Below are 99,340 nucleotides of genomic sequence, written 5' to 3'. Positions count from 1 at the left end.
GCCCTTAAGCCGCCTGATGCCAGTCTTTTTATGACCCTGTAATAAATGCTTATTTAGTGCCTGACCGAAAACCCGTGTTTGGGCAAAAACTATTTGACCCCTCTCCATTCTTTGATCATCTGGATCGCTTTTGCAGAGGCAGCATCTCTCGTTGCCACCTCGTCCCAGATTTCATGGGCTATTTTTTTGTGTTTTTCGATGGCTTCCGGTTTTACCCGGCTGACTTTCAGGGTGCCTTTTTCTACCATTTTTTTTGCATTTTCAAATTCTGCACCATACCCTTTTACAGTGGCCGTCCAATAATTCTTTGCTGCTTTTTGCAGGGCTATCTGTAAATTTTCCGGCAAAGACTTCCAGGATTTATCGTTGATGAGCATGTGACCGATGACATGATCGTTGTCTCCGGCTTGTACCCAATAGGGCGCCACTTCATGCCATTTAAGACCGGATATGGCACTGATGTCCCACTGGCTGGCGTCAAGCGTGCCCAGTTTTAATGCCATATAGGCTTCGCCACCGGATACATAGGTCCCTCTTGCACCGATCATGTTGTGGAACTGGGTATAGATTCCCTCGTCCCTGATTTTGACACCTTTCCAATCATCATAGGTATCCAGGGGTTTGGTTGAGAGGACAAACGGTCCGCCATAGGTATGCATATCCAGCCAGTAAAGACCATGTTTTCCATATTCCTGTCGTAACAGGTCGACAAAGCCTTTTTCGTAGTAAAAATCCCGGATGACTTCCCCTTTGGCTGCAAACGTATCTGCTTCGTCTATGGTATAGGCAAACGGGATGCCAAACTCAATTTCTCCCACAGGAACAATGCCGCCCCAGAACGCTCCCATACAGTGCAGGATATCCAGCACACCTCTTTGAGTGGATTCAAACAATTGCTCCAGGGGCACAATCTCCGCATCGGCAAAAACAGAGATCACAAGTTTGCCGTTACTGAATTTTTTTACATCTGCAGCAAATCCCTTTAACAGCTCAAACGAAAGATCGCCATGGGGATACCCGGATTGAAGTTTCCATCGGTATACTTTGTCCCCGGCAAATGAAGAACCAATCGTAAACACACTACAAACGAGTAAAACCATTGAAATGAGTGCCAATTTCTTTAAAATTGTTTTTCCTGTCATTTTTTTCTCCTTACGGTGTTAAATTAATTAAACCTTAATGCGGTATTTATTTTATTTTTTTTCTTTTCTCTGTTCTCATCTGATGCATCGTTTTTTCATGATTACAAACGTCTTGAAACCAATCATAACCTGTTGTAGTCAGCAATTAACCCGGTAATACAAAAAAAGTGCCATCTGTAAAAAAATAAAAATAAAAATATATAACTATCTGTTTTTTAAATAAATTTATATTTAAACATACAAAAATAAACTTGTCATGGGGGCCGGTAGTGTAGGGTAACGTGTTTTTTATTACATTATCGTATTATAAATATTTCATATTTGCATTATAAGAAAAGAACGGTTAACCTGTTTGCGTCAGATTTCTTATTTCATAACCAGACGGTTAAAAACTGCCATAAGGAAAGCCTGACCCCATGTAAAAATAGCCAACTCCTAAAGTTGAGGAATATATAAACCCATCTTAAAAATGGTGTTGATAATTAAAACAAAATTGTAACTTTTAAGAATTCAGGGGACAGGATCTCGGGTGTTTAAATTTACTCAGAGAACATTGATGAAACCCCATTGAAAAATAATGACATACCACCTCTTTTGATGATATTTCATTAAAATCTTTTTGCCAAAAGGGGAGGGTGCCGCCATTTTTTACCGGTAAACCAGTGCTCTTTCCCATCCGACCCATCAAATTATCAAGATGGCCCTGATTTTGCAATACTTTGGACGGATCAATGATTCCAGCAATGACCTCCTGGGATAAGGGCGCTGTCAAATGGCGCTGCCCCCGAAAGAGTTACTTAATTTTTCAAAGAAAGGACGCCTGATGACCTATATTTCTGCTGTGAAAGATTCCACCTGTTGTATTGACAAGGCATTTCAGGAAAAAATGCTCATCAGGGAAATCATGCCCTATTCAAAGGGGTTGAACCTGAAAAAAGGCCAGGACCTGAACATAAGGGACGACATCTCCCGGTCCCTCTATTATATTGAATCCGGTGCCATGGATGTCTCTTATACCATGGATGACACCAAAGTGGTGGTGGCCATTCTGGGGGCCAATGAATTTTTCGGTGAAATCGGTTTTTTTGACGGTATTTCCCGGGTCAGGGATATCAGTGCGGTTGAAAACACCTTTGTAAATGTCTTTCAGGGTGAACTTGTGGATAAAATGCAAAAGGAGGATCCTGAACTCTATGGCCGGTTTATCACCTTTATCACAACGGGTATCTGTAAAAAATTCCGCAACATCTTAACGGAGAGATCCCCCCTGAAAGCCTATGCAGCATCCCTTTCCACGGGCGCCCACAATTTTGTCGAGTCCAAACCCCTGCCTCTGGACTTTTTCAACTCCAGGGAAGGAAGACTCAGCAACCGGATTATTGAAGATCTTAAGGCGGAGCTGTTTAACCTTTCTCTTCGCCTGCAGCAGGAACCAACCGACACAATCCAGGACAAGATTCAATCAGATTTCACGGATGCCATGGATATTTTTTTCAACGAACTGGAAGCCTTCCATCACATCCTTGCGGATTCTGATCTCAAGGATGACGTCTGGGGGTATCTCTTTAAAGAGACCTTTCCTTATTTTATGCGCTCCAGCCTTACGGAAAGAGCTTATTTCAAACCCAATGGATATGCCGGGGACTTTAAGATGATTGAGATGATGTACCAGAACACACCTTCCGGGGATGGAAAAATCGGAAAACTGGTGGATGGGTGGTTGCTCAACCGTCCCCCATGCAGGGCGGTCAGGGGCAGAAGAAAATTTCTGGCCCACATGCTTGAAGAACAGAGCAATCGGGTGCTTCGGCACAAAGACCATGTCAACATCATGAACCTCGCATGTGGGCCCAGTCGGGAACTGTTTGATTTTATCAAAGCCTTTGACCAGGACGACAAGGTGACGGCCACCTGTCTTGACATCGACCCTGAAGCGTTGAAATACACGGATGACATCTCCAGGTCCTTTTCTCACAATGCCACCATCAGGATCATGAAAGACAACCTGATCAAATGGGCCCTGGGTACCTCATCCCAGCACCTGGAAAAACAGGACATCATCTATTCGGGAGGCCTTTTTGATTATCTGGATGAAGACCTCTTCGTGATGCTGGCAAACCGGTGCCATGAATTCTTAAACCCGGGGGGCATCCTCGTAATCGGTAACTTTCAACCCAACCCGGACAAGATATTCATGGACCATTTGCTTGAATGGCGATTGATTTACAGGAACAAGGAAGACCTGATTTCAATATTTTCCAACACTTTTTTTGGCAGCAATGTCGATATCATGATGGAAAAAGAGGCTCAAATCCAGCTTTTTGCCATGGCAATTAAAGAATAACGGCCATGGGTACGATCTATAGGGAATGAAAAAAACCGGCAGTGACTATCAAAACACCCTGGACTTTAAAAATGAGCTATTCCATTTTTTCAACAAACGGCTCTCTCTTCTTTTCTGGGTTGGAATTATCCTTTTCCCAAGCTTTCTGGTGCTGGATTATTTTGTCATCAATGAGTTCTACCATTCTTTTCTGATATACCGGGGAGTGGTATCGGCTGCCCTTTTATGCCTGTTTATCCTACACAAGCATACCTGTGGCAGGCGATATCCGTTTCTTTTTGCCCTTGCCGGTTACATGTGCTGCGGGACCGCTATCTCCCTTATGGTGGTGCAGACCGGTGGATATGATTCGTTTTATTACGTGGGGATGATCTGCGTTGTCGTGGCCTTTGCCTCCATACTCCCATTGAATTTTTACCAGTCCATCGGATCCGGCATCCTCATGTATCTCATGTATCTCGTTCCGGTCCTCTTGTTTAACGAACCTGAAAAAAAAAGCCTCTTGCTGTTCTTTAACAATAATTTTTTCTTTCTGTTTTTTTTCATTGTCAGTGTGATAAAAAGCCGGGAAGATTACAAATCCCGGAAAAAGGAATTTTTGCTGCGAAAAGACCTGGATTATTATGCGGGCCATCTGGAGCAGGAAGTTAAACTGGGCATCCAAAAGTATGCAGACTCAGAACTCAGGTACAAAGCGTTGTATGAAAATATCATGGACAGTCTGGTCCTGATCGATACAAACGGGATCATCATGATGGCTAACCCCCGTTTTTACAAATTGATCAAAGCGAAATCTTCGAAAGAAAAACAGCCTTCCCTCCTGGAGTTTATCCATCCGGAAGATGTGAACGCTGTCAGCAATTTAATGCTCGAACGACTTTTCCAGCATATTGAAATAAGAGATTTTCAATTCCGGATCATTAACAGTAAAAATGAAACCCTCCATGTGGAATGCAGTGCAAGGGCCATGCAGAAAGCCCGTAACGGCATGGGGTATCAACTGGTATTAAGGGATATTTCATCCAGGAAAAAGTTGGAGAAAGATCTGATCACCTCTTTTGACACCTTGAAAAATACCCGGGCCGCCACCATCATGGGGCTTGCCAAATTGACCGAATACCGGGACAATGAAACAGGATCCCACCTTGAAAGAATTCAGGCCTATTGCCGGGTACTGACAACGGAGCTTGGCAACCTGCCCGGATTTCGCCATATAATCAATCGTGAATATATTGAAAACATCTGCCTTTCATCCATTTTACATGATATTGGAAAGGTGGGAATTCCCGATTTAATCCTCCTGAAACCCGGCCGCCTTACCCCGGAAGAGTTCAACATCATCAAAAACCATTGTAGATATGGCGGAGATGCCCTAACCGCCGTTGAATCAAAGATAAATGGCACCTCATTTTTATTACTGGGCAAGGAAATTGCCTACTATCACCATGAAAAATGGAATGGGCAAGGATATCCATTTGCGGTAAAAGGACTTGATATACCGTTATCTGCAAGAATCGTTGCCGTGGCAGACGTCTATGACGCACTCACCTCAAAGCGTGTTTATAAGGAGGCCTACTCCCACAAGACGGCCATGGAGATTATACACAACGAAAAAGGACAGCATTTTGATCCGGATATTGTGGATGCTTTTTCAGCCGGTTCAAACCGGTTTGATGAGATTCGCAGGCAAATTTAACCGGATATCCCATCCCTGGTCCAGGCCGGACGGGTATAAAATACTGACCGTACAAATTTTCTCTTTCTTTTCACAAAAAATGTCAGTACGGTTAAGACACACCTATTACGTCTGGTTATAAAAACATAGGTAATACGCACTGCTTTGATAAAACTTTCCACAATTGTTTTTATCTGGCCTGAAAATTGCTATAAAATTTGTGTTATAAATGAACCAATTGATTCTTTTCAACGATTCCAGCCTTTATGGTTGGAATACAATGCCATATAACGGGAGGTGCCATGTCTTTTTCCATTCATACGAACACGTTAAGCCAGTCTGCAGGGAATGCGTTTAGAACATTTTCCTATGGGTTTGACAGCTCCCTGGAGAAAATATCATCGGGTAAAGCCATTAACCGGGCTTCGGATGACGCATCCGGCCTGGTCATTGCCGACAACCTCAACAGTGCTGCAAACAGCATGGGGCAGCTAAGTCGCAACGCCGTGGATAATATTTCCATGATCCAGATCAAAGAAGCCGCCCTGGGCCAGGCCACCCAGATCATCCAGAGCATTGGTGAAAAAACGGTTCAGGCAGCGTCCGATGCCCAGACAGCTGAAACCAGGAAGGCTATCCAGGCGGATGTGACAGGTTCCCTTGGCGCCTTAAACGACCTTTATCAGAATACCCGCTATAATGGAACGTCCCTTCTTTCTGATGTACCGGGACTGGCAGCGCTTTCAGATATTGATCTCTCTTCTGTTGCGGGGGCGGAAGCAGCCCAGGAAGCGGTTGACTCAGCCCTTGATACCGTCAGTGCTTCCCGGTCAGCCCTGGGCTCAAGCCAGAACCAGCTGGAACGGGAAATTTCCAATCTGAAAGCCCAGGAAATCGCTGCCAGAAGTTCAGAGTCCCAGATCAGGGATGTGGATATTGCAGAAGAGGTCATGAACCTGAACCGGCTGGACCTGCTCAAACAGACATCGGCTTTTGCCCAGAAACAGGCAGGAAACTTGAATACCCAACGGATAGCTGCCCTATTGGGGTAATATACCCTCTGGCTGTTCGCCCCGTTGGCCCGTTTATTCCGGTTGCCGGGTTGTCATACCAGCGACAGCCCGGCAACCGGAATAATATTTAACATGATTCTAAAATTATTTTTGAACATTTTACCTTTCCCGGTGTCAATGGTTAATAGACGCGCAAACGGTTTTAAAATACGTCTTTATTAACCCGAAAAAGGAGAATGGACAAATGAAAAAGATAACCGCCATAACAACTGCAATTCTTTTGTTTGGATGCTTTTCAACCGTATCTGCCCATGCCGGTGCCGCCAGGCGGCATACCGTGGAAGGATTCATGCTGGGTACAGGTGTCGCCATTTTAAGTGCTGCCATCATCAACGGAATACATCGGGATTCAAAGAGGCACTACGCGGAAAGCTACGCCCGCCCAGCCAGACGTCACCCTGCCCGATATGATGATGGCTGCAGAGCTCAAAATCACAGTAAACTCAAATCCCATGGCCCCAGAGGATATTGGGAAATTGAAAAAATATGGATCGCTCCTGTTTATAAGAAAAAATGGAACCCGGGGCATTATAACCGCAAGGGAATATGGGTCAGTGGCAGACATGAAAAATTTTTGATAAAACAAGGCTATTATCGGGAAGAAAAAGTGTGGGTGCGGCGGTAAGATAACACGGCCACAATATGTAATTCACTGTGAACAAACCAGAAGTGACCATGGACAATATTGATGAGCAGACCCTTGTAGAACGACTTAAAAAAGGTCAGCAATGGGCTTTCACAGCTCTTGTCTCCACATACCAGGGCCGGCTGCTGAAAATAGCCTATGGCATCACCCTTGATCGAGAGGAAAGCCTGGAGATCGTGCAGGATGTGTTTGTCAGTGTGTTTAAGAATATTCAGACCTTTCGGCAGGATGCCAGTCTTGCCACCTGGCTTCGAAAAATCACGATTAACCATTGTCTGAACTGGAAACGCAAATGGAAACGAAGATTCAGATGGCATCATGATGCCATTGAATCAGAAAACGATAAATACCTGTTAAATGAAAACAAAAAAGGGAATGATCCGGAAATGCTCTTCCAGGAAAAGCAATTGGAGGAAAATCTGATGCAGGACATCAAAGCCCTGCCGAAAAAAATAAGGCTGGTTTTTGTTTTGAATGCCTTTGAAGGTCTTTCATATGACGAGATTGCCAGGACACTCAAGATCAAAAAAGGAACGGTCAGTTCACGGCTTCACTTTGCCAGAAAAACGCTTATCGCGTCCTTAAAATTGGGTGACTGAAAGGGAAAACCATATGGGAAAAATATGCAACTTATATAAACCCGAAGAAATCAGCCGGTTTGTTGATAACGAACTTCCCCCGGATCACTATCAAAAAATAGCACAACATCTTACCCATTGCAGGGATTGCAACCGCCTTGTTGAACAATACCGATCCATATCACTGGCATTTAACCGCCATGCAGATCAACAAAAATTAATGATTGACCCTGACCAGCTAACCCATAAACTGGCGCTGTCCGTAAAACCGTCACCCGAAAAATCATATAGACCTGTCTGGGGGTACTTTGGTAAAAACATTTATATAAAATTCGCCTCCATTGCTGCCATATTGGTGATCAGCCTTTTTATGTTCCAGGGAGACCTCATGGGGCCGTCAGGACCAAGCGCAATTGTAAAATCTGTTGACACAGATTTTGCTTCGGTTATGATTATTGAAACGCAAAGGGAAAAACATACCATCATCTGGTTTTCAGAAACCTGATGCAAAGAGGGGAAGCATGGGTAAATTGATAAAAATAATATGCCTGGTAGCAGGGCTTTCATTGTTGTGCTGTTTTTCTCAACCAGCCATGGCAGAGAACCGGGTGTTGACGAATGTAAAGGTGATTCATGCTTCAACAACATCAGAAACCGTGGATGCAAGCCTGAAAGACATCATTCCCGAGCTAAGATCGGTATTCAAATATACCTCATACCGGCTCTTAAATGATCAACAAATGAACCTGGGCTTTAAACAGAAAGGCCGGGTAACGCTACCGGGAAAAAGAACCATGATCGTTATGCCGGCTGATATGGAAGGCCGAAGAATTCGATACCAGATCAATATCCTGAAAAACAATCGTTCTGTTTTCCAGACCCGGGTCTTGTTGAGAAACAATAGCAGCATCACCATTGGCGGGCCGCAATTCAAAAATGGGGTCCTGTTGCTGAATATTTCCGGATCAATCCAATAATTTTTTCCTCTGGTGAATGCTCTGGCCAGGGACTCGTGTTTTTCGATTTTGTCGAATTATCCTTATTGCTCTGTCATAGCGAGTTTTATTCCAAGCACTGCAAAGGTGAATGCAAATGAACGTTTTAACCAAATAACAACCCGGGGTGAATTCACTACATACCTGCGAACACCATTTGCCGAAATACCATAGAGTATGAAAACAACTAAAGTCATGGCCATGAACATTAAACTGAGAAAAACCATATTTAAAGCTGGCGATGAAGCATTTGGATTGATGAAAAGAGGTAAGAATGCCAAGAAAAACATGGAAAGTTTTGGGTTGAGAATGTTGATCAAGAATCCTCTTCTAATGATCTGCCATAATCCAATTTTTGAGGAAGGCGAGTCGAATTTTAATGCACCGGTTTCTCTCCACATTGCCCACGCTAAAACCATCAAATAAGCAGCGCCTGCAAATTTGATGACTTGGAATGCCAGAGCACTCATGTGAAGAATAGCAGATAGTCCAAGTATGCTGGCAGATAAGTGGGGGATAATTCCTGCTGTGCAGCCAAAAGCGGCTGCAATACTGGCCCGCCACCCAAGAAAAAGACCATTCGAAATCGTATAAATCACCCCCGTACCGGGTATCAGAACAACTATCAGTGACGTTATCAAAAATTCCGTACTAAACATTTCATTTTCTCCTCAAGTATTCTGTAATCTTTGATGCTCGGGCATAAATAAGTTTACCCGTTTTTTTCTGTTGAACATACAAACATAACAAATTAAAGCTAAAGCCCGAAAGTTGAGTATTCAATAATCCGAAGATCAGATATGTATAATGGGAATTATTTTGTTCGAATAAATCTGCCGTCCTGATACTCCTGAAATGCAATAGTTAATTCTTCCTGGGTATTCATGACAATGGGACCTCTCCAGGCCACTGGCTCCTTTAAAGGTTTGCCCGTGAGCAGCAAAAACCTCAGGGATTTATCAGAAGCGGTTACTGATAAATGATCCCCGCTTTCAAAAAGGACCAGATTGCCATTCTCGATAGCTTTGTTATCAGCAGACCCTTTGCCGCCGATCACATAAATAAAGGCGGTATAGGATGGATCAACCTTATGGGTAAAGGATTGCCCTGGCGGCACGGTACAGTCCAGAAATTCCGGATCAATAACAACGTCATTCATGGGGCCTCGTGCGCCATTAATATTACCAGCAATTACTTTGATTCTGACCCTGTTCTGCACTCGGACCTCAGGAATTTTATCTGCCGTGATATCCCTGTATTTCGGGCGGGTCATTTTCTGGGCTGCTGGTAAATTTGCCCACAGCTGAAAACCGTACATAGATCCGTTTGCATCTCCTTTGGGCATTTCCTGGTGGACAATACCACTTCCTGCGGTCATCCACTGCACATCCCCAGAGGAAATAATCCCTTTGTTGCCCAGGCTGTCGCCGTGTTCCACGTCTCCTTTCATGACATAGGTGATGGTTTCAATACCCCGGTGGGGATGCCAGGGGAACCCTTTCAGATAATGCTCGGGGGTGTCAGACCGAAAATCGTCCAACATAAGAAAAGGATCAAATGTCGGGGCTTCATTGTATCCGAATACTCGATTCAAGTGGACTCCGGCACCTTCCAGGGTCGGCTGACGGGTTAATATTATTTTAATTTTTCTTGCATCTGGCATGACTTTTCTCCTTTTTTATTGACGTTGACTGATATTTCAAATTGAACGGTACAACGGATACTTTAGAAGGAAAATTTCACTATACAGGAAAAAGGATAACCAAATCAAGATGCCATTAAAGTATATTGAGTTGAAATAATTCCCATTCTGATATGGTGCGGACGATCTAAATTTTCAAAAACACCTTCAAAATTAGTTTAACTTTTTGTTAATTTCCCGAAAGAGGGTCACTTTATCCTTGTATACGGTTTTTATATTCACTATATCTTTGAGGGTACGATCGTATTTAAGAATGGAGGTTACCAGATGTCATTACAAGCTGTTATTGAATATTTTTCAGCATACAATATGGATCACCGTGTTATGATTTTAGAAAATTCCATCGCAACCGTAGAAGAAGCTGCCCAAGTCCATGAAGTAGACCCTGATCAGATAGGAAAGACACTATCGTTTAAATTTGACGAGGAACCGATTTTAATTGTTGTTGCTGGAAAAGCGAAGATTGATAATAAAAAATATAAAAACTTTTTCTCCAAAAAAGCCAGGATGCTCAATAAAGAGGAGGCCCTGGAGCATACTGGACATGCAATAGGCGGCATTTGTCCTTTTGGATTAAAGAAAACAATTGACGTTTACCTGGATGTATCACTTAAAAAACACTCGGAAATCATTCCAGCTGCCGGAGACCGGTATTCGTCAATACGATTGACCATAGAAGAACTTGAAAAATATTCAAACTGTAAAGAATGGGTGGATGTCTGCAAATATGATTAGACGTCTGCCACTGCTCCGATACTTTTGAGTGTATTAACAGAATCATCACGGGCACGGACCATATCCCGGAGTGCTTCATCTTCCATGGCGGGCGTATAAACGGCAGTTAGCTTTTCCGTGGCGGCTAAAAGAATAGGCAGGACTAAGCATTTCAGGAAAGAAAGCGCGGCGCTTCAACTTGCAGTGAAACGCCGCGCTCATAGGGTAAAATGGCTTTTGTGCGCATTCAAAACTTCCGTCTAATCCGTGGCATTTATCGCTGCCTGATCATCGGGTCTGCTGTTCAGAATACGCTTTAGAAACCATGGAAGATCTTCATGAGAGGATCAGACGAGGTCAAAGCGGTCAAGATTCATTACCTTGTTCCATACCGCTACAAAGTCCTGCAAGAACTTCTCCTGGCCGTCCCCGCATCCATAGACTTCCGCCACAGCCCGCAGCTGGGAATTCGAACCGAAGATGAGATCGACACGGGTGCCGGTCCACTTGAGGTTGCCTGTTGTGCGATCACGACCCTCAAACACATCCTGGTCTTCCGAGGTTGCCTTCCACGTCGTGCTCATGTCCAGCAGATTCACAAAAAAGTCATTGGTGAGCGTCTCTGGTCGTTTGGTGAAAACACCGTGCTGGGACTTTTTAACGTTGACATCCAGGACGCGCATACCACCAAGGAGAACCGTCATTTCCGGCGCGGTCAGCGTCAGCAACTGCGCACGGTCCACCAGCAGCTCCTCTGCTGATACGCTGTATTTGGTTTTAAGGTAGTTGCGGAATCCGTCCGCAGCCGGTTCGAGCACGTGAAATGACACATCGTCGGTCTGTTCCTGCGTCGCATCCGTGCGTCCCGGTGTAAACGGAACGGTCACTTCATGACCGGCATTCTTTGCCGCCAGTTCAACGCCTGCGCATCCGCCCAGGACAATCAAGTCAGCCAGCGAAACCCTCTTCCCGCCTGACTGCGCACTGTTGAACGCCTGCTGGACTCCCTCAAGGGTCTGCAACACAGTGGCAAGTTGTTCAGGCTGGTTGACCTCCCATCCCTTTTGCGGCGCAAGACGGATACGAGCCCCATTTGCCCCGCCGCGCTTGTCGGAGCCGCGGAACGTGGATGCTGACGACCAGGCAGTCGAGACCAGCAGAGAGACAGACAGGCCCGAAGCAAGGATCTTGGCCTTGAGGTCTGCGATGTCCTGTGCGCCGATCAACTCATGATCGGCTGCGGGCACCGGGTCTTGCCAGATCAGTTCCTCTGCCGGGACCTCCGGGCCGAGATAGCGCGATCGGGGGCCCATGTCGCGATGGGTCAGCTTGAACCACGCCCGGGCAAATGCGTCCGCGAACGCCTCGGGATTCTTGTGGAACCGCTTCGCAATCGGTGCATAGATCTGATCCATCCTCAGTGAGAGGTCCGCCGTGGTCATGAAGGTCGTAACCCGCTTGGACGGATCGTGGGCCGCAGGCGCAAGATCCTTTTCATCCGGATTGACCGGAACCCACTGGTTGGCGCCTGCAGGACTTTTCACCAGATTCCAATCATAGCCGAACAGCATGTCAAAATACCCCATATCCCACTGGGTCGGGTTCGGCGTCCACGCGCCCTCGAGGCCGCTGCTGATCGTATCGTCGCCTTTTCCGCTGCCAAAGCTGCTCTTCCAGCCGAGACCCTGCTCTTCGATGCCGGCAGCTTCGGGTTCAGGACCAACCAGCGCAGCATCGCCGGCACCATGGCATTTGCCGAAGGTGTGTCCACCGGCCACCAGTGCCACGGTCTCTTCATCATTCATGGCCATGCGCGCAAAGGTTTCTCGAACGTCACGGCCGGAGGCAACCGCATTTGGTTCACCGTCCGGGCCTTCCGGGTTCACATAGATCAGGCCCATCTGAACAGCGGCGAGTGGATTTTCAAGTTCCCGGTCACCGGTATAACGGCTCTTGGGCTTGTCGCTCGTAGCCAGCCATTCCTCTTCGCCACCCCAGTAGATGTCTTCTTCCGGCTCCCAGATGTCCTCACGTCCGCCACCAAAACCAAAGGTCTTGAATCCCATGGACTCAAGGGCGCAGTTGCCGGCTAGGATCATGAGATCTGCCCAGGAAATCTTTTTGCCGTATTTCTGCTTGATCGGCCAAAGCAGGCGGCGCGCCTTGTCGAGGTTTACGTTGTCAGGCCAGCTGTTGAGGGGCGCCAGGCGCTGATTGCCTGTCCCTGCACCACCGCGGCCGTCTCCCATGCGGTAGGTTCCTGCACTGTGCCAGGCCATCCGGATGAAGAGTCCCCCGTAGTGACCGTAATCGGCTGGCCACCATTCCTGGGAGTCGGTCATCAGCGCATAGAGGTCCTTCTTCAGGGCTGCAAAGTCAAGTTTTTTGAATTCCTCAGCATAGTTGAAGGCCTCGCCCATGGGATTGCTCATGCGAGAATGCTGATGAAGGATTTTGAGATTCAATTGATTCGGCCACCAATCACGATTTGAGGTGCCACTACCGGCAGTGGGTTTGTCCACCATTCCCGTTACCGGGCACTTGCCATTTCCATTCGACATGTTACCTCCTTATTTTCAGGTTAATAAAAGTTTAATATTACATGATAACAATTGTTGATTATGGGCAAATAAATAGATTAAACTTTCTTTGCCATACAATTGCTGCAAATACCAAAAAAATCCAATCGGTGATTTAGAATTTTAAAATTAGTCGCTGCCGCGACTTCCTTTTGCAGACCTTCCAGACTATCCAGATCTGAATCGACAATTTTTTTACACTTGATACAAATGACATGTGGATGGGGATAAGGCTTATTGCCATCATATCGATTGCTCCCATCCGGAAATCCTAACTCAAGAATTTCACCCAGTGATTTAATTAATACAATATTTCTGTATACCGTGGCAAGGCTCATTGTTGGAAAATCTTTTTTGATTTGATCATAGATATCTTCAACACGGGGATGACCTAAACTTTTGGCAAGAATTTTAACGATAGCCATCCGCTGAGGTGTTATCTTGTGGCCATTATCCCTTAATTTCCGAATAATGATTTCATCTCTTTTTTTATGGTCTGCCAATTGATGTCTCTTTTTTTAAATAATAATAATTATCAATTAACATTTATTATTTTCTTGGTCAACATTAATATAAATTGATTAATTTTTTTTAAACTTGTATGCAGTAATAGTAATGATATCTTTGACATAAAAATAAGGTGACATCGTGAGAGTATTATTCTGGTATTGTGAAAAATTTGCCTGGACACCGACATTAAAAACCCTGAAAAATGTTCCTGCTGCTTTACCGGAGGAGCACAAAAAAGTGGTGGTTGCCTTTATCCATGTGGAACCCAAAGACCTTCAAAATGACAGTTCAGCGGAAACAAAACTTGTAAAAAATGCAAAATGGCTGGCCCGCAAATGGGATGTAACAAAGATCCTTTTGCATTCCTTTACTCATCTGGCAGAAGAGAAGGCTGAACCGGATCAGGCAAAACCCCTTTTGGACCGGGTACAGGAGAGGCTTGTAAAAGCAGACTATGAGGCTTCCCAGACTGCCTATGGGTATTTTAATGATCTTCTCATAGATGCCAAAGGCCACCCCCTTGCCAGAATTTTCAAGGAATTTTAAATAAAAAAGATGATAGAAAAAACCCTTACAAAAATAATTTCAGATTTTATACCGGAAGGGCGGGTTGAAACCACGGTTCTCCCCCAACGAGATGACATATCACTGTATCTATTGAATCCGGATTATCCCGAACACGAATTGAGCAGGGAACAGGGGCTGCGTTTGATGGCGGAACCGCTGTTTTGGGTATTTTGCTGGGCAAGTGGCCAGGCTATGGCGCGATACCTGTTAGACAATCCACAGTTAATCAAGGGTAAACGCGTGTTGGACTTTGGCTGCGGCTCCGGGGTGGCAGCCATCGCCGCTTCGAAAACAGGGGCGGCAAAAGTTTGGGCCTGTGATATAGATCCATATGCAGTTCATGCAACAACGCTTAACTGTCAATTTAATTCAGTTTCGGTTGACGTCATTGAAGACTGGGAAGCCTGTGCAGAAGAGCTGGACATTATTTTAGCCGCAGATGTGCTGTATGACAGGAAAAATCTGACGTTGCTCGATCAATTTACTGCACGGGCGCCTGAAGTTCTTGTGGCGGACTCCAGGGTTAAACAGTTTAACGCCCCTTTTTATCGAAAGATTGCAGAACTCGATAGTTTTACGATCCCTGATTTGGGCGAGCCGGCTGAATTTGGACGTGTGAATATATATCACGCCCATCAGAAGAAAGAATCCAGCGCCTCTATTGATAAGTTTTCTGGACCTCAATTATAAGTGTAACCCGCTTTTGCTATTTTAAAATGGGTTATATGTCTTTGTCTAAATAGACGTAATCTGATCGGATTATTTTTCAGTATTGATAAATTCCATTATTCAGGTTTAAAAAAGATCATTATCTAGAATCAAAGAGGATAGAGAAATCATCCCGACAATTTCCCCTTTATCCTCAACCGGTGCTCTTCGGATACCGGCACGATAAATCAAACGGGCGGCATAGCGAATATCCATATCCGCCGGAACGGTGATAATCGGTTTTGTCATGATTTCATAGACATTCACATCGTCAGGGGAGCGACCCGGTATTATCACCCCTTTAACAAAATCCTGAACAACCAGTATACCCCAGGCATCATTCTCATGCCTTTTCGTGACAAGAAGAGAGAACACTCTTTCAGAACGCATGATGGCAGCAGCTTCCCTGGCTGTAGCCATACCGTCAACGGTCAAAATCTGCTTGTTCATCACGTCCCTTGTGCGAACGATTTTAGTATTGTCTGTTTCCATACCTATTTCCTTTTATAAAAAAGCAGTGTTTAAAAATAATTTTTCCGAACCTCTTGTTTGAATTTTTCCATCTGACTTTCCAGGCCCACAACATGTTCAACCGGAAGCACAAAAGCAATGCCTGTGCCAGGCTTATGGAATTCCCCCGCTTGTTTTATTGAGTCCAGAATTTTAGTAATAATATGCTCTTCAACAAGGAACATGATAATGTCGGTTTGTACCTCCAGGGTGAGACCGAAAAAAGTTTTTGCCTCATGAATACCGGTTCCTCTGGCAGGTATGATCGTTGCCCCGGTGGCCCCTGCCCCTTTCGCGGCATCAACAACCTTATCGGTGATATCCGTCTTTACCGAGGCTAATATAAGTTTAAAGAGCATTTTTTTTCTCCATGTATTTAATTTTGCGTTGAGTTGACCAATTCATTAACTGAGCATACCCCATAACGGCTATAATTGGAAAGAGGCTGGCAAAAGCGATGAGCCCAAAACCGTCCAAAGCCGGATTTCGTCCAGGTACGGTGGCAGACAATCCAAGGCCAAGCGCGGCTACCAGAGGTACTGTAACTGTTGAGGTTGTTACACCACCTGAATCATATGCAAGGGCAATAATATTTTTGGGGGCAAAGATGGTTTGTACAATAACAATCATATAGCCCACAAGAATGTACATATAAAGTGGGGTGCCTGTGACAATCCGAAACGTTCCAAGGCTGATTCCAAAAGCAACACCTATAGCAACTGTGATTCTTAACCCCCATTGCTTGATAGTCCCGGCAGATACCTCGTTGGCTTTAAAAGCCACTGCAATAAGAGATGGCTCAGCAATGGTGGTTGCAAAACCGATCATGGCTGCAAACAGATAGACCCATCCATATTTCGTCCAGTCCGCCTGGGTAACTATTTCTCCCGGACCATAAATAAAGGCCGGATCCGACAACTGCGTCGCCATAATATTCCCAAGAGGGAAAAGTGCTTTTTCAAGTCCTGCCAGAAACAGGGCAAGTCCAATGACAACATAGACCCCACCCACAATAAGACGACGCAGATGAGGGATTGGCTGTCGCAACACCAGGAGCTGAAAACTGACAATAAGAATAATAATCGGCAATACATCTCTACATGTTGCTATCAATATTTTGCTGAAATCATATATGAAGTCCACGAATACAGGCTCCTTTTTATCCGAAAAGAATTAATCCATACCCCATAACGAAAATCATGGGGAGAAGAGAAGCAAAAGCGATGAGTCCAAATCCATCCACAAGAGGGCTTCTTCCTCTGATGGATGAGGCCAAACCTACGCCAAGAGCTGCAACCAGAGGTACGGTGATGGTGGACGTGGTGACGCCGCCAGCATCATAGGCGATGCCAATAATTTCTTTGGGAGCAATAATGGTCATCAGCATAACAAGGACATATCCGCTGATGATCAGATAATGAATGGGCCAACCACGGAGAATGCGTAAGACACCGATAAGGATTGCAAGTCCCACTGAAAAGGCAACAGACATGCGTAGTCCAAGGGCATAGTTGTTTAAAGATTCTTGACTTGGGTCAATAAGGCCTCCCTGACTGGCAATTTCTGCTGCTTCCCAGGCCACGGCTATGAGCGCAGGCTCTGCCACAGTGGTTGAGAACCCTAAAGCAAAGGAAAAACAAAGCAGCCAGAAAAGACTTCCCTTCCTGGCCAGGGCATGAGCCATTGACTCACCAATGGGAAACAAACCCATTTCAAGTCCCTCAACAAACAGGGTAAGACCGGTCACGACAAGAAAAGCACCAAAAAGGACATCTCCCATTTGTGGTAATGATTGTTTTAAGACAACAATCTGAAAAAAAGCAATCACCAGAATAATTGGCAAAAGATCAGTAAAAGCACGCGTAATTTTTTTTAAAATTATTGAGATGATCATTATTTTCCTTATGTATAGGATGGCATTACAAGCCATAGGGGCCTATCCTCTAAAAGGGCGGCTTGGGATGTAAAAGAAAGCCCTTGTGTACGGATCATTATTGCTTCTATTATTGGTAAATTTACATGTTCCTTGGATTCCCATCTCACAATAAATTTTATACCAGACCCTCCGGTTTTATCTTTACTTTAAATAACATAGCGAATTGAGGCAAGGGTTTTTAATTTTATAGGTTGTTCCACATAGTTTTTTAGAAGGTTTCCTCCAGAATCATAATAATCAGCAGAATTGATAATGATCTCATATTTAGGATCTGTATTGCGAATACTGTGTGTGATCGCTTTGACATCTTCATTTTTCCATCCTTTTTTTGTCCAGGTGTTCAGACTTCTTCGTGTTTATAATGGGCACAGAATATGACAGACTGAATGAAATAGACGTGAAAAAAAAGTAAAATTTTAAGTGGTGGGCGGTACAAGGATTGAACTTGTGACTTCTACCGTGTGAAGGTAGCACTCTCCCGCTGAGTTAACCGCCCGACATTTGATATTGCAGCTGAATCAAAGCATCAATGATTCCATTTAAGGGTTTTTATATAAGATGTCAATGAACATTTTTGATTTTGAACCATTGATGAATTTTTTATTGGATCATCAGGAAATAAAATCAGACGTTTCTTTACCGCCATTTTTGCCTTTTTTTCTCTCCTAAAGCACTGTAAAAGACTGCCAGGCAAGCATAACCTGCCCAGTAGGCAGGTTGGCGTTTAATAAGTTTTTTATACATTTCAATTGTTTTTTTATTGTCCCTTTGTTTTTATAAGGCCGGTTGGGGTGGAAAAATGGTTCCGGAAATGGTGAATTTCATGGCAGAAATATTTGCCAACAAACAATCGGTTTTGTTTTATGACCTCACAAAAAAAATATTAAATTGACAGGAGGCTGCAATGGCAACACTCAAAGAAGCTGTGGCACAAAAAAACAATCGGTTGAACCGGTCCATTAAAGCTGAACACCGAAAGTTGGGTGATTAACGAGAAATCGTTTCAGGCAGTACAAACCGAACATGCTGGTCAATGACGTGCTGATGAATCTCTTCATTTGCTTCAAGATACCGCAGATGGGACAATGCTTCCCCGGTTGCAAACCACTGCTGGGCAACGGGAAAATCATCCCAGGTTGCCGCTTTGATGTCCCAGGTCATCCGGGCGGCGGTTTCATAAGCCGTTCCAGGTCCCTGGTCAAGAATGTTGCGGATTTCATTCAACCGATCCTCGTGGTGGGATATCAACTCATCCACCCGGGATGCCAGATCTGTAAAACGACGTCGGTGACCCGGCAAAACAAATTTTACATCAAAATTCCGGACTTTTTTGAGACTCTCCATATACCGCATTAACGGATTTTCATGATCCATCCACCCCTGGATATTCGGTGTAATGTCAATGAGCACATGATCCCCTGAGACAAAAATTTTATTTGCCACATCATACAGGCAAAGATGGCCCAGTGTATGTCCCGGCGTTTCAACACAGGTGAAGGTGTAATCACCATAGGTCAGGGTCTGGCCTTCGGACAGAATATTCAACTCCGGGGCCCAGTCCGCTCCGAATTTACTGCCTGGATGGGATTCCAGGGCAGCTTTCAGCTTGCCTTTGGGGAATCCATGCCGATCGGCATTTTTCAGCATGGGGCCGAATCCTTGCCAGTTTTCCAAAATCTCGGCTTCCAGTCGATTAAAATATACACGGGTGGTGGGGGTCCTTAATTTGGGAACCAGGCTGAAATGGTCTGCGTGAAAATGGGTAACAAAAATATCTGTCTTTGCCAGGTTTATCCCCAGGGTGTTCAACCCCTTGGTCATGGCTTCCAGACATACCTTGTGGTTGAAACCGGTATCAATAATCAAACTACGATCAGGCGTGCGGACAACATAGGAATTCAGGGTTTTGAGCGGGCTGTCAGGCAGGGGCACCTCAATGCAGAACAACTCAGGGCATATTTCTTGTACCATATGGATTTTTCCTTGTGTAACATAGAGAATGTTGAAGACCTGTTTTTGAAAAGGTCCTCAATAAACGGTTAAGATCCCGGTGGGGCAGGGGATTGTTGTTTCTGGAGCGGCGGTGGGAAACCTTGTTCGGCAGCAACCCGATATTTTTTAAAAACATAGGACTCATAAACGGTTGGGTTGTCCTGAAGTTCATGTTCTTGCAACCTTCAAACTGAAGGAAAGTTTTAACCCGCTCATGAAGCGCCCTTGGGAAACGTTGTGGCACACTTTCCCATACTGGCCCCCATAAAACTTGTGGCACTCATTTTTTTTATCACATCCTTGCTGGTGCAGTTTGGGCAGGAAATATTTTTGTCTTCACCGGCAAAAACCAGTTTTTCAAAGTCCTTTTTACATTGATTGCATGTATACTCAAAAATCGGCATGATATATCCTTTCGTATCATTACTAATGGGTTTGTTCTACCGTTAACCTAAATAGTATAACGCCTTTTCCCGTTTAATCAATTGATAGCAATCAAAATTAAACGGGAAATGCAAAAAAGAAGACAAAAATCGGTAATTGACTACACACCTATGCGCAAACAACCCATTAAAATAACAAATAAAACGTCAATATTATCCAGATCAGTTATCCGTACCGATCCCCCATGTGTGGAAAATAGGTTGACAACAAAAGGGTAATGCTGATTTTAAACTATTGTGGTGTGAATTAAAATGCCCATGGACAAAAAGACAATATATTTGCCTGTCCCGGGTTTGATATATGGAAATTTAAAGAAGGAGATCGGTTGAATGAACCCAATGGCAACAAAAGCAAAACAATGGATTGATGAAAAAAAAGATCCCAGGAGCGCCTATTGGCAAGCCGGTCTTGAAGCGGTCATGGACCTGTTTGCCCCCCATCTGGAAAAAGGAAAACTGACACCTGTTCGTCCCCTGGAAGAACAGGATCTGCCCGTATTCAAGGCGGCCCTGGAAAAAGTGGACCTGAGCCCGGGTCTTTTGGCTGCCTTTTTACCCCCGGTTGTTGCCGATGCCATTATTCCACCCGATTCCGCAGAAGAGCTGGTGCGTGTTGAAGAGGGCAAACCATCCTATAAAATCATCATCCTGAGACCGGGCAAGGAAAACCGGATCGTTTGTGTAGAGATTTCAGAACATGCCCATCGACCCGGCATGGAAATTTTCCAGTCCGGTGCCCTTTTGGGAACCTTTGATTATCCCACCCATGATGTCTGTATCTCGGAATTGACAAAAGCCATCCGGGCCCATATCTGGGAAAAAGACAAGTGGCAGCGAAAAGATTACCTGGCGTATACTTTGAACTGGTTTGAAAAAACGGAATATCTTGATAAAGCAGATGTGAGTGTGGATGAAAACTTTTCTTTTTTCCATCGCCCCACATTGATCAAAACCAATCGGGTTGACGCCTTGTTTTTAATGATTTACGAGGTCTTGCACCATCGTTTCCAGGAAGATGCAGATACCCTGTGCAAAGGCCTGACTGAGGCAGGTAAAACCGCTGACGACAAAAAAATGAGAGATTCGGCCATCCATAGCGTTGCTGAGACCAGTATCCTTGCTCTGCTTAATCTGGTGAAAAAATTTCATCTGATTGATTTTACAAAATTCACACCCGGGGAAAACAAGGCATTTGATCACGAATTTTCAAGGGCTGTGAGGAAAATTACTTCAGACCTGGATGAAATATTAACCGCATACCGTTACAAGAAACCGAATCCAGCTGATGGATAAACCAAGATAAAAAGGGGAAAGGGCCCAAAGGGTTTGATCGCTTGAACTTGGGGGACGAAAATCCCCCAGATTCAATGGGTAAAAATTTAAAAATTAATTGACGTGAGCATGTTCTAAAATATCCGGTACAATATCTGTCCACCCCAGGGGCATGATATGGACACCCTGGACCATGGCTTTGGTTTCTTCTATAAACCGGCCGGCCATTTCGGCAGCCTTTTTCTTCCGGTCTTGCTTGTCAACAGATCCGATTTCATCAATCCAATCCTTGGGAACATGGATACCGGAGACATTTTTGTTCATAAACCGTCCCATTTGTGGAGATTTCAAGATAACGACCCCGACTTGTATGGGGCAGTTGAATTGCTGGGCTTTGTTCATAAAGGCTTCAAACATCTTGACATCATACACCGCCTGGGTTTGAAAAAATTGCGCTCCGGCATCAATTTTTTTCTTCATTTTCATCACCTGCAGGTCAATGGGATCAAAATTGGGATTGACCACTGCGCCAAAGGCCATATCCAGATAATTTTCAATGCGGTTGCCTGAAATATCATAGCCCCGTTTAAGACCTTTTGCCATTTCGATCAATTGCACCGAATCAAGGTCAAACACGGGTTTGGCCTCCTTGTGATCCCCCAGTTGGATATGGTCCCCGGTCAACAACAGAACATTGTCGATGCCCAAAGAATAGGCTGTGAGCAGATCAGACTGCAATGCCAGCCGATTCCGGTCCCGGCAGGTGAGTTGATAGACCGGTTCGATGCCATTTGTTTTTAACCGCACACTGGCGGCAAGAGACCCCAGTCTCATGACAGCAGACTGGTTATCGGTGACATTTACCGCATGCACATGCTGCTGCAGTTGAAGGGCTTCAATGGCACAGCTGGGTTCAATACTTTTATCTCTGTGAATGGCCCCTTTAATGGGTCCGACTTCACCGGTGATAACAAACTCGCCTTTGTCAAATAAGGTTGTCAGCTTCATTGGTAACTCCTTAAAAATTAAACGGTTGTCCTGGGGGAGGGGGATGAACATCCCCCCTGGGCGGATTAATCCTGGTTACTGACGGTAACGCTGCCACCGGCAGAACAGAACGTGGCTTCCGTCGGACTGACCTTGAGGGTCCGGGGACGGCTCCATTTTGAATTGTTTTTCGCCGGCTGGTAAGGATCCAGAAGGTCCAGGCGCCCCAGTTTCTTCAAACGATCATAAATCAGTATCCAGCCGCAGGGACGGTCCGGATCCACTTCACAGTGACCGTTTTCCGCACCACCACACGGACCGTTCAACAATTGTTTGGCGCAAAGGGTCATGGGGCAAAGCCCCCCGGTGAATTCAATAATACAATCGCCGCAAAGGGAACAGAATTCTTCGATCTCTGTATCTGAAACAGTTTCTCCACCAAAAATCGTATCGCACCCGGGATGGACCATTCCGCCGTCCGTGGCATCGATCACGGTGTGAACCCCTTGTCCACACCCCAGGATTAAAAAAGAATCTGATGCGTTAACCTGATCCGCATACTCTTCCATCAAGACTTTACGGGTGTGGGATAATTTGCACAAAGACATGCCCTGGGGCCCCGGCACGGTATAGCCGGACACTTCAATCCCCCTGTCAGACAACCGTTTGGCCATCATGCGGGTTTCATCTTCACCTCCGGAATGGCATTTCCATGCACAATTATTGCAACCAACAACAAAGACGCGTTCGCCAGGTTGGATATGACGCACTATTTCATTTATGGGTTTTTGAATGGTGGCATGCACGTTATTTCTCCTTATTAAAAAAACAGGCTTGATAATGAATCATTGCATCATCAAATTCACTGTACAAAAGGGTTAACCGATCATTGGCAGTGGTTATGGCCCCCGGTTTTTCCCGGAATTCATGATCGGTTTGAAAACAGGAAAAGCACCGTTGGAAAGAACTGGTTCGTCCAAGGGTGGTAATGGCGAAATCTCCCATGAGAAAGGTCTGTTTATTTTTTTGATGGGCAAAATGTTCAACCGCTGGAATGATTTCAAGATCAATTTGAATGTCCACACGGTTTCCTTCTTTTGCAATGTTGATATAATCATGAAGGGTTAGAATACCGCCGGTGTCAGCATTTTTTTCCAATTCAATCCCTTCGTATTTGACCATCATGTCCTCAAGGCTGAAAAAATTTTCTGCCAAAACGATTCCCGCATCCAACAGCCGTTTATAATCTCTTTTCAAATACCGGTTGGCAATCATCACCGCCTGGGATACATGGGGACAAAGATTGTTGGGACATCCTCTGGCATAACATTTCCTGAAAAAATAGGGGCTGGACCCAACAATCCCGGAAAATTTGCACAGAAAAATATATGCTTGAAAGGCGATGTTGCCATGGGCAAAATCCACCGGGACAATTTCAAAAACCGTTTCGCAGGTAATGTTCTCACCCGTATTCATCAGGCCGATAAGATCGGTTATCCTTTGGGGCACTTTGTTAATGGATGATTGTTTCATTTTCTTCCCTTTATTAAATATGCTTAAAAGAAAATTTAATAAACCAGATGGGCATCAGATTCCAGGGCCAGTAAATTTAGCGTACCGGCAGCGGTGATCTCGGCACCATCAATAAGATCTGTTTCCTCTATGTTTCTTTCTGCTATGCAGGGTTTGCACACCAGCAGTTTTCCCCCCAGTTCCCTGAAATCACTGATCATCTTGGACAACGGTGAAAATCCCCCTGCCTGGGGGACATGATCTGTATATCCTTTTTGGGCCAGGTAGACGGCACTGCCCTGGAGGGCGACGGTGGTGTCAAGATCAAGGGCAACGGCAGCGCCTGCCATTGCAAAACAGATGGATGCCTTTTCAGCGTCTTCTCCCCCATGGGTACAATAATAAACGATTTTTTCTACTTTTTCAGGCATTGTATTCTCCTTTAAATAAATAGTTTAAACACTAGGTGACAATCAAGCATGTCTGACAAGCAAACTGGATAAATCCTCAACATTGGCCCCGGATTTTTTCAGGTTTCCAAGACAAATGGGACAATAGGCAATAATCGGCTTTCCGGTCGTTTCAAGTTCTTTGACTCGCTTGTCCATGATGTCATTGGAAAGCGCGGGAGAAATGGATTCGGCCGGTCCACCGCAACAACTGGTAAATTCGCCCTGATTCCTGATCTTTGATGTTTGTATCCCCAGATTTGACAGCACTTTTCTGGGGATATCCGACACGTGAAGATATCTGCCAAAGAAACACGGGTCATGGAGGGTGACCTCAATACCGCAGTCTTTGGGGTCGAGATCCAGCAATTCAAAATAAGGGGTGACCTCAAACTGGATGCCGGTATATTTAGGAAAGAGTTCCTTTAATGCATAGGCTGTGTGAGGATCTATGGTAATAATTTTTTTTATCCCTGCCTGCTGAAGGCGGTGGGCCACTTTTTTCGCATGGGCCACAAAGCCTGCCTGGTCTCCCATATCATAGAGCAGTATGCCCGAATAATGATCCAGATCAGGTCGGTAACAAAAATCCACCTTGGATTGTTCCAGCAGAAAGGCGATGTTTTTAAGGGGTTGCCTCGCCTTTTTTTTCTCTTTTCCCGGGGTCATCAGGGCAAGCCCGATACCGGAAAGATAGGCAGGAACATATTTGGCATATTTCAAATAGTCTGCCATGGGGGTGTCCTCATATTTTTCCAGGTATTGAGTGGACGTTTCAATATACGGGGCGAACTGGTACATCAATCCTGTGAACAACAGATATTCCCCTTTTTCCGGCAGGGCAAGGTCTTTGAACCATGTGTTTGCCATGAACTTGGGGATCCCAAATGGGCTTTGGGTTTGTCGGACATTATTGGCCAGGATGTGGATGATTTCTTTCGGATTAAACATTTTTCAAGCCCTCCAGTTGGCAACAACAAATCGTTTCAACCCCAGAATAATTTCACCCGGATCTGCCTGTCTCGGGCAGGTGTGGGTACACAACCCGCAGTGAAGGCAACGCCAGAGGTCGTTGGCATTTTCAAGTATTTTATCCTTTGCCCCCACCTGGATATACCGGATCATTCTCCTGGGAAAATTATCATGGACAAGGGGGCAGATAGCGGAACATGTTCCGCAGTTAAAACACTCAAGCGCGGTATCTTCACTGTATGCTTTTAATTCTTTTGCAAACGCCAGGTTGACTGAGCTCATATCACACCTCTTCTTGTTCTGTGTTGTTCGCCGGTTCATTCAGAGCGTAATTAAAAAAAGCACCCGCTTTACTGCCTTCCACAATCCGGCCGTATTTTTTCAGGCTGGCAATATACCAGAGGGTTTTGTCCGTGGGCAGTCCGATCCCCTGGGCGATATCAGGGATGGTGGCCGCCCGGCCGGTTAAAAACGCTTCAATGGCCTTGATATCCTTTTTCTGTTTCTTCATTTGCAAAGATGCCGCTTCGATCAAGTCTTTTCTCTGGGCACGCAAGTCTTTCATGGCTGCTTTTTTTGCCGCTTTATCGGTATCCATGGTTTCCATAGTGTGATTTCCTCTTAAAAGAAGTGTTGTGAAAAGATCAGACCGCAACGCTATCTGAGACAATGGCATCCACCATATCTTCATATTGTTTTAACGCCCATCCATTGATATCAATGGCGCCTTCGGGACAGACGGCAGCACAGGCCCCGCACCCCAGACACATGGCAGGCGTTACCTGGGCCTGTTTGACGGGGTTGCCGTCCGGGTTGATAACTTCCATAAGGGTCAAGGCTCCTTCTTTAATACAGGCCTCTACACAGGCGCCATGTCCCTGGCATTTATCCGTGTCCACTTCCGCCACAAACGGATCCAGCTCAATATACCCTTTGCTCAACAGGGCAGATGCTTTGACGGCTGCTGCACCGGCGGCATTGCAGGCTTCCCCTGAATCCATGGGGGCCTGGCAGGTACCGGCCAGAAAAATGCCGGTGATGGGGAATTCCACCGGCCTGAGTTTGGGATGAACTTCCAGAAGAAACCGATCGGTTCCAATGGGAAGTTTCATTTGTGAGGCCAGATTCGTCACATCATTGGGCTCAATGCCCGTGGCCAGCACCACCAGGTCCGCCGGAACCGTCAGGGATTCATTAAAGGTCAACCCATCTTTAATCCTGACCTGCAAAGGATAATCAGGATCATCATTTTTGCTGACTTCCGGCGGTTCATCCGCCTCATACCGCATGAAAACAACCTTGTTGGCTGATGCTTGCATATACAACTCTTCCTGTCCCCGGCCATAGGTCCGGATATCCCTGTACATTTCATAAATACTGGTTTCAGGAAAGGTTTCCCGGATCTGGTTGGCGGCATTCAACATGGCGGAACAACACGTCCTGGAACAATATTCATTGAGGGTGCCGTTTTCTTTGGGCGGATGAATGCCCGGGATCTGCCGGCTGCCCACACAATGAATCATGACCATGTTTTTAATGGGTTTTCCGTTCACTTCAAGCATAGACCTTGATGATGTATTGGCTTTTAAAAGCCGAATCAACTCCGGAAGGGTGATGACGGATTCGTACTGACCAAACCCGTACTCGCCCTTAAAAGGGGTATAGGAGACCGATCCGGTTGCCATGACAATGGCACCGGTATCCAGGGTCAATGGGATATTTTCAGGATCTGATTTTTTCAAAAGATTCAGGCTGAAATTGCCCACATATCCGCTGACCGCTTCTACCTTGGTATTGGTATGAATGGTGATAGCGGTATGACCCGTCACCTGGTCTATCAATTCTTTGAGGATGTCTGATGCATGATCTCCGTATGGAGCAAGTTGTCCCAGGGAGTTGAGCTGTCCCCCTAGAAGGGGCGATCGTTCAATAAGGGTGACATCAATTCCCTGACCTGCAATATCCAATGCGGTTTTGATACCTGCAATACCGCCGCCGATAACCGTTGCATGACGTTTGGCATCCACATGGATGGGGGCAAGGGGTTTGAGATGTTTTGCCTTGGCCGTGGCAGAAGCGATAAGGATGGCCGCCTTATCCGTGGCAGGATCGCCATGGTGCACCCAGCTGACCTGTTCCCGGATATTGGCATGCTCGTAAATAAAAGGGTTGGATCCCGCCCGTTCAATGGCTCCCCTGAAAGTGGTTTCATGGAGGCTTGGGGCACAGGATGCCACCACCACCCGATCAATTTTGCCGCTTTTCAGATCCTCGATAATCATTTCCTGGCCGGGATCGGAACACATGAACATGTTGGTTCGGGCCACGGTCACATCCGGTAGTTTCAAGGCCCTGTTTCGGACCTCTTCCACATCTACATGATCCGAGATATTGCCCCCGCAATAGCAGATATAGACACCGACTTTATTCTTTTTTTCTTCCATTTTTAATTCCCCCTGGGGCTGTTGGACATGAATTTGGCAGCTTCCATGGCTGCAGAGCCCGATTCTGTAATGGTGTCCACGATATCTTTGGGGCCTGCTGCTGCACCGGCCACGAACACACCATTTATACTGGTGAGGACCGGGGATATTTTGGGTTTTATCGAGGTGATGAAGTGATCGGTACTTTTTGAAACAGCGCAGATGGGCTCTGGATTCCAGCCCGGAACAACCCCCATGGAAAGCACCACCAGATCATGGTCCTGGCTTGCCGTACCCGACCCGTCCTGTCGTTCATACCGAACGGTGGCACTGCCATTATCCCCCTGGTCAATCCGGGCCACCTTGGCTTTGACAAACTCAATGCCCATGGCTTTTGCATTTTGATAAAATTGTTCATACCCCTTTCCAAAGGCCCGGATATCCATGTAATAAATCGTGATATCCGCCAGGGGCAGGGACCCGGACAGCAGCATGGCCTGTTTTATGGCATACATACAGCACACCCTTGAGCAGTAGGGTACCCCGTGGCTTTTGTCTCTTGAACCGGCACATTGAACATAGGCGATGGAATCGGGTTCCATGCCGTCTGACGGCCGTATTACCCTGTTATAAGGGCCATGGGGGGCCAGCAGTCTTTCCATCTGTAACGCATCAACCACATTGGGGATGGACCCATTGCCGTATTGAACAAACGTCTTCACGGGCAATAACTCAAACCCTGTGGTAACGATGGCCGTGTTTGCGGAAAGCATCATGTCTTCGGGTTGCTGAAAATAATCAATGGCATTGGTGGGGCAGACCTTTTCACATTGGCCGCACAGCATGCAGTGCTCAATATCCAGTATGGGCAGTTGGGGTATGGCATTTGAAAAAGGGATGGATATCGCTCGTTTGGCACTTAACCCGCCTTGTTCCATATCCGGCACATGGACCGGGCAGATATACTCGCATTGCCGGCATCCAATACACTTTACCGGGTCAACATATCGTGGCCGCTGAATGATGCGGCAGTTTATGCCCGACCCGTTTGCGGATTCATCTGTATCCAGGGAGACCAGGTCGCAATAGGTAAACAGGGTGATGTTTTCATGGTGTGCTGCAGCTGACATTTTAGGGGTGGTAATACAACTGGCGCAGTCAAGCGTGGGAAACACTTTTGACAGCCGGATCATTTTGCCGCCAATGGATGCATCTTTTTCCACCACTGCCACGGTATATCCCTGATCACCAAGATCCAAAGCTGCCTGCAATCCCGCAATGCCGCCACCCACAACAAGCGTGTCAAACTTTTTAATATCTGGGGAGACCATTAAATCCTCCATAAAAGATCTGTTGTCCGGGTTCACTGCCATCACTTCGGGGCAGTGAACCCATGAGTTGTCTGTTGCTAAAGTGATGGGTTAACTAAAGGGGGACCCAGTTCCCGCACCGACTTATCCATATCATTTACTTCTTTTAAAAAGGCCCGGTTACAAACGGTACAGATCGCTGTCAGGCGAAGACGTCTTAAATCAATCGCCATTTCCTTCATTTTTTTGTAAACCGCATCCAGCCGTTTTGCCAGGGCCTTATAGGCACCGTCATAGGGGCATTCTTCACCACAGGACATGATAATGATGCCACTGATGCCTTTTTTAAAGCAGTCAAAATAAAAAGATTCAGGAAACAATACCGGTGCCCTTACCCTTAAAATATACGTATTGGCAGGGTAGGGGGAATGGGCCTGGCCCACGGAATCTGCACCGGGATAGGCACAGGTTTCTGTGGCAAGGATTAAAATTTTGTTGTCTTCTTTTTCTGCCTGGGGTGACATCATCACCTGCCTATTTTTTTCGGGTTACAAAATGCCGGTCATATCCGTCGGCTTCAAGAAATCCAAGGTACTCATGTCCAACTTTCCCGGCCCAGGCCGGAATATCCGTTCTGGTGCCGCTGTCATTGGAAAGGATTTCAATGATCTGACCCACCTGGACTTTGCCGATGCCTTTTTTTGCTTCAAGAAGGGGTCCCGGACATGCACTGCCCCTTGCGTCAACCTGATCTGCTGCGTCTAATGAATTAAGATCTGTCATTTTTTTATCCTCCGTTAGGGTTTATGATGGCATCTGTCACTCTTGTGAAGATACGGTGTTTTTCTGTTAGAAACTGCTTAGAGCAAGGTTGGTGCCAAACGGTTAAAAATCACCAACACCAGGGCATGAATAACTCAAGACACCTGTTGATAAAGGATATCTAAAATTTAAAGATAAGGATCAAAAAAAGCTGGGAGTGTTAAATCGTTACCAAAAGGGAGGGGGTAACGTTACGGTTGCGGTACTTATTCCGATAACCGTTACTTTCAATGACACAATAAAATTTTAGGAAAGGTTTTTTTATGGAACTCTTTTTACGTCACCGGGGCAGATGGGGAAAAATAGAATTATGGATAGATATAAAATTTGTCTGGCACAGAGTATGCAACATACTTTTGTGTTATCAGATGCAAGTAAAGGCATTTACTTACCTCCAAAATCTGATGAACCACCTCACCGTTATCCGGGGCAGCTTAATTACCGTCACTAGCTGCCCCGGATTTTTTTTGGGGGATATTCCACTTTTTCATATATTTCCATATGGATGCCCGGCTCAATCCTGCGCGTCTGGCAACCTCAGCCTTGTTCCAGCCGCTGTCATGGAGCAGTTCAATTAATTTTTCCCGGGTCAACGGTACTCTGGCCTGAACAGGTGTCCCCGGGGCCGGTTGATACGCGGGTTCAACCGGCCGGCAGATCGATTGCGGTTCCCTGATTTCCAGGGGAAGGTCGTCTACATCAATTTGGCGGTCTGAACATAACACAAAGGCATGCTCAATGGCATTGGCCAGCTCTCTTATGTTACCCGGCCAGGCATACTCCATCAATACCTTTAGAGCGGATTTTGAGATGCCTTTGGCTTTCATCACGGATTTTTCATTGTTTATTCGAATGAAATGGTTGACCAGAAGGGGGATATCTTCTCGCCTGTTTCTCAAGGGCGGCAGAAAAATGGGAAAAACTTTCAGCCGGTAATACAGATCTTCTCTAAACCGGCCGGCATCTACCAGGGACTTAAGATCTTTGTTGGTGGCGGTGATGATACGAATATCAATTTTCCGTTTTCGGGTATCGCCCACCCGTTCTATTTCTTTTTGCTGCAGCACCCGTAGCAGTTTTACCTGTATATACGGCGTGATCTCCCCGATTTCATCCAAAAAGATGGTCCCCGTGTCAGCCTGCTCAAACCGCCCGATACGGTCCCGGACAGCACCGGTATAGGCGCCCTTTACATGGCCGAACAATTCACTCTCAAGCAGGGATTCCGACAGGGCGCTGCAATTTACGATTATCAAGGGCTTGTCCCTTCGTTCACCAATGGAATGAATGGCACCGGCCACCAGTTCTTTTCCAGTGCCGCTGTCCCCCTGGATCAGTATGGTGGCATCACTTGCGGCCGAAGCCTTGATAAACGTAAAGACATTCTGCATGATCTGACTTTTGGCAATAATGCCGCCCAGCCGATTCAATTCTCCCAGGCGGCGGGTGGCCTCTTCCATTTTTAACCGGGCATTTTTCAGTTCTGTTAAATCGGTAACCGCTTCCACAATGCCAATGACTTTTTGTTCCTGATTTTTTATCACCCGGGCATTCTTTGTCACACAAAGCGCATGCCCGTTCTTATGACTCAGCAAGCATTCCGTGGGGTCGACCTTTCCGTATTTTAAAATACCACAGTCTGCCATACCCGCCGGGCAATCCTTATCAAAACACTGACTGAAGTTTAAAACTCTACAACTTTTGCCCATTATCTCATCGACTGAATACCCGGTAATCTTTTCCATGGCCGGATTCCAGGCGATGATCCTGCCGTGGGTATCCAGAACAAATATCCCGTCACCAATGGATTCGAGCAGTAACCGGACAAATTCATTGGTTTGTATTTCACTTTGTATGTCCTGCATATCCGTATCCTTTTGTTGATTGTCGGCGCCACCCATGGCGCCACCCTGAACAGATATCATCATAGGTAACGGTTCCCGGGCTTGTCAAGCGGTTATTTTTTTTTCAGCCTCATTGGATAAAATCAAATTTAATCTTTAATTACAGATGGTTATAAAAAATAGAAGTCTATTTTCCACTGCCTGGCATACTTATTGATCTACTCTTTTTTAACTCAGTTGTTAAAATGCGCATTTGCTGGGGCACTAAAAAAAACACAAAACAGATAAAAAAGGAGACGGATCATGACAAAACTCAATAAATATATGATGGTTCATAACAACCCCGGCGTCAATTGTGAAGAGGTGCAGGACAATTGGAGAAAATTAGCCCAGGTTGAAACAGCCACCTGGATTAGAACCTATTTTAATGACAAAAAAGGGGTTCGCTATTGTTTATGGCTGGCCCCCAGTGAAGAAGATCTTAAAAATATTTTTACGGAAATCGGGATCAGCTGGGAGTCCATTGTTCAGGTTGAAGAAACCGTTCCTGATCTGTGGGGAGAAAAATGGGATGAGCATCTTGAAAAAGAGTCCATGGCAGATACCCTGGGTAACTGATGCCGTTAACTTAAGCGTGCAGGCGACAATAATAGCCTGCACTCTGCCCCGTTAATGGTTAAAAACACCGCCAATTTTCTAACAATAAGGAGGCCGCCATGTATGCATTAATTTATGATGATCATCATTTAGATCAAACTCAAAAAAAAGTTATTTCCGTTCATGCCGGCAGAGATGAATCTGATAAGGCCTTATCGAAAAGACAAAACGAACTGGGAAAAAAAGTCTGGGAATGCAATACTCGCATTGTCTGGACAGATAAAGCCGTGGCTGCCGGCGATGTGCTGTTAACAACCGAATTTGTAACCTGGCGGCCAGGTGAAGATATCCCTGAAGGTGAATTGAACAGTGATTCGGATTAATAATGATATTGAGGAGATTACCTTGGAAGAACAAACGTTTAATGAGACAGCAATCGTATCCTGTGGCACCTTGAGCCCTGAAATCAACTACCTGGTAAAAGAAGGGTTTCTTGATACCCCTCATATTTTTTTTACAACCCCGGGACTTCACCAGGATATTCCTGAACTGGAAACCCAGCTCATAAAATTTATCGATAAAGCCAAGGCAGTTGCCAAGGGAGTGATCGTTGTCTATGGTGGCAAGTACTGCTATGTGAATGCGGACAATCCCACCCGGTTAATGAAACACATTATCGAGGAACAAGGTGTGCACGTTTCCAGGATCGAAGCCTCCCATTGCATGGGAATGCTGGCCAGTGAGGCGGAGATGAAACAGGCTGTAGACGAACTGGCCGGTGGTGAACCCGTATGGTTTATGACACCGGGATGGGTAAAATTTAAAAAACAGGTTTTTGACGGGTGGGATAAAGCCCTTGCCAATGAAAACTTTCCAAGACATACCGGGGGGGCCATTGTCCTTGATGGTATCGGATACCTGGATCAATACATGGCGGAAAAACCCGAAGAATTTCTTGACTATTGTGACTGGATGGGCATCCCCATGCAGGCATATCCCATTACACTGGATCGGTTTAAGGGATTGTTAACCGATGCGTTAATCCGTTTAAAAAATCAATAACTCTGGATCAGGATCATACGGACAACACTTTTTTCAGGTCAAGTCCGTATTTTCTCATCCGGTTCCAGACCGTCACCCTGTTAATCTTCAGCAGTTTTGCCGCCTTTGTCTGGTTGCCGTTTGTCTGTTGGAGCGCTTCGATCAATTGCGCTTTTTCATTGAACGCGGCATCTTTTTTGGGCAAGGGCGGGGCAGGGGAATAGATGGGGAGGTTTGCCGCACTGATTTTCCTGGGTAAATGGTCCTGCTGGATGGCCGGGCCGTCTGTTATGACAAACGCATACTCCATGGCATTTTTCAGTTCCCTGATATTGCCTGGCCAGCGGTAATCCATGACCGCTTCCATGGCACCATGACTTAACCCGTTGATGTGTTTGCCGGTATGGATATTCAGGTGACGAATAAACGAATGGATTAACAAAGGGATATCTTCTCGCCTGTTTCTCAAGGGCGGCAGGTGGATGGGAATAACATTAATCCTGAACAGCAAATCCTGTCGGAATTCATTTTTATCGATCAGTTCCTCAAGATCCCTGTTGGTGGCGGTAATAATGCGGACGTCCACCTTGATGGGGGAGATATCCCCCACTCTTTCAAATTGTCCTGACTCGAGAACCCGCAAGAGTTTGGTCTGAATCGACATGGGGATATCACCAATTTCATCCAGGAAAAAATCACCATTGTTGGCCGCTTCAAATCGACCGATACGATTATTGTAAGCACCGGTGAAAGCCCCTTTGGCATGGCCGAACAATTCACTTTCAAGGACGGCGTCATTCAATGCCGCGCAATTGAGCTGAAGAAATGGGCCGTTCTTCCGGGAACCGCATAAATGAATCGCATTTGCCACCAGTTCTTTTCCGGTGCCGCTTTCCCCCAGAATGATGACAGGTGCTCTGCTGTCCGCCGCTTTTCGAATCATGTCAAACACCTGCTGCATTTCAGGCGATCTGCCCACGATACCGAGAAAATCATTTTCCCTGTCGCATTGCCGGGAAAGGATATGGACCTTTTCATCCAGTTTGGTCAACTCGGAAATGTCGGTTAACGTTTCAACAATGCCGAGGGCTGTCTGGTTTTCATCCCACAGCACGGACGCATTTTTTAACACCGGTAAAAAACTGCCATCCTTGCACTTCACATGACATCTGCATTTTTTCATATCCTGCTGGCCCGGTTCAAACAATTTGCACCATGCCGATTGTTTGTTCGTTTGAAGGGTGTGTTCACAGGCATCACACCCCAGCATCTCGCAGGACATGCCGATGGCTTGTTTTGACGTATATCCGGTGAGGGTTTCAAAGGCTTTATTGACCATTAAAATGGACCCTTCGGGCCCAATGAACATCAATCCGTCATTAATGGTATTGACAATTTTTTTCCAGAACGTATTCATCTCATGCTCATTCATTAACGCCCTCCGTTAACAATTGTTTAAGTGTTTAAACAATCGTTTAAATGTGACTCACATTTAAACATATATTTAAATACTATCAATTTTTCCCAGTGTCAACCGGCCCCACTTAATCCGAATATTTTATACATAAAACCAGATAGATAGGGATTTCAGGAGACCTGTCGGGTGTCAACGGTACGCCTGTTGCAACCCTGGTCTTTTTATTATTTTATTGTTTAAGGGTGGGAGTCGGTATGACATCAAAAATCAGATTGGATCTCAGGGGCGTCATTTCACCGCTGAATCTGCTCAAATGCAAAAGCCGCCTTAAATCCATGGAGAAAGGGGAAATATTAGAGGTCATGCTGGCAGACAGGGATGTGGTAAAGGATTTGATCATCATTGTGAAAAGATCCAATGATGAGGTGATATATACGAACGAGGCCGATGATGGCATTTGTCTTGGCATACAAAAAGGGTCGCGAAGTTATAATCATAAGGATCAAGTGACCCGGACAAGTTATGTTTAAAATCGGTTTTATCGCCCCGGAAGGTGAAGGTACAATTGATATGGATGGTTATTCATGGGAGAGGATATGAAACTTACGAGACGACATTTTTTTAAATTCATGGGAGCAGCCGGTGCCTCTGTGGCAGCACTGCCGTCATCTGCCAGCGCATGGGAATCTAAAGCCCCCCCGGATCCGTATGGATGTCTGGTGGATCTGACCCGGTGCGTTGGCTGTCGCAAATGCGAGGAGGCCTGCAGTGAGGTGAATGGTCTGCCCACACCGGAACGGCCCAATTGCCAATGTACGATCTTTGAGAAAAAACGGCGGCCGGATGAAAAAGCGTTTACAGTGGTCAACCGGTATTTTACCGGCAAACTGGATGCGTTTGACAACCCCCTGCCAACCTTTGTCAAGGTTCAGTGCATGCATTGTCAGGACCCGGCCTGTGTATCTGCCTGCATTGTCGGTGCATTGACCAAAGATGAGACCGGTACGGTCAGATATGATGTAAGCAAATGCATTGGCTGCCGATATTGTATGGTGGCCTGTCCCTTTGAAATTCCTGCCTATGAATATCATGATCCCATCACCCCCCGGGTGATGAAATGTACTTTTTGTTATGACAGGATATCCAAAGACGGGGGGATCCCCGGCTGTGCAACCATCTGTCCCACAGAGGCGCTGACATTTGGAAAACGCGAAACCCTTTTAAAAGTGGCCAATAAAAAGCTGAAAGACAATCCAGGCAAATATATCCAGCATGTGTATGGTGAGCGGGAGGTCGGCGGCACATCATGGCTCTACATTTCGGCGATACCCTTTGATCGCTTGAATCTGCCGGTGTTACCGGACACTCCCTCACCCAAACTGTCTGAAACCATACAACATTCGCTGTTCAGCTATCTGTGGTCGCCCCTGGCACTGTTTGGCGTTTTAGGTGCGGTCATGTCCAAATCAAATAAAACAGCTGAAAAGCAGCAAAACAAAGGAGGGGCATGATGCGAGCACGTCCTTTAAATAAAAAATTCTGGACCCCCGGTGTGTTTGTCATGCTGGTGTTTATGATTGCCGGGGCCATCTCTATTATTGCCAGATTTACCGGCGGCATCGGGTATGTCACCAATCTGAGCAATGCCCGGCCCTGGGGACTCTGGGTGGGCGTGGATGTGGCCACCGGTGTTGCCCTTGCTGCCGGCGGGTTTACGACGGCTGCCCTGGCGCACATCCTTGGAAAACATCTCTACGAACCCATTACGCGGCCGGCACTGTTAACGGCAGTACTGGGATATACCTTTGTTGTCCTGGGGCTTTTAGTGGATATCGGCCGGTCCTGGGCCATATGGAAACCCATGGTGAACTGGAACACCAACTCGGTTCTGTTTGAAGTGGCCATGTGTGTCATGGTGTATCTGAATGTGTTATACATCGAATTTTTTCCCATTATTGCAGAGCAGTTTAAAGGCCGGGTGAACCTTCCGGGTCTGTTGTCCGCATTGAATGGCCTGGTGGATATGATACTGAAAATCGGGGATGCCATCCTGGATAAAATCATGTGGATCTTTATCATTCTCGGGGTTGTCCTGTCCTGTATGCATCAATCCAGTCTGGGGTCCCTCATGCTGGTGGCACCCACCAAACTTCACCCGTTGTGGTACACCCCCATTTTACCCCTTTTGTTCCTGACATCCGCCTTTGCCGTGGGGTATCCAATGGTGGTGGTTGAAACAACCATTGCCACGTCTTCATTCAAATTGGATGCCGAGATGAATATTCTGACACCGTTAACCCGGGTGACGATTTTTCTCCTGGGCATCTACCTGCTGCTCAAAATTGGCGACATGGTTGTCAGGGGGACCTATGTGTACCTTTTCGATGGGAATTATCAGACCAATTCATTTGTAATAGAACTGCTGTTCGGGGTGATCATGCCCTGGGTGATGCTGCTTTTTGAACGGGTCAGGCATTCCCGGACCGGTATTTTTACAGCAGCGTCTTTGATTGTCGGTGGTGTGGCGCTGAACCGGATCAATGTGTTTATTGTCGGATACCAACCGCCATTGAGTGAAAACGTTTATTTCCCTGCACCCGGAGAACTGATGGTCACGCTGGGACTCATTGCAACGCTGATGTTTATCTATCGATTTGCTGTGACATATCTGCCGGTTTTACAGGCACCCAAGGAGGTCTCAACATGATAAAGCGCATTATTTTTCTGGTGACTTGCCTGATTTTGACCCCTGTCCTTTGTGTGGCAGAGGTCTGGAAGGCACCAGATCAGGAACGGGCAAAGGAACGGGCAAAGGAAGTGGTCCCCTTTGTGACAGAATACAAGAATGACGATCAGATTACACGGCGGATATCCCTTATGGATACCGGCATCTCCATACAAGATGTGACAGATACCTATTTCCTGCTGGACAGTCCCATCATCAAAAAAAGAGAAGACCATTACGAGCCGGTGCGGTTTTCCCACAAACGGCATGCAAATCTCACCAACGATTGCAGCAAGTGCCATCATTACCGGCCAAAAGATGACACTGCCCTGGAAACAACACGGTGCTCTGCCTGCCATCAGGACTCTTTTAACCCGGATCATCCGGAGCGGATCGGCCTTAAGGCCGCATACCATCAACAATGTATGGCCTGCCACCAGGAACAGGCCAAAGGGCCTGTGGACTGCAAAGGGTGTCATTTGCAGAATGTTCCCGATCATAAAGAACTGGTGAACTTGCCGGACAATGCAGATCCCTTCCAGGTGACGGCAGAATGTCTGCGGTGCCATGACACCCAGGCAGAAGACATGCTGACAACCGCCCACTGGCTGTGGAAAGGGCCCTCTCCTTATACCACAGGGCATCGAAAGGATATCATGCACGGCAAGGGCACCACCGCCCTGAACAACTACTGAATCAGCCCCATCAGCAACGAGGCTCGTTGCACAAGCTGTCATGCAGGGTATGGATGGAAAGATGCGTCATTTGATTTCACCGATAAAACAAAAATGGATTGCCTGGTGTGCCATGATACCACGGGCAAATATAAAAAAGCACCGCCGGGAGCTGGCATGCCCGAAAAAGATGTGGACTTGAAATTGGTTGCCCAGAATGTGGGTCATTCCAGTCGTGCCAGTTGCGGCTCCTGCCACTTCAATGGCGGGGGAGGGGATGCGGTTAAACATGCAGACCTGTCCCGGCAGCTCCTTGAACCCAGCCGGAGCTGTGATATTCACATGGGGGGATATGATTTTTCCTGTACCGAGTGCCATGAGACACGGAACCATAAAATTGCGGGCCGGAGCTCATCCGTCCCGGTTGCCGAAGGCAAGGTGTCCTGCCAGCAGTGCCATTCAGAAGACCCCCACTATTGCGGCAGTGTTCTGGATCACCATTTAAACAACCATGCCAAAACCCTGGACTGCAATGTCTGTCATGCACCGGTTTTTGCCAAATGCAAACCCACCAAGACCTGGTGGGACTGGTCCAAAGCCGGGGACAAAAACCGTAAACCCAAAAAAGACAAATACGGCAAACCCGATTACAACAAGAAAAAGGGTGAATTCAAATGGGAAGAATCTGCCGTACCCAATTATGCATGGGACTCAGGCTATATGAAGCGCGTCTTCATCGGCGACAAGGTGGACATCAATGCCGATATTATCAACCTCACTGAGCCTGTGGGGTCCATTCATGATCCAGGATCCAAAATAACCCCGTTTAAAATGATGAAAGCGATCCAGGCGGTGGATGCAGACCATGATTATATCCTGGTTCCCCATCTCTGGCCCCGGGACAAGGAAGACAGCACAGCTTACTGGAAACACTTTGATTGGGAAAAAGCGTTCCAGGATGGTATGAAGGCGGTGGGGCTTGACTACAGCGGATCATACAGGTGGAAAGAGACCTGGATGTACTGGCGCCTGGACCATGAAGTCATGCCGGCCAACATGGCCCTGTCCTGTGTTCAGTGTCATGACAGCCTTAAAGGGGACAAAACCTGTAACCGCTGCCACCAGGACAATCGCAATGTTAATTTTAAACAGATTGCCCACAAGGGGACAGACTTTTCCTACATGAAATCCCAGGGAAGGGATGTGGCGCATTTGATTGAAAAAACCGATTATATCAATTTTAAAGCCCTGGGATATAAAGGGGACCCCATCATCCATGGCGGTCGGTTTAAACAACTGCCCATGGGATATGAAAAAAAAGAATAAATAATTTCATTGTTGTCCGCAAACGCCTGATGTTGCCAGGAGATAATCTGCCTGGCACATCAGGCGTTCTTGTAAAAATTGGCGGTCAAATACCTGAAGAAGAATACACGATGGTCGCTTATCAATCACCATTAAAAATGGCTTAAGCATTGGTTAAATTTTCTGGGGGAGAGAATCAACAACTATCAAGAATTTCTTGACAAATCCAATCATATTAAGGTATCTAAACCTGAAAATTAAGATAATTTAAAATGAAAACTATATTTAACAAATCATTCTGGTTAATCCTTTTTTTATGGATAATCATTTCCGGAACGGCATATACCAAATCAATTTGTGATGATTCGGAAAACTGTCGATCCTATTCGGTATCTTCTTTTTTTTCACAGATCGAGACAGATAGTTCGATCTGTGCATATAATTGCCACTATTGGGGACTGCTCTCTACTACTTCCAGTAAAAAAGATAGTTGTTGCAAAAAAAAAGAATGTTCGCGTGATAAAAATTTTTTTTTAAACACTCAAAATCCTAAAACTCAGACAACATCTATTCCTTTTGTATCTACAAGCCAAAGGCAGTTGGACAGTAGGACTTTACGTCCAGTCTTTGCGCAACATAAATCAAGACAATCCATTTCTATTTACACACTAGTTCAATCCTTTTTGTGTTAAATAATCATCGTCCTTAAGGGGCTCGGAAACAAATAATTACGCCATTTTGCTTGTCTTTCAGCTCGGCTTCTGCGTTGCATCAAAGTGCACATATTTCAATATGCTCCCTTTGATTCGCCTTGAACACGAGCTGAAATCCTACGCCATATTTTGTGTAATTATGTATTTCCGAGTCCCTAAACTGAAAATTAGCAGACAAGATCGACAATTATCTTGTACTGTCGATGAATATTTATCCGATTTGATGTATCTGTATTAATACTTGAATCTAAAAAATACAATTTGGAAGATTTTTAAATGTCACAAACAATTCAAGAATCCAATAAAAACTGGGCTATTCTTTTTTCAGCCTGGGTTTTGGTTACTGTATCAACTCTGGGAAGTCTGTTTTTCAGTCATGTAATGGCGTTTGCCCCCTGTGTTTTGTGCTGGTACCAAAGGATATGTTTATTCCCTCTGGTTATCATTTTGGCCACAGGGCTTTTTCCTTTCGACAAGCATGCAATAAAATATTCGCTGCCCCTGGCAATTGCAGGCTGGATAACAGCGTTTTACCATAACTTACTCTACTCCGGAATTATACCACAGGATCTACAGCCATGCAGTCAGGGGGTTTCATGTACGGAGGAATACATAGATTTGTTTGGTTTCTTAACAATCCCCATGATTTCTTTGATTTCGTTTTCAATAATTATAATACTTTTAGTTCTATTAAAGCGGAGGATATCTTAAATGAAATATAAAATATTTGCAGGCACCTGCCTTGTTTTGATTGGTATATTTGCGGCAACCAGTTTTTATTATAAAAATCAACAAGCTCAAATGTATAACTTTATGGCCCAAAACAATGCTTCAACTTTTGTGAGGGACTATTCCCAGATACTTGGCAACGATGACGCAAAGGTCTTTCTTGTTGAATTTATGGACCCGGCATGTGAGACCTGCGCTGCTTTTTCCCCCCTTGTTAAACAAATGATGGCTGCCAATCCCGGCAAAATAAAGCTGGTTCTTAGATATGCTCCTTTTCATGAGGGAGCTGATTACTTTGTAAAAATTCTTGAAGCTGCAAAAAAACAAGGAAAATATTGGGAGACTTTGGATGTGATGTTCAAATCTCAGGCATACTGGACGAGTCATCATGTTGCACACCCCGAAAAAATATGGCAATTTTTACCAAAGGCCGGAATTAATGTAGATCAAATTAAAAAAGATATGAATGACCCGGCAATTGAAAAAATAATTGAACAGGATCTTGCCGATGCAAAAACGCTTAATGTTCGAAAAACACCGGGCTTTTTCGTTAATGGAAAACCACTCGTGACCTTTGGACGTCAGCAATTGTATGAATTGATTCAATCAGAAATAAACCGCCAATATTCGAATTGATTATTCAGGGCCCATTGCTAAATAAACGGATGGCGTTTTGGGCCTTCAGTAATAAATTTTAGAGGAAATCAAACGATATGAAAAAGTTGTTATTTCTAACCTTAACATTTTGTCTGTCCCTGTTCATTTTTGCCTGTGGACAGGAAACCGCTATTTTAAAGGTAGGTGATCCCGCACCGGATTTTTCTTTGATTGACAGGCAGAGTAAGACCTGGACGCTTTCCGAACTTAAGGGGCAGGTAGTATTTATCAATTTCTGGGCAACCTGGTGCCCCCCTTGCCTGAAAGAGTTACCTTCAATGCAGAACCTTTACACAACGCTACCTAAACATAATTTCAAAATGCTCGCTATCCTGAACAAGGACAAGACGGCCCTGGCGGATTTCGTTGCAAACCAAAAGGGTATAACTATTCCCATTCTTGATGATGCTCAGAATGTGGTGGGTTCAAAATATTTTTTAACAGGTTTGCCTGAAACTTTCATTGTTGATAAACAGGGGATAATCCGTGAAAAAGTTATTGGGGGTTCCCAATGGGACACTCCTGATTCAGTGCAAATGATTATGAAATATATTAACCAATAAAAATATGCTCAAAAAACAATCAGAAATAAAAAAAATCAAGATTGTTCCATTTGTGGTGATACTCATTTTTATCATCCTTGGGGTGATTGGCATCACTTTAAATGAGCCAGCACGGGTCCTTAATCAGGCAACACAAATTTGTTTGTCTTGTATAGGAATAGGATAGCCCTTGGATGTCATACGCAAATGGGTTCAAACCCTATTCTTTCTTATTACCAATGGCTATTGGAACTTCCCTGTTACCAAAGCAATCTACAAGGGGCCATTAAAGGTAGTTTGTTCACCGGGCCTTAATTGTTACTCGTGTCCGGCGGCAACTACCTATTGTCCCATAGGTTCTTTACAGCAACTTCTTGCAGGGATTCGGATGTCTATTGAAACCGGGCAATTTTTTATAGGGTTTTATGTTATTGGCACAATGGGTGTTATCGGTGGATTTGTTGGACGAATGGTTTGTGGTTGGGCCTGTCCATTCGGTCTCCTCCAGGAACTTCTCCATAAAATTCCCTCACCCAAATTTAACATCTGGCCTTTCCTGCGCTATGGAAAATATGGTCTTCTGATTTTCATGGTAATTCTATTACCGCTTTTTGCCATAGATGAATTTGGAACCGGAGAGCCTTGGTTCTGCAAATATTTTTGTCCGACAGGAACGCTGGAAGCAGGAATCCCAATGATATTTTTGCAGCCAGCCCTCCGCATGAATCTGGGTTGGATTTTTCTAGTCAAGATATTTATCCTAATTGTTTTTATTGTCTGGGCTGTTTTGGCAAGCCGTCCTTTTTGCAGAACAGCCTGCCCGCTTGGCGCCTTTTATGCTCTGTTCAGCAAAATAAAATTGGTCAAGTTAAGCCTTGATTACAACAAGTGCACCCATTGTGGGGCGTGCCATGAGGTTTGCCCCATGGGTGTTCGTTTCAATGAGTCACCCGAAGACATGGAATGCATCTCTTGTATGTCTTGCAGCAACGTATGCAAACTCAATGCAATCAGCCTTGAAATGGGAGGTTTACCAATTCCAGGCCATCCAAAAGAGCCAAAAACAAAACGAATATAGTTTGCTTGAATTTTGATCGACCCAAAGTTATGATTTCTTGCAACGGTAAGTCTTGCTTTTCCTGATAAACAATATACAATCATTGTAAATACAAAAAATGAATGTCCAAAATTTGCCTGTTGCTTATGATTGACATCGATAAACAGGAGTCCAAAATGCACCGCCTGAAAATTACACGTGATAAATTCCTCAAAGACATTCAGGGCCGAACGTTTTCCGATGTTGTAAACGATCCAGAGCAGCCTTTTGAAGCAGTTCTGGAGTTTTTTAATGATGACGGCAGGCAACGACGGATGGAGGAGTCTGAAATTCACCATGACAGACCTTCTTTGGCTGGCGTCGTCCGAGAGTTTGAATCACATCCAGCCATCAATCGATCCCTGGCCGACACAACCAATCATAGGAGCAAACGGTTGCGGCAGGCCGTTGGGGTTGTCGTGCGTATGGTCATGCAGGCCCGCGGGTGGCAGAAAACCGGCCGAAAAGGGTCGCTGGGTGTCCGTACACCGAGGAAGGGAGTACACTTCAACCACAACACGGGCGGGCTGGCATTCTGGTTCATTCGTGCCGAGCGCTACGTGCGTACCTCGGGGATGCCGTTCCGATCTGTGCGAGAACGCTGTATGGAGCTATAGTCTGCGGTTTCGCAGCTAACGCACAGCGAGCAATTAAAGCGGAATCAGAAAAACAAAAAAGAACAGAACAAAAGATCAGACGAAAGAGAAGAGCAAAAAGCCTGACTATTGAAGTAAGCATCGAGCAAAGAAGAAGCAAAAGACGAATACATGCTGCGATCCAAATGAACTGCAACCCTTTTTCTTAACGATGACTGCATGCACTGCGATACGAGCGAATTGCAGGTCATTTTACAATGCCAACACCGTTCACAAATCGTTTCCAAGCCTGAGCCGGTATTGTGGTTGCTGAGTGCCTACTCATCCGCACTATTATAGGTTTTGGATCGAGACTCCGATCAAAATGATCGACTCGCTTTGAACCTGGGTTTGGCCTAACTATAATTGTGCTAATGCATGATTTTAACATAAAGATAAAATTCTATACTTTCCAGAACGTTTATTGGATTTAAACTGTTTTTGAAAGTCTGGTAAAAAGAATGAGGTTAATTTAATGGCCACCATAAAAGAAACAGCTTTAGTCTACTGTGAAAAACAATTCGGCTTAGTGGATGGAAAAACTGCTACGGGGTTAGTTCGGCATTCAGAAATCTATGATATTGTTGGGGTTATAGATAGTTCATTAGCTGGCAAGGATTCAGGGGAAGAATTAGGGGGAGATAAGAGCGGCATTCCCATTTTTATCAATTTAGAAGATGCCTTGGGTAAGCTTTCTAAAGTCCCGGATTGTTACATTTATGGGAAAGCGCCTATAGATGCTTATATATCAACTGAAGAAAGGAATCTGATCTTAGAGGCAATGGAAAATGGGATGGACATCATTAACGGTCTTCATCAGTTCTTCTCCGAAGATCGAGAGTTTGCTCAGATGGCTGCCCGGAACAATATCCAAATAAAAGACATCAGAAAACCCCCGGAACTTAAAGATTTGCATGTCTTTACCGGCCAGATATCTAAAGTAACTATTCCTGTAATCGCCGTATTAGGCACCGATTGTGCGTGCGGAAAAAGGACTACCGCAGTAGAGCTCAATTATGCTTTGAATGATCTCGGGATAAACTCGGTACTAATCGCGACAGGCCAAAGTGGCCTGATGCAAGGAGCAATGTACGGCGTATCGATGGATGCCCTGGTTTCCCAGTTTGTGATCGGTGAAATCGAAAACTCTGTTATTCAAGCGTTTGAAAACGAAAATCCCGACATCATTTTAGTTGAGGGACAAAGTGCCCTTAGTCATCCCGCATTTATGAGTTCTATCGGCATCTTGAAAGGCAGCATGCCCGATGGCATTATCCTTCAACATCCACCTGCAAGGACGTTCCGGTGCGATTTTCCCGATCTGAAAATGCCCATTGTTGAAAGCGAAATTAAACTGATTGAAGCGGTTTCTCAAGCGAAAGTGATGGCTATTGCATTAAGCCATGAAGGCCTGTCGGACGAAGAAATGGTGAAAACTATCAAGCGGTATGAGATGCGGTTTCAACTACCGACAACAGATGTATTAAACCATGGATGCCATAAACTTATCCAAACCTTAAGCCATCGTTTTCCAAAACTGAATCAAATAATTATGCGAGAGGTTTTAGAAGAAATTCCTAATATAGAATCCGCTTTGGCCTAGTTTCCTAATCAGCTTTCTGCCTGATCTAGAGGGAAAATCGGTCTTGGTATGTTGCGGTAGGGCAGTCGGTTGTATTGCGGGGTGCAAAGTGCACCGCTGTCACAAATAATTATCTGTCCTGCAATTGCCTCAAACGCAGCACGGAAGTGTTGCATCGATTTTAGCGCCACGACATGCTTGTTCAGCGGATCAATACCAAATGCTTTGAATTGCTGCAAATCAAGTATTTGGCGGGCAATGGTGACCACCAATATCTCAATACTATTGACGCGTAGAACAGCAGTGGGACCGAAAGAACCGCTGAGCCCATGGATCATGGGACCATCACCGATGAAAATCCCGTCGCTGATAGAAATGAGCTCGCCTTCAACGGCGAGTGGTCCACCACCAAAACTTGGATCGGTTTTGCCCCCCAGCATAATGTGAACCCGTTCACCAACAACCGCAGCATGCAACTCCTGTGCTGCCTCACCATCCACCATGGGACCAAGACAGGCATTTGTCACACCCGCCTCAAGCAGTGCACGCAAGAGCTCAGTTGAATCGCCATAGGCGCCTGCACCGGGATTATCCGCATAGTCTGCTATGACCAGCGGCCCTTTGTCAGGCTCGTATCTATCTGCAATCTCTGCAGCCGCTTCAACACTGAGATAGTCGTTCAGCACTTCAAAGCGTCTGTTCCAGATGTCATCAGCAATCGTTTCGGCAAAAGCAATGTGTGCTGCAAAATCCCCCTGACCTGTGACCAACACGGTTGGGCCAATCCTTGCAACATCTGCACTGGCAAAACCCGCATTGATGCTCACGGCAAATACGTCTGTCTTCTCCTCATACGCCCTCGCTGCTGCAATGCGCTTGATCATCGGACCAACGTCGGTGCGCCCACCATTTACTTCTTCCAGCATAGGCTTACTCACGAGGATCGTACGCGGTTTGATCTCACCAGCCATTGTTCGGTGTAAAATCTCACCGGCATGGCGACCGGTGTCGCGCATATCAATATGCGGATAGGTTTTAAACGACACAATAATGTCAGCCAGGGCACACATCTTATTGCTGACATTTGCATGCGGATCAAGCGTGATGGCAATTGGCATCTCCTCGCCCACCACGCTGCGGATGCGCCAAAGCAACTCGCCTTCACCATCTTCACAGAAATCAAGGTCCATCGCACCATGCAACCCAAGGAGAACTCCGTTGAATGGGTGCTGCTTGATTGCGGAGATAATTGGATCACAGAGCCAGTTAAATGCTGTCCGCCTTACTTTGCCGCTTGGCCCGGCAGCTGCGCTGAGCACATGGGTGATATGCCAGTCATGCGCTCGACCGACATCGAGGAAGCCGGCAAGTTCCGTATTCTCCTGGCCGCGCTCGGCGATCGCTTGGGCGCCCATCAGCACATAACGGTTCCTGAAAGCCTTTTCATCAGTTTCCTGACGACTAAAGGAATTGGTTTCATGAGATATTTCGGCGGTCAGAACATTGAAAGACATTATACAAATTCCTCAAAACCATAAAAATTAATTTGGGGTCCGGCGCATTTTGTTGCAACAGACCATGGCACGATCATCGCTTAATTACAATAAAAATCTGTTTTTCGGACAGACGCAATCAACATCCTGTGTGCTTAAGCGCAACCAACGCAATCAACCAGATCAGTTTCATAATAAGAATTACTGCCATACAGATGAAACGATTGACAAAAAGGCTTAATTTGATTAAAAAATTGGAAAATACGCAACCAGTTAGTTGCTCCATCAGGATGATAAAATCGAAACAGACTCCAGCGGAACTTATAAAGAGGATAAAATGCATCAAAACGGGTATATTGGCCGCAAAATGCGGCTGCCGAAGCTCAAAGAAAAACCGGCCATTGTGATGGCCACTTTTGGCAGTAACAAACGGGCCAAAGCAGTGCTATCTCTTTTTCAGAAGGCGTTGGAAAACCGTTATCCGGATGAATCTGTTTACTGGGCCTACACATCAGAGATCATTCGTAAAAAACTCAACCTGCCGAGCCTGCAGCAAACCCTGTCTCAAATAGAGGCGGACGGATACCGAAAGGTCGTTGTCCAGCCATTGCATATCTTTCCCGGCACGGAATACCAACAGCTTGCGGAGACATGCAACTTTTTCCCTGGACTTCGGGTTTTCATGGGCGAGACCCTGCTCCATCGCTGGAATTTTGTCCATGAGATACTGAAAGCCATTGAGCCGGAATTTTTATCCCCGGAACAAGGATATAACCTCCTGGCCCTGCATGGCACCCCTTTGACAGCAGACCCGGTGAACATCGTCTACATGGGACTGGAGCGACTGCTGGAAAATCTGTATCCCAACGTCCTGGCAGCCACGGTGGAAGGTATTCCGGATCACCGGGCCGTGTTTGCCCGTATCAAAAGAAATAACCTTGCAACAGCGTACCAAAAAATAAAAATTATTCCCATGATATATTTTGCCGGCCTTCATGCCGAACAGGACCTGATGGGAAAAAAGGAGAGCTGGCGAAGTGCTTTAGAAGCACTTGGTTTCCAGGTAGACTGTCCAACCATTACCTATGACGGACAAGAAATCTATAAAGGATTGGGCCATTATCCGGACGTTACCAAAGGATTTCTTGACAGACTAAAAAGAGCCCTTGAGCTGGCAAAGTACTACTGATTAATTCAACTTTCGGGATTGGCCATTTGTGAGAGATAGATATAGATCATGAAAATTTTATTGTTGTTTGTTGCCCTGGTTGCCGGAATGCTTACCCCCCTGCAGGCAGGGTTGAATGGTAAAATGGGACGTGCCATTGGCGATCCTGTGTATGCGGCATTGATATCCTTTGTAGTGGGGTCTTTCGCCCTTTTTTTCTATGCTGTGGTAACCCGGGTGAATCTGGGCAGTATCCGGCAGGCTGCTGACATCCACTGGTCTGTCTGGTCTGCGGGTTTTCTGGGGGCCTTTTACGTGACAGCGACCATCATCCTGACGCCAAAACTTGGGGCAGCACTTACCTTTGGCCTTGTGGTGGCAGGTCAGCTGATCATGGCGGTTGGTATGGATCACTTCGGTCTTCTGGGGGTGCCCACACAATCTTTTTCCCTGCAGCGCCTGGCAGGGATCGCCCTTATTACGGCAGGCGTTATCCTCATCAGAAAGTTCTAATGAGGTTTTAAAAACAAAATTTTTTTTAGATAACCCCCGGTTTTTCAAAGATCACAATCCCGATGGTATATTTTTTGCTATTCTACATATATCATATGGATTGGTATCCAGGATGTTACCAAACGATAACAATAAAAAATGGAGAAAAACCGAATGAAATCATTGATTGTTTATTCCACTCAAAGTAAAAATACCAAAAAACTTGCTGATGCAATTTATGAGAGCCTGGAAGGAGAAAAGGATATCTTTCCCGTTAATTTAGCGCCTTCAGCTGATAGTTATGACCTGATCGCAGTTGGGTTCTGGCTTATGGGGGGGAAACCAGATCCAAAAATCAGCGAATATCTGCCAACCCTGGGCAAGCAAGACCGCCTGTTTTTGTTTGCCACCCATGGTGCAGCAGCAGGATCCGACCATGTCAAAAATGCAATGAATCATGCCATTGGTCTCACGAATGAATCAGACCTTGCCGGTGTCTTTACCTGCCAGGGAGAGGTCAATCCAAAGGTTTTGGAAAAAGTGAAACAAAAACCGGAGCCTCCGGTTTGGATTGGGGATGCAGATGATGCGGTTGGTCATCCCAATGCAGACGATATATCCGCCTTAAAGCAGATCATCGCTAAATTGTAATCATTCAAAAAACGCTGGATAACGTGTTCCGTCTATTATCCAGCGCTTTTTAAGTCGGTTTCAGGAGAATATTTCATTTCCTATGATGAAGATGGCCGTGCCACAAGCACAGGCACACTGGATTTAAGGATGACCCCACTGGCCGTACTGCCGATCATCATTTCCTCAAACTGTCCATGTCCATGGGTTCCCATGATAATCAAATCAAAGTTGTCAGCCAGGGCCATCTTAACGATTTCATCAACCGGATTGCCCGCGGTTACAATGATTCGGTCTTCTGAAAGCGGACAATGGGGCAGTTGTTCCAGAACCTTTTGAGATGTCATTCTCATCCGTTCACGCATGGCAATTTTTGCAGCCTCGATATTCTTCCGGTTAAATTCTTTCCATTTCTCTGTATCGACTAAATTTGACAGATTCTTACCTGTGCCGGACGAGTATTCATCCAGAACATCCGGAACAACATGGATGGCATGAACCTGTGCGCCATATTTATTGCCAATGCTGCAGGCATATTTAACGGCATGCCGGGCTGTTTCGGATAAATCCGTTGCAAAAAGTATTTTTTTTACATCAATGATCATGGAAATATCTCGTTCACTGTCCAGCACTTTTAGGGCATCGGTTTTTTCCTGTTCGGGGGGTTCTTGTGTTTTAGGTATGGGTTTACCAAATATCACATCAATGAATTTCACATACCATGCTGCTGTCTGGATCTGGATAATATAGGCAAGAGAAATCAAAAGGGCAATGGTCATGCCTTCTTTACCAAAAGCGGTCATGGCAATGGCAAGGGCAATGGACAGATCCCGCATGACAACACCGAAAACCATGGCAATGGCATCTTCTCTTTTAAACAACAGCCGGCCGGTGATGGTCAATAAAATATAGGATATCAAATAAAAAACAGCCAATGGCATTAAAATGATCAGGATATCACCGGGATTGGCAATGATATGTCTGGCCTTCAAAGACATGGCCAAAAAGGCAATTAAAACAACCCCGAGGGCTGAAAACGGCGGGAATTTGGTTTTGATCTTTTCATTCCATATTTTCGGTCCATATTTTTTCATTCCGAACGTCTGGGTAAGAAGCCCGAAGATTAACGGTAAAAATACGAAAATAGCAATCTGTTTGAACATGTGAAGCATATTCACTTCAATGGTGGCGCCCATAAAAATTTTTGTAAAAATTGGCGCGGCAAGAGACCCGATGACAAGTCCGAATACCACCATTTTAATGGCAGCTTCTTTATTGCCTTTGGCAAATCCGGTCCAGGAGATGGTCATTCCCGATGTGGGAAGAACACCGATCAAAAAAAGCCCGACTGCCCACAGGCCAAATTTGGGATCTTGGCCGGTTAAAAATATTTTTCCAATAAAAAATACGATCAGCGGAATAAAGATAAAATTAATGATCTGGGTGACCAGTTGGAGCTTAAAATCCTGGCCTTTAAGAATGCTTTTAACATTTAATGTCACCATCATGGGGTACACCATGATAAAGGTGACCGGGATAATGAATTGTTTTAAAGGGCTTGCGTTAAACAGATATCCGTAGATCAACCCCAGGAGCATGGAGACCGGGATGGTCCATACCAGGTTTTTTTGTATGAAAGATAATAATTTCAGCATTATGCAAGTTCCTTTGTTGTTTTCGTCAGCCGAACACTTGGAAACAGGTTGATATCGGTATGGGGTAGAAACTGGGCTTTTGTGAACTCCTCCATAAACCCGGGGTTACTTGAAAAATCAAGGTATGTCATTGCATTTGAAATGGCGATGGCCTGGTTTCGACAGGTGTTGGAAAGAAGTGCCATATAGGCACCGGCAATGGAGCTGTTTCCCATATAATTAAATTTTTCTCTTTCAATATCCGGGAGCAATCCAATGGTGATGGCCTTCTCAATATCCAGAAATTGTCCAAATCCGCCGGTGATAATCATCTGCTGTATGGAAGAAAAATCCATTCCCACCTGTTCCAAAAGAATGTTGAATCCGGCATAGATAGCAGCTTTGCTGAGAATCAGGCTCTTGATATCCGACTGGGTGAAGATAAGATCTTCTTCCGAGTCAATATTGGCTGCAAACTCAAGAATAAACGCTGGTTCGTCATTGAAAAGGGTAAATCTTGGGTGATCTGCTTCAATCTTGAATTTGCCATCCTGACCCAGCACTTCTTTTAACAGCATTTCAGATAATAAATCGATCATGCCGGTTCCGCAAATACCTCTTGCCGGCTTGTTGTCGACGGTTGAATACTCCGGTTCAAATGTGACAGGGTCAAGGGTAATCCGTTCAATGGCACCATCTTCCGCCCGCATGCCCCAACGGATCCCTCCGCCTTCAAAAGCCGGGCCTGCAGAGCAGGCGGCTGTGATGAGAAATTCATTGTTGCCCAGAACGATCTCTCCATTGGTGCCAATATCAATAAAAAGGGTCAGCGCTTCAAATTGATTAAACCTTGTATATAACACACCGGCTACAATGTCCCCCCCCACATAACTGGCAGGCCCGGGCATGACAAAAACGCCGGCATAGGATGCCGCCTTTAAGCCGATTTCACCGGCTTTAATAATGGGAAATTCTGAAACAGTCGGTATATACGGTTCCCTTCGAATATATTTGGCCTCAATTCCCAGGAGCAGATGGGTCATGGTTGTGTTACCGGAGATAGCAATATTTTCAATCTGTTGATGATGTGCGCCAATTGAATCAAGGGCTCGCTTGGTCAGATTGTTGATAGTGGAAATCGCCATTTTTTTTAATTTTTTAACCCCGTCTTTTTCAGAGCAGACGATTCGATTAATCACGTCATCCCCACACGCGGCCTGGCTGTTATGATCAGATACGGCACTCAGTACAGCGCCATCTGACATATCCACCAGGTACACAACAATAGAGGTGGTTCCTAAATCCACGGCCATGCCAAGGGAGTTTTGCAGGTCTTGGGAAGCCGGAGAAACATCAACGATTTCAGATGAACATTTTTTCCATAGCACAGAGGTGATGACCTTAAAATGATCATTCCTGACCGACGCGGTCAGTTGACGCATCACCCTGATATTCGTGCTCATTTTAGAGGTATCATACCCTTTTTTTTTCAGGGCCCGGGTTAACCTGTCCAGATCACTGACCGTATCCTCCAATGTCGGCAATTCCAGCTGCAACGGTATTTTTTCAACAATCGGTTCTATGGTTTCCACAAGACCCGACAGTTTTTGGGTGGCAGCGTCTCCCATTCCAGCGGCTTTTAATTTTTTTTCAATGGTTTCTTCGGGAATTTTGACAATGATATCTTCATGAATACTGGATTGGCAGGCAAGGACATATCCTTTTTCTTTTTCTTTGTCACTGAGCATTGAGGTTTTTTCTTTGTCAACTTTGCCGGACTGTATGATCAATTTACATTTTCCACAGGATCCTTTCCCATTGCAGGAGGAGTTGATATAAACCTCTGCTTTTTGGGATGCTTCGAGCAGATTTGTGCCTTCTGCAACGGTTATTTTTTTATCTCCGGGTTTAAAAACAACGGTATATTCTTTTTGAGGCGGTTTCGTTTCTGTCTCTTCAAATCCTTTTTTTGAAATAAAATGAATCGGACAGGAAGGTCTGAACTTGCAATATATATCGGGATCACGACATTCCAGACATTCCTCGCAAAGATAAATATTATGTTTCATACAGATGTAACTGGTTTCTCGATCAGGGTGATTGATACATTTACCCATTTTTAGCCTCCGCTTTGTTTAGTGATTCAGATTCAAGTGATTCAAGTCTTATAATATATCCTCCAGGATTTTGGTAATACTATTTTCGAATTGAAGCCCCACAAGGCGCTTCATTTCTTTGCCATCCTTAAAAATAATGATGGTGGGTATGCTTTGAACCATATATGTTTTAGCCAGTGCCTGGTTTTCATCAATATTAATTTCAATGATAGAGGCGCGATTCTGATATAAGGTTATCAAGCGTTTAATAACGGGTTCCTGGGCTCTGCATGGTGCGCACCAATTTGCATTAAAATCCACAAGGGTAACCCCTTTTTTTAAATTTTTCTGGAATTGATCCTTATCCATTTTAAATTAACCTCCATCAATGATTAGGTAAAATAATAGTAATAGTATACGGACAATCAAAAACTATGCCATACCATATTTTCATTATTGACAAAACAAATATAACCAACTGAAAACAAAGGCATTAATAAATATAATGATATAAATACTTACCCGCACCATCAGATATTTTAACAAAAAGGAGCGTTACTGACTTGAAAGGTTACGTTACAAGACGCGGCCGTTTCAAGGCAATAAAAAATACAGTGCTTTTTTTGACAAATAATAGATCAGATATACTTTATTATCATTAGAACATAGACAGATGGCATGCCCCTTGCAATTTATTAAATTTAAAATCGTATATTCTGCTGTTAACCCTTAACCATGAGGTCCATATGAAAGAAATGATTTATGTGCTTATTTTTCTTGGCGTTTATATCCTGCTGCAGGTGTATATCCTCCCTAAAATGGGGATATCCACTTGAATGAAAAATGCCTGTCAGGTGACAGACAAGAAAGAAATTCACCCCCCCATACCGGAAAAAAAAGAATAATATCACTTTATTTCCCAGGCAATGAACGTAACGGTAACGTTACCTTGTTTCAAATCGAAACAAGTGGCGTTACCGTATCGTTACATGATAAGGATGACATATGGAAACCCATCAGTTATGGAATGTTAATTTTTTAAACCAGATTCTCGATACGATGGCAGAAGGTCTTTTTACGCTGGATGATCAGGGCGTTATCACCTCCTGGAACAGGTCAATGGAAAAAATCAGCGGCTATACTTCCCAAGAAGCGATCGGGCACAATTGCAGTCTTATTGAATGCAGCAAGTGTTTCGGGAAGATGTGCCCAGCGGATATCAATAAATGCGGTGTCATTCAGCATGGAAAAACAGAGGCCAATGAATGTTTCATCAAACACAAGGATGGGCAGGATGTTGCCGTGATTAAAAATGCGCGACTGGCCCGGGATGAGAATGGCCAGATTCTTGGCATTGTTGAAACGATTACAGACTTGACTGAATTAAAAAAAATAAAAAAAACAGCTGAAGAGGCACAAAGAAAGCTTAAAAAGGCGTATCGACTGGGCAATATCATCGGAAAAAGTGCTGTCATGCAAACCGTATTTGATGCCATACGGGCTGCTGCAAACAGCCGGGCCACAGTGCTGATCCAGGGTGAAAGCGGGACAGGAAAAGAACTGGTTGCCGGGGCCATCCATTATAATGGGACCAGTGAAGCGAATCCCCTGGTCACGGTCAATTGTTCTGCACTGTCTGAAACCTTACTTGAAAGTGAACTTTTCGGTCATGTAAAAGGCGCCTTTACCGGGGCACACAAGGATCGTAAAGGTCGATTTGAAGAGGCGGACGGGGGAACTGTTTTCCTTGATGAAATTGGTGAATTAACCCCCTATATGCAGGTAAAACTGCTGAGGGTTTTACAGGAAAGGGAAATCGAAAGGGTAGGGGACTCAAAAAAAAGAAAGATTAACATCCGAATCATCGCAGCAACCCATAAAAATCTTTTCGAGCTGACCCAACAAGGAAAATTCAGGGAAGACCTTTTTTATCGATTAAAGGTTTTCCCCATTATTGTTCCGCCCTTGAGACATCGCCGGGAAGATATCCCTCTACTTGTCAGCCACTTTATAAAAAAAGGAAATAAACGGGAAAAAAAATCCATTAAAGGCGTTGATACGGAAGGGATGAAGCGATTGATGGAACATTCGTGGCCGGGGAATATCCGGGAACTTGAAAATGCCATTGAACATGGGTTTGTTATCTGTAATTCAGACCAAATTACACGCAGCGATTTGCCTGTGGAACTCCGGGGAAGCCGGACGTACATAGAAAAAAGATCTCATTTTTCCCCTGTGTCCCCCCCCCGATCCCCCCAACCGGATAAGGCGGTAAAATTAACGAAAGAGGCGCTGTTAACCTTACTGGAAGACTGCAATTGGAACAAAGCAGAGGTTGGCAGACAGCTTCAAAAAAGCCGGACATCGGTATGGAAATACATGAACAAATGGAATATCCCGTTACAAAAGGAGTAAACGCCTTGGAAAGGTTTTTACCAAGGCGTTTGATACGGTCAGGTGTTTGATACGGTGGGGTCAAGCCCCCAGATACGCTTTTTTGACATCCGGGTTATTGAGCAATTCATTTGACGGGCCTTCCAGCACCAGAAATCCATTCTCAATGACATACCCCCGCTGGGCAAATTTCAAGGCGAGACGGGCGTTCTGCTCAACCAGGAGGATGGTGGTCCCCAGTTTATTGATCTCTTTTAACGCATCAAACATTTCAAGCATGAGAAGCGGTGCCAGTCCCATGGAAGGCTCATCCAGGAGCATCATTTTTCGGGCGCTCATGTACCCCCTTCCCACTGCCAGCATTTGTTGTTCACCACCGGACAGTGTCCCGGCAAGCTGATCTTTTCTCTCTTCTAACCGGGGGAACAGATCAAATACCCATTTTCTATCCTTGACAATCTGATCAGCATCTTTTCGGGCAAAGCAGGCAAGGATAAGATTTTCCGTTACCGTCAGGTTGCCGAAAATCCGTCGCCCTTCCGGGACGTGGGATATGCCAAGCTTTGAAACGACTTTATCGGTATTATATTTGAGGATGTCTTCCCCTTCAAATTCAAGAACAGACCCCGGCTTGGCAGGCACCATTCGGGAAATGGCCCTCAGGGTCGTACTTTTCCCGGCGCCATTGGCGCCAATTATCGTTAAAATTTCACCGGCTTCAATGGAGAAGTCAATGCCATGCAGCGCTTTAATATTACCATAGGACACTTTTAAATTTTTAACGGTAAGTTGCATCAGGTGAGATCCTCCTTGCCAAGATACGCTTCAATTACCTCAGGATTATTCTGAATTTCTTCCGGAGGGCCTTCTGCAATCAGTTCGCCAAATACAAGCGTTTGAATATACTGGCATAATTCCATTACAAATTTCATCCTGTGTTCAATGAGAAAAATGGCCACGTCAAAGTCCTGGTGAACCTGTTGAATAATTTTAATCATTTGCACCAGTTCATCAGGGGTCATCCCGGCAGTGGGTTCATCAAGAAAAAGGATTTTAGGATTCGTTGCCATGGCCCTTGCCATTTCCACACGCCGTTGTGCCCCATAAGACAGGTTGGTAACCAGTTGATCTGCATGTTGTTTGATATCAAACAACTCCAGCAGTCGATACGCATTTTCTTCAACCCGGGCTTCCTGCTGCCGGCATTTACGGGTGTTAAAAAAGGCCCCCATCAGCCCATAGGACAATTGGGAATAATGGGCCATTTTAATATGATCCAGAACTGTCATGTGCCGCCACAATGCCAGATTCTGGAAGGTCCTGCCCAACCCCTTGGCCGCAATTTCATTGGTTTCCAACCCTTTGATATTTTCATTTTCAAGGGTGATGGCACCTTCTGTGGGCGTATAAACGCCTGTAATCAAATTGAAGATGGTGGTCTTGCCTGCACCGTTAGGGCCAATAAGACCTGTGATCTGATGGGGTTCTATGGTTAAATTATAATTATGGACAGCTCTAAGACCCCCGAAATAATGTGTCATTTTATTTACATTGAGCAATGCAGACATCCTTAGGCTCCTTGTTCTCTTTTGAATTTAGATCTTAACAGCTGTTTGGCATTGATTTCCTTAAAGGAAATCAGGCCGTAGGGACGGAAAATCATAACCAGGATCAAAATAAGGGGAATGATAATCCATTTAAAGAGTTCAAGCGGTCTTAAGGCTTCTCCCAAAACATTGATACTGACGGCCCCGACAATGGAACCGACAATGGAGTTGAGCCCGCCAAAGTAGACCATGGCCAAAATTTCGGCCAGACGGTTAATACTGAACATGCCCGGGTTAATATAGGCCAGAACGTGGGCAAATAAACCGCCGGCAATACCGGCCCAGAAAGCGCCAAACGTAAATGCGGTCATCTTTGTTTTACGGGTTTTTACGGTCATGGATTCTGAGGCCGCCTCATCATCCCGAACGGCATTTAATGCCTTTCCCATAATCGATGAAACAAAATTGTGGACGATCCAGATACACAACATGGTCCAGATGAAGATGATGGGCAGGGGGGCATAATCGGGCTGTCCCCCCATCCCCCTGGCCCCGCCGATACCATTGAGGTTTTCCACGGCACTCTTGACAATAAACATGAAGGCAAGAGAAATAATCGCCAGGTAATCCCCCCGGGTTCTAAAGGAAGGAATCGCCACCAGCAGCGATCCCAGTGCTGCTGCAACGCCACCGGCCAAAAGAGCAAAGGGAAAAAGCCACGGCCCCAGAGCCGGCGGTAAAACAGCGATGCCAAAAATTTTATCATTCACAAAAAAATACAGGGTGATGATCGAAGAAACATAGGCGCCCAGTGCCATGAACCCGGGGTGGGAGCAGGAAAATTCTCCCTGATATCCATTAATCACATTGATACTGATGGTTAAGATAATGGAAATCAGTGTCAGTTTGACAATCAGCACCCGGTAATCATTGATGCCGGCCCATAGATGAAGCACGCCATAGAAAAAAATCAAATGGACGATGGCCGACAGCCACAGCGGTGTTTTTTCAAGCATGGCCGCTAAAGGATTGGTGAAAAAAGCGGTTGTTTTTGCGATTAAAAGAACCGGAATAACATATACGACCAGATCATACCCAATGGCACCGGGTATCATCATTGGATTTTTCAGCATAATCAGGGCGCCAAATAAAACCGGAATCTTGGGTAATCCCAGATAATATGAAATATAATCATAGCCCCAGTAATACTCGATGAGCACCGCTGCAAGAATACCCAACAGCCAGCCCAATATGGGTACGGTTGAAAACATGTTTTTAAATTTTCTTGCTGTTTCCATGTAATGTTCCTGTATCTGTAGAAGGTAAAGAATTATAGCCTTAATTTTGTGCTGTGTTCCATTCCAAAAAATCCCCTGGGTCTGTAGGTCAGAATCAAAAGAATAATGGAATAGGCGATTAAATCCCTTAGGGTTGATGGAAAAATCGTGGCCACAAATATCTCGATAAATCCCAAAAGATAGCCGGCAAGGGCCGCCCCTTTTATGGAGCCTCTGCCACCCAGAATAGCTGCAACAAATGCCTTCCAGCCGATCAAAACGCCCATATACGGATCTAATATCGGGTAGGCCTGTCCATACAAAATTCCGGCAACCGCTGCAAGTCCGGCACCAATGGCAAATGTCAGCGGTGCCATGACGTTTATGGAGACCCCCATTAACGGAACGGCAAGAAAATCATAGGACATTGCCCGCATGGCCATTCCCCATTTTGTCCGCTGGATAAAGGTATGAAGGGCAAGCATCAGGAAAAGGGACAGGATGATAATCAGCACTTTTACATTTGTAAAATACACGCCGCCGATATTGTAAGCAATGGATTCCATTAATGGCGGGAAACTTAACCTTTTTGCCCCCAGCAAGATCAGGATACCGGTCTCAAAAATAATACCGATCATCAGCCCGGTAATGGCTGCAGATGCACGGGGTGCTGACCTTAAAGGTCTGTATCCTGCGACTTCCACAAAAACACCGATCCAGGATGCCAGAAACATGGTAATAACCACCGTGGCAATAAAAATAACCGGTCCGGGTAAAAAACCAGCAAATAACGTCAAAAAGAGTGTTGCAATCCCAAAGCCGATATAGGTGCCCAACATGAAAATATCCCCATGGGCAAAATTAAAGAGCATTAAAACGCCGTACACCATTGAATACCCAATAGATATAACTGCGTAGAAACTGCCTCTTTGGAGTGCATTAATCAGGTTTTGAAGAATATAGGGTATAAATTCCGTCAATGCTTCCATTCACCAACTCCTGTTTTGTTGATAAGCATAAGACTGCTGTGCACAAGCGGCACAGCAGTCTTATGAAAGATAAAAAATTTAAATCATACGATTTGATTGCTTAAGGACAACTGGATTTATAAAATTCATACTCGCCCTTATCATTTATTTTAACGATAACAGCACATTTGATGGGGTCACCTTCATCCGTAAAGGTCATATTTCCGGTAATACCGGCAAAATTTTTAATTTTTGCAAGGCTGTCTCTCACCGCAGTCCGGTCTGTTTCAATTCGACCGGTAATTTTCCCTGTATTCTGAATGGCCTGCTGGGCAAGAAGCAGTGCATCCCATGTAAGGGCGGCAACGTCATCGGGAATATATCCGTAAGTGGCTGTGTATCGGTCGATAAAGGCTTTGGTCGCACCTTTGGCGCCTGCTGCGGCATAGTGAGATGAAAAGAATTGCCCGTAGCAGGGTTCACCGCACAGTTCCACTGTTTCAGCAGATCCCCAGGAATCAGATCCCACGATGGGGCCTTTCCATCCAAGGTCTTTTGCCTGTTTTACGATCAGGGGGACTTCATTGTAATACTGGGGGGTAAAAAGGACCTGGGCACCGGATTTAACAATTTGAGTTAACTGGGAAGAAAAATCCGTATCCTTTGTTGTAAAGCTTTGATAGGCAACCACAGAACCTGCGCCATGTTTTTTCTCCCAGGCTTCTTTAAAGACTTCTGCCAACCCTTTGGGATAATCTGAGGCAACGTCATACAGCACAGCAGCTTTGGTAAAACCAAATTCTTCCGTGATAAAATTGGCCACAACCGGTCCCTGGAATGGGTCTAAAAAACAACCGCGAAAGACATAAGGTCTGTCAAGGGTTGTATTCGGATTGGTTGACCAGGGACTGATCATCACTGTTTTGTATTTGTTGGCCACTTCACCGGCAGGAACGGCCTGTTTGGAAGATTGGGGGCCCACAATGGCGAGCACATCATCCTGGGTAATCATTTTAGTGTTTGCTTTTACAGCGGATTCTGCTTTTGACTCATTATCTTCGATAACCAGCTCGACATCATAGATTTTACCACCGACTTCAAGACCACCTAGTTTTTCAATGTCTTCAAGCCACATCATGGCAGCATATTTGGAACCTTCGCCAACCTTTGGAATGTCTCCGGTCAAAGGGGCGTTGATACCAATTTTGATAACCGTTTTTCTTGCACTAAAAGCGGATGAAGAAAACATCATGGCAAAAACAAAGGTCACAACCACTAAACAAGCAATTTTTCGCATGTTACCTCCTTATAAGATTAAATGTTTTTTAAAAGCCGCTAATGTATCGCATTAATTGAGCAAATACCATTTTAACAACCATGCTTTTTTAAATACTGTGTAACAAAAAAAACAAATTGTTAACCATTAATTGCTAACATTAAAGATGCTTTTAAACGCAGCACAGGTTTAATTTATATGTAAAAACCTAGATTAAGTAAAGGATAATAACGATGGCGCAGCAACTATTTTACCGGTGGACTCACTTCAAACTCACTCATCTTGTAGAGCAGGGTTTTATAACTGATTTTAAGTATTTTAGCTGCCCGGGATCTGTTCCAGCCAACTTTATCCAGAACAAAACCAATGACTTCTTTTTCGACCCTGTCTGACGCCATTTTTTTAATCTTTTTCAAAGAAATATCTTCAAATAATTTTTCTGAACTTGTGGACAAATCAACAAACTCTGAAATAATGCTGGGCCGATTATTTGCAAATTCATGGTTTTCAAGTGAGTACGATTCCCTGCTCTGGCCGTTGATCTGGATCTGAGGGGAAAGGTCCGGGTGTTCTCTTGGCAGGTCATCTAAAATTTTCTCCCATGAGTTTAACACCATTTGTTTTTTAATACAATTTTGAAGCTGCCTGACATTGCCGGGCCATGTATACTGGCAAAGTTTCTCAAGGATATCCGGCTCGGGTTTGCTGCCATGATTTTCAGGATATTCTGATCGATAGAGTCTGATATAATACTCAATCAAAGACGGAATGTCTTCTTTTCTTTCCCGCAGGGGCGGTATATCAATTTTAATAATGTTCAGTCGATAAAACAGATCCTCTCTAAACATCTTTTTTGCCATGCTGTCTTCAAGGTTATGGTTGGTGGCTGCAATGACCCATACATCTGTTTTATAATCCTGATCCGATCCAAGGGGAGAAAATTCACCACTTTGAAGCACATGAAGCATTTTTGACTGTAATGACAAAGGCATGTCACCGATTTCATCAAGGAAAAGAACGCCCTTGTCCGCTGTCTGAAATTTTCCCTGGCGTTTTTTATGGGCACCGGTGAAAGCGCCTTTTTCAAAACCATACAGTTCGCTTTCCAGAAGCGTTTCAGGCAATGCCGCACAATTGATTTTTACAAAATTTTTTGAAGACCGGACAGATTCTGCATAAAGACTTTGAGCAACCACTTCCTTACCAACACCAGTTTCACCTGTTATTAATACATTCAAACAGGTATTGGCTACGTGGCTGATCAATTCTTTGATCTTTAATATGGATTTACTGACGCCGATTAAGGGTGTGCTCATAATATTATCTTAACTCTATGGGTTATCATTCTTTGGATTAATCAAGTCGGAAACCGTATGTTCAATGTCAAACAGGTCGATGGGTTTAAATAGAACAACATCAGCATTGGCTTCAGACGCCAGTGCACCGGGTTGATCACCAAACCCGGTCATGGCGATAATTTTAAGATGGGGAAATTCTTTTTTTACAATGGAAATCAGACCGACACCACTGATATTGGGCATGACAAGGTCTGTAATCAGGCAATCAAAAAAATTGGCTTTATCTTTCAGGAGTTTTAAAGCAGCAAAACCATCCACCGCAGTCTTCACTTCATAGCCCATTGAATTAAAGAACTCATAAAAGGTTGATAAAATGTCCTCATTATCATCAACGATCAAAAGTCTGCGTGGGTCTGCCATTATGTGCCTCATAAATTGAAACGGAAAAGGAAAGTTTTTTGTAATACGTACTCCATATAATAGATCTGTTTGACCTTGCAAGGAAAAAATTAAAAAGTTGCGATATATCCGGTTCAATATCCAGCAAAGGTTTCATGAGATAAAAATGTTGCCCGGCATTTCATGGTTCTTGCCAAAACCATAAAATAATATTATAACCGCCTGCATAATAGAGCATTTAAGACAATTTAGCCATCGGATCATTTTGGATTTGCATAAGGAAGACGCTATGAAAAAAAGCATCATCAAAAGTACAGGGATGTTTGTTCCCCCCAATATCATTACCAACCATGACCTGGAGAAAATAATTGACACCTCTGACGAATGGATACAACAAAGAACAGGGATTGAACAACGATACTGGATTGATCAGGATGGGGCAACCGGTGCGTCTGATTTAGGATTTGAAGCGTCTAAAATAGCCTTGAAAGCTGCCGATTGGACCGCCCAGGATATTGATTTTATCATTTTTGCGACCCTCAGCCCGGATATTATGTTTCCGGGTTCCGGTTGCCTGCTTCAGGCAAAGCTAGGTCTTGATTCTACGCCGGCACTGGATATCCGGCAGCAGTGTACAGGGTTTCTTTATGGTCTTGCCACGGCAGACGCTTATATTAAATCGGGCCTTGCCAATAAAATTCTTCTGGTGGGGGGAGAGGTTCATTCTTCAGGCCTTGATAAAACAACCCGGGGACGGGATATTACGGTGATATTTGGTGACGGCGCCGGAGCGGTCTGTATTGAAGGGGTTGAAACCGATGAACAGGCAGGTGTGCTGTCATCTGCGCTGCACGCGGATGGCAATTTGGCCGAGGCATTGATGACGGAACTGCCTGCCTCAAGACTGCCATTGCGAGTGCCGGAAGGTGTGCCAACCGATGATGCCAGATACTATCCTGTCATGGATGGACCGCTTATCTTTAAAAAAGCCTTAAGGATGCTGCCCAAGGTCATCAACGAATCCCTTGAAAAAGCCCACATCAGTCTGGATGAAATCGATTTAATTATTCCCCATCAGGCGAATATAAGAATCAATCAAGCCCTTGGGCAATTTTTAAAACTGGATGACAATAAGGTGTTCCATAATATTCAAAAATATGGAAATACCACTGCCGCAAGCATTCCCATGGCACTTCATGAAGCAATGGAACAGAACCGTATCGGCGCCTCCGGAGATGTCGTCCTTTTTACGGGTCTGGGTGCCGGACTTACCTGGGGCAGTGTGATTTATAAGTTTTTATAACGCGCCTTTAAATAAGGTATCAAGATAAAATGCTGCTGCCGGATCAAGGGCGTTAAACGCATAGGCCGCATCTGTATTTTTTCGTTTGATTTGCTCCCTGATATCAGAAGCAAGATGTTTGCCCAGTTCAACACCAAACTGATCAAACGGATTTATCCCCAATATGAACCCTTCATATACGGTTCTTGCTTCATAAAAGGCCAGGAGCATGCCAACACTCTCCGGTGTCAATGTATTGATGACAATGGTGGAAGAGGGCCTGTTGCCTGTAAAATGTTTTGCCGTATTATCATCCGCCTTTCCCATTGCCAGGGCCTGGGCCTGGGCAATCATATTGGCCCATAACTCCTGGTGATTGTAAACCCCTTTTGATTTGGCCTGGTCTTTATTGTAGGCCGGCTTTACAACGCCGATAAATTCGATGGGAAACGGACTGCCCTGGTGGGCAAGCTGGAAAAAGGAATGTTGTGCATTGGTCCCGGGCTCACCAAAAATAATGACCCCGGTTTGGTAATCCGTCAGTTTACCGTCAGACGTGACCCCTTTGCCAAGACTTTCCATATACAGCTGCTGTACATGGGGGGTAAGTCTGGACAACGCGCTGCAATAGGGAATAATTGCCTGGGCAGGATATCGTAAAAAATTACTGTTCCATATACTGATCAATGCGCTTATCAAAGGGATATTCTTTTCCTCCGGGGCATTCAAGGCATGGGAATCCATAGCGTGACAGCCGGTTAAAAATCGGTTAAAGACATCAAATCCAAAGGCAAGGCTTAGCGGAAGCCCACCCACTGCCGAGGTCACAGAATACCTGCCACCAATGAAATCAAACATATGAAAAGACCCCAGGACCGGATTCGATGGATTGTCCCCCGGACTGCCCTTGGCGGTCACCGTTACAAGATGGTGGGCAGGATCAAGGTGATGGGTCTTTAAAAACAACAATACCTGGTTCAGATTGGCCATGGTTTCCGTTGTGGTATAGGACTTTGAAATGACGATCCAAAGACAGGTTTCAGGATCAATGGTTTTGATGACCTGTCCAAAATTATCAATGTCCACGTTGGGTAAAAAATGAAGGTCCATTTGCGGCTCAACACACTGCTTGCATGCGGTATAAACAAATTCGCACCCCAGGTAAGACCCGCCGATGCCAATCACAACGGCATCTGTAAACGGTTTTCCCGTGGTGCCGGTGATTTGCCGGTGATGGATTTTTTCAGAGAACGCCTTGATCTGAAGGTTTACATGGTTCATTTCAGAAATGACCTCCACATCATTCAACCAGATCGCATCATGGGTAAAATCTCTTGCCGCTGTATGAAGGGCCGCTCTCTTTTCCGTTACATTGACGATGTCACCGGCTGTCATCCGGGAAAAGGTCTCTTTGGCTTTGGTTTCTCCGGCAAGATTCAATAATTCTGCCAGTACACGATCATCTATCCGCTGCTTGGAAAAATCATAAAAAAACCCCTCCATTTTTAAGGAAAAATTTTTCAATCTGTCCTTTTCCTGAATTAAATGTCTTAAATGACAGTTTTTATCGGTAACGCTTTTGGAAAGACGGCTTAAATTTTTAAAGGCGTTGCAGTGTTCAAATAGTGTCTGACCCATTTTATGCTCCCATTGAAAGAATGAAATACCAGAAGTCTTTAATTATCTTACGGAACCCGTTGAGCCGGGTCAAGGCTTGATTGAGAAAATACCTTGACAATTCAACCCATTGACAATTATTTATACGGTCATGGAAAATAATATTGTTAAGGTCCTCATAAAAAAAGGGGTAACCATCCCCAATCCTGAATCCGTCTACATATCATCAGATGTCAATCCCAACAGGATCTCAGGTGAAAATGTTACGCTTTACAGCGGTTGCAAGATCGTTGGAAAAAAATCCCTGATCATGAAAAATTCCCACATCGGATATGAAGCGCCGGTAACAATAGAGAATACACTGGTGGGTGAAAATACAACCTTAAAGGGCGGTTTTTTTAAAGAAAGTGTGTTTGCCGGTGACAATTCATTTGGTTCCGGTGCCCACGTAAGAGAGGGCACCATACTGGAAGAACAAGCCAATGCAGCTCATACAGTGGGTCTCAAGCAAACCATTTTATTTCCATTTGTGACGCTGGGCAGTCTGATTAATTTTTGCGACTGTTTGATGGCAGGCGGAACAAGCCGTAAGGATCACTCGGAAGTGGGCTCTTCTTTTGTTCATTTCAATTATACGCCCAATCAGGACAAAGCCACGGCATCCATGATGGGGACGGTTCATGATGGGGTAATGCTGACGTGTAAACCGATTTTTCTGGGCGGGCAGGGCGGGCTTGTAGGACCGGTCAGGATCGGATATGGCTGTATCACGGCGGCGGGATCCATCATACGGAAAAATGAATTAAAACAGGATCGTATGTTACTTGGCGGTGCGTTTAAAGAAATTTCACTTCCACGGCAATACGCTGTTTATAAAAACGTATCCCATATTTATAATAACAATATCTATTACATTGCAGGTCTTGTGGCATTAAAATCCTGGTATAAACACATCCGGCCGCTGTTTGTTTATGATGAGTTTTCCCGGGCATTGATCAAAGGCATGCAGGACAGCCTGGACACGTGTATCAAAGAAAGAATTCATCGGTTAGCCCTTTTTTGTGAAAAATTACGCCTGTCAAAAGACATCCTTGTGTCACAAACAAAGGACAAACATTCAAAATTAATTATGTTGCATGATCAAGCCATGGAAAGCGTTAACCGCGCCGCCCCAATTTTTAAAACTGAATGTGACAATGAAACATTACCTAAAACGGGTGAAGACTTTGTTCAGGCAGTTGAAAAAAAAATATCCAGAACAGAAAAAATATATATACAGGTGATTCAAAGCCTGGCATCGGATGAAATCAAAAAAGGCCGTCAATGGTTGTTTGATATTGAACAGGGAATGGTTGAAAAATTATTAATCGGATAGGAAACGATACATGGGAAGACTTTTTGGAACAGATGGCATCAGGGGTGTAGCAAACACGTACCCCATAACCTGTGAAATGGCCTTAAAAACAGGGCAGGCCATTGGAACCTATGCCAAACAGAGCGGGTATGGCACCGTTATTATTGGAAAAGACACCCGGATTTCCGGTGATATGCTGGAATCCGCCCTTGCAGCAGGGGTTGCATCCACCGGCAGTGATGTCCTGCTGGCCGGGATAATCCCCACACCAGGGGTGGCCTATTTGTGTACTGCCATTGACACGGCAGGTGCCGGCATTGTCATATCCGCGTCTCATAATCCCTATCAGGATAATGGCATCAAAATTTTCAACCGGGGCGGGGTAAAACTTGACGATGAACAGGAAGATAGAATTGAAACAGATATCCTCGATTCTCATATTGTTCCACGGGGGAATGTTGGAAAAATATCTACAATTTCAGATAGTTTGAAATTATATGCTGACTTTTTGCTGGACGGGTTTCCTTTTGGGAAACTTAACAAACGATTGAAAATTATCATTGACTGTTCCAACGGGGCTGCGTCAAAAATCGGACACCTGGTTTTTAAAGACACCTGGTTTGACACTCGATTCATATATGATTCCCCTGACGGAAAAAATATCAACGATGACTGCGGCTCACAGCACACGCAAAAATTACAGCGGCTTGTGGTTCAGGAAAAAGCAGACCTGGGCCTTGCCTTTGACGGAGATGCCGACCGCTTGATTGCCGTTGATGACGCCGGCAGGGAGATAACAGGGGACTGTATTCTTGCTGTCTGTGCAAAATTTGCAAAAGAGACCGGGGGACTGAAAAAGGAGGTAGTTGTAAGTACAATCATGAGCAATATCGGCTTAACCAAAGCCCTGGACAGCATGGGGATACATCACATCAAATCAGATGTGGGAGACCGAAGGGTCCTGGAGGAAATGAAAAAATCCGGGGCTGTCATGGGTGGAGAAGACTCCGGACACACGATTTTTCTGGATCACCATACCACAGGAGACGGCATGCTTTCGGCGTTAAAACTGATTGAGGTGATGCTGGGCACACATCAGACGTTATCCAGCCTGGCATCGGTTATGACGGTTTATCCCCAGGTCCTGATGAATGTCAACGTGGATGCCTCCCGCCCGGATTTTACTAAAATAAAACCAATTGCAGATACAATTCAAGCGGTTGAAACTGATCTGGGGGATAAGGGCAGGGTGCTCATTCGCTACTCGGGAACACAACCGTTGCTCCGGGTGATGGTGGAGGGTCCGGACCCGGAATTGACAGAAAAATATTGTCTTGATATTTGTAACAGCATCAAAAAAAACATATAAATAGTTTTTGTTTGAGCATAGCTCCTCTATGAGCCGCCCAAAAAAAGCGTTTCCGGTCAGGCACCAAATAAAAACGGGCAGTCAATGTCAATCAACTGCCCGTCTCTTTTTATTTACTGAAATACAGTCTTACCGAAACTTAATCCCTGCTACCGCCAAAAATGTGAAGCATCATAATAAACATGTTGATAAAATCAAGATATAAGGAAAGCGCCCCCATTAAAGCACCTTTTCGGATCATTGCACCGGATGCATTGTTGGGAATCGTGGCTGACATGGTTTTTAATTTCTGGGTGTCATAGGCTGTCAGGCCGATGAATACAACCACCCCGATATACGATATCATCATCTGCATGGCTGAGCTCTGCAGGAAAATATTGACAACCGAGGCAATGACAATACCAATGAGCCCCATGAACATGAAACCGCCCAGGGAGGTCAAATCTTTTTTGGTGACCATTCCATACACACTGCAGGCAAGAAAGGTAACCGAACAGATCAAGAATGTAGAGACAATGGACGTGGCTGTATAGCGCAGAAAAATGTAGGACATTGTCACACCATTCAAGATCGAGTAGATTGTAAACAATGCCGTTGCTGTGGTTGCTTGTATTTTTTGAATCCTTGCACTCAGGAAAAAGACAAATCCCAGCTCTGCAAAAATCAGTATCATGATCAAACCGGGAGTTCCGTATACCAGCTCACGCATGGTCTCGTTGTGAGAGACATAATATGCGGTAAACCCTGTAAGGGCCAAAGCAATGGCCATCCAGTTATATACGCTTCTAATAAATGAATTTGTTTTTACAAGTACGGTATTTTGTGAAAAAGCTGATGTTGAATCCATTTTGTTCCTCCAAAAAAGTTAATAACGTTAGCATTTGAACCTTAATATAACACGAAAGGGCAGGATTTCAAGATTACAATTTAGTTAAGTGTTGAATAAGGGCTCCAGGCAGTCATCGATAAAAAAGTTAACATAATATATATTATCAGACCTTAAAGAACTGGGTCGATTTTACCCCAATGTTTCAGTCCTGTTAAAAAGTCTGCTCACAGGGTTAAAAAATAATTTTATTGTGAAAAAAGCGGCTTTGTTTTATATATATAAACTTTGCATTCTACTTGGTTATATAATGATTATGGCAGAAAAAAAAACCGGACAAATTTATACTGTTTCTAAATTAACAAGGGAAATCAAATCCCTTTTAGAAAACACCTATCCCTTTGTATGGGTCACCGGTGAAATTTCCAATTATGCCGTGCCCGCTTCAGGTCATTCTTATTTTTCTTTAAAAGACCAGCAGGCCATCATCAATGCCGTGATGTTCAAGAATCAAAAACGCAATTTAAGGTTCAAACCTGAAAACGGTATGAAAATTAATGGCTTGGCAAGACTTACCCTTTATGAACCCCGGGGGTCTTATCAACTCATTTTTGAGCATTTGGAACCCGAAGGTGCCGGTTCCATGCAGGTTGCCTTTGAACAGCTGAAAAGAAAATTATCTGAAAAAGGATTTTTTGACGATAAACATAAACGACAGATCCCTTTTTTACCGTCTGCCATCAGTGTGATTACTTCCGGAACCGGGGCGGCTGTCCGAGATATTATCATAGTTGCCAAAAGACGGTTTTCAAACTGCCGTCTTGACATCTTTCCGGTAAACGTCCAGGGAGATGGATCGGAGAATGACATCTGTGAGGCCATCAACCGTGTCAATCAACTTAAACGCTCAGATGTAATCCTGCTTGCCCGGGGTGGCGGATCCTTGGAAGATCTGGCTGCATTTAATTCCGAGATGGTGGCAACCGCCATTTTTCGTTCTGACATACCTGTTATTACAGGTATTGGCCATGAGACTGATTTTACCATTGCTGATTTTGTTGCGGATCTCAGAGCGCCAACCCCTTCTGCAGCTGCTGAGCTTGCCCTGCCTGATAAAAAAAACCTGGTTCAAGCGGTTTCTAAATTGCAGGCAACGCTAAATACTGCGATCAATAAAAAACTTCGTGCCGACCACCAGATGATTTTTCATTTGATTTCCAGATTAAAAAACCCTGAAACAATTGTTTATGATTTTAGATTCAGGCTTGAAGACTATGAATCCCGATTAATCAACATGATGCGGCGTTCTTTACACTATAAAAAAGGGAAACTTCACTGGTTATCTGAAAGCCTTCTTTCCCAACAGCCGGCGAACAGGGTTGCAGATTACAAGCGACAGGTTAAAACACTCTCCACCGCTTTGACCCATCATTTTCAACATAAATTTCAACAGATAAAAACAAATCACCGGGAATTGAGTTCTCAACTTCAGGCGCTGAACCCGGCAGCTGTTTTAAGCAGAGGATACAGTATCTCAAGGTTTGTGTCTGACAAACGCGTTATTACCCATTCGGGCCATGTAAAAAAAAATGATCAAATAGAAATTATTCTTTCTAAAGGACGACTGATTACAAGGGTGGAAAAGACAAATGACGAAAAAAAAATCATTTGAGGCTGCGTTAAAAGAGCTTGAAGAAATTGTAAGACAAATGGAATCCGGGGACCTTTCCCTGGAAGATGCCGTTAAAAAATATGAATCAGGGATGAAACAGTCAAAATATTGCCTTGATCTTTTAGACAAGACAGAAAAAAAAATATCCCTGTTGACCAAGGACCGGGAGGGTAATTTGAAAGAAGAGCCATTTGAAGATGAATAATGTGGCGTTTAACCTGCGGCAATACCTGGATGAAAAGCAATCACTGATCCAACAGTATTTAGAACGGATTCTTCAGCCGTATGATCAACAGCGGGAATTGATTATGGCCATGGGCCATTCCCTTATGGCCAAAGGAAAACGGCTGCGGCCTATTTTGTCAATGGCTGCGGCCCAGGCCTGTGGAAAAGATTTCCTGCCTGCCCTGCCCGCCTGCTGTGCCATTGAAATGATCCATACCTATTCTCTGATTCATGATGACCTGCCTGCCATGGATGATGATGATTTAAGGCGCGGCATACCCACCTGTCATAAACAGTTTTCTGAAACCACTGCCATACTGGCTGGAGATGCATTACTGACCCATGCATTTAATGTGATATCACAACCAGAACCCTTTTTTGACATCTATCCGGACGATACCACAAGACTTCAATTGATCGCCAGAATTTCAAATGCTGCCGGAATTCAAGGCATGGTTGAGGGACAGATACTGGATATGCAGTCGTATCAATTGGAACAAAATGATCGCTTCAGCCATCTAAAGAAGATACATGCCCTGAAAACCGGCAAATTAATCACTGTTAGCGTTGAGGCGGGTGCCATCAGTGTCGGGGCTGATCCGGAAACGATTGTAAAATTAGTTTATTATGCCGATCAAATCGGTCTCGCGTTTCAGGTTGTAGATGATATTTTAAACATTGAAGGGAATCCGGAAATCATGGGAAAATCTGCCGGATCTGATGTAATAAATGATAAAATGACCTTTCCCGCAATCATTGGATTGGCGGCATCAAAAAAATATGCCAAACAACTCATTGAAAATGCCATTGATGTGATATCATCCTTTGATGAAACCGCAACCCCTTTAAGAGCGATTGCCACCTATATTATTAACAGGGACCATTAAAAAAAAGAAATTGAGGTTGATAAATTTTGAGTTTTCTTGAACAAATAAAAACGTCCAAAGATATTAAACAACTTTCCAGACAAGAACTGAAACTCCTGGCCGGAGAGATTCGCAAACGGATCATTGATGTGGTTTCAAAAAACGGCGGGCATCTGGCCTCAAGCCTTGGGGCTGTGGAGTTGACGCTGGCAATTCATTATGTTTTTAATTTGCCGGAGGATACATTAATATGGGATGTCGGACATCAATCCTATGCCCACAAGCTGCTTACCGGAAGGAATGACCACTTTGATACCCTTCGCCGGTATAAAGGCATCTCGGGATTTTCAAAAATAAAAGAGAGCCCCTATGACGGATTCACGGTGGGGCATTCCTCAACCTCAATTTCTGCAGGACTTGGGATCTGTTATGGCAAACATTTAAACAAGGACGATTCTGATGTTATTTCGGTCATCGGAGACGGCTCTCTGACCGCAGGGTTGGCCTATGAAGGATTGAACCAGACCGGAGAGTTGAAAAAACGCAACCTTATTGTTATTTTGAACGATAATGATATGTCCATTTCCCCTAATGTGGGTGCCTTGTCTTCTTTATTAAGCCGTACTTTTTCAGCCAGATATCTCCAGACCATGAGAAATCAGTTCGGTGCCTTTTTAAAGTCTTTACCAAAAATTGGTGCTGACATGTATAATATTGCCAAACGATCTGAAGAGTCGTTTAAAACATTTATGACACCGGGGATGTTGTTTGAAGCCTTTAATTTTGATTATTTCGGTCCCATTGACGGACATAACCTGGATCATCTCATCGATATTCTAAACAATATTAAAAACCCTGCAGATCCTATTCTTCTGCATGTTACAACGGTCAAAGGCAAGGGATATGAACCGGCTGAGAAAAATCCGGTATATTTCCATGGCGTGGGGTCGTTTGCCGTGGATACCGGAAAGAGCACAAAAAAATCCAACGGTATTCCCACGTACACCCAGGTGTTTGGTTCTCATATGGTTACACTAGCCCGGGCGAATGAGAAAATTGTTGCCGTGACAGCTGCCATGCCCGAGGGAACCGGATTGATCGAATTTTCAAACCTGTACCCGGACCGGTTTTTTGATGTGGGGATTGCAGAACAGCATGCCGTAACATTTTCAGCAGGGCTTGCTTCCAGGGGATTAAAACCGGTTGTGGCCATTTATTCAACATTTTTACAAAGAGCCTTTGATCAGATCCTGCACGATGTCTGTATTGATGCCCATCCCGTTGTATTTGCCATTGACCGGGGCGGCATTGTTGGCGAAGACGGCCCCACACATCATGGCCTTTTTGATTATGCATATCTTCGCTGCATGCCAAACATGACCATTATGTCACCAAAAGATGAAAATGAACTGGCGAGAATGCTGGTTACCGCCATCCAGCATACCGGTCCTGTGGCCATTCGATACCCCCGGGGAACAGGAGAAGGCGTTGAAATTGAGGACAATCCAAAACCGCTGGAAATGGGGAAAGGCCAAGTGATCTGTGAAGGGGATGATCTGTTGATCATTGCCATCGGAAAATCCGTATGCGAAGCCCTCAAAGCTGACAAGCAACTGAAAGAATCAGGGATTCATGCAACAATTATCAATGCAAGATTTGTCAAGCCCCTTGATGCGGTTCTGATGGTAGAATATGCAATGAAAATAAAAAAAATTATCACAGTGGAAGAACATGTCCTGGATGGTGGATTCGGATCTGCTGTTTTGGAAATGTTAACGGATGAGGGTGTGACAGGATTTTCCCTCAAACGGATTGGTATTAAAAATAAATTTGTTGAACATGGTCCCCAGGATATTTTAAGAAAAGATTATGGCATCGACCATTCAACGATTGTATCCACCGCAATGGAATTACATGGCCATCAATTTTAATCGAGGCATAAAGAATAAAACCAGGCTTGATTGCCTGATCGTTGAAAAGGGGTTGGTTAAATCCCGGCACCGGGCAAAAGCCTTAATCATGGCAGGCAAAGTATTTGTAAATGACATGCCCTCGGATAAACCCGGTGCGTTGATTGCCCAGGATGCAATCGTCATTGTAAAGCAGGATGATAATCCGTTTGTCAGTCGGGGGGGACTGAAACTTGAAAAGGCCCTAAAGAGCATTCCTATATCCGTAAAAGGATTCACCTGCCTTGATATTGGTGCTTCCACCGGTGGGTTCACCGATTGTCTGCTTCAATTCGGGGCCGGCAAAGTATATGCTGTGGATGTGGGATATGGTCAGTTTGACTGGTCTTTGAGACAAGATAAAAGAGTGGTGGTGATTGAAAGAACCAATATCCGACATATGCCCTATGAAGTGATCAATGAAAAAATGGATGTCATTGTGGCGGATACGTCATTTATCTCACTCAAGGTGGTTATCCCCGCTGCGGAAAAATTTATGAGAGACGGCACACAGATTTTAGCATTGATTAAACCGCAGTTTGAAGCAGGGAAAAAAAATGTTGGCAAGGGTGGTGTTATAAAGGATCCTGAAATCAGGGAACACGTGATAAAAGACCTAAAAGGTTTTTTTACCGACAAAGGGTATCAAATAAACCAGGTGGTCCCCTCCCCTATTTCAGGTCCAAAGGGAAATAAAGAGTATATTATATCCTTAACTTTTAAAGAAAATTTAAAATAACACTATTAATTTTATTTAAATTTTATTATTTAAATATAACTTTTTATTAATTGTTTATGAGGAGCAGTAATGAGCGAAGACATTAAAAGCATGAGAAATGTTGCTCTGGCGGGCCATGGAGGTGCAGGCAAGACAAGTCTTGCTGAGGCTATGTTATTTAAAGCCGGAGTTACCAATCGTCTTGGAAAGGTTGAAGAAGGCAATACCGTCATGGACTTTCAGCCTGAAGAAACAAGGAAACAGCAGAGTATTAATACATCATTTATCAAGTATACGCATAATAAACATACGATTACGTTGATGGATACCCCTGGTGATCAGAATTTTTTCTCTGCTGCGAAAACATGCTTTCCTGTCGCAGATTGCATGGCATTTGTGATTGACGGTGTTGGCGGCCCTTCCGCCATGACCGAAGAAGCTGCCGCCAGTGCCCTGGAATATCATTTACCCGGTTTTGTTATCGTCAATAAGCTAGACCGTGAAAGAGCGGATTATACAACCAGTATCGAGGCCTGCAAAACAGCACTGAAAAAAAAGATCTTCCCCATTTGCTACCCCATCGGTGCGGAAAATGATTTTAAAGGGTTTGTAAATATAATTTCAGGCCAGGCCTATGCGTATGATGCGGATGGAAAACCCGGCAAGATTGATATTCCTTCTGACATGTCAGATGATATTGAAATGGCAAAAGAAGAATTTATTGAGAATATAGCGGAACTCAATGATGACCTACTTGAAAAATATCTGGAAGGTGAAAAAATTTCAGAGGACGAACTCAAAGCAACCTTCAGACAGGGGATTATCGATGCTCAGTTTTATCCGGCTATTTGTTGTTCCGCCACAAAAATGATCGGTGTTGAAACCATATCCGATTTTATCAATGATTATATGCCGTCACCCCTTGACAGAGGAGACTGGATAGCCATTGATGACAAAGGAGAAGAGGTTATTGTATCGCCTGATCCGAATGCAGAATTCTGCGGATTTGTTTTCAACACCATTGTTGATCCCTATGCCGGAAGACTTTCCCTGTTCAGAGTGATTTCAGGCACCCTTGGAAAAGAAGGGAATATCGTTAATACGACAAAAGATACAAAAGAGAGATTTTCACAATTGCTTGAGATTGCCGGCAAGGAACAAAAAACCATTACCAGTGCCCTTCCGGGCTCCATCGTTGCCGTGGCCAAATTAAAAGAAACCCTGACCGGTGACACCTTGACCGGTGGAAAAGAAATTCAGATCCCAGCCCCCAAGCCGATGCCCCCGGTTATCTCTTTTGCCATCTCACCCAAAGCGAAAAGTGATGAAGACAAAATCCACGAAGCCATCAGAAAAATTCTTGAAGAAGATACCGGACTTTTGCTGGATAGGAATAAAGAAACCAAACAGACCATTCTGTCCGGAAGGGGTCTTGTTCATATTGAGGTAACCGCTGAAAAAATTCTAAGAAAATTTAACGTGGGCATGGACATTGAAACACCAAAAGTGGCCTATCGTGAAACCTTTAAGAAAAAAATCCGGGTTCAGGGGAAACACAAAAAACAATCGGGTGGACATGGTCAGTATGGTGACTGCTGGATTGTTCTTGAGCCCCTCCCCAGTGGATCGGGATTTGAATTTGTAGATAAAATTGTCGGTGGTGTTATCCCCAAAAATTATATCCCTGCGGTTGAAGCAGGGGTAAGGGAAGCCTCCCAAACGGGTATTCTGGCAGGTTTCCCGTGTGTGGATTTCAGGGTTACCGTTGATTTTGGGTCCTATCATTCTGTGGATTCATCTGAGATGGCCTTTAAAATGGCAGGATCCCTTGCCTTTAAAAATGCGGCTGTGGAGGCAAAAGCAACCCTGCTTGAACCGATCATGAAAGTCTCTGTAAAGGCGCCGGAAGATAATACCGGTGATATTATGGGGGATCTTAATTCCAGGCGCGGTCGGGTTCTGGGCATGGATTCCGACGGCGATAAGCAAATCATCAACGCCCTTGTTCCCATGGCTGAAATGCTTCGTTATGCACCGGATTTAAGCTCAATGACCGGTGGCAGAGGGACATTTACCATGGCATTTGAACAATATGATGTTGTGCCGGGGGATATGGCACAAAAGGTCATTGACCGGGTAAATGCTGAAAAAGAAGAAAACAAATAAATAGCGTTTAGTGTAAGCCATCAAAACCGGACAGGCGAGACAACCATATCTTAACCTGTCCGGTTTTTTTCTGCTGAATGGTTAGGTCAGATCATGATTTTTTTAAAATACCTGTTGGTGGTTATAGAAGCCTGGAATTCAAATGACAATGAGTTACCGCACTTTTATCCAACAGACGTCCAAGTTCTCCCTCTTTTTTGGGGAAAAATCCCATGCATTTTTCCCAGACTTCCTGGTCTTCCATACAAAAATATACCATCAGATCCGGTGCATATTCTTTTATGCATGAAATAATTTCCTTGTAGAGGGCTATTCTCAAGGGTTTAAAATATCTCATTTTATTATCCAGGCCAAGGATAAATTCCCCATAACAAATGGTGGACCGGTTGAATCGTTTTTCAATGATCTGCTTTAGTTTGGGCATGAACCGGAATGTACCGATGCTGATCCATACAATACTTTCAGGACGGACATATTCAAAAATCTGTTGGATGACTGTTTTATAATGACGCGCGCAGTCCGGATAAATCACCAGCGGATCAAAATGAAACGCAAGCCTGTAACCGTTTGATTCTGCTATCCGGGCGGCCTCAAGGCGGGCCGTAAGAGATGCTGTGCCCTTCTCCTCCGACCGGATAACATCCGGGGTGTTCAATGACCAGGCAATAACTGTTTTGCCATTGTGATCAAGGGACAGCAACGATTCAATATTGACGGTTTTGGTTTTAAGCTCCAACAGACAATTGTTTTGCCGGGCAAATGTGTTAACCAGGAATTCAGGCAAAAGGCTTACTTTTTCCCAGATCAGTGAATCTGTATATTCACCCGTTCCGATCCTGAAAATCTTATTTTTGCTGAACATCTTCTCAAGGGTATGCCCCAGGGTTTCAAGTCCGGCAAAGTATTGCAGGACCGGCGGATGGAAATAGGCCTGAAGAATGCAATACGAGCAATCCATGGTGCAGAAGGTGCCGGCATGCAGAATCGTATAATCACAACAGGTATAATAACTGGTTCCCGGGCATTCCCGGATGACAGCCCCTTTGTTCCGGGTAATATAAAGCGTTTTTTTCGCTTTTGATATGGGATCATCTGCAGCAGTGATAAAATTGTAAACACTGCTTGGATCATCAATCCATTGCGGAACGGTTTTCAGTTTTGAAATCAGGTAATCGATTTCAAAAGTCAAGGGGAGGTCCTTATCAATAAAGAGCGTGTCTATTTTCATGGATGAAAGATGTCTTTGAGAGCCGGGTTTGACAAAGCGGTATGAAGGGTCTGGACAGTGGCGGCAAACTCATCATATCGTTTGGCCTTAAAGGAGATGCCATAGTATTGACCTTCGAAATTTTCCGGTGGCAAAAACTTAATGTTGCCCCCCAGCTTCAGGGCGCTTATTTTTTCCTGAACCCGTTGATGTGTCTTGAAAATGGTGGGGAACCGCCGCTCAAAAAGATAGGTGCGAAGCAGGGTGGTTTTTATTCCCGGGGCTGTGTTTTCATCAAACAAAAGCGCCTGGATCTCTTTGGCGTTAAAGAAGTTTGTGGGGTCAATGGCATCTCTGGCAACAATTTCCATAATATACTGTATAATTTCAAGCTGTTTGCTGCTGGAGGCTTTGATCTGTGAAAAAATTTTTAAAAAAATATTAATCATGCCTGTCTCACATACAGAAATTTTTTTGGCCGTATTTAACGTTAGATTACCCAGGTGAATCAGCGCCAACGCAGGATCCGGCAAAGCCCCAATGGTGATTAGATCTTCTACAAATCGGGCATTCAGTTCCGTATTAAAGATGGCCGGTGATTTTTGTACGATCTGTTCTTTTTCCAGAAAAAAAGACAGCCGTCCGGTACATCGTATGAGTTCGGCATGGGTTAATGGTCTTTGAAACGCAAGTGCCGTTATGGCGTGCAACAGGCAGCGATAATCACTGGTATCGGGGGGTGTTTGATTGACAATTATTTTGGTTTCATTATTATAAAGCTGGGCTCTGATCCGGTTAAACCCTGAAATAATAATACATTTATTGTTTGTGGGCCTGACAAGGGGAGGACACATCAGGCCTGTTTCTTTAATTGAACGTGCAAGAAAGGCCACGCTGGTTTCTTCAAACGACATTTGATATCGGTCATCGGTTAAATCAATATCAGACAATAGTATTTCACAAGGCGAATTAAACATTTTCACCGGTCAAACGGGTGTATATTTCTTTGTAGGTTGTTGCGGTCCTGTCAATAATTTCCTGGGGAAGCCTGGGGCCAGGCGGTGTTTTATCCCATCCGGAGTTAGTGAGCCAGTCCCTGACATATTGCTTATCAAAACTGTTCTGGCTTTTTCCAGGCTCATATTCGCTCAATGGCCAGAACCGGGATGAGTCCGGCGTCAGGATTTCATCAATAAGGATAATCTTTCCGTCTAACAGTCCAAATTCAAATTTTGTATCGGCAATGATAATGCCTTTTGAGAGGGCATATTCAGCGCCTTTCGTGTATAGTTCAAGGCTTAATTCCCTGAGTTTGCAAGCAATGTCATTGCCCACCAGTTTTATGGTTTCATCAAAACTGATATTGATATCATGATCTCCAACTTCGGCTTTGGTGGAAGGCGTATAAAGCGGTTGGTCCAGCTTATCCGATTCTTTCAGGCCCTGGGGCAATTTAATGCCGCACACCTGCCCCTCTTTTTGATAGGAACTCCAACCGGAACCGGTGATATAGCCTCTTATAATACATTCAACGGGAAGCGGTTCTGCTTTTTTTACCAGCATGCTGCGTTTATCCAAAGCCTTGGAATACGCTTTAAATTCATCCGGATATTCATCTACATCAGTCGTGATCATATGATTCGGCACAATGCTTTTCATTTTTTCAAACCAGAATACAGAGATCTGATTCAATACTTTTCCCTTGTCCGGGATCATATCCGGTAACACCACATCAAACGCTGAAAGCCTGTCAGTTGTAAGCATCAACAGGGCTTCTCCCGTGTCAAATATATCCCTGACCTTACCCTGCCGGACCAGTGAAAGACCTTCAAATTGAGTCTCTGGAATGGATGCCATCACAATCTCCTTATTTTATACCATTTGGTTACTCAACTTTCGGACTTTAGCTTTAATGAACAGGATCAGTGTTGCCCAGACGCTTAAAAAGTGTCATAAAAAAAGCCTGACCCCATGTAAAAATAACCAATTCCGAAAGTTGAGTTAGTTAGATAATTTTGGGTGTTTAATAACATAAAATAAGATATTTATCCATTGTTGCAACAAAAAGATTTTACAGGTATAACCATCTACTAACCTGCCGTATTTTGCAATACGCTAGCTTTAGTGGTTTGTAAACTTGACGTGGATTGCAAAATGATAATATTGTGGGATTAATTTTCAAAACAGATGAGGTTTCCAGATGAATAAAATGCCAGTTCAATTATTTGTTATTTTTTTTATGATCGTTCTCAGCCAGATGCCGGCCCATTGTCAAAAGACATATTCGCTCTATGAATTGGCCCAACTGGCCAATATGCACAGTGAGACCATTAAAATTGCCCGGGATGATGTCTATATCGCCCAGCAGGACAAGGCCAGGGCATTATCTGTTTTAATCCCCCGGGCCATCGGTTTTGGTAATATTATGGAACACAAAGATGAAGATATAACAACCCCCGATACAATGACAATGGGGGTTAAGTTGAAACAGTCTTTTACCCTCAATGGCAAAGAATTGATTGCCCTGGATGTCACAAAAAAAACCATTGAGGGCAAAACATTTTCCCTGGAAAGCATCCGTTCCCAATACTTGCTGCAGGTGGCCCAGACCTATTACAATATTTTAAGTGCCCAACGATTCCTTGAAATTGCTGCATCAGATGTGAAGCGGCTGACCACCCACAGGGACGCTGTAAATGAAAAATTAAATGTGGGAAATGTTACCAAGACGGATTTGTACCGAGCTGAAGCAGAATTATCCAAATCATTGACCGAACAGGTCAGGGCAGAAAACCGGGTGCTGCAAACCAAGGCCGCCTTGCACAATCTTGTGGAGATTGAGGATGATTATACTCTTCAACGAGAAGATATCGGCGGAATTGAAAATTATAACACCACCCTTGAAGATATTCAAAGTTATGCCTTAACAAATAGAATGGAAATAAAAGAAGCAAAAAAAAACCTTGAGATAGCCCAAAAAACCATTCAATTTAAAAAAAGCGATTATTGGCCGGTCCTGTCCCTGGAAGCAGGATACAAAGAGACAGATGTCTCGTATGATATTGCCCTGGGCAAAACAGAATATGATACCGAAGATCTTTATTTTACCGGTGAGCTTGTCTTCACCCTATATGATGGTGGGTTAAGAAAAGCCGAAATCCGTCAGGCGATTGCAAACCAGCGAAAGGCAGAAAATGCATTGGCCCTCCAGGAAAAAACCATTATCCTGGATTCAAAAATTTCTTTTCTGGATTACAAAGCTGCAAAAAGTGCCTTGTTAAACTTACAGGATGAGCTGAAGTTTTCTCAGGAAAACTACAATGCCGTTCAAATGCAGTTTAAATACGGGATGGCGGACAGTATTGATATAATGGATGCAAATACACTTCTCGTCTCAGCTCAAAGAAGAATTTTAGATGCTAAATATATCTACTATCTGTCTGTGCTTAAAATTCTGTACACTAAGGGAGATTTAATTGCTTTCCTTTCAAACCCGGTATAGATGGTGAGGGTTCATTCAATTAAAATAAAAAAATAGCCCTTTTCCCGGCACCCCTTAACCCCTCAGAGTGAAATGGATATTTGATCCCGACAAACTGCTAAACCCCCTTATACTTGCGGTGAATCCACAATGTTTGTGCCTGCAGAGCTTGACTTAACCCATTGGTTAAAATATTCTTAGCACAGTGGCGTTACGGACCGCCAATGAAATAAGGTGAGCAGATCAGCTTATAAAATTGGCGGTCCCAAGCTTGTTATGATGTGTTTTATAAGGAGAATCAAATGTATGAAATAATTGCAAACCCTGAAGACTATCAGATTGACCATCTTATCAATGGAACCGGTAATGCAAATATTGAGATTTCCAAGGAAGAACGAGATACATGGGCGGGTGAAATTGTAAATTTCAGTGAACGATTGACGGAATTTGCAAAAAGATCCAAGGCCCTTGCAACCCTTCTCTCCAGCCCGGAAACGATCTCTGCAACCCCCGCTTCATTAAAAACCTTGAAGATTCAATTGTTTATGATCAATGATGCATTGACCACCGCCATTGAAATTTCAGATAAGCTTGAATTGGATATTATAAAAAAATAAATCTGTCAGCCTAATGTTTTTTGACGTAACAGATGGTCTGTGAGGACAATTGCCATCATGGCCTCACAGACCATGTTAATTCTTGGGATGGCACAGATGTCATGACGACCTTCCGTTGAAATTTCAGCGGGATGACCATTTTCATCAACGGTCTTTTGAGGTTTCAGTATCGACGGTATTGGTTTGACATGAACCCGGGCAATGATATCCTCTCCGTTTGAAATCCCTGCCAGAATCCCCCCGGAATGATTTGTCCGGAATCCATCCGGTAAGATCGGATCATTGTTCTCACTGCCTGTCATTTGAGCGGCACGAATCCCCGCCCCGATTTCCACTGCCTTAACAGCACCGATACTCATCAATGCCTTGGCAATATCCGCATCCAGTTTGTCAAAAACAGGGTCTCCTAACCCTGCAGGAACATTGGAGGCAATGATCTCAACCACACCGCCCAGAGAATCCCCCTGTTTTTTTACGGATAAAATTTTTTGTTCCATCTCATGGGCAGCTTCCATGTCAGGACAAAGCAATGCATTCGTATACTTGTCAGACATGTTCTCGATCCGCTGGGCCCGAATACCGCCAAGTTCAAGGGTGTAATTGTCTATTTGAATCCCCTGCTGATCCAGTACCGCTTGTGCAACGGCACCGGCTGCAACCCTTGCAGCGGTTTCCCTTGCAGAAGCTCTGCCGCCGCCCCGAAAGTCCCGGATACCATATTTTGCCTGGTACGTGTAATCTCCATGCCCCGGTCGGAACAGGGCGGCGATCTGATCATAGGATTTTGATTTTGCATCTTTGTTTTCAATCAAAATCATAATGGGCGTTCCAGTGGTCTGGCCCTTAAACATACCGGATAAGATAATCGGATGGTCCGGTTCTTTTCTTTTTGTGCTGGAAACCCCCTGCCCCGGCTTTCTTTTATCAAGGGCCATTTGTATCCGGTTCTCATCAATTTTCAGGCCCGGAGGACATCCCTGGATCACAACGCCGATGGCCGGGCCGTGTGATTCTCCAAAGGTGGTAATATTGAATGCTTTACCAAAACTACTGCCTGACATTAAGATAACCTCCTGTCAATGATATTAACGATTTCCCGGGGGGAATAAAACCCGGTGTCAATCTTTATCTGGGCTGTCTTTTCATATAATGGTTTTCTAAAGTTTAACACGTCACTGGTTTCTTTCAAAAGGTTGTGAGAGGTAAGTGATGGACGGGATTCCGGGGTATGATGATCCATCTCCAACCGGTGCAGAATGGTCTTGATATCGGCATCAAGCCAGATGGAAATGCCGTTTGTTTCGATAAATTTCCGGTTTTCCGGATCGATAATCATACCACCGCCTGTGGCAATAACCGTATTCGTCAGGTGTTGTGTCGTAAACAGGACCGTCTTCTCAATGTGTCGAAATTTTTCCCAGCCATGGGTTTTAACAATTTGAGAAATGCTTGATCCGGTCTGTTGTTCAATCATTTGATCCGTATCCAGAAATGCAATATTCAGCCGATCGGCAAGCAGCTTGCCAATGGTTGTCTTTCCGGTGCATCTATAGCCAATCAAAAACAGTTTCATCTCTACAACGCTTCAAAAATTTTCCAGTACTCTGGAAAAGATTTTTCAACACAGGTTTCATTCTCGATTTCCATGCCATTCACCAGCAGGCCTGGAATGGAAAATGCCATGGCAATCCTGTGATCATTAAATGTTTCTATTCTCGCACCCGTTGGATTGCCGCCGGTGATCTCAAGATAATCCTCGCCCTGGCTTACCCGGATACCCATCTTCATCAACTGTGAACAGACCGCATCAATCCTGTCACACTCTTTTTCCCGTAAATGTTTAATGTTAACGATTCTGGTTTTCCCTTTGGCAAAGCTTGCAACAACGGCAATGGCAGGGACTGCATCCGGCGTATCAGACATATCCACATCAATACTGTTCAGTTGGGAACCGCAGACGCCGATCTTCTGGTCTTTTATCTTTACGGTACACCCCATCTGTTCCAGGATTTTGATCTGCTTCAAATCCCCTTGCAGAGAATTTTTGCTGATATTTTCAACCGTTATCATCTTCCCCGTAATCGCGCCAATGGCCCAGAAATAACCGGCATTGGAAAGATCAGGCTCCACAAAAAAATTGCCTGGAACATAGGACTGCTGTCCTGGAACCGTGTAATGGGTGGTATCTGCCCGATGAGCATCAACCTTGAATTTTTTCATAATATCAAGGGTCAAATCAATATAGGGAGATGACACGGGCGGGCCGTCAAGGTGAATATCAAGCCCGTTTTTCATCACTGCCCCCATCATCAAAAGGGAGGACAGGTACTGGCTGCTTTTGGAACAATCAATGCGGACGTTCCCCCCTTCCCTATTGTTTCCCCGGATATAAACCGGAGGGGTACCATTTGGATTTTCCGAGGTTGCCTGAATTCCCAAAAGCGTTAACGCATCAAGCAGTTCTACCATTGGACGTTCACACATGCGCGGATCACCGGTGAGGGTATAACCGGTGTTGCCCAGGGCAGCTATGCCGGCCAGCAGTCGCATGGACGTGCCTGAATTGCCCAAATAGATATCTTTGTGGCAGGGGTGAGGTGTTCCACCAAACCCTTTAACCCTGTAATGGTGCCGTTTAATCGGTTCAATGATGGCCCCCATCTGCTTCAATGCATCACGGGTCAGCAAAATATCATCACTTTGAAGCACATTTTCAATTTGGGAGGTTCCTTTGGAAAGGGATGCACAAATCATCATGCGATGGGAAATGCTTTTGGAGCCTGGAATCACAACCGCCTGGTCTTTTATCTGTTTGGGTTCAATCTGTTTCACTTCATTACACTCCCTTTATGATGACGTTCCGCATTTGTTGTATATCCGGTGATATGCCGGTCCACAGGTTAAATTGGGCCGCCCCCTGATGAACGAACATGGACAGACCATCAATGGTGCTAGCCCCTTTTTCCTCTGCCTGGGACAATAACTTTGTTTTCAAGGGCGTATAAACAATATCCATCACGATCATTTGAGACGTCAGAAGATTTGAAGGAACGGGTGAACGGTTAACATCCGGACGCATACCAATGGATGTGGTGTTGATGAGAATATCCGCCGGGAGGGCATTCATTTTATTGATTTTCTCCATGGATATAAAATCAGCACGGTACTTAACTGCCAGGCGCCTGCCCCTGTCTTTGTCCCTGTTGATAATCACAAGCGCCCCCCCTGCCTTGTGGATGCCGTACGCAACCGCCTGGGCTGCCCCTCCGGCACCCATGACACACACTGTTTTATTCTTGATACCAAAGGGTGTTAGCGGAGCGATTGCCGCTGTATAATCTGTATTATATCCAATAAGCGTTCCATCCTTGTTCACAACCGTGTTTACCGCACCGATATCCATTGCATCCGGATCAATTTCGTCGAGACACTCCATGATGCCTTCTTTAAACGGTATGGTGATGGACGCCCCTTTGATATCCAGGGTCCTCATTGCGGCAACAGCCTTTGAAATCTCTTTGATTTCAAAGGCCAGATAAACGGCATTCACATGATGCTGTTGGAAACAGGCATTGTGAATCAACGGACTTTGGGAATGTCTGACCGGGTTTCCGAAGACACCGTAGACGTGTGTTCGGGAATCAATCATACGGCATGGCCTCTTTGATAAATACAGGATAGGACCCCAGTATTTTTAACGACAGGGAATGTGCCTTAATGTCATCAATGGTATCAGAAACCTGCTGATCCTGATAATGCCCTTCAATATCAAGGAAAAAATAATAACTCCAGTTTTGATGCCGTGTGGGCCTGGATTCCAGCTTCAACATATTCAGGCCTGCCCTGTCAATGGGTTCAAGTGCTTTAAACAAGGCACCCGGTTCATGTGACGTGGCAAACAGGATGGATGTCTTATCCTTTCCAGACGGCTGGGGCACATCTTTGCCAATAACAAGAAATCTTGTTATATTCCGAGAATCATGGGAAACCGGTTCATAGTGCTCTGCACAAATATTCAGATCAAAGTCGGCGAACAGATCCAGTGTGTGGTTCACGGCACCTTCAATTGAATTTTCAACAGGAACCACCCCGAAATGACTTTGATCTTTTTCAACTTCCCTGAAAATTTCATATAAATTTGGCTGTTCAACAAATTTACCGGAATGTTTAAAATGGGCCAATGCTGCGATGTGTGTAAAGCTGGCTTCAGGACCCAGAAAGGAGATGGTTCTGGGCTTTTGGATTTCCCTTGTAGCGGTAATAATGACAGTGAAAAAATATTTTAATAATGCGTTGTCTGCCGGTCCCTGATTCATCTTAGACAGTCTTTCGATAAGGTTTCGTTCCCGGTTTCGATCAAGGATCGGGCTGCCGGTTTCCTTTTTGATGATCCCGACCTTTTTACCGATTTCCAGTCGCTGATTAATCAAACTTAACATTTTTGAATCAATGCGGTCTATTTCATCCCTTAACCGGCTCAATTCGAATTCAAATTTTTTTTCATTCATTATGGTCAACCATTCAATTGATAATTAATAAAAAAACCGCATCAGGTGTTGAATCTGCTGCGGTTTTAATTGCCTTTTAATGTGCTGGAAGGATATGCTCACCACAGATGCAGTATGGTATAAAAATACCAGAAAAATAAAAAACGTCTGTCAGTGACGACCATATTCATATGTCCTAATAAAAAGGTTAAGTCTTGAAAATTTATACTCAGGGCATGGATATGTCAAGATTATTCTTTTTTCAGGATAAAACTTTGTATTCTGTTTCCATCCATATCTTTAACCGTCGCCATCCAGTGATCAATCATAATTGAATCCCCCGGCTTTGGAATTCGCCCGATCTGTTCGAGAAAAAATCCTGAAAATGTATCATATGTATTTGATTCAGGAATTTCGATTTCAATTCTTTTATTTAAATCATCAATGTCAATCTTTCCTGATACCAGCCAGTGATTCCCTTTAAGCCTGACAATATCAGGTACCATCCTGTCCGTTTCATCAACAATTTCACCAATAATTTCTTCAATAACGTCTTCAAGGGTAACAATGCCTGAGATCCCCCCGTGTTCATCCACGACAACAGCGATATGATTTTTTTTCTGCTTAAAATCTTGTAACAGAGAGTCTAATTTTTTGGATTCAGGAATAAAATAGGGTTTTTTCATGATTTTTTTAACATCCAGAGGGGCGCCGGAATCTGATTCGCAGGCTTTTTGAAAACTTGAAAACAAATCTTTCACATGCAAAATACCAATAATATTATCAATGGTATCTTCAATCACCGGAATCCTGGAATACCCTGTTTTGATAATTTCTCCAATATCCATGTCCTGGGAGACATCTATCACGAACATATCCCCTCGTGGTGTCATGATTTCCGAGCACGAGGTATCGTCAAATTCAAAGATATTGGTTATAAATTCTTTCTCTTCTTCTTTTATCTCTCCATCTTCTTCCACCACTTCCACCATGGTCATGAGCTCATCCTCCGTCACCGTTTCATGAGACATATCACCATTCCCGTGAAGCTTGGGCATAATATTCAAAAGATAGACCAACGGGAAAAATAATTTTGAAAACCAGAAAAGCGGATAAATCACAATCCGGGCAACAAGGATATTATTGTGATTGGCAAAGGTTTTGGGGAAAACTTCACCGAAAATAAGAATGAGCAGTGTCATTGTGCCGGTTGCAATACCGACGGCATTGGACTTAAGGTATGAGATGGCAATAGACGTGGCAATGGCTGAAGCACCGATATTGACGAGGTTATTTCCAATCAGGATAGTGGTTAAAAGCGTTTGGGAATCTTGTTTCATGTTTAGAATCAACTGCCCGGTTTTAGAGCCGTCTTTGGCAATATGGAGCGCCTTTATCTTGCTGATGGAAAAAAGAGCGGTTTCAGATGAGGAAAAAAAACTGGATAAAAAAATACATATCACCAGTACCGTCAATTCAAAAACTATCAAAACAGAAATTGTATCCTTAATGGTTTAACTATAATTAATGGGTTTTTTATATGAAAGTACTCTAATAATATTCAGGCCACTTTGTCAAATTTAATATCGATATGTTATGTTTTCAGCAGATTTATTGCAATCCTGGCCGACCTTTTTGAGACCCCTTTATTCCCCAGTAATTTTCTAATGGGTTTTAACTGATCCTGGAAGTTCGTCAAATGATCCAGCATATATAATGTCTTTCGACTTATTTTTTCAGGCGTTGCATCCTTTTGCAGGAATTCCGGCATCACTTCGGCATTCACAATTAAATTTGCCAGCCCGGCATATTTTATTTTAACCAGCAATTTTGCGATCCGATAACTGACAGCGGACATTTTGTAAATAATAAGGGTGGGAACACCACAAAGTCCAGCCTCAAGCGTAACCGTTCCGGAAGCTGCCATAACCAGATCCGATTTACAAAGGATATCCTTAACCGGTCCACTATCGATTTGAAATAATTGAGTATGGTCGTATTTTTTTAAAATGGAGATCAGGCTTTCCTTAGGGATTGACGCCGCTTGAGAAACAATAAAAAAAACGTTTGGTTTGGTTTGATGAACCAAAAGAGCCGCTTGAATCATAATTTCAAACAATTTTTTGATTTCAGCCTTTCTGGATCCCGGAAGAAGACCAATAACCAGGTGATCTTTGTTTTGTAACCTTAAGGGGTCTGTGTGAAAAAGGGTCGGGGAATCGTTTTCAGGGTACACATCCATCAGGGGATTTCCCACATAAGTAGCGGGAATACCGGCTCGTTTGAATATTTTTTCTTCAAACGGAAAAATTAATGCGGCATGATCGACATATTTTTTTATCTTTTTCAGCCTGGATTTTTTCCATGCCCAAACTTTTGGTGTGATATAATATAAAACAGGTATCTGGTAATGATCTTTGGCAAACTGGGCCGCTTTCAAATTAAACCCCGGGTAATCCACAAGAATAATCAAATCCGGTGTGTTCTCCTTGAGTTTTTCTTTGAACAAATCAAAGGCATTTTTGATCTGTCTAAACTGCATCAGAACTTCAGTAATCCCCATGGCAGAAAGCTTGGCAATATGATAGAAAAGATCTACCCGCTGATTCTCAAGATGCATGCCCCCTATCCCTGAAAAATAAATGCGGTTATCCACCTGTTTGATTTCTTTGACAAGATGCCCTGCATGAAAATCACCGGACGGTTCACCGGTAAGAATCAAGATATGTCGCAACTTTACAGGGAAATTCATTCTGGGTACCCTTCAGGTGATATCATCATCAGTCACCCCAAGAATGGTCATATGATATCGATTTGCCAGACGGATCATGTCTTCCCGGTCAAATGCAATGGATTTCTCCGCTTCAAGAACAAGTACCCTGGCCCCGGATTCATGCATTTGCTCAATGGTCCGGCAGCCGGATGACGGCAGATCAAACCTTAGGTCTTGGGATGGCTTGGACAATTTTATCACCACAGCACCCTTCTGGTGAGACAACCTGCCCCCTCTTTTAATGGTCTCATCTGTCCCGTCAATGGCTTCCACCGCAAGAACGGTTCCATTGCTGATAACAATACATTGACCGATATCCAGTTTTCCGATTTGTTTTGCTATTTTCCATCCCTGAACAATATCTTTTCCTTCAGCTTTATCCGGCTTTCTTTTCGTCCAGCACCCTTTGGGGCTGAGCAGTTCCGGAAGAAGAAAAGTGGATGGCAGGATTTTTATCCCTTCTTTAAACAATAAATCTGCAAAAGCGGTTAAAACAGAATCATCATGGGTTCTAACCGTTTGTGCGATAAAGGAGAGCGCCTTAAAATCCGGCCGAATATCTTTGAAAATATTACTTTTCCTGATACTGCCCAGCATGACGGCTTCAGTAATATGATGGTGTCTAAAATATTTGATCAATTTGGAAATCTGACCCAGATAAAGCCATTTAAGTTCTTCAACATGATCTAAAAGACACGAATCCGTCTCAGCGTTAAACCCAACAGCAAAAATCGTATACCCTTTTTCCCGGGCTTTTTTTGAAAAAAGAACTGGGAATTGCCCGCCGCCGGCGATAAGTCCAATCTTCATTTTTTTTATCGGGTCACACCCCTGTTTGACTCCATAATAAATTCCGTAAAATTTTTCACTTCAGGAATCGGTTCTACTTCCGCTTTTACCCTTTCCGAAGCCTGCTTAACCGTTAATCCGATTCGAAAAAATATTCGATAGGCTTTTTTGAGTTGTTGAAGTGTTGATTTGGGAAATTGATGTCGCTTCAACCCTACATTATTCAGACCATGAAGCGTTGCGCGGTCCCCGGCGGCAATCACATATGGAGGGATATCTTTGACCACTGCGGATTTTCCACCGATATAAGCAAAATCTCCAATTTGAACGAATTGGTGAATGGCAACCAACCCCCCCACCGTAACATTGTTCCCAATGATGATATGACCGGCAAGAGTGGAATTGTTGGCAAGAATAACCTGTTTTCCGGTTTTACAATCATGGGCGATATGGGTATAGGCCATCAAATAATTTTCTTCTCCCACCTGTGTAATGCCCCCCCCGAATTCAGTGCCGCGGTTAATGGTCACAAATTCCCTGATAATGGTTCCCCTGCCAATGGTCAGAAAGGTTTTTTCACCATGAAACTTCAGGTCCTGGGGTGCACCGCCAACAGAGGCATATTGAAATATCTGACAATTTTCTCCAATGGTCACATATTGATCAATAATGGTATAAGGGCCGATAGTTGTTCCGGACCCAATGCGAACATCTGATTTGATAAGGGCATAAGGACCAATTGTAACATTGCTGTCAATTTCAGCTAAAGGATCAACAATGGCTGTGGGGTGAATCATTTTTGCTCCGTCTATTCGTTTTTATTTTCTAACGCTTTTAATCTTTTCTCAAAGGAAAAAAGTTTTTTTCTCATTTCCGGTAACCGGGCGATGATGCTGACAACTTTGCGCCATCGACCATGGGCCATCTGGGGGATACCGGAGACAATGTCATTCTCGCCAACATCACTGTGAACCCCGGCATAGGGACCGACGATAGAACCGTCACCAATGGTAATATGTCCTGAAATACCGGCTTTACCGGCAATAATAACATTTTTGCCGACCCGGGCGCTGCCGGCAATCCCCACCTGGGCGACAAGCAGGGTATTGTCCCCAATTTTAACATTATGGGCGATATGGACCAAATTGTCTGTCTTGACACCGTTCCCGATAACCGTCGTACCAAGCGTTCCCCTGTCAATGGTATTGCATGCACCAATTTCAACCGAATCCCCGATGTGGACATACCCGGTATGGATAATCTTTTCATGCCTGCCGGAATTCTGGGTAAACCCGAAACCATCTGAACCAATGACGGTTCCGGAATGAATCAACACATGACTGCCGATGTAAGATCGTTCCATTATGGAAACATTCGGTTTTATAGTCGTATGGCTTCCAATACAGGTGCCATCCCCTATAAAAACATTGGGCATCAAGTGCACATGATCCCCCAGGGTGACGTGATCACCAATAAAGACACCGGATTCGATGACCGGATGGCGACCCATTTTTACATCCTGCCCCACGGTTGCATGGGAATGAATCCGGCAGGGATATTTTTTTGCCGGGTAAACACTTGAAACCAGTTTAAAAAACGAAAACTTGGGGTTTTCAGTTTTTAAAAAAATCCCTTGATACCCGCTGCTCTGTTCAATGGAAAAGGTGTGGGGAACAAAAATCACACCGGCTTTTGTCTGCTCCAGACGGGTGAGAAATTTTGTATCACAGGCAAAGGTTATATCCGTTGATTGTGCATCCTCAAAAGAGGACACCCCTGAAACGGTAAAAAACGGATCGCCAATGATTTCAGCCCGGGTAAGCGCTGCGATCTCATTTACGGACAGGTTCATCATTCGGCCTAGTTGGTTTTAGACACTTTTAAATTGTATTTTTTAATCAATTGATCGGTAATATCCAGTTGACTGGGGTGATACAGTATACCAGCGGTCTTTTTTTCGAGAATCAACAAATAGCCTTGTTCTTTTCCAATTTCATCGGCAATCGCAAACACTTCTTTTTGAATTGAATTTAACAGTCTTAACTCCAGCCCCTTGAATTCTTTTGCAAAGTCATCCTGCATCTTTTTAAAATCATTCACCCGGATCCGAAACTCCCGTTGTTTTTCTTTTTGTTTTTCAGGGCTCAGGACCAGGGCTTCCCTTTCAAAGGCTTTTTGCAATTCATCCAGTTGATTTTTTTCAGTTTGTAATTTTTTTTGTAATTCAGCACCCTTTTCACTGATTTGTTTCTGGGTTATTTTCCCTGCGCTTGAGTCCTTTAGTATTTTCTGAAAATCAATCACGCCGATTTTTGCAATATCCGCACAAAACCCCCCGGGAACACTACCGAAAAAAAATAGTATCATACTTAACATAACGATTGTTCTTTTCATCAAACCCTCCAAAAATTAAATTTTAGAAAGAAGCGCCAACAGAAAACTCAAATTGACCATCACCGCGCTCTTTCACATTTTTACCATCAATCACCCAGCCATATTCAACCCGCAACGGCCCGACCGGAGAGTTCCATCTCACACCCGTTCCCAAACTGGAAAATTGATCACCCAGATCTATATCCTCACTTGTTCTATATACATCACCCCGATCATAAAAGAAAACACCCACGAGTTTGTATTTTTCTGTAATGGGAAAGGTCATTTCCGCATTAAATTGAACATATTTTTCCCCCCCTCTTTCCTGGGAATCGCCATCCCGGGTGCCATCGATATCATATTTATCAAATCCTCTGATGGAATTCATCCCCCCCAGATAAAATCGGATATAATCGATATCAATCGTGCCGTCGGTCCGATCATCCAGATACCCTGCTTCTGCATGCAAGGCACCGGTAAATTTCCAGAAAAGAGGGAAAAAGATGCCTGTTTCAGCAAGATATTTTGTATAATCAATGTCCCCGCCTAAAAATTCCCCGGCATATTCAATGGAAAATTTATGTTTTCCCCCTTCTGTTGGCAAAAAAATGTCATTTCGGGAATCATATTGTATGGAGGGTTTGATACTACTGGTGAGAAAAGAACCAGGCGTAATGGCTGTATATTGGGGTTGAACATTATCGATATCAAAATTTTCAATATTGTAGCTCATGCCGATACTCGTATAGTCGAAAAGCCGGTATCCCATTCTTATGGTTGCCCCTAGTCCTTCTTTATCATAATAGTCATATTCGATCTCTTCTTTATACAGCTGAATCCCACCGGAAATTGCCGTATCCATGATATAGGGTTCAAAAAACCCAATATCGTAAAGCACATTCTCTTCCGAGAGTTTGGCCTCAAACCTCAGGGTTTGTCCTTTTCCAAACAGGTTTCTTTCCTGGATGGAACCGGAGACAAATCCGCCATCAGAACTGCTGAATCCACCGCCAATTGAAAAATTACCCGTTTCTTTTTCAACCACCCGGACATCTAAATCCATTTTATTTTTATCCGAGGTTTCAACGGGGCTGACATCAATTTCAGAAAAATAATCCAACCGGTTTAAATTTTTAAAACTTTTTTGAATATTTTCCTTACTGTAAAGATCCTGCTCAATGATTTTTATTTCTCTTCTAATGACTTTATCCCGGGTTTTTAAATTGCCGCTGATATTCACCCGTTTAAAAAAAACAGGCTCGCCTTTGTCGATTAAATAGGTGATATGCATCATTTTTTCTTGATCGACTTTTTTAATTAAGGGAGAAATATGGACATTTGCAAACCCTTTGTTCGAATAAACATCAGAAATCGTCAGGATGTCTTTTCGAATGGTTTCTCTATTGTACAACAGGTCTTCCTTGGATTCAATTTTTTCTAAAAGTTGTTCCTTGGTCACGATCAGGTCACCGGTAATATCAATTTTTTCAATCTTGTACTGGGCACCTTCATCAATCTTAAAATGAATGGAAATTAATTTTTCACCAATATCAATGATCGGATCAGATACTTTTGCATCAATAAAGCCATTGTTTTTATATAAAGATTCAATTCTGATGACATCGTTTTTAACCTCGGTTTCATTAAGGTCCCCCGAGGTTGTAAAAAAAGAGAAAAAGCCTTTTTCAGATGTTTGCATGGCTTTTTTGATTTTTTTATCGGGAAAGTATGTATTGCCTTCAAAACTAATTTTTTCAACCTTTATTTTTGCGCCTTCATGAATAGTAAACGCTATATCTGCCTGGGAATATTCAAGGGGAAGGATCTCATAGGTGATCGAACAATTATGATAGTTTTTTTCAGTATACATTAACCGCATCCGACTGACATCAGAATTGAGTTTGTGAATATTTAAAATTGAACCGGTTTTTGTGCTGACACTATCTGCAAGTTCCTGGTCTTCATAAATCGAATTTTTATTAAATTTGAGTTTTCGGACCGTGGGTTTTTCAGTGATTTCAAAAATCACTTTAACGCCAGTATCAAGGGATTCTTTTTTAACAAGGACATCATCAAAGTAGCCCATCTCATAAATCTTTCTAAGATCTGTAGATATGTTATCCAGTTTAATGATATCACCGACCTGGGTATCAATAATTCTCAAGATGGCATCGGTTTCAACCCGTTTATTTCCGGTAACGGTAAGATCCGTTATGATTTTTTTGTGATAGAGTTCTCCAGTGATTTCTTTGCTGAGTTGAGAAATTGCACCAAGCAGATGTTCAAGGTTCTCTGCCCCCGCATACAGGGGAAGAGAACCGTCACGTTCATAGATATTAATCAGCCGTGCGTCAATACTGATACTTTCCCCGGCCATAAATACAGAGCCGGTCAAAATATAGTCAACCCCCAGTTCAATCCCATACGTTCTGAACTGCTGAAAATCCCACTGATGCATATCTTGTTTGGTTTCTGAAAATATCACCATGGCGCCTTCCTGCTCAAGCTTTTCAGAAATCATTAACGGAATCTTGGTTTTAAGTCCCTCATTGGGGTGTTTGGCATCAAGGGAAAAAGGAAGGATCGCTACTTTAATATCTGTTTCAGCAAACAAATCACCACAGACCCATAAACAAAAGAAAATAGTAACGATGGCCGCCTTTCTTAAAATAGAGGTATTCATGATTTTATCCCTAACTCTTTTATCTCATTAAACAGGAATTATTTTTCCATCCAGTATGGTAACAGTTCTTTTCATCATCCGGGCGAATTCATTATTATGGGTTACCACAATAACGGTCATACCGATTTCTTTGTTCAACTCATCAATTAGTGCATGAACACTGTTGCTGTTTTTCTGATCAAGGTTTCCAGTGGGTTCATCCGCCAACAATATTTCCGGTTTCATCACCAAAGCCCTTGCCAGGGCCACCCGTTGCTGTTCACCGCCGGAAAGGTCCTCAACCCGATGGGAAATCCTTAATGAAAGCCCTACTCTTTCAAGCATATTTAACGCACTGTTTTCAATAGTTTTTTTATTTTCATGGGCAATTAACCCTGGCATCATCACGTTTTCCAATGCTGAAAACCCTTGAAGCAAATAATGGAATTGAAACACAAAGCCAATTTTTGTATTTCTAAAACTGGCAATTTTTTCATCTCCGGATACGAGCAAGTCCTTGTCCTGAAAAAAAATTTTGCCGGTATCCGGTTTATCCAGTGTACCGATAATGTTTAATAAAGTAGATTTACCAATGCCGGATGAACCGATAATAGCGATGGTCTCTCCTTTATAAAGATTAAAGGATGCCGTGTTCAAGATTTCAATTTTTGCTGTTTTTGAATAAAAACTTTTTGAAACAGATTGAAGTGACATCAATGGTGTTACTGAACTATCCATATCTTAATGCCTCAACCGGATCCATTTTTGATGCTTTATAAGCGGGGTACAGGGTCGAAAAAAAACAAATAACAATAGCACTCCCCGCAATAACCAAAACATCAAGATATTCAAGTTGAACAGGAAGGGTAGAAAATGGATATGCATCCGGTAATTGGATAAAGTCATATCTTTTCAGGACAAAACAACTGGCAACACCTGAAATCGTACCAATACATGTCCCCAGAAAACCAATGATCATCCCTTGAAGCATAAATATTCTTCTGATGGTCTTGTTCGTTGCCCCCATGGCTTTTAACACGGCAATATCCTTGGTTTTTTCCATCACCATCATAATCAGGGCACTGGCAATATTAAACGCGGCAACCAGTATGATCAGCGTTAAAATAATAAACATGGCCGTTTTTTCAAGTTTTAAAGCTGAAAAAAGACTTTTATTGATTTCCATCCAGTCCCGCAGAAAAAAAGGGTAACCCAGGGTATCTGCCAGACTGTCTTTAACCGACTTGACATTAAACACATCGTCAATCCAGATACCGATAGCTGAAATTTTGTTTTTAACACCGGAAAGCTGTTGCGCTTCTTTTAAATGGACATAGGCCAAAGCGCTGTCATATTCGTACATGCCTGAATCAAATGTGTCCGTGACAACAAACCGTTTCATTGAGGGAATATGGCCGATGGGAGAAACAAATCCATTCGCGGACATAAGAATCACCTTGTCACCTTTTATCACGCCCACCAGGTTGGCGAGTTCCTGACCTAAAATAATACCAGGCAGGCCTCCTTTTTTCTGTTCTTTACCCAATCGTTCGTTCAATTGTTCAGGACCCAACCCTTTAATAAGGCTAAATCCCTTTTCAGGATCAATTCCTCGAACCATCACACCGGAAAACGAATGGTTTGACCGGATCATTGCCTGGGCAAATAAAATCGGTGCAGCACCCTTGATGAGTTTTTTTTGTTTAAGTTTTTCTAAAATCGAGGAATAGGTATCAAATTTACCGGCGTAATTCATCACAAGAATATGGGGTTCAAGCCCTAAAATCCGTTTTCGAAAATCCGTTTCAGCGCCGCTCATCACTGCAATAACAATAACCAGGGCCATGACGCCCACCGTGACGCCGGCCACGGAAAGAAACGTGATCAGGGAAATAAACCCTTCTTTTCTTTTTGCCTTAAGGTATTTAACGGCTATAAATGATTCAAAGGTCATTTATCAGACATTTTTTTTCATATGGGGAAAAAGGATGACTTCCCGAATGGAGGCAGAATTGGTCAGCAGCATCACAAGCCTGTCAATACCGATACCTTCTCCTGCCGTGGGCGGCATACCATACTCAAGCGCCTCCACATATTCCGAATCCATGATATGGGCTTCTGAATTCCCTTCATCCCGTTGTCTGACCTGCATTAAAAACCGATTATGCTGATCTTCAGGATCATTGATTTCAGAAAATCCATTGGCAATTTCCCTGCCGGCAATAAACAATTCAAACCGATCTGTCAATTCCGGATTGTTATCGCTTTTTCTGGACAAGGGAGAAACTTCCACAGGATAGCCCGTGATAAAGGTGGGCTGGATTAACTTGGGTTCAACCAGAACATCAAACAATTTGGTTAAAATTTTGCCATGACGGTCTTTTTTTGTAATTTGTATCTTGTTTTCCATGGCAAAATTCAGCAGAGCGTCAGTATTGTCTATCATTCCAGGATCAATTCCACCGATGGTGGTAAGGGATTCAATCATTGAGATGCGCTGCCATCCGCGTTTAAAATCAATGGCCTGTCCCTGGTAGTCTATGGTTGTTGATCCTGATACCTGTTTTGCAATGGATTCAAACATTTCTTCGGTTAAATCCATTAACATTTCATAATCCGCATATGCCTGATAAAACTCAACCATGGTGAATTCAGGGTTATGTCGCGTTGAAACCCCCTCGTTTCTGAAATTCCGGTTAATTTCAAATACACGTTCGAACCCGCCGACAACCAGTCTTTTCAGGTATAATTCCGGAGCGATCCTCAAAAACAGCTCCATTCCCAGGGCATTATGCCAGGTTTTAAATGGCGTTGCTTCAGCGCCACCCGCCACCGGCTGCATCATGGGGGTTTCAACTTCCATGAATCCCTTTTCTTCAAAAAATTGTCGCATGGCAGCGACAATCTTGCTTCTTTTTATAAAAATTTGTCGGGTATCTTCGTTCATTACAAGATCAAGATACCGCTGCCGGTATCTTTTTTCAGGATCTTTTATCCCGTGAAATTTTTCCGGAAGCGGTCTTACCGCCTTGGATAACAACCTGAACTCATTTGCCAGAAGTGTCCACTCACCGGTTTTTGTTTGAAATAAAGGGCCCTTAACACCAATAAAATCTCCGATATCAAGTTTTTTAAACAGAGAATAGGACGTATCCCCCACCCTGTCTTTCTGCAAATAAACCTGCAGTTGCTCAGAACCGTCTTTGAACCGGACAAAAGATGATTTCCCCATCTTATTGATGGCCATCATTCTTCCTGCCATATAAAATTGATCCCCTGTTTCACCTAATGTATCAGGGGACGTTTCAATAATTTCTTTCAGTGATTTAACGGAACAGGAAGGTTTGAAATCATTTGGATACAGGTTAACTCCACCTTCTTTCAAATCATTTATTTTTTCTTTTCGAAGTTGTATCAGCTTGCTTTGTTTATCCATAAATAATTACTTTCATATGTTTACTGCTGTTTGCAGGTCGTTTAATTTGCGTTTTGATAAAGAAAGAATAAATAGCCTAGTTTGCATAAAATTGTCAAGATTTTGTTATTTGCCTCCTGAGGACGCACCATTAAAAAAGACATTAAACACCGTACCCTTTCCAGGCGTTGATTCAAAATCAATCACCCCGTTATAGGTATCAATCAACCGGTGAATAATAGAGAGGCCCAAACCGGTTCCAGCGGGTTTGGTCGTAAAAAAAGGATCAAAAACATGGCTGGCATCTTTCTGACCGATTCCAATACCGGTATCTTCAATGATTAAATACACCCGGTTATTTCTGGATGATTTGAGCTGAATGTTGATCTGGCCATACCCGTTTATGGCCTGGGCTGCATTTTTTAATAAATTCCATAAAATTTGACTCAAATGGGATGGATCCATAAACACATAACCGTCTTGATCTAAATTCATATTAAGGTCAATTTTTTTATTCTGTTCAGGGTCATTTAAAAAAAGCGACACCGTCTCCTCAATTACAGTGGCTATTTTTATTTCACGCGCATTATCTGTGCGGGGTTTTGCAAACAAATGGATATCATTAACAATGGTTTTGAGACGGTCGGTTTCCCGTAAAATAATCTGCATCAGCTTGTCTTCATAAGAGCCGGGACGGGTATCATCCTGAAGCAATTGAATAGACCCTGATAAAGACGCTAATGGATTTTTTATCTCATGGGCAATGCCGGAAATCATTTCATCCATGGCGGCCATTTTTTCAACCCGTTTCAAGTGTTCCTGGACCATTTTCAAATCCTGCTTGGCACCCTTTAACTGAAGTGCCAGCAGACCACTTAAAATGGCCACGGCAAAACAAGCCAGGATGAAAATAATAATTCGGTAAATAATGTGACTTTCATTTATTGCACTGGAAAAATATACCTGACCAAAAAAGGGCGTAATGACTTTATAGTATTCCAGTTCAATCAAAATACCATATTGGAGGCATGAAATCGTGGCAATCATTAAGCTGCCTTTGTGAAGTAACACCATGGACGTATAAATAATGACCACCAGATAAAGAAAGGTAAAAATACTGTCGTAACTGCCGGTAACAAAAATAATGGCCGTGACAATAAAGGTATCGGCAATCGTCTGGAAATATGCCAGCATCAGATGCTTTTTAAATTTATTCAACCAGACAAGATAGAGGATTGAAAGTATTAAAATACCCGCTGCAATATTATACAAGGACAAAAATGGTTGTAAGAAAAAGGATAAATTTTCCCCTGATGAAAAAACAAGGCAGGATACAATCAAAATAATGGCAAAAACAATCCGTGACAGAATAATCCATTTGATTTGAACAAAGGAATCGTCT

95 protein-coding genes, 1 tRNA gene and 1 pseudogene (1 of these 97 running past the window's edge) are annotated in these 99,340 nt (G+C 44.0%); 39 read left to right on the top strand and 58 right to left on the bottom strand.

The window, feature by feature from the left end:
- Positions 1–89: 89 nt before the first annotated feature.
- Positions 90–1,142 (bottom strand): TRAP transporter substrate-binding protein DctP, encoded by a 1,053-nt coding sequence (gene dctP, locus Q1Q15_RS05730; protein WP_300457563.1) that lies wholly within the window; start codon positions 1,140–1,142, stop codon positions 90–92.
- Between the two features lie 823 nt (positions 1,143–1,965).
- Between dctP and Q1Q15_RS05725 the strand changes: the two genes are divergently transcribed.
- The 7 genes from Q1Q15_RS05725 (at position 1,966) to Q1Q15_RS05695 (ending at position 8,435) form a co-directional block, all read left to right on the top strand.
- The gene (locus Q1Q15_RS05725; protein ID WP_300457562.1) at positions 1,966–3,486 is read left to right on the top strand and encodes a cyclic nucleotide-binding domain-containing protein; all 1,521 of its coding nucleotides are present in this window, start codon (positions 1,966–1,968) and stop codon (positions 3,484–3,486) included.
- Between the two features lie 25 nt (positions 3,487–3,511).
- Positions 3,512–5,182, top strand: coding sequence for an HD domain-containing phosphohydrolase (locus Q1Q15_RS05720; RefSeq protein ID WP_300457561.1), 1,671 nt, complete (start codon positions 3,512–3,514; stop codon positions 5,180–5,182).
- A 281-nt stretch (positions 5,183–5,463) separates the two neighbouring features.
- Entirely contained in the window at positions 5,464–6,213 is a 750-nt protein-coding gene (locus Q1Q15_RS05715) for a flagellin (protein WP_300457560.1), read from the top strand.
- A 205-nt stretch (positions 6,214–6,418) separates the two neighbouring features.
- The gene (locus Q1Q15_RS05710) at positions 6,419–6,859 is read left to right on the top strand and encodes a hypothetical protein (RefSeq protein WP_300457559.1); all 441 of its coding nucleotides are present in this window, start codon (positions 6,419–6,421) and stop codon (positions 6,857–6,859) included.
- 29 nt (positions 6,860–6,888) lie between these two features.
- Positions 6,889–7,479 (top strand): sigma-70 family RNA polymerase sigma factor, encoded by a 591-nt coding sequence (locus tag Q1Q15_RS05705; RefSeq protein ID WP_300457558.1) that lies wholly within the window; start codon positions 6,889–6,891, stop codon positions 7,477–7,479.
- Between the two features lie 13 nt (positions 7,480–7,492).
- Entirely contained in the window at positions 7,493–7,963 is a 471-nt protein-coding gene (locus Q1Q15_RS05700; RefSeq protein WP_300457557.1) for a zf-HC2 domain-containing protein, read from the top strand.
- 16 nt (positions 7,964–7,979) lie between these two features.
- On the top strand, positions 7,980–8,435 hold the full coding sequence (locus Q1Q15_RS05695; protein ID WP_300457555.1) for a hypothetical protein: 456 nt from the start codon (positions 7,980–7,982) through the stop codon (positions 8,433–8,435).
- A gap of 62 nt (positions 8,436–8,497) precedes the next feature.
- Here the strand turns inward: Q1Q15_RS05695 and Q1Q15_RS05690 are convergent, their stop codons facing one another.
- Together Q1Q15_RS05690 and Q1Q15_RS05685 are read right to left on the bottom strand one after the other, a co-directional pair.
- Positions 8,498–9,112 (bottom strand): LysE family translocator, encoded by a 615-nt coding sequence (locus tag Q1Q15_RS05690; RefSeq protein WP_300457553.1) that lies wholly within the window; start codon positions 9,110–9,112, stop codon positions 8,498–8,500.
- Between the two features lie 155 nt (positions 9,113–9,267).
- Positions 9,268–10,116 (bottom strand): pirin family protein, encoded by an 849-nt coding sequence (locus Q1Q15_RS05685; RefSeq protein WP_300457551.1) that lies wholly within the window; start codon positions 10,114–10,116, stop codon positions 9,268–9,270.
- 306 nt (positions 10,117–10,422) lie between these two features.
- Here Q1Q15_RS05685 and Q1Q15_RS05680 point away from each other — a divergent pair, with 306 nt between their 5' ends.
- Positions 10,423–10,890, top strand: coding sequence for a YbaK/EbsC family protein (locus Q1Q15_RS05680; protein WP_300457549.1), 468 nt, complete (start codon positions 10,423–10,425; stop codon positions 10,888–10,890).
- Between the two features lie 326 nt (positions 10,891–11,216).
- Here the strand turns inward: Q1Q15_RS05680 and katG are convergent, their stop codons facing one another.
- Positions 11,217–13,430, bottom strand: a complete 2,214-nt coding sequence (gene katG / locus Q1Q15_RS05675; RefSeq protein WP_300457547.1) for a catalase/peroxidase HPI — start codon at positions 13,428–13,430, stop codon at positions 11,217–11,219.
- A 77-nt stretch (positions 13,431–13,507) separates the two neighbouring features.
- Positions 13,508–13,951, bottom strand: a complete 444-nt coding sequence (locus tag Q1Q15_RS05670) for a transcriptional repressor (RefSeq protein WP_300457545.1) — start codon at positions 13,949–13,951, stop codon at positions 13,508–13,510.
- A gap of 145 nt (positions 13,952–14,096) precedes the next feature.
- Between Q1Q15_RS05670 and Q1Q15_RS05665 the strand changes: the two genes are divergently transcribed.
- Both Q1Q15_RS05665 and Q1Q15_RS05660 read left to right on the top strand, forming a co-directional pair.
- A complete protein-coding gene (locus tag Q1Q15_RS05665; RefSeq protein WP_300457543.1) occupies positions 14,097–14,504 on the top strand; it encodes a threonyl-tRNA synthetase editing domain-containing protein in 408 nt (135 codons plus the stop codon).
- A gap of 9 nt (positions 14,505–14,513) precedes the next feature.
- Positions 14,514–15,215 (top strand): 50S ribosomal protein L11 methyltransferase, encoded by a 702-nt coding sequence (locus tag Q1Q15_RS05660; protein WP_300457541.1) that lies wholly within the window; start codon positions 14,514–14,516, stop codon positions 15,213–15,215.
- Between the two features lie 105 nt (positions 15,216–15,320).
- Here the strand turns inward: Q1Q15_RS05660 and Q1Q15_RS05655 are convergent, their stop codons facing one another.
- The 8 genes and pseudogenes from Q1Q15_RS05655 to Q1Q15_RS05625 form a co-directional block, all read right to left on the bottom strand.
- Positions 15,321–15,725, bottom strand: a complete 405-nt coding sequence (locus tag Q1Q15_RS05655; protein WP_300457539.1) for a CBS domain-containing protein — start codon at positions 15,723–15,725, stop codon at positions 15,321–15,323.
- A 29-nt stretch (positions 15,726–15,754) separates the two neighbouring features.
- Entirely contained in the window at positions 15,755–16,102 is a 348-nt protein-coding gene (locus tag Q1Q15_RS05650) for a P-II family nitrogen regulator (RefSeq protein WP_300457537.1), read from the bottom strand.
- On the bottom strand, positions 16,092–16,886 hold the full coding sequence (locus Q1Q15_RS05645) for a DUF1538 domain-containing protein (RefSeq protein ID WP_300457535.1): 795 nt from the start codon (positions 16,884–16,886) through the stop codon (positions 16,092–16,094). Before Q1Q15_RS05645 ends, Q1Q15_RS05650 begins: the two co-directional genes overlap by 11 nt.
- Before the next feature lie 16 nt (positions 16,887–16,902).
- Positions 16,903–17,637, bottom strand: coding sequence for a DUF1538 domain-containing protein (locus Q1Q15_RS05640; RefSeq protein WP_300457533.1), 735 nt, complete (start codon positions 17,635–17,637; stop codon positions 16,903–16,905).
- Between the two features lie 8 nt (positions 17,638–17,645).
- Positions 17,646–17,975, bottom strand: a pseudogene (locus Q1Q15_RS25455) (DUF3124 domain-containing protein).
- Between the two features lie 125 nt (positions 17,976–18,100).
- A tRNA-Val gene (locus Q1Q15_RS05635) sits at positions 18,101–18,175 on the bottom strand.
- A gap of 491 nt (positions 18,176–18,666) precedes the next feature.
- Positions 18,667–19,650: an MBL fold metallo-hydrolase gene (locus tag Q1Q15_RS05630; RefSeq protein WP_300457531.1), complete on the bottom strand. Its 984-nt coding sequence runs from the start codon at positions 19,648–19,650 to the stop codon at positions 18,667–18,669.
- A gap of 233 nt (positions 19,651–19,883) precedes the next feature.
- A complete protein-coding gene (locus Q1Q15_RS05625) occupies positions 19,884–20,075 on the bottom strand; it encodes a zinc ribbon domain-containing protein (protein ID WP_300457529.1) in 192 nt (63 codons plus the stop codon).
- 369 nt (positions 20,076–20,444) lie between these two features.
- Between Q1Q15_RS05625 and Q1Q15_RS05620 the strand changes: the two genes are divergently transcribed.
- The gene (locus tag Q1Q15_RS05620) at positions 20,445–21,407 is read left to right on the top strand and encodes a hypothetical protein (protein WP_300457527.1); all 963 of its coding nucleotides are present in this window, start codon (positions 20,445–20,447) and stop codon (positions 21,405–21,407) included.
- A gap of 93 nt (positions 21,408–21,500) precedes the next feature.
- Here the strand turns inward: Q1Q15_RS05620 and Q1Q15_RS05615 are convergent, their stop codons facing one another.
- From Q1Q15_RS05615 to Q1Q15_RS05560, 12 genes are all read right to left on the bottom strand, one after another.
- Positions 21,501–22,394, bottom strand: coding sequence for a methylenetetrahydrofolate reductase (locus Q1Q15_RS05615; RefSeq protein WP_300457525.1), 894 nt, complete (start codon positions 22,392–22,394; stop codon positions 21,501–21,503).
- A 65-nt stretch (positions 22,395–22,459) separates the two neighbouring features.
- Positions 22,460–23,179, bottom strand: a complete 720-nt coding sequence (locus tag Q1Q15_RS05610; protein ID WP_300457523.1) for a methylenetetrahydrofolate reductase C-terminal domain-containing protein — start codon at positions 23,177–23,179, stop codon at positions 22,460–22,462.
- 1 nt (position 23,180) lies between these two features.
- Positions 23,181–23,906 carry a hypothetical protein gene (locus Q1Q15_RS05605; protein ID WP_300457521.1) on the bottom strand — a complete coding sequence of 242 codons (726 nt, stop codon included), beginning with the start codon at positions 23,904–23,906 and terminating at the stop codon, positions 23,181–23,183.
- A gap of 35 nt (positions 23,907–23,941) precedes the next feature.
- The gene (locus Q1Q15_RS05600) at positions 23,942–24,316 is read right to left on the bottom strand and encodes a DsrE family protein (protein ID WP_300457519.1); all 375 of its coding nucleotides are present in this window, start codon (positions 24,314–24,316) and stop codon (positions 23,942–23,944) included.
- A gap of 42 nt (positions 24,317–24,358) precedes the next feature.
- A complete protein-coding gene (locus Q1Q15_RS05595; protein WP_300457517.1) occupies positions 24,359–25,285 on the bottom strand; it encodes a (Fe-S)-binding protein in 927 nt (308 codons plus the stop codon).
- 3 nt (positions 25,286–25,288) lie between these two features.
- On the bottom strand, positions 25,289–25,588 hold the full coding sequence (locus tag Q1Q15_RS05590) for a 4Fe-4S dicluster domain-containing protein (RefSeq protein WP_300457516.1): 300 nt from the start codon (positions 25,586–25,588) through the stop codon (positions 25,289–25,291).
- A gap of 1 nt (position 25,589) precedes the next feature.
- Positions 25,590–25,913 carry a hypothetical protein gene (locus Q1Q15_RS05585; RefSeq protein ID WP_300457514.1) on the bottom strand — a complete coding sequence of 108 codons (324 nt, stop codon included), beginning with the start codon at positions 25,911–25,913 and terminating at the stop codon, positions 25,590–25,592.
- 37 nt (positions 25,914–25,950) lie between these two features.
- Positions 25,951–27,750 (bottom strand): CoB--CoM heterodisulfide reductase iron-sulfur subunit A family protein, encoded by a 1,800-nt coding sequence (locus tag Q1Q15_RS05580; protein WP_300457513.1) that lies wholly within the window; start codon positions 27,748–27,750, stop codon positions 25,951–25,953.
- Positions 27,751–27,752: 2 nt separating this feature from the next.
- Positions 27,753–29,060, bottom strand: coding sequence for a CoB--CoM heterodisulfide reductase iron-sulfur subunit A family protein (locus tag Q1Q15_RS05575; protein WP_300457511.1), 1,308 nt, complete (start codon positions 29,058–29,060; stop codon positions 27,753–27,755).
- Between the two features lie 77 nt (positions 29,061–29,137).
- Positions 29,138–29,566, bottom strand: coding sequence for a hydrogenase iron-sulfur subunit (locus tag Q1Q15_RS05570; RefSeq protein WP_300457509.1), 429 nt, complete (start codon positions 29,564–29,566; stop codon positions 29,138–29,140).
- Between the two features lie 7 nt (positions 29,567–29,573).
- Positions 29,574–29,822, bottom strand: coding sequence for a sulfurtransferase TusA family protein (locus Q1Q15_RS05565; RefSeq protein WP_300457507.1), 249 nt, complete (start codon positions 29,820–29,822; stop codon positions 29,574–29,576).
- A gap of 473 nt (positions 29,823–30,295) precedes the next feature.
- Entirely contained in the window at positions 30,296–31,726 is a 1,431-nt protein-coding gene (locus tag Q1Q15_RS05560; RefSeq protein ID WP_300457566.1) for a sigma 54-interacting transcriptional regulator, read from the bottom strand.
- A 282-nt stretch (positions 31,727–32,008) separates the two neighbouring features.
- Between Q1Q15_RS05560 and Q1Q15_RS05555 the strand changes: the two genes are divergently transcribed.
- The 3 genes from Q1Q15_RS05555 to Q1Q15_RS05545 all read left to right on the top strand — a co-directional run bounded on the left by Q1Q15_RS05555 (position 32,009) and on the right by Q1Q15_RS05545 (position 33,364).
- Positions 32,009–32,323 (top strand): DUF4242 domain-containing protein, encoded by a 315-nt coding sequence (locus Q1Q15_RS05555; RefSeq protein WP_300457505.1) that lies wholly within the window; start codon positions 32,009–32,011, stop codon positions 32,321–32,323.
- Between the two features lie 98 nt (positions 32,324–32,421).
- Positions 32,422–32,685, top strand: a complete 264-nt coding sequence (locus Q1Q15_RS05550) for a hypothetical protein (protein ID WP_300457503.1) — start codon at positions 32,422–32,424, stop codon at positions 32,683–32,685.
- A 22-nt stretch (positions 32,686–32,707) separates the two neighbouring features.
- Positions 32,708–33,364, top strand: a complete 657-nt coding sequence (locus Q1Q15_RS05545; protein WP_300457501.1) for a DUF1638 domain-containing protein — start codon at positions 32,708–32,710, stop codon at positions 33,362–33,364.
- 13 nt (positions 33,365–33,377) lie between these two features.
- Here the strand turns inward: Q1Q15_RS05545 and Q1Q15_RS05540 are convergent, their stop codons facing one another.
- Positions 33,378–34,775 (bottom strand): sigma 54-interacting transcriptional regulator, encoded by a 1,398-nt coding sequence (locus Q1Q15_RS05540; protein ID WP_300457499.1) that lies wholly within the window; start codon positions 34,773–34,775, stop codon positions 33,378–33,380.
- Positions 34,776–35,014: 239 nt separating this feature from the next.
- On the opposite strand from Q1Q15_RS05540, the gene Q1Q15_RS05535 reads away from it, so the two are divergent.
- The 10 genes from Q1Q15_RS05535 (at position 35,015) to Q1Q15_RS05495 (ending at position 45,439) form a co-directional block, all read left to right on the top strand.
- Complete coding sequence (locus tag Q1Q15_RS05535; RefSeq protein ID WP_300457498.1) at positions 35,015–35,290, top strand: sulfurtransferase TusA family protein; 276 nt, start codon at positions 35,015–35,017, stop codon at positions 35,288–35,290.
- 66 nt (positions 35,291–35,356) lie between these two features.
- The gene (gene hybA, locus Q1Q15_RS05530) at positions 35,357–36,271 is read left to right on the top strand and encodes a hydrogenase 2 operon protein HybA (RefSeq protein ID WP_300457496.1); all 915 of its coding nucleotides are present in this window, start codon (positions 35,357–35,359) and stop codon (positions 36,269–36,271) included.
- A complete protein-coding gene (gene nrfD, locus Q1Q15_RS05525) occupies positions 36,268–37,467 on the top strand; it encodes an NrfD/PsrC family molybdoenzyme membrane anchor subunit (protein WP_300457494.1) in 1,200 nt (399 codons plus the stop codon). Before hybA ends, nrfD begins: the two co-directional genes overlap by 4 nt.
- Complete coding sequence (locus tag Q1Q15_RS05520; RefSeq protein ID WP_300457493.1) at positions 37,464–39,485, top strand: tetrathionate reductase family octaheme c-type cytochrome; 2,022 nt, start codon at positions 37,464–37,466, stop codon at positions 39,483–39,485. The genes nrfD and Q1Q15_RS05520 overlap by 4 nt, the downstream gene beginning before the upstream one ends.
- 968 nt (positions 39,486–40,453) lie before the next feature.
- Positions 40,454–40,888, top strand: coding sequence for a disulfide bond formation protein B (locus Q1Q15_RS25450; RefSeq protein WP_363320872.1), 435 nt, complete (start codon positions 40,454–40,456; stop codon positions 40,886–40,888).
- The gene (locus tag Q1Q15_RS05515; RefSeq protein ID WP_300457492.1) at positions 40,889–41,542 is read left to right on the top strand and encodes a thioredoxin domain-containing protein; all 654 of its coding nucleotides are present in this window, start codon (positions 40,889–40,891) and stop codon (positions 41,540–41,542) included.
- Positions 41,543–41,619: 77 nt separating this feature from the next.
- Positions 41,620–42,126, top strand: a complete 507-nt coding sequence (locus Q1Q15_RS05510; RefSeq protein WP_300457491.1) for a TlpA disulfide reductase family protein — start codon at positions 41,620–41,622, stop codon at positions 42,124–42,126.
- Positions 42,127–42,493: 367 nt separating this feature from the next.
- Entirely contained in the window at positions 42,494–43,183 is a 690-nt protein-coding gene (locus tag Q1Q15_RS05505) for a 4Fe-4S binding protein (RefSeq protein ID WP_300457489.1), read from the top strand.
- 155 nt (positions 43,184–43,338) lie between these two features.
- Entirely contained in the window at positions 43,339–43,818 is a 480-nt protein-coding gene (locus tag Q1Q15_RS05500) for a hypothetical protein (protein ID WP_300457487.1), read from the top strand.
- A gap of 493 nt (positions 43,819–44,311) precedes the next feature.
- The gene (locus tag Q1Q15_RS05495; protein ID WP_300457485.1) at positions 44,312–45,439 is read left to right on the top strand and encodes a DUF1611 domain-containing protein; all 1,128 of its coding nucleotides are present in this window, start codon (positions 44,312–44,314) and stop codon (positions 45,437–45,439) included.
- A gap of 8 nt (positions 45,440–45,447) precedes the next feature.
- On the opposite strand, the gene Q1Q15_RS05490 is transcribed toward Q1Q15_RS05495, so the two are convergent.
- The gene (locus Q1Q15_RS05490) at positions 45,448–46,932 is read right to left on the bottom strand and encodes a M81 family metallopeptidase (protein ID WP_300457483.1); all 1,485 of its coding nucleotides are present in this window, start codon (positions 46,930–46,932) and stop codon (positions 45,448–45,450) included.
- A gap of 316 nt (positions 46,933–47,248) precedes the next feature.
- On the opposite strand from Q1Q15_RS05490, the gene Q1Q15_RS05485 reads away from it, so the two are divergent.
- The 3 genes from Q1Q15_RS05485 to Q1Q15_RS05475 all read left to right on the top strand — a co-directional run bounded on the left by Q1Q15_RS05485 (position 47,249) and on the right by Q1Q15_RS05475 (position 49,222).
- Positions 47,249–48,100: a sirohydrochlorin cobaltochelatase gene (locus tag Q1Q15_RS05485; RefSeq protein ID WP_300457481.1), complete on the top strand. Its 852-nt coding sequence runs from the start codon at positions 47,249–47,251 to the stop codon at positions 48,098–48,100.
- 48 nt (positions 48,101–48,148) lie between these two features.
- Entirely contained in the window at positions 48,149–48,592 is a 444-nt protein-coding gene (locus Q1Q15_RS05480; RefSeq protein WP_300457479.1) for a DMT family transporter, read from the top strand.
- Positions 48,593–48,745: 153 nt separating this feature from the next.
- On the top strand, positions 48,746–49,222 hold the full coding sequence (locus Q1Q15_RS05475) for a flavodoxin family protein (protein ID WP_300457477.1): 477 nt from the start codon (positions 48,746–48,748) through the stop codon (positions 49,220–49,222).
- Positions 49,223–49,302: 80 nt separating this feature from the next.
- Here Q1Q15_RS05475 and Q1Q15_RS05470 read toward each other — a convergent pair whose 3' ends face one another.
- Genes Q1Q15_RS05470 through Q1Q15_RS05460 form a run of 3 tightly spaced genes read right to left on the bottom strand, consistent with a single transcriptional unit; the run spans position 49,303 to position 53,300 of the window.
- Complete coding sequence (locus Q1Q15_RS05470) at positions 49,303–50,856, bottom strand: universal stress protein (RefSeq protein WP_300457475.1); 1,554 nt, start codon at positions 50,854–50,856, stop codon at positions 49,303–49,305.
- Positions 50,856–52,952, bottom strand: coding sequence for an ASKHA domain-containing protein (locus Q1Q15_RS05465; RefSeq protein WP_300457473.1), 2,097 nt, complete (start codon positions 52,950–52,952; stop codon positions 50,856–50,858). Before Q1Q15_RS05465 ends, Q1Q15_RS05470 begins: the two co-directional genes overlap by 1 nt.
- 48 nt (positions 52,953–53,000) lie before the next feature.
- Entirely contained in the window at positions 53,001–53,300 is a 300-nt protein-coding gene (locus tag Q1Q15_RS05460) for a thioredoxin family protein (RefSeq protein ID WP_300457471.1), read from the bottom strand.
- 636 nt (positions 53,301–53,936) lie between these two features.
- Between Q1Q15_RS05460 and Q1Q15_RS05455 the strand changes: the two genes are divergently transcribed.
- Positions 53,937–55,346, top strand: a complete 1,410-nt coding sequence (locus Q1Q15_RS05455) for a sigma 54-interacting transcriptional regulator (RefSeq protein WP_300457469.1) — start codon at positions 53,937–53,939, stop codon at positions 55,344–55,346.
- Positions 55,347–55,406: 60 nt separating this feature from the next.
- On the opposite strand, the gene Q1Q15_RS05450 is transcribed toward Q1Q15_RS05455, so the two are convergent.
- The 7 genes from Q1Q15_RS05450 to Q1Q15_RS05420 all read right to left on the bottom strand — a co-directional run bounded on the left by Q1Q15_RS05450 (position 55,407) and on the right by Q1Q15_RS05420 (position 62,111).
- Positions 55,407–56,120, bottom strand: coding sequence for an ABC transporter ATP-binding protein (locus Q1Q15_RS05450; protein ID WP_300457468.1), 714 nt, complete (start codon positions 56,118–56,120; stop codon positions 55,407–55,409).
- Positions 56,120–56,893 carry an ABC transporter ATP-binding protein gene (locus tag Q1Q15_RS05445; RefSeq protein WP_300457466.1) on the bottom strand — a complete coding sequence of 258 codons (774 nt, stop codon included), beginning with the start codon at positions 56,891–56,893 and terminating at the stop codon, positions 56,120–56,122. The genes Q1Q15_RS05450 and Q1Q15_RS05445 overlap by 1 nt, the downstream gene beginning before the upstream one ends.
- A 2-nt stretch (positions 56,894–56,895) precedes the next feature.
- Entirely contained in the window at positions 56,896–58,170 is a 1,275-nt protein-coding gene (locus tag Q1Q15_RS05440; RefSeq protein WP_300457464.1) for a branched-chain amino acid ABC transporter permease, read from the bottom strand.
- Between the two features lie 32 nt (positions 58,171–58,202).
- Positions 58,203–59,138, bottom strand: a complete 936-nt coding sequence (locus Q1Q15_RS05435) for a branched-chain amino acid ABC transporter permease (protein ID WP_300457462.1) — start codon at positions 59,136–59,138, stop codon at positions 58,203–58,205.
- Positions 59,139–59,238: 100 nt separating this feature from the next.
- Positions 59,239–60,414, bottom strand: a complete 1,176-nt coding sequence (locus tag Q1Q15_RS05430; protein ID WP_300457460.1) for an ABC transporter substrate-binding protein — start codon at positions 60,412–60,414, stop codon at positions 59,239–59,241.
- 224 nt (positions 60,415–60,638) lie between these two features.
- Positions 60,639–61,709, bottom strand: a complete 1,071-nt coding sequence (locus tag Q1Q15_RS05425) for a sigma-54 dependent transcriptional regulator (protein ID WP_300457458.1) — start codon at positions 61,707–61,709, stop codon at positions 60,639–60,641.
- 15 nt (positions 61,710–61,724) lie between these two features.
- Positions 61,725–62,111, bottom strand: a complete 387-nt coding sequence (locus Q1Q15_RS05420) for a response regulator (RefSeq protein WP_300457457.1) — start codon at positions 62,109–62,111, stop codon at positions 61,725–61,727.
- A 268-nt stretch (positions 62,112–62,379) separates the two neighbouring features.
- On the opposite strand from Q1Q15_RS05420, the gene Q1Q15_RS05415 reads away from it, so the two are divergent.
- The gene (locus Q1Q15_RS05415) at positions 62,380–63,393 is read left to right on the top strand and encodes a beta-ketoacyl-ACP synthase III (protein ID WP_300457455.1); all 1,014 of its coding nucleotides are present in this window, start codon (positions 62,380–62,382) and stop codon (positions 63,391–63,393) included.
- Here the strand turns inward: Q1Q15_RS05415 and pgi are convergent.
- Positions 63,388–65,010, bottom strand: coding sequence for a glucose-6-phosphate isomerase (gene pgi, locus Q1Q15_RS05410; RefSeq protein WP_300457453.1), 1,623 nt, complete (start codon positions 65,008–65,010; stop codon positions 63,388–63,390). The two genes, Q1Q15_RS05415 and pgi, sit on opposite strands and share 6 nt — an antisense overlap.
- Positions 65,011–65,119: 109 nt before the next feature.
- Between pgi and Q1Q15_RS05405 the strand changes: the two genes are divergently transcribed.
- Together Q1Q15_RS05405 and glmM are read left to right on the top strand one after the other, a co-directional pair.
- Positions 65,120–66,364: a protein GlmU gene (locus Q1Q15_RS05405; protein ID WP_300457451.1), complete on the top strand. Its 1,245-nt coding sequence runs from the start codon at positions 65,120–65,122 to the stop codon at positions 66,362–66,364.
- A 10-nt stretch (positions 66,365–66,374) separates the two neighbouring features.
- Positions 66,375–67,712, top strand: a complete 1,338-nt coding sequence (gene glmM, locus Q1Q15_RS05400) for a phosphoglucosamine mutase (RefSeq protein ID WP_300457449.1) — start codon at positions 66,375–66,377, stop codon at positions 67,710–67,712.
- A 139-nt stretch (positions 67,713–67,851) separates the two neighbouring features.
- On the opposite strand, the gene Q1Q15_RS05395 is transcribed toward glmM, so the two are convergent.
- Positions 67,852–68,559, bottom strand: coding sequence for a Bax inhibitor-1/YccA family protein (locus Q1Q15_RS05395; protein WP_300457447.1), 708 nt, complete (start codon positions 68,557–68,559; stop codon positions 67,852–67,854).
- Positions 68,560–68,854: 295 nt separating this feature from the next.
- Here Q1Q15_RS05395 and xseA point away from each other — a divergent pair, with 295 nt between their 5' ends.
- The 6 genes from xseA (at position 68,855) to fusA (ending at position 76,134) form a co-directional block, all read left to right on the top strand.
- Positions 68,855–70,210, top strand: a complete 1,356-nt coding sequence (gene xseA, locus Q1Q15_RS05390; protein WP_300457445.1) for an exodeoxyribonuclease VII large subunit — start codon at positions 68,855–68,857, stop codon at positions 70,208–70,210.
- Positions 70,188–70,415, top strand: coding sequence for an exodeoxyribonuclease VII small subunit (xseB, locus tag Q1Q15_RS05385; protein WP_300457443.1), 228 nt, complete (start codon positions 70,188–70,190; stop codon positions 70,413–70,415). Before xseA ends, xseB begins: the two co-directional genes overlap by 23 nt.
- The gene (locus Q1Q15_RS05380) at positions 70,408–71,322 is read left to right on the top strand and encodes a farnesyl diphosphate synthase (RefSeq protein WP_300457565.1); all 915 of its coding nucleotides are present in this window, start codon (positions 70,408–70,410) and stop codon (positions 71,320–71,322) included. The genes xseB and Q1Q15_RS05380 overlap by 8 nt, the downstream gene beginning before the upstream one ends.
- A gap of 26 nt (positions 71,323–71,348) precedes the next feature.
- Entirely contained in the window at positions 71,349–73,232 is a 1,884-nt protein-coding gene (gene dxs, locus Q1Q15_RS05375; RefSeq protein ID WP_300457441.1) for a 1-deoxy-D-xylulose-5-phosphate synthase, read from the top strand.
- Complete coding sequence (locus Q1Q15_RS05370; RefSeq protein ID WP_300457564.1) at positions 73,216–73,989, top strand: TlyA family RNA methyltransferase; 774 nt, start codon at positions 73,216–73,218, stop codon at positions 73,987–73,989. Before dxs ends, Q1Q15_RS05370 begins: the two co-directional genes overlap by 17 nt.
- 69 nt (positions 73,990–74,058) lie before the next feature.
- Complete coding sequence (gene fusA / locus Q1Q15_RS05365; protein ID WP_300457439.1) at positions 74,059–76,134, top strand: elongation factor G; 2,076 nt, start codon at positions 74,059–74,061, stop codon at positions 76,132–76,134.
- 121 nt (positions 76,135–76,255) lie between these two features.
- Here fusA and Q1Q15_RS05360 read toward each other — a convergent pair whose 3' ends face one another.
- The 3 genes from Q1Q15_RS05360 to Q1Q15_RS05350 are packed head-to-tail and all read right to left on the bottom strand — an operon-like array spanning position 76,256 to position 79,198.
- Positions 76,256–77,362, bottom strand: a complete 1,107-nt coding sequence (locus Q1Q15_RS05360; RefSeq protein ID WP_300457437.1) for a spore photoproduct lyase family protein — start codon at positions 77,360–77,362, stop codon at positions 76,256–76,258.
- A complete protein-coding gene (locus Q1Q15_RS05355) occupies positions 77,359–78,291 on the bottom strand; it encodes a ParB N-terminal domain-containing protein (RefSeq protein WP_300457435.1) in 933 nt (310 codons plus the stop codon). Before Q1Q15_RS05355 ends, Q1Q15_RS05360 begins: the two co-directional genes overlap by 4 nt.
- A gap of 19 nt (positions 78,292–78,310) precedes the next feature.
- A complete protein-coding gene (locus Q1Q15_RS05350; protein ID WP_300457433.1) occupies positions 78,311–79,198 on the bottom strand; it encodes a phosphoribosylaminoimidazolesuccinocarboxamide synthase in 888 nt (295 codons plus the stop codon).
- A 343-nt stretch (positions 79,199–79,541) separates the two neighbouring features.
- Here Q1Q15_RS05350 and Q1Q15_RS05345 point away from each other — a divergent pair, with 343 nt between their 5' ends.
- Both Q1Q15_RS05345 and Q1Q15_RS05340 read left to right on the top strand, forming a co-directional pair.
- Entirely contained in the window at positions 79,542–80,843 is a 1,302-nt protein-coding gene (locus Q1Q15_RS05345) for a TolC family protein (protein WP_300457431.1), read from the top strand.
- Positions 80,844–81,124: 281 nt separating this feature from the next.
- On the top strand, positions 81,125–81,439 hold the full coding sequence (locus Q1Q15_RS05340; protein ID WP_300457429.1) for a hypothetical protein: 315 nt from the start codon (positions 81,125–81,127) through the stop codon (positions 81,437–81,439).
- A gap of 5 nt (positions 81,440–81,444) precedes the next feature.
- Here Q1Q15_RS05340 and aroC read toward each other — a convergent pair whose 3' ends face one another.
- The 16 genes from aroC to Q1Q15_RS05260 form a co-directional block, all read right to left on the bottom strand.
- Positions 81,445–82,500, bottom strand: coding sequence for a chorismate synthase (gene aroC, locus Q1Q15_RS05335; RefSeq protein ID WP_300457427.1), 1,056 nt, complete (start codon positions 82,498–82,500; stop codon positions 81,445–81,447).
- Positions 82,500–83,012: a shikimate kinase AroL gene (gene aroL / locus Q1Q15_RS05330; protein ID WP_300457425.1), complete on the bottom strand. Its 513-nt coding sequence runs from the start codon at positions 83,010–83,012 to the stop codon at positions 82,500–82,502. The genes aroC and aroL overlap by 1 nt, the downstream gene beginning before the upstream one ends.
- Before the next feature lie 2 nt (positions 83,013–83,014).
- The gene (aroA, locus tag Q1Q15_RS05325; RefSeq protein ID WP_300457423.1) at positions 83,015–84,271 is read right to left on the bottom strand and encodes a 3-phosphoshikimate 1-carboxyvinyltransferase; all 1,257 of its coding nucleotides are present in this window, start codon (positions 84,269–84,271) and stop codon (positions 83,015–83,017) included.
- 4 nt (positions 84,272–84,275) lie between these two features.
- Positions 84,276–85,088: a shikimate dehydrogenase gene (locus Q1Q15_RS05320; protein ID WP_300457422.1), complete on the bottom strand. Its 813-nt coding sequence runs from the start codon at positions 85,086–85,088 to the stop codon at positions 84,276–84,278.
- Entirely contained in the window at positions 85,081–85,947 is an 867-nt protein-coding gene (locus Q1Q15_RS05315) for a chorismate mutase (protein ID WP_300457420.1), read from the bottom strand. The genes Q1Q15_RS05320 and Q1Q15_RS05315 overlap by 8 nt, the downstream gene beginning before the upstream one ends.
- Positions 85,948–86,177: 230 nt before the next feature.
- Entirely contained in the window at positions 86,178–87,416 is a 1,239-nt protein-coding gene (locus Q1Q15_RS05310; RefSeq protein ID WP_300457419.1) for a hemolysin family protein, read from the bottom strand.
- 104 nt (positions 87,417–87,520) lie between these two features.
- The gene (gene lpxB, locus Q1Q15_RS05305) at positions 87,521–88,678 is read right to left on the bottom strand and encodes a lipid-A-disaccharide synthase (RefSeq protein WP_300457418.1); all 1,158 of its coding nucleotides are present in this window, start codon (positions 88,676–88,678) and stop codon (positions 87,521–87,523) included.
- A 12-nt stretch (positions 88,679–88,690) separates the two neighbouring features.
- Positions 88,691–89,509 carry a UDP-2,3-diacylglucosamine diphosphatase LpxI gene (gene lpxI, locus Q1Q15_RS05300; protein ID WP_300457416.1) on the bottom strand — a complete coding sequence of 273 codons (819 nt, stop codon included), beginning with the start codon at positions 89,507–89,509 and terminating at the stop codon, positions 88,691–88,693.
- A 5-nt stretch (positions 89,510–89,514) separates the two neighbouring features.
- Complete coding sequence (gene lpxA, locus Q1Q15_RS05295; protein WP_300457414.1) at positions 89,515–90,285, bottom strand: acyl-ACP--UDP-N-acetylglucosamine O-acyltransferase; 771 nt, start codon at positions 90,283–90,285, stop codon at positions 89,515–89,517.
- A gap of 11 nt (positions 90,286–90,296) precedes the next feature.
- On the bottom strand, positions 90,297–91,343 hold the full coding sequence (gene lpxD / locus Q1Q15_RS05290; protein ID WP_300457412.1) for a UDP-3-O-(3-hydroxymyristoyl)glucosamine N-acyltransferase: 1,047 nt from the start codon (positions 91,341–91,343) through the stop codon (positions 90,297–90,299).
- 5 nt (positions 91,344–91,348) lie between these two features.
- On the bottom strand, positions 91,349–91,882 hold the full coding sequence (locus Q1Q15_RS05285; protein WP_300457410.1) for an OmpH family outer membrane protein: 534 nt from the start codon (positions 91,880–91,882) through the stop codon (positions 91,349–91,351).
- Between the two features lie 22 nt (positions 91,883–91,904).
- Complete coding sequence (bamA, locus tag Q1Q15_RS05280) at positions 91,905–94,544, bottom strand: outer membrane protein assembly factor BamA (RefSeq protein WP_300457408.1); 2,640 nt, start codon at positions 94,542–94,544, stop codon at positions 91,905–91,907.
- Positions 94,545–94,571: 27 nt separating this feature from the next.
- Positions 94,572–95,261 (bottom strand): ABC transporter ATP-binding protein, encoded by a 690-nt coding sequence (locus Q1Q15_RS05275; protein WP_300457406.1) that lies wholly within the window; start codon positions 95,259–95,261, stop codon positions 94,572–94,574.
- The gene (locus Q1Q15_RS05270) at positions 95,254–96,477 is read right to left on the bottom strand and encodes a lipoprotein-releasing ABC transporter permease subunit (RefSeq protein ID WP_300457405.1); all 1,224 of its coding nucleotides are present in this window, start codon (positions 96,475–96,477) and stop codon (positions 95,254–95,256) included. The genes Q1Q15_RS05275 and Q1Q15_RS05270 overlap by 8 nt, the downstream gene beginning before the upstream one ends.
- A 3-nt stretch (positions 96,478–96,480) precedes the next feature.
- Positions 96,481–97,959: a lysine--tRNA ligase gene (gene lysS / locus Q1Q15_RS05265; RefSeq protein WP_300457403.1), complete on the bottom strand. Its 1,479-nt coding sequence runs from the start codon at positions 97,957–97,959 to the stop codon at positions 96,481–96,483.
- A gap of 105 nt (positions 97,960–98,064) precedes the next feature.
- On the bottom strand, positions 98,065–99,340 hold the 3' portion of the coding sequence (locus Q1Q15_RS05260) for an ATP-binding protein (RefSeq protein ID WP_300457401.1). 26 nt of this gene lie beyond the right edge of the window; 1,276 of the gene's 1,302 nt are visible here — the last part of the coding sequence; its start codon lies off the right edge, out of view; its stop codon occupies positions 98,065–98,067.

Source organism: Desulfobacula sp., assembly GCF_030145145.1.
Classification (GTDB): Bacteria; Desulfobacterota; Desulfobacteria; order Desulfobacterales; family Desulfobacteraceae; genus Desulfobacula.
The sequence above is the reverse complement of the archived record's forward strand: the minus strand, read 5'-3'. Positions and strand labels throughout refer to the sequence as shown.

Coding starts and splice junctions, on each gene's coding strand:
- dctP (WP_300457563.1), bottom strand. CDS start 1,142: ATGACAGGAAAAACAATTTTAAAGAAATTGGCACTCATTTCAATGGTT.
- Q1Q15_RS05725 (WP_300457562.1), top strand. CDS start 1,966: ATGACCTATATTTCTGCTGTGAAAGATTCCACCTGTTGTATTGACAAG.
- Q1Q15_RS05720 (WP_300457561.1), top strand. CDS start 3,512: ATGAAAAAAACCGGCAGTGACTATCAAAACACCCTGGACTTTAAAAAT.
- Q1Q15_RS05715 (WP_300457560.1), top strand. CDS start 5,464: ATGTCTTTTTCCATTCATACGAACACGTTAAGCCAGTCTGCAGGGAAT.
- Q1Q15_RS05710 (WP_300457559.1), top strand. CDS start 6,419: ATGAAAAAGATAACCGCCATAACAACTGCAATTCTTTTGTTTGGATGC.
- Q1Q15_RS05700 (WP_300457557.1), top strand. CDS start 7,493: ATGGGAAAAATATGCAACTTATATAAACCCGAAGAAATCAGCCGGTTT.
- Q1Q15_RS05695 (WP_300457555.1), top strand. CDS start 7,980: ATGGGTAAATTGATAAAAATAATATGCCTGGTAGCAGGGCTTTCATTG.
- Q1Q15_RS05690 (WP_300457553.1), bottom strand. CDS start 9,112: ATGTTTAGTACGGAATTTTTGATAACGTCACTGATAGTTGTTCTGATA.
- Q1Q15_RS05685 (WP_300457551.1), bottom strand. CDS start 10,116: ATGCCAGATGCAAGAAAAATTAAAATAATATTAACCCGTCAGCCGACC.
- Q1Q15_RS05680 (WP_300457549.1), top strand. CDS start 10,423: ATGTCATTACAAGCTGTTATTGAATATTTTTCAGCATACAATATGGAT.
- katG (WP_300457547.1), bottom strand. CDS start 13,430: ATGTCGAATGGAAATGGCAAGTGCCCGGTAACGGGAATGGTGGACAAA.
- Q1Q15_RS05660 (WP_300457541.1), top strand. CDS start 14,514: ATGATAGAAAAAACCCTTACAAAAATAATTTCAGATTTTATACCGGAA.
- Q1Q15_RS05655 (WP_300457539.1), bottom strand. CDS start 15,725: ATGGAAACAGACAATACTAAAATCGTTCGCACAAGGGACGTGATGAAC.
- Q1Q15_RS05650 (WP_300457537.1), bottom strand. CDS start 16,102: ATGCTCTTTAAACTTATATTAGCCTCGGTAAAGACGGATATCACCGAT.
- Q1Q15_RS05640 (WP_300457533.1), bottom strand. CDS start 17,637: ATGATCATCTCAATAATTTTAAAAAAAATTACGCGTGCTTTTACTGAT.
- Q1Q15_RS05630 (WP_300457531.1), bottom strand. CDS start 19,650: ATGGTACAAGAAATATGCCCTGAGTTGTTCTGCATTGAGGTGCCCCTG.
- Q1Q15_RS05625 (WP_300457529.1), bottom strand. CDS start 20,075: ATGCCGATTTTTGAGTATACATGCAATCAATGTAAAAAGGACTTTGAA.
- Q1Q15_RS05620 (WP_300457527.1), top strand. CDS start 20,445: ATGAACCCAATGGCAACAAAAGCAAAACAATGGATTGATGAAAAAAAA.
- Q1Q15_RS05615 (WP_300457525.1), bottom strand. CDS start 22,394: ATGAAGCTGACAACCTTATTTGACAAAGGCGAGTTTGTTATCACCGGT.
- Q1Q15_RS05605 (WP_300457521.1), bottom strand. CDS start 23,906: ATGAAACAATCATCCATTAACAAAGTGCCCCAAAGGATAACCGATCTT.
- Q1Q15_RS05600 (WP_300457519.1), bottom strand. CDS start 24,316: ATGCCTGAAAAAGTAGAAAAAATCGTTTATTATTGTACCCATGGGGGA.
- Q1Q15_RS05595 (WP_300457517.1), bottom strand. CDS start 25,285: ATGTTTAATCCGAAAGAAATCATCCACATCCTGGCCAATAATGTCCGA.
- Q1Q15_RS05590 (WP_300457516.1), bottom strand. CDS start 25,588: ATGAGCTCAGTCAACCTGGCGTTTGCAAAAGAATTAAAAGCATACAGT.
- Q1Q15_RS05585 (WP_300457514.1), bottom strand. CDS start 25,913: ATGGAAACCATGGATACCGATAAAGCGGCAAAAAAAGCAGCCATGAAA.
- Q1Q15_RS05580 (WP_300457513.1), bottom strand. CDS start 27,750: ATGGAAGAAAAAAAGAATAAAGTCGGTGTCTATATCTGCTATTGCGGG.
- Q1Q15_RS05575 (WP_300457511.1), bottom strand. CDS start 29,060: ATGGTCTCCCCAGATATTAAAAAGTTTGACACGCTTGTTGTGGGTGGC.
- Q1Q15_RS05570 (WP_300457509.1), bottom strand. CDS start 29,566: ATGATGTCACCCCAGGCAGAAAAAGAAGACAACAAAATTTTAATCCTT.
- Q1Q15_RS05565 (WP_300457507.1), bottom strand. CDS start 29,822: ATGACAGATCTTAATTCATTAGACGCAGCAGATCAGGTTGACGCAAGG.
- Q1Q15_RS05560 (WP_300457566.1), bottom strand. CDS start 31,726: ATGCAGGACATACAAAGTGAAATACAAACCAATGAATTTGTCCGGTTA.
- Q1Q15_RS05555 (WP_300457505.1), top strand. CDS start 32,009: ATGACAAAACTCAATAAATATATGATGGTTCATAACAACCCCGGCGTC.
- Q1Q15_RS05550 (WP_300457503.1), top strand. CDS start 32,422: ATGTATGCATTAATTTATGATGATCATCATTTAGATCAAACTCAAAAA.
- Q1Q15_RS05540 (WP_300457499.1), bottom strand. CDS start 34,775: ATGAATGAGCATGAGATGAATACGTTCTGGAAAAAAATTGTCAATACC.
- Q1Q15_RS05535 (WP_300457498.1), top strand. CDS start 35,015: ATGACATCAAAAATCAGATTGGATCTCAGGGGCGTCATTTCACCGCTG.
- hybA (WP_300457496.1), top strand. CDS start 35,357: ATGAAACTTACGAGACGACATTTTTTTAAATTCATGGGAGCAGCCGGT.
- nrfD (WP_300457494.1), top strand. CDS start 36,268: ATGATGCGAGCACGTCCTTTAAATAAAAAATTCTGGACCCCCGGTGTG.
- Q1Q15_RS25450 (WP_363320872.1), top strand. CDS start 40,454: ATGTCACAAACAATTCAAGAATCCAATAAAAACTGGGCTATTCTTTTT.
- Q1Q15_RS05515 (WP_300457492.1), top strand. CDS start 40,889: ATGAAATATAAAATATTTGCAGGCACCTGCCTTGTTTTGATTGGTATA.
- Q1Q15_RS05510 (WP_300457491.1), top strand. CDS start 41,620: ATGAAAAAGTTGTTATTTCTAACCTTAACATTTTGTCTGTCCCTGTTC.
- Q1Q15_RS05505 (WP_300457489.1), top strand. CDS start 42,494: ATGTCTATTGAAACCGGGCAATTTTTTATAGGGTTTTATGTTATTGGC.
- Q1Q15_RS05500 (WP_300457487.1), top strand. CDS start 43,339: ATGCACCGCCTGAAAATTACACGTGATAAATTCCTCAAAGACATTCAG.
- Q1Q15_RS05495 (WP_300457485.1), top strand. CDS start 44,312: ATGGCCACCATAAAAGAAACAGCTTTAGTCTACTGTGAAAAACAATTC.
- Q1Q15_RS05490 (WP_300457483.1), bottom strand. CDS start 46,932: ATGTCTTTCAATGTTCTGACCGCCGAAATATCTCATGAAACCAATTCC.
- Q1Q15_RS05485 (WP_300457481.1), top strand. CDS start 47,249: ATGCATCAAAACGGGTATATTGGCCGCAAAATGCGGCTGCCGAAGCTC.
- Q1Q15_RS05480 (WP_300457479.1), top strand. CDS start 48,149: ATGAAAATTTTATTGTTGTTTGTTGCCCTGGTTGCCGGAATGCTTACC.
- Q1Q15_RS05475 (WP_300457477.1), top strand. CDS start 48,746: ATGAAATCATTGATTGTTTATTCCACTCAAAGTAAAAATACCAAAAAA.
- Q1Q15_RS05470 (WP_300457475.1), bottom strand. CDS start 50,856: ATGCTGAAATTATTATCTTTCATACAAAAAAACCTGGTATGGACCATC.
- Q1Q15_RS05465 (WP_300457473.1), bottom strand. CDS start 52,952: ATGGGTAAATGTATCAATCACCCTGATCGAGAAACCAGTTACATCTGT.
- Q1Q15_RS05460 (WP_300457471.1), bottom strand. CDS start 53,300: ATGGATAAGGATCAATTCCAGAAAAATTTAAAAAAAGGGGTTACCCTT.
- Q1Q15_RS05455 (WP_300457469.1), top strand. CDS start 53,937: ATGGAAACCCATCAGTTATGGAATGTTAATTTTTTAAACCAGATTCTC.
- Q1Q15_RS05450 (WP_300457468.1), bottom strand. CDS start 56,120: ATGCAACTTACCGTTAAAAATTTAAAAGTGTCCTATGGTAATATTAAA.
- Q1Q15_RS05445 (WP_300457466.1), bottom strand. CDS start 56,893: ATGTCTGCATTGCTCAATGTAAATAAAATGACACATTATTTCGGGGGT.
- Q1Q15_RS05440 (WP_300457464.1), bottom strand. CDS start 58,170: ATGGAAACAGCAAGAAAATTTAAAAACATGTTTTCAACCGTACCCATA.
- Q1Q15_RS05435 (WP_300457462.1), bottom strand. CDS start 59,138: ATGGAAGCATTGACGGAATTTATACCCTATATTCTTCAAAACCTGATT.
- Q1Q15_RS05430 (WP_300457460.1), bottom strand. CDS start 60,414: ATGCGAAAAATTGCTTGTTTAGTGGTTGTGACCTTTGTTTTTGCCATG.
- Q1Q15_RS05425 (WP_300457458.1), bottom strand. CDS start 61,709: ATGAGCACACCCTTAATCGGCGTCAGTAAATCCATATTAAAGATCAAA.
- Q1Q15_RS05420 (WP_300457457.1), bottom strand. CDS start 62,111: ATGGCAGACCCACGCAGACTTTTGATCGTTGATGATAATGAGGACATT.
- Q1Q15_RS05415 (WP_300457455.1), top strand. CDS start 62,380: ATGAAAAAAAGCATCATCAAAAGTACAGGGATGTTTGTTCCCCCCAAT.
- pgi (WP_300457453.1), bottom strand. CDS start 65,010: ATGGGTCAGACACTATTTGAACACTGCAACGCCTTTAAAAATTTAAGC.
- glmM (WP_300457449.1), top strand. CDS start 66,375: ATGGGAAGACTTTTTGGAACAGATGGCATCAGGGGTGTAGCAAACACG.
- Q1Q15_RS05395 (WP_300457447.1), bottom strand. CDS start 68,559: ATGGATTCAACATCAGCTTTTTCACAAAATACCGTACTTGTAAAAACA.
- xseA (WP_300457445.1), top strand. CDS start 68,855: ATGGCAGAAAAAAAAACCGGACAAATTTATACTGTTTCTAAATTAACA.
- xseB (WP_300457443.1), top strand. CDS start 70,188: ATGACGAAAAAAAAATCATTTGAGGCTGCGTTAAAAGAGCTTGAAGAA.
- Q1Q15_RS05380 (WP_300457565.1), top strand. CDS start 70,408: ATGAATAATGTGGCGTTTAACCTGCGGCAATACCTGGATGAAAAGCAA.
- Q1Q15_RS05370 (WP_300457564.1), top strand. CDS start 73,216: ATGGCCATCAATTTTAATCGAGGCATAAAGAATAAAACCAGGCTTGAT.
- fusA (WP_300457439.1), top strand. CDS start 74,059: ATGAGCGAAGACATTAAAAGCATGAGAAATGTTGCTCTGGCGGGCCAT.
- Q1Q15_RS05360 (WP_300457437.1), bottom strand. CDS start 77,362: ATGAAAATAGACACGCTCTTTATTGATAAGGACCTCCCCTTGACTTTT.
- Q1Q15_RS05350 (WP_300457433.1), bottom strand. CDS start 79,198: ATGGCATCCATTCCAGAGACTCAATTTGAAGGTCTTTCACTGGTCCGG.
- Q1Q15_RS05345 (WP_300457431.1), top strand. CDS start 79,542: ATGAATAAAATGCCAGTTCAATTATTTGTTATTTTTTTTATGATCGTT.
- Q1Q15_RS05340 (WP_300457429.1), top strand. CDS start 81,125: ATGTATGAAATAATTGCAAACCCTGAAGACTATCAGATTGACCATCTT.
- aroC (WP_300457427.1), bottom strand. CDS start 82,500: ATGTCAGGCAGTAGTTTTGGTAAAGCATTCAATATTACCACCTTTGGA.
- aroL (WP_300457425.1), bottom strand. CDS start 83,012: ATGAAACTGTTTTTGATTGGCTATAGATGCACCGGAAAGACAACCATT.
- Q1Q15_RS05320 (WP_300457422.1), bottom strand. CDS start 85,088: ATGATTGATTCCCGAACACACGTCTACGGTGTCTTCGGAAACCCGGTC.
- Q1Q15_RS05315 (WP_300457420.1), bottom strand. CDS start 85,947: ATGAATGAAAAAAAATTTGAATTCGAATTGAGCCGGTTAAGGGATGAA.
- lpxB (WP_300457418.1), bottom strand. CDS start 88,678: ATGAATTTCCCTGTAAAGTTGCGACATATCTTGATTCTTACCGGTGAA.
- lpxI (WP_300457416.1), bottom strand. CDS start 89,509: ATGAAGATTGGACTTATCGCCGGCGGCGGGCAATTCCCAGTTCTTTTT.
- lpxA (WP_300457414.1), bottom strand. CDS start 90,285: ATGATTCACCCCACAGCCATTGTTGATCCTTTAGCTGAAATTGACAGC.
- lpxD (WP_300457412.1), bottom strand. CDS start 91,343: ATGATGAACCTGTCCGTAAATGAGATCGCAGCGCTTACCCGGGCTGAA.
- Q1Q15_RS05285 (WP_300457410.1), bottom strand. CDS start 91,882: ATGAAAAGAACAATCGTTATGTTAAGTATGATACTATTTTTTTTCGGT.
- bamA (WP_300457408.1), bottom strand. CDS start 94,544: ATGAATACCTCTATTTTAAGAAAGGCGGCCATCGTTACTATTTTCTTT.
- Q1Q15_RS05275 (WP_300457406.1), bottom strand. CDS start 95,261: ATGGATAGTTCAGTAACACCATTGATGTCACTTCAATCTGTTTCAAAA.
- Q1Q15_RS05270 (WP_300457405.1), bottom strand. CDS start 96,477: ATGACCTTTGAATCATTTATAGCCGTTAAATACCTTAAGGCAAAAAGA.
- lysS (WP_300457403.1), bottom strand. CDS start 97,959: ATGGATAAACAAAGCAAGCTGATACAACTTCGAAAAGAAAAAATAAAT.